This window comes from Sinobaca qinghaiensis (assembly GCF_003610495.1).
Taxonomy (GTDB): domain Bacteria; phylum Bacillota; class Bacilli; order Bacillales; family Marinococcaceae; genus Sinobaca; species Sinobaca qinghaiensis.
The window spans coordinates 1-113,196 of the sequence record NZ_RAPK01000007.1 but is presented as its reverse complement, the minus strand read 5'-3'; the positions used below and the strand labels follow the sequence as shown (position 1 = coordinate 113,196).

Here is a 113,196-nt window from a genome sequence, read left to right as displayed (position 1 = left end):
ATAGAAAATTCAGATTACATAATTATAATTGATGAAGTTGCAAATGTAATAGAACAGATAAATCAAATATCAAAAGACGATATAAAACACATGTTAGATTCTAAATTAATTGAAATTGAGGAGGGGAATAATAAAGTTCATTGGCTAGTAAATGATTATAAAGGGGTTTTTCAAAGTAAATACATAAATATAAAAGAGCAAGCTGAACAAGGAAATATTTATTCATATAATAAAGAAATATTGTTTTGGACTTTTCCAGATAAAGTCTTTAAAATATTTAAAGAAGTTTACATATTGACTTACTTATTTGACGGGCAAATACAAAGATACTATTATGACATGTTCAATATTAGCTATAAATATTATAGTATCAAAAAGGTAGATGAGATTTACGAGCTTGATGAGTACAATCCCTTGAAAGAAAATCGTGGTAAATATAAAGAGATACTCAATATATACATAGGAGAATCAAACAGAAATTACACTTCTAATAAGTTAACTGGTTATGAATTATCGGTTACGTGGTTTTCAAAAGCAAATAAAGAACAGCTTAATCGTTTGAAGAAAAATACATATACTTATTTTCGAAAACATGGTAAATCAGATGATAATTTATGGACTACTATAAAAGACATGAGAACAAAATTACAAGGTAAGGGGTACACAAAAGGATTTATACCATGGAATACTAGAGCTACAAATAATTATCAAGAAAAACACAATCTAGCATTTCTACTTAATATATATATGAATCCTATCGAAAAAAGGTTCTTTGAAAATGCTGGTGTCAAAGTGAATCAAGATTTATTAGCCGTTAGTAGTTTACTACAATGGATTTGGAGAAGCAATATAAGGAAGGAAAACGCAACACAAGTGAATCTTTATATACCAAGTTTGAGAATGAGAACATTACTTTACCAATGGCTTGATCACAAAGAAGTTAAATTCGGAATGGAAAATGTGTATGTTGTATATTATGAAGCCGAACAAAGAAACAAAGTCTTCAACTAGTTAGGTAAAAAGTTAATTATTGTTTACTACATAGAAAATCATAATAAGGTCTACATAATCAGTGTAGACCTTATTATGATTTTAAAATATAAATAATACTTCAGATAATCATTTTTGATAATATGTTAAAATTAAGATTACTTTATTTATATAGAAAAATTTTCAAGAGTAGTGTACTAAACGGAGGTCTTTACTTGACGTGTTACCAGTAAGAATGAACCATAATTTAACTATGGGAGACGAGTTATTGAAAAAAACAGGTACAGGAAATCTGTTTATGGTGTTTGGAGAGCCAGATATTGAAATTAATGAAGATAAAACAGATAAAATAAAAGTAGAAATAAATGGTTTAGATGTGCATGATCCTACAACTGGCCAAATAAGGAGTAATTCTACTTCAGATATTGCTTGTTGGTTTATAGACACTGACTATAATGGTGAAAGTTTTATAGTTAGGCAAGCTTACTTTACAGGAACAAAAGATCCTTACAAAAAATTAATGAAGACACTAAAATCAGATATAAGTGAAGAAGCTTGGGAATCCTTGTATTCTACTTCAAGTATGCCGTTTAATAAGCCGAGTACTGGAAAAATCAGTGTGAAAGTAATCAATCATTATGGTGATGAAGTAATGCAAATATACAAAGTATGATTTGATTTAATTTTAAGTTTTATAAAACTATAATAGAAGTGATCTTAAATTTAGAACTTAGATATTATTTAATATGAAGGGTATTTTTGCCATAGAATGTTTATAGAGTAAGATAAATAGTATTTTATGTTTAATAAAGAAAACATTGAAAGATTAATTAATGTTTTCAAAAAGTAGGCCAATACATTAGTATTGGCTTACTTTCGTTTGATAAAAGACATATTTTATCTTTAATTGAAATTATTATGTTAAAAGTACTCTTTTACTCACAGAACTCTGTTAAATAGTGTCTCGTATGATAATAGAGATAAAGTTGTTATTAAAGGCATTTTCACGTACGAGGTTAATATTTTCTATTAATTTATACAAATGTTTATAAGATGAATGTAACAATATTAGTATTATGTTACTTTCATTTTGTTATAAATAAGCACTTTAACTCTATTTGATGCTAAAATAAGAATAAGTGATATTATGTTACATTCAAAACATTGATTTTGTTGACTTCTGAGAGGAGAGCAAAATGACTAATAAGCAAAAACTAAATAAAAAAGAGGAAATAAAAGATGTTCAACCTATTCGTACTCTAGCTCAAATTGAAGATATGAAATGGGCTTTAAAAAGACATTGTTCTGAGAGAGATTACATTATGTTTTTATTGGGGATTAACACTGGGTTAAGAATAAGTGATTTATTAAATTTAAAAGTTCAAGATATAAAATCTAAAAAAAGAATAGTTATAAGAGAAGGAAAGACAAAAAAACCCCGTACGATCTATCTTACTAATATTTATGATGAACTAAATAATTATTTAGATACCTTAAATAACTCTTCTTGGGTATTTCCAAGTAGAAAAGGCGATAATGCAATAAGTAGAATACAAGCACATCGGCAATTGAAGAAAGGCGCAGATATGGCTGACATTCCATATGGTATATCGACACATACAATGAGAAAAACATTTGGTTATTTTTATTATAAACAAACTAAAGATATAGCTTCTTTACAAACAATACTAAATCATGCACATCCTAAGGTGACATTAAGATATATTGGAATAGTGGAGGAAGATATTGAAAATAGCATGAATAACTTTGCGTTATAATAAAATGTAATAGCGAGTTTATTATACTGGGGGTAGGTTATCACCTTTTTAAACGGGATTGAGTATGAGTTAGACCATAGCACTTACACTCCCGCACTTTACCCCTTTTTGTGGACAGAAAAGCTAGCTGATTAGTTAGTCTAATAGAGAAGTATTAAATTAGTATTGTTAAAGTATACAAGCCTTAATAATAAACTAATTAACGAATTTTATTAGAGTGGAGGCTTAATATGACAAGGAGTATGATACCTGGCGCTAGTGATTATGGTGGACAATCATTGGAGGAATTAATAGATGACTTAACAGACTGGCAAGATAATATCAAAGAGGTACTTAAAATATTCACAGAAAATATAGATGAACTAGAGAGTAATGGATACTGGGAAAAAGTTGATTATGATTTTAAATCTAGTTGTCTTTTTTTAAAAAGGGATTTCATTAGCTCTTTAAAAGATATTGAAGAGATACTTACAGGGATAGATAGAGAAATAAAAGATTATCATGTTAGATTAGCTAATCAAAGAGGGATTTATGCTAAAGAAAACCATAGGCATCATAGAAAGGTTTGGAAAGCAAGTTTTAGAGAATATGACGGAAGTGAAAATTTCAATAAATTAGAAGTTTTATATACTGAAGGTTCTGATATGACCGTAAACATGATAGATTTATGTAACTTATCTTATAGACTTCAAGATTTTGTAGGGAGAACTAACAATGAAACATCGCTAACTCCCTCTTATATAACCCATTTTAATGCGCCTGTTCAAGGATATATGCAAAATATCAGCAGTGAAAGTTCACAACAAAATAATAACAATTCTTCAAAAGATAATGAAGAGATTTATCAATTGAAAATAATTTTGGAAGAACTTAAACAATTAATAAATGAAAATAAAAATGAAGAATTTGTAGAAATGCGTGAGAATATTCTAGACCTTGAAAACGAAATCAATAAAGATCAATTTAAAAAGAACAGAATAAAAAGTTTTGGCAAATCATTAATTGATGATATGCAAAAATTTAATACAATGAATGCTTTCTCTATAAATTTAAATTCAACTATTGAGCAATTTATTAAAGTTATTGAGAGATTAGGTTGAATTTATTTTTTTCTTACTGCCAATTTATTATTTTAGCTAAATTAATTAGAAGTTTCTAAGGAGAATTAAAATGCCAGATGTTATTGTAAACTCTTTAGCATTACTATCATGGAGTGGAATACTATTATGGGTTGCGTATTATTTATTTAAAAAGTGGACTAACACAAAAATTGAAAATCACTTTAATGAAAAACTTGAAAGTTATAAAAAAGAGCTAGATAACGAAAGAGAGAACCATAAAAACATACTTAGACGAATAGAAAATGAGCAATTACTAGATCACAAGAGGAAATTACAAGATTTTTCATACTACTCTTCTCAAAGACAACAAATTTACATAGCGTTATATAATAAAATTTTAGTATGTTCAAGTCGAGTTTATAGTTTAATCGGATTAACGAAATCTATTAATTTATCTATGATGAGTAAAGAAGAATTAGACGAATTTATGAGATCAAATAATTACTCAGATCAGGATAAAAATAAAATAGATCAGTTATATAAGCAAAATAGAAAAATGGAGCTATTTCAAGAAATCTCAGATATTGAAGAAAAACTTTCTTATTTGAGAGTCGAACGAGCTTTATCAGATTTAAAAAATTACCTTGTATATAATGAACTATTTATCAAAGATAAGTTATTTCAAGAAATTAATTACCTTTATAATAAATTTAGTAATTTTAAGAGTTATGTAGAGAATATTAGAAATATACCCCCGGAACGAATCGGTGATCCAGGGGAAGTTGCTGATAGTTACGAAAAGAGGGTAAGTCAGTATCAAAAAGAATGCGAAGAGTCTGTATCAAAAATAAAAGAAATGCTGAAAAAGGATTTAAGTATCGGTGATTATAAGAAAAAGGAGTGAATTATTAACTTTTATTGTTCCCTTATCATAGTTTTTATAGCCAAAATGAGCTTTTTTATAATTTTGCTAAAGGTGAAAATTTATTATGTTGATTTATAACATCGTTATTATTCATTTGTATATACTTTCGGCACATAGCCATACTAGAGTGACCTAAAATACGTTGGAGGCTAAAGACATCTCCTCCATTTAATACATATAGTAAAGCACCAGTATGCCTGAAAGTATGAGGGGACACACGTTTGTTTGTTATACCAGCTACCTTTCCCAATTCTTGTAGGTTTTTCCTAACTGTATTATCAGATAGTTTTTTACCTTCATAGGTTAAGAAAAGAAATTCGGAATCAAAGTCTGCTATCTCTTTCTTATATTCATTTAAAATATCAATCGCTTTTACGGACAGAGGAACAAGACGAGCTTTCTTAGTTTTCGTATTGATGCTTTCTAATAGAATAGTACCTGCTTTTAGATCAACATTGTTTTTCTTAATATTGATTAACTCAGAACAACGAATCATGGTATCTAATAAAGTAAAGATAATAGCTAAATCTCTAAATCCTTTAAAGGTAGAAGTGTTTACACTATTTATTAATGATTTAATCTCGGTCATTGTGAAGGATTCAATAGTGTCTTCTTTAGTTTTAACCACTTTAAATCTATCGTGTATAGGCTCTGTGATCCAACCTTCTAAGAAGCAATATCTCACAAAGGCTCTTAAAGTTCTAATGCGTACATTAGCTGTTACAGGGGACAATCTCTTTGTATTAAGCATGTAGTCTGTAAATTGCCTAAAAAGGTCTAAAGTGACTTGTTCGCTGGGAATATCTTTTCCTATAAAGTCTACAAGATATTGAATGTGTTTATGGTAATCACGTAATGTAATTTCAGTTAATCCTTCCGCTTCTTTCGTTACCATAAACTTATTGAACATAGATAGTAAGGTTAATTCTTTTGATGAAGTAGGTACGTAATGCGAATAGGTAGAACTAGTATGATTGTACTTACGCAAAGTCTTTTTCTTTTTTTGTTCCATAACAAAAACCTCCTATAGCGTATATAGAAGGTTGCGGAAAGGATAATTATACAGATCAACCCCAGAGGTCTCACAAAAAGGTCTCCAGAGGTTTAGCCGTATATAGCCATTAGACCTCGTGATAGATCGTATGAGCAAAATATGCTGTATCCTATATGTATGGCGGGACTGTGTGGGAATCGAACCCACCGGAGACGGCACGCGCCTCCCTGAAGGTTTTGAAGACCTCGGCAAGCACCAGCTACACAACCAGCCCCATCTGTTTTATGGTGCACTTCGCTATTCTACTATTCCGTTACGGGAATTACAACTATTTAACATGCCGGCCGGACTTGTTTTATTTGATTGGGGAGCCGCCGGGATAGTAAGATAGAACAGTAGAAAAGCGCCGGACGAGAGAGGCAGGGACCAGCATGGCAAAACGAATGCTTACAGTAGGAATGGCCGGGCATATTGACCACGGCAAAACGACATTAACCAAAGCTTTAACCAATATAGATACCGATCGGCTGAAAGAAGAAAAAGACCGCAGTATCTCCATCGAACCAGGATTTGCCCCGCTTACGCTGCGGGAAGATATGGATGTCTCTATTATTGATGTCCCCGGACATGAACGCTTCATCCGTCAGATGATTGCCGGAGTGGCGGGAATTGATGGAGTGATCCTAACCGTAGCCGCAGATGAAGGCGTTATGCCCCAGACAAAAGAGCATTTGGAAATATTAACGCTTCTCGGCATTCCGGGAAGCGTCATTGCGGTAACGAAGGCGGATAAGGTGGACGAAGAACTGCTTGAACTTGCGGGAGAGGACATCCGCGATGAAGTGCAGGGAACGCCCTTTGCTGAGGCAGAAATGGTCTTTATAGACAGCTTGAGCGGGCGTGGTCTGGAGGAGTTGAAACAGCAGCTGATTCAGATGCTGGAAAAAGTACCGGACCGCGATCCGCGGGGAGCCTTCCGTCTGCCGATTGACAATGTGTTCAGCGTACACGGCCAGGGAACGGTCGTGCGGGGCACGGTATACGAAGGAAGTGTAGCCGAAGGAGAAACGCTGCAGCTGCTTCCGCAGCAGACCTATGTGAAAGTACGCCAGCTGCAGATTCATCATGAACCGGTAAAGTCGGGAAGTGCCGGCCAGAGACTTGCACTTAATATCAGCGGCGTCTCGAAGCAGGATGTACATCGTGGTGATGTGCTTGTGGCGGCCCAGCATTATACAACCACAGACAGGCTTGATGTAGTGCTTTATGGGGCGACAGCGGCGGCTTATGCCGTAAAACAGCGCGGCTACGTCATGCTTCACCTTGGTACAGCTGAAGTGTACGGTAAAATTATCTTTTTTGACCGCAATACGCTGGAGCCGGGATTTGATGAGGTCATCTGCCAGCTGGAACTTGAAGAAAAAGTAGTCACGAAAAGAGGCGATGCTTTTATTCTGCGCCGTCCATCTCCGGCTGAAACGTTTGCAGGCGGATGGGTAATTCAGGCACAGGCGGAAAAGCACCGCTTTGGTACGGATACCGTGAGTGCACTTGAAAAAATGATGGAGGATACACCGGAAGAACAGCTAATGGAAGCCATACGAAAAAATGTATGGCTCAGCAAGGAAGAAGGTGCCCTCTATACGGGCCGCCCGGAAGAGGAGGTAGAGCAGCTGATCCATCAGGGTCTGGAGAATGGCACGCTTGTATCGATGGGGAAAAAGAAAGTTACCTCTGTTCAGGAGCAGCAGAAGACGCTTGCCGTTATTAAAGAACAGCTGCAGCAATTTCATGAAGCTCACTCTCTGCGCTCCGGTCAAAATCGACAGGAGTTAATCCAATCACACGTCCAGCGTGGGATTCCAAAAGAATTCGCTGCGCAGTTGATACAGCAGGCGCTTGATCAGCGAGAAATTGTATCCCATCAGCAGTTTATCGCCCTGGCGGAGTTTTCACCGACAGCTCCAAAAGGCTGGGAACGCAGAATAGAAAACCTCCAGGAACAATGGCAAAAAGACGGACTGCAGGTAAAAGCATGGAATGAATACATGGAAGCAGCCGGCCTGCCGGAAGAAGTAGGCAGGGAATTGAAGTGGTCTTTACTGGAAAGAAACCGGGCAGTGAAAATGGATGATACTCATATTTGGCCGGCGGAAGTTTTTAAAGACAAGGCCCTTTCTTTAAAGAAAACCTTTCCGGAATCCTTCACGTTTCAACAAGCCAAGGAAATTCTGCCGCTCAGCCGCAAATTTATGGTGCCATATCTTGAAGCGCTTGATGCTTCCGGATGGACAAAGCGTAAAGACGATGTGAGGGAGTGGCTGGAGCAATGACTACCCTTCCAAACGTCCTGTTTTTGACGCCTTATTACCAATCCAGACGCGGCAATGCCACAACGGCACGGAGACTCGAAGCTTCCATGAAAAGAATAGGCCAGCCTTTTACTTTGTTTGCATATGAAGAAGAACCGGAAGCAGAAGGCCTTTCTAAGCTGGCAGAGGCTGATGTGGTTCACGCCCTTCATATCCGCCGTACGTACGAATGGCTCCAGCAGGCTGAGACAGCTTTGCAGATGCCCTATGTACTAACGAGTGGGGGAACGGATATTAATGTAGATATCCAACAAAAGCAGAAGGCAGCTGATCTGGAAGCTTTTGTCCGGCAGGCGGATCGGATTTCGGTTTTCAGCCGTGATGGCGTAAAAAAGCTTGATCAGGCTTATCCGGAACTAAGCCGTCACATTAGTATCGTTCCCCAGGGAGTCGATCCTGCGGCGGCTGTCCATAATAATGAGCTTTCAGGTTGGCTGCAGGCCCACAGCGGAACGCCGAACATTCTAATCCCAGCGGGACTGAGAAGTGTGAAAGATGTGCTCTTTGGTTTAAAAGTACTAGAGGCATTGAGAGCTCGTTTTCCTTCCATTCAATTTATGATTGTGGGTGAAGCGATGGAAGAAACCGTAAAGCAGGAAGTCGTTCAGGCTGCTGCAGCAAGAAGCTGGATGCATTATCATGAAGGTGTGGAAATGGAATTAATGCCAGCATTCTATGAGTGGGCGGATGTAGTTATTAATACATCCCTGTCAGAAGGCCAGCCGATGGCGGTTTTGGAAGCCATGATGCATCACATTCCTGTCCTTGCCAGACGTAACGGAGGAAATGAAAGTGTGATCCAGAATGGAAAGAACGGCCTGCTGTTTGGCGATGAGCGGACGTTTCACGAGCAGCTCGAACAGCTTCTCGACAACCCGGAGCTGAAAAAAAAGCTCACCGTTCAGGCGAAATCAGACGTGCTTGAACGTCATTCCAGCGACAAAGAAGCCCGGCAGTATCAGAATATATATAAAGAAATCTGTCATGCCGGCAAAGAGAAAGACAGCTCCGTTTAGGAACTGTCTTTTCTTCTGCCTATTGTGATGAAATAACCGGTGCCTGAAAGGTACGGGCGAGCTCAGAAAAAGCATGAATCATCGGCTCCTCTGCACGTTCAGTGAGCATAGACAGATGGAGGTGGCGGAATCCGGGAAGGCGGCCTTTATTCACACAGCCTCTGGATACAGCAGAAGCCAGGGCGTATTCGGAAATAATCCCATAGCCTATCCCTGCCTGAACGAGCGAAAGCACGCTTTCTGTGTTTGGCACGACAGCGGCTGTTTCCAGGTCAAGCAGGGACCCGCCCCACTGCTGCAGACTCTGTTCCGCAGCCAGATAGGTACCGGAGCCTTTTTTCCGCTTAATAAATGGCTGGCAGCTGATATCGGCAAAAGATTCTGCCGGTCCGGGGGAAGCATCCGGCGGTCCGATAAGGACCAGATGATCCTTCCAGAGAGGAACCGTATGAACTTCCGGGTGATGAAAGGCCTGACCGATAATTGCGGCATCCACCTCCCGCTGCAGAAGCAGATCGGTGATCGTGCTGGAGTCATCCACCTGGAGGTAAAATTTAGTCCGTGGAAACTGCTCATGACAGCTCGCGCAGAGCCCCGGCAGGAAATAGGTGCCGGGCGTTGTGCTGGCTCCAAGTTTTAACGTCTCGGTATAAGGCGAGCTGTTCTTGTTAAACTGGCTGCGGAGCCTGGCCCAGTCCTGAAGCCACTGTCCGGCCTGAGCGTATAAAGCCTCTCCCTCATCTGTAAGGGTGAGGGTTTTTCGTTCTATTAATAATACATGAAGCTCGCGTTCTAAGTGCTGTAAATACTTTGTTACGGTAGACTGGGATATATCGAGCTCGCGGGCAGCAAGAGAAAAACTGCGCGCTCTTGCGAGAACGACAAATACGTGAAGCCATTTTTCATTCATAGGGCATCCTCCATAGGGGCGTTTGTCTTTACTTTTATCATAATCAATGATAGCTTATTAACGCAATCACATTCGAAATCTGCATAATTCTTATTACATATTGGAAAATGGGGGAGAAAAGAAAATGAAAAAATGGCTGACAGCAGTATCCGCAGGAAGCGTACTCGTACTTGGCGCGTGCGGCGGCGGAGAAGAAGAATCACAGGGAGGCGGAGAAGGCGGAGAAACTCAGGATACGCTTGAAGTAGCGGTTATCCCGGCACAGTCATCAGGTGAAATGGAAAGCGGCGTGCAAAGCCTGGAAGACACCTTAAATGAAAGCCTCGATCAGGAAGTTTCAGTAGAAACCTACCCAAACTACAACGCCGTGGTGGAAGCATTAAACTACGGTGAGCTTGATCTTGCCTATTTAGGGCCGCTTACCTACGTAATCGCTCATGAAGAAAGCGGAGCGGAAGCGATATTAACTCAGGAAATTGATGGAGAGCCGTACTATTATTCCTACATTATTACACACGTGGACCAGCCCTGGGAAACTTTAGATGAGATGCTCGAAGACAGCGGGGAAGTTGATTTTGCTTTTGGCAGCATTTCCTCTACGTCCGGGTCGCTTATTCCCGGCCTGGAGCTTAGAGAACGCGGAGCGTTTGAGTCAGAACAGGAAAATGAATTTGCTTCTGTGCGTTATACGGGATCCCACGATGTGACGGCTCAGGTCGTTCAGTCGCAGGACGTTGACGCCGGTGCTATCGACAGCGCCATCTACAACGAACTGGTGGAGGAAGGCGCTATTGATGAAAGCCAAATCCGCACCATTTGGGAATCAGATCAATTGTATCAGTATCCTTGGGCCGTGCCGGAGGATATGGATGATGAGTTAAAAGCAGACATCCAGGAAGCTTTCATAAATATTGAAGACGAGGAAATACTCAATGTGTTCGGCGGCGCTTCTTCTTTTGTAGAAACCGACCACAGCAACTACGAGTCCATTACGCAGGCAGCCGAAGACTTTGGCATGCTGAATATGGATGCGATTGAGGACTAGCACGTCTGCTTTAGAGAAAAAGGGGTTCGTTAAATGATTTGGTTTCGAAAAAGGCTGATTATCTACACTGTCATTTTAATTATTGCCACGTGGTGGGCGATGGGAAAAACAGAATTCGAATGGGAAAACTTTGCGAACTTCAGTAAGGCATTTTCTTTTATCGGCGACCGTTTTCTTCCATTGGACTGGAGCATTCTCCCGTCCTTGTTTGATCCTATGCTCGTCACGCTGGCGATTGCTTTTTTAGGTACATTTTTTGCTCTGCTGGTGGCCCTGCCGCTGGCATTCGCTTCCGCAAAAAATACAAGCAGCAATCCATTGTTATATTATATTAACCGCTTTTTTCTTTCCGGTCTTCGTTCCGTGCCGGAAATCGTATTCGGCCTTATTTTTGTCGTTGTATTGGGACTGGGACCGTTCCCGGCCGTCTTTGCTATCTTTCTTCATAATATCGGCGTGCTCGGAAAGTTAATTTCGGAGCTGATTGAGGCCTCGGATAGAGGACCGCAGGAAGCAATGGAATCAGTCGGATCAACAAGGAAAGTCGGCAACCTGTTTGCGATTATCCCGCAGATCTGGCCCAATATTCTATCACAGTATTTTTACCGTTTTGAAGTCGCTATCCGCACCTCGCTCGTCCTCGGTTTTATCGGAGGCGGCGGGATCGGCCAGCGCCTGATTAATGATTTTGAAAGCTTTAATTACCCGGCCGTCGGAGTGGAAGTGTTATGCATCATGGCTATGGTTATCCTGGTTGACCTGTTTGGTGCCTTTGTTCGTAAACGCGTAATTTAGAGAGGAGATGATCAGCATGATTGAATTAAAAGATGTTTCTGTTCAATACGATAAAAGCGGGGAGCCCGCACTTAAAAAGCTGAATCTCTCTTTAGAGCGCGGAGAATTTGTCAGCGTGCTCGGACCAAGCGGCGCCGGGAAATCAACGATGATCCGGACGATTAATGCGCTTCAGCCTGCTACAGGGGGAGACGTCCTGATTGACGGGAAATCCCTTGCCGGCTTTTCACGCCGGGAGCAGCGGCAGTGGCGCAGCCGTGCCGGAATGATCTTTCAGCATTTTCATCTTATTCCAAGGCTTACGGTAAAACAAAATGTGCTGTCCGGCTTATTTGGAAAAAAAGATCCCTGGTCAAACCTGGGCGGCTTTTTCTCGGCGGCTGAAAAAAAACAGGCGGCTGTTGTGATTGAGCAGGTCGGCCTGCAAGGCATGGAAGACCGCAAAATTGAACAGCTGAGCGGCGGCCAGAAGCAGCGTGTCGGAGTGGCGCGTGCCCTGATTCAGGATCCTGACGTATTTTTAGGAGATGAACCGGTGGCCAGTCTCGACCCCGGCACCTCACGCTCTATTTTTTCTCTCATAGAAGAAGTGCATAAGCGAAACAATCTGGTCACGATGATTAACGTGCATGACATTGATCTTGCTAAAATGTATTCTGACCGGATTATTGGACTGTCTGAAGGAGAGGTCGTGTATGACGGCCCTCCCAGCCGGCTGAATGATACTGTAATTGAACGAATTTATGGAAAAAATATGATGGCAGATAAAAAGACGCAGACCGTTAGATAACGGCCTGCGTTTTTTGTATTAATCAATTTCCAGGTAGTAATCGGATTTTTCTTCTACTTCACCAATAATGGCTGCTTCCATAATACCGGCTGCATGAAGGTCTTTCACATAGCTTTCTGCCTGTTCCGGGGAAAGGGCAGCAAGCAGGCCTCCTGAAGTGATCGAGTCACAAAGAATCTGCTGCGTAACGGCTGTAATGCCATCTGCGCGGTGTATATGATCGAGCAGATAGGATTCATTGGATTTGGAACCGCCGGGGATAATGCCTTTTTCCGCCAGTTCGTAAGTTCCTTCCAGAAGCGGGATGTCGTTCGAATGAAAACGGAACGTCACTTCGCTTGCGGATGCCATCTCATAAGAGTGGCCGAGCAGACCGAATCCGGTAACATCCGTGACGGCGCAGGGATCATAGGCATGCAGTGCTTCAGCGGCTTCTTTGTTTAAAGATGCCATAACTTTCGTCACTGCTGCTTCCTGTTCCTTTGTAACGGCCTGTCTTTTAATACCGGTCGTCATAATGCCGACGCCAAGCGGTTTGGTGAGCACAAGAACATCACCGGGCTTCGCGCCTTTGTTTGCCCAGAATTTCTCCGGGTGCACAATACCGGTAGCGGCAAGACCGAATTTAGGCTCGTCGTCATCAATTGAGTGCCCGCCGACTATTGTAGCGCCGGACTCTCTGACTTTATCGGCAGCCCCTTTCATAATGCCTGCAAGTACATGATCAGGCAGTTTTTTGATAGGGAAGCCAACAATATTCAGCACTGTCTTCGGCGTGCCTCCCATTGCATAAATATCGCTCAGGGCGTTTGCGGCAGCGATTTGTCCGAACTCGTAAGGATCATCGACGATCGGTGTGAAGTAGTCAACAGACTGGACGAGAGCAATGTCATCGGTCAACTTGTAGACTCCTCCATCATCTGATGTGTCAGTTCCAACGAGAAGAGCAGGATCAGGGGCGGTTTTTGGTATATGACGCAATACTTGCGCCAGGTCCTCAGGACCTATTTTGCAGCCTCAACCAGCTTTCGAGGAAAGCGTCGTCAGGCGGATTTCTTCTTCTTTATTCATTCTTGAACCCTCCTTTTTTCTACTTTATCAGTATAAGCGCTCTATTTGCGAGAACACAAACCATACACTACAATAATAATAGATAAAAGCAAAGGAGTGGGTCTCCGATGAAAATTATGATCGAATTCTGTATGCAGTGAAACTTTTCCCCAAAGGCCGTGAGTCTCACGGACGCCATATATAAAGCCTATGGAGGAGCCATTAAAGAAGTACAGCTGGTCACGTCCTCCGGCGGTGTGTTTGAAGTATACGTAAATGACGAAAAAGTGCATTCCAAGAAAGAAACGCGGAAATTTCCAAACGAAGAGCAGTTAATCGAAAAACTGAGAGGCTATGGGCCCTCATAAATTAAAGGGGTCACTATCATGCCGGATGCAAGAAATATTCCTTCCGTTCATGCCGTGCTTCAGGATGAACAAATACGTCTTCTAATAGATGAAACAAACGACGAACGGACTGTAACAAATATTGTCCGGGCCGAAACGGATAACCTCCGCCGCGCCGTACTGGACGGAATGGCGCTCGAATCAAAGAAAAAAGCTGAAGAAATCATTATTGAACACGCCGGGCAGCAGGTTCGGCGCTTTTTTTCGGAGCGGCTGCACAGCGTTATTAACGCGACGGGAACGATTCTCCATACGAACCTTGGGCGTGCCCCTTTAGGCCCGGACGCTGTAAAAAAAGTTGTTGAGGCCGCTTCCGGATACTCCAATCTGGAATATAACGTGGAAGCGGGGAGCCGCGGATCGAGGCACGATATTCTCGAAGACCTTCTCTGCGAAGTGACCGGAGCGGAAGCAGCCATGGCGGTAAATAACAACGCAGCTGCCGTATATCTGGTGCTTCGTGCCCTGACGGCGGAAAAAGAGGTTATAGTATCCCGGGGAGAGCTCGTAGAAATCGGCGGGTCGTTCCGGGTTTCATCTATAATGGAAGAAAGCGGTGCAGTGCTTAAAGAAGTGGGCACCACAAATAAAACCCACCCGTATGACTACGAGGATGCGGTAAACGAGCAGACGGCCATGCTGATGAAAGTGCATACGAGCAATTTTAAGATGCAGGGGTTCACAAGCAGCGTTTCTACAAAAGAGATAAGCCGGATAGGGAAAAGCCGCGGTGTGCTCGTTTACGAAGATCTTGGAAGCGGGGCGTTATATGATTTCCGTATTCATGGAATAGGCGAGGAGCCGACCGTAAAAGAAGCACTCGAAGCAGGGGCTGATCTCGTATCCTTCTCCGGCGATAAGCTGCTCGGCGGACCGCAGGCGGGTATTATTGCCGGGCGGAAAGATTTAATCGACCGTCTGAAAAAACATCAGCTTGCCCGGGTGCTCCGCTGCGATAAAATGACGCTGGCCGCACTTGAAGCAACCATCAAGGCCTATCTTCCCGGCGGAACAGGGACGGAGGATATTCCTGCCGTGCACATGCTGCTGATGGAAAAAGAAGAGCTTGAGGCAAAGGCAGATTTATTTTTAACGGAATGCCGGCTTCAGGAATGGACGCTCAGCAAAGCGGATGATTTTTCCAAAGTGGGGGGCGGGACGATGCCGGAAGTGATGCTTCCAACGATGGTTGTTCGTCTTAATACAGTGACTATAACAGCAGAGCAGGCAGCACGGGCTCTGCGGATGAAGCAGGGACGACCGGTTATTGCCCGGGTGCATAAAGAGCAGCTTCTGTTTGATATGCGCACCCTGAAGGATGCCGACATTACCGAAATCACCGCCTTCCTGATGGAACTGGAAAAAGAAGGGTTAGACGTTTAGAAAACGGGTACCGTTAAGTGTAACCGGATTAATTTTTTCGGAAAGCCATTTATATTTGTCCGGAATTTTGCTATTCTAAAGGGGTGGACGGAAATGGCATATCGACTAAAGCCAGGTTACAGAATCCGAGAATGGGATATTTTTTTCGACATTTAACACCGTCTGTTATATGATACAACTAAAAGGAGGATGCTACATATGAGTGAAAACCACGATTTGTTCAATGCACGCAAAACGTTCTCATCGAGCGGCAAGTCATATCATTATTATGATTTAAAAGCTATTGAGGACGCTGGAGTAGGTAATGTAGCTAAGCTGCCTTATTCTATCCGCGTACTGCTTGAGTCTGTTCTAAGACAGCTGGATGGAAAAGTAATCAAGAAAGAACACGTAGAGAGCCTTGCTAAATGGGGCACGAAAAATAACAACGAGGAGGACGTACCATTTAAGCCTTCCCGTGTTATTCTTCAGGACTTCACCGGCGTACCTGCCGTTGTTGACCTTGCGTCGCTTCGTAAAGCAATGGCAGACATCGGGGGAGACCCGCAGGAAATTAATCCGGCGATTCCGGTTGACCTTGTAGTTGACCACTCTGTTCAGGTAGACCGCTTTGGCGCGGAAGATTCCCTCCGCCGCAATATGGACCTTGAATTTGAAAGAAATGAAGAAAGATATAAACTGCTCAGCTGGGCTACGAAAGCATTTGACAACTACAGTGCTGTACCGCCCGCTACGGGTATCGTTCACCAGGTTAACCTGGAGTATCTTGCGTCCGTAGTACACGCTAAAGAATCGGAGAACGGCGAAATTGAAACGTTCCCGGACACTTTGGTTGGAACGGATTCCCATACAACAATGATCAACGGACTAGGCGTTCTCGGCTGGGGCGTAGGCGGTATTGAGGCAGAAGCAGGAATGCTTCAGCAGCCTTCTTATTTCCCTGCACCGGAAGTAGTCGGTGTAAAGCTGACAGGAGCCCTTCCTAACGGCGCTACAGCCACCGACCTTGCGCTTAAAGTAACACAGGTGCTTCGTGAAACAAACGTTGTCGGCAAGTTCGTGGAATTCTACGGTCCAGGCCTGAAGGAAATGCCTCTTGCAGACCGTGCGACAATCTCCAACATGGCTCCAGAGTATGGCGCCACATGTGGTTTCTTCCCGGTAGATGAAGAGTCGCTGAACTATCTGCGCCTTACCGGCCGTGATGAAGACCACATTCAGCTTGTAAAGGACTACTGCCAGGCTAACCATCTTTTCTACGAAGACGGCAGCGAAGAGCCGAACTTTACAAGAGTTCTTGAAGTAAAGCTTGAAGAAATTCTTCCAAGTCTTTCCGGCCCGAAACGTCCCCAGGACCTTATCGAGCTGACGGACATGAAAAAGAAATTCAATGAAGCACTTACAGCTCCAGCCGGCAACCAGGGATTCGGCCTGGCTCCTGAAGATGTAGAAAAAGAAGTAGAAGTAAAACACCCAAGCGGCAAAACAACTACATTAAGCACAGGTGCTGTGACGATTGCAGCGATTACCAGCTGTACGAACACGTCCAACCCTTACGTTATGATTGGTGCCGGCCTGCTTGCAAAGAAAGCGATCGAACGCGGACTCGAAGTACCGGAATACGTGAAGACATCGCTTGCACCAGGTTCAAAAGTTGTAACACGCTATCTAGAAGATGCGGGTCTTATGCCTTATCTTGACCAGCTTGGCTTCAACCTTGTCGGCTACGGCTGTACAACATGTATCGGTAACAGCGGTCCGCTTCCAATTGAAGTGGAAGAAGCGATTGCAGATAACGATGTTCTGGTTTCCTCTGTACTAAGCGGAAACAGAAACTTCGAAGGACGTATCCACCCGCTTGTTAAGGCGAACTATCTTGCTTCTCCACCGCTTGTTGTCGCCTATGCACTTGCCGGAAATGTAAACTTTGATTTCTACAAGGACAGCTTTGGTAAAGACAAAGACGGAAACGACATCTACTTTGAAGAGCTGTGGCCTACGACTGAAGAAATCAAGAACACGGTTCACAATAACGTATCTCCGAAGCTCTTTAAAGAAGAATACGAAAATGTGTTCACAAACAACGAACGCTGGAATGATCTCCAGTCTGATGAAAATGCTGCTCTTTACGACTTTGATGAGGAATCCACTTACATTCAGAATCCTCCATTCTTCGTAGACATGGCGAAAGATCCGGAAGACATTAAGCCGCTTAACAGCCTTCGTGTTATCGGGAAATTCGGCGACAGTGTAACAACAGACCACATTTCACCAGCAGGCGCTATTGCGAAAAACAGCCCGGCCGGTCGTTACCTGATCGAAAAAGGCCTGTCTCCTGCTCAATTTAACTCGTATGGTTCCCGCCGCGGTAACCACGAAGTAATGATGAGAGGTACATTCGCCAATATCCGTATTAAGAACCAGCTTGCTCCTGGTACAGAAGGCGGCTATACGACATACTGGCCAAACGGCGAAACGATGGCTATCTATGACGCTGCCATGAAGTACAAGGATGACAAAACAGATCTTATGGTTATTGCCGGAAATGACTACGGCATGGGAAGCTCCAGAGACTGGGCTGCAAAAGGTACCAACCTTCTAGGAATTAAAACAGTTCTTGCCCAGAGCTTTGAGCGTATCCACCGCAGTAACCTCGTGTTAATGGGAGTTCTTCCGCTTCAGTTTAAAGACGGAGACAGCCCGGAATCACTTGGTCTGACTGGTAAAGAAGCATTTGATGTAAAAGTAACCAACAACGTGCGTCCACGTGATGTGATCGAAGTAGTGGCTACAGATGAAGATGGAAAAGTAACAACATTCCAGGTCATCGCCCGCTTTGATAGTGAAATCGAAATGGACTATTACCGCCACGGCGGTATCCTGCAGATGGTTCTTCGCAACAACCTTGCGAAAACAGAAGCAGCGCGCGATAACTAATACGCTTTATAAGCCCTCCCGCCTTTCAGGCGTGGAGGGTTTTTTTATGTGTGCCTCCTGTTTGTGAAATAAAATAGTGTAAAAATATCTATTGCTATAACGGCCGGAAAAAATCATAATATAGGAGTGAACTCATCAGCAGAAAGCAGGTATAACCGTGACAGAGGAAGAACCAGCATCAAGAGAACCAAAACACACAAAATTCCGCAAAGGACTCGTGGCCGCCTTTCTTCTTTATATGGCGGCCCTTCTATACGTAACCCTGCTGGCCTGGAACTACGGCTCGTCATACGGTGCGCAGGGACCGGGAAGCCGTAACTATAACCTTCATCCGTTTGAAAGCATTATGAATATTGCACTCTACAGCGATAACATCATGGATCCACTGACGATTCTGGCAGGAAATATTATTATGTTTATGCCCTTTGGCTTCCTGCTCGGGCTGCTTATCCATTCCCGCACCAAAGTCTTCTGGCTGGTGCCTTTGTTTGCCTGTGTGCTCTCTATCGGCATTGAGTCGGCCCAGTTTATGTTTACGTACCGGGTCTCCAATGTTGACGATGTGATCCTGAACACGGCAGGCGGTATTTTCGGCACGTGGTTGGCCTTATTTGTACGCTGGCTTGCAGGCAAGTATAATAAGAAATAGAAAGACTCCAGGGTATGGTTCCCTGGAGTTTTGTTATAAAGGCAGAAGCATGGATTGTTACGCAAAAGCATGCTTTCGTATAAAAGGAGAGACCCGTTATGACGATTTCATCCACTGACCAGCTGAAAGAAAAGATAGAAGCCTGGGAAAAACAGCCTTCCTCTCTATCCATTGACGCGGTTCAGGAATTTATTGGACAGATAGATGCAGCAGACGCCGGACAGCGCCGTCTGGCGGCCAGAGCCTATGCGGTTCTGGCAAAAGAACGATTTTCCAGAAGGGACCGGTTTGATCCGCTGATCCGCAGCTGGGTCGAGCAGGGACTGGAGTGGGATGATACCGAGAAAGACCTGTTATTTTTAAAAGGGCTGGAAACGTTATTTGCCGTCCGGGATATGGCGTTTAGCCGTGCTATGGCACCGATACGGGAAACAGACCAGAGCTCTGCAAGAAAAAAAGCAGCCGAGCAGTTAAAAGCAAATGCAGAAACCGAAAGAGAGCAGCTCAAGCAGGCAGCCGACATTCTGCAGCAGTCCACCGTAGATGAAGCGCTGTTCGCTGAACATCTTCCCGGCATTCTCGAAGCCGTCCATAAAGGGACCGCGTTATATACAAAAGTAGCGGAGGAAGCTGAAGAATACCTGGAGACCGCCTCCGGCTCCTTTTATTCCCCGGAGCAGGTGAAAAAGCTGAAGCTCTCTATTCAGGAGCTGCAGGACGTAAAAAAGGAGTGGGAGAGCCAGTTCGCATCATTGGATCAATACACGGCGATGCTGCCGGGGGATCCGCTGACCGAACTTGACCAGATGATCGGGCTCGAGCAGGTAAAGGATAACGTCCACCGGATGTATCATTACCTGCAGTATCAAAAGCAGCGCAAAGACCAGGGGTATCAATGGAAGGATGAGCGGAGCCTTCATATGATTCTGACTGGAAATCCCGGTACCGGGAAAACGATGCTTGCCCGGATGCTGGCTAAAATTTATCATCACCTCGGTATTCTGCCCCGCGATGAAGTACTGGAAGCGGACCGTTCCCAGCTTGTCGGCGCCTATGTGGGCCAGACCGAAGAAAAAACCATGCATCTCGTAAAGGAAGCAGTCGGCGGCGTGTTGTTTATTGATGAAGCCTACAGCCTCCGGCGCGAGGGAATGTCCGGCAATGATTTCGGGCAGACCGCGGTGGACACGCTCGTATCAGCTATGACGAGCGGCGAATATGCTGGTTCCTTTGCGATTATTCTTGCCGGGTATCCGGAGGAAATGCGGCAGTTTCTGCATTCCAACCCGGGCCTGCGCAGCCGTTTTCCGGAAAGCAATCATATTCACCTTCCCGATTATTCGATGAAAGAACTGACCCAGATTGCAGAAAAAACGGCGATCGACAACGACTTTATGCTCAATGACGCAAGCCGCCGTGTCCTGCAGGAGCGCCTGGAAAAAGAGCAGGTGGATGAAACATTCGGAAATGGGCGCACTGCTAAAAACATTATCATGGACGCTATTTTTCAAAAGGGGTCCAAAATCGGTGAAAAGACCGACGTCAGCGTAGAGGATTATTCTATTCTTACGCCCGAGGATATGAGCGGATCGGCTTTTTCATTAGATGAAGACGCCCGTAAAGAACCTATGATAAAATTAGAGGAAATGATCGGCTTACAGGAAGTAAAAAATGAGCTGAAAAAATTAGCCAGCTTTATATCGGTTCAGAAAAAAAGAAAAGAAGAAGGGGCGCCGAGTGTTCCCCTGCAGCTTCACACCGTTTTCACGGGAGAGGCAGGAACCGGAAAAACAACCGTGGCAAAGCTTTATGCCGGCATTTTAAAAGAAATGGGATTTTTGAAGCGGGGTCATACGATTGTATGCGGACGAAGCGATCTGGTCGCTGAGTATACCGGGCAGACCGCCGTGAAAACAAGAAAAAAAATCCGTGAAGCATTAGGCGGCGTATTGTTTATTGATGAAGCCTACGCGTTAGCGACGGGAAGCCGGTCGGATTTCGGCAAGGAGGCCCTGGATACGCTTGTGGAAGAAATGACCAAGCATGACGAGAATCTGGTGGTGATTCTGTCCGGATACGCCGGGCCGATGGATCATCTGCTTGAAATCAATCCCGGCCTTCGCTCGCGTTTTAAAAAGACATTCTATTTTCCGCCTTACAGCGCCGAAGAGCTTCTTGAAATTACCCGTCTGAAAACAAAAGAGTACGGATATACGTGCACGGAGGCCGCGCTTGAAGTGCTCAAAAGCGCATATGAGCGGATGGATACCTCCGGGAACGCCCGCTTCGCTGAAGATATGGCTGAAGAAATGTTTCAGCAGCAGGCTGGACGGGTGATGGACACGGCAGAAGGAAACCTGCACGAACTCAATGAAACAGATGCAAAAAAAGCAGCAGCCTACAAAGAAAAAGAAAGTATTAAAGGAGACCGTTAAATGACACGCACAACCGCCTATACGTCGGTGCCGGTCCGCTACGCAGAAACAGATCAGATGGGCATCGTCCATCATTCGGTCTATGTGATCTGGTGCGAGCTCGGGCGCACAGAGCTGATAAAAAAACTGGGCTTCCGCTACAATGAGCTGGAAAAGCAGGGCTACCTGTCCCCGGTAACCGGCATCAACCTGCAATACAAAAGATCTGCTGTATACGATGAAACAATGACCATCCAGACGTGGGTGAAAGATTACAGCGGTGTTCGTATCGAATACGGCTACCTGATCAGCAATGAAAACGGAGAAACGTGTGTGGAAGGATCGTCTGAGCATGTGTGCGTATCTAAAGACAGCTTCCGCCCGCTTTCTATCAAAAAACACCTTCCGGAGTGGCACGAGATGTATACGAGGGAAGTGTCGCATTAGGAGGCCGTTATGGCATTTGGCATTTCAAAAAAAGAGCTGGCCGACTGGAAAAACAAAGCCGCGGCCGGCGAAATTGCGCTGTTAACTCATTATTGGTATGACCCGCGTTATCCGGAGTTTCATACCGTCACAAAAGCCGCCTGCGGCGATCACGACAAGCTGCTCGAATGGGGCAGGCAGTTTGGCTTTCAGCCCCACTGGATTCACTACCGCGAGGAGTACTCCCACTTTGATATCCGCGGCCCGAAACAGGTGGAAGTGCTGGAAGCCTGCGGCCTTTCCGAAGACATCAGGCGTTTTCGCCTTTCGGCCGGCAAGGTTTAAAAAAAGAGAAAATAAGGAAAAATAGGACTAAAAGAAAGGGGACTACTATGACTATTACACAGCAGCATATTATAAACGACCTTGAAGTACATCCGTCTGTGCAGGCAGCAGAGGAAATAACGACTCGTAAAGAGTTTCTGAAAAAGTATCTGCTTGCATCCGGAGCAAAAGGTTTTGTACTGGGGATTTCCGGCGGACAGGACTCCACGCTTGCCGGCAGAATCGCCCAGATGGCGGTTAATGAACTCAATGAAACCGGAGAAGGTTATCAATTTATCGCCCTTCGTCTGCCCTATGGGGTCCAGCATGACGAAGAGGACGCCCAGCTTGCCCTTTCTTTTATCGATCCTTCCCGCACCATTACCGTCAATATTCAGAAGGCAGTGGATGCCTCCGAGAGCGACTTTGTGGAAGGCACCGGGGAGCAAATGACGGATTTTAACAAAGGAAACACAAAAGCCCGGGAGCGGATGAAAGTCCATTATGACATTGCCGCCCATTATCAGCTGCTCGTTATCGGAACCGATCATGCCGCAGAAGCAATTACCGGCTTTTATACGAAATACGGCGACGGCGCCTGCGATATCGCCCCGCTGTTTGGCCTGAACAAACGCCAGGGCAAAGAGCTGCTCAGGGAACTTGAAGCACCTTCAAAAACGTTTGAAAAAGTACCTACCGCTGACCTGGAGTCAGATAAGCCCGGCCTTTCCGATGAAGAAGCCCTCGGCCTGACCTATGATCAGATCGATGACTTTCTGGAAGGAAAAGAAATAGAAGCTGACGCCTCAGAGAAATTGATTAACTATTACACCAAAACGAGACATAAACGCAGCGAGCCGGTAACCATCCATGACGACTGGTGGAAAGAATAACAAATAATTGGTGCGGCAGAACGTCCTGCCGGCCTGAGTTTTTTTGAAAAATACCGCTTCTCCTTAGCAGGGAGGGGTATACATACAGTTGCTTTCCACGTCTATTCGTGATACTTTTCTATCATTATCTACCGCTTATTAGCCAGGCCTAAATAGAAATAAAGGAGCAGGAGAGTTAATGCCAATTAAAGTGCCCGACCATTTACCGGCTAAAGATATTCTCACCAAAGAGGATATTTTTATCATGAACGAAAGCAGAGCCTACAACCAGGACATCCGTCCTCTGAATATACTCATTTTGAATTTAATGCCGCTGAAAAAAGCGACGGAAACCCAGATTCTCCGTATGCTGGGCAACACGCCGCTGCAGCTTGACGTGTCTTTTCTTCATCCGAATACCCACTCCTCCAAAAATACGCCGCACGAGCACCTGGCTGCTTTTTACAAAACAATCGACGAAGTCAGCAGCAAACGATTCGACGGCATGATTATTACCGGAGCGCCTGTAGAGAAGCTTCCCTTTGAACAGGTGGACTACTGGGAGGAAATGACGGATATACTGGAATGGAGCAAATCCCATGTAACTTCGACCCTGCATATCTGTTGGGGCGCCCAGGCCGGATTGTATCACCATTTCGGCATTCCGAAGCATCCAATGGAAAAGAAAAAGTTCGGTGTTTATGAGCATACGGTGCAGATGCCCGAGGAAAAGCTGCTGCGCGGGTTTGATGAAGTATTCTGGGCCCCTCATTCGCGCTATACGGAAACCCGGCTTGAAGATGTGAAAAAAATAGACGCACTCGATATATTATCCGAGTCGGACGACGCCGGATTATACCTGCTCGCCACGAAAGACCGCAAGCAGATTTTTATGACCGGCCACGGCGAGTATGACCGGGAAACGCTCCGCGAGGAATTCGAGCGGGACAGCCGCCGCGGCATTTCCACAGCGCTTCCGGAAAATTATTTTCCGAAGGGAAATCATCTTTTGAATCCGCCGATGCGCTGGCGTGCCCATTCGAACCTGCTGTTTACCAACTGGCTGAACTATTACGTGTATCAGGAGACGCCATTTGATTTAACCTAAAAATAACAAGAGCGTGAAGCTCTATAGAAAAGGGCTGAAAAAGAAGGTGATACATGTGGATGCGTTAGATATAGTGATGCAGAAAGAAAAAGTCGTAGCCCATTTTCAACCGATCGTCAGCGCCGACACTCTGGAAATTACCGGGTACGAAGTGATGGGACGATTTCACGAAACCGAAAACGAAAGCATGAGCCTGCGCGCGTTTTTCCAGGATCACAGCATTCCGGATGAATACCGTCAGGAAGTCGAGGATCACATCCATGACCAGGCGTTGAATGCCTATCTGGAAGAAGGACGCGACGAAGTGTTGTTTTTAAATGTAGATGTGAATCTGCTGGTTCAGGACGGCGGCGAGAGCTTTGTCGAACGCCTGAAGGAGTTTCAGGAAAAGGGACTCACCTTCGACAAAATCGTGCTCGAGCTTAAGGAACACCATTTTATCGGGGACCAGTCCCAGCTGAAGCATTTCGTGCAGTACGTGCAGAGCCTCGGCATTAAAGTCGCGCTGGATGATGTAGGCAAAAATACGACCAATCTGGATCAGATTGCCTACCTGATGCCGAATATCATTAAAGTCGATCTGGCCTTTACGGAGGAAAATTCCATTCCGAGCATGTTCCGGGATGTGCTGCATTCCTTATCGATGCTGTCGCGGAAAATCGGCGCCTCGCTCTTGTTTGAAGAAGTAAACGGCTTTAATCAGCTCAATTATGCCTGGAGGAACGGAGCCCGCTACTTTCAGGGCGATTACCTGCGCAAGCCGAAAAACGCGTTCAGCGACAAGCAGATGCTTACCGAAGTACTCCGCAAGGATTTTCACCATTTTATTACGCTGGAACGCAAAAAAATGGAAGCCCAGATTGAATTAATGACGTCGATGAACAAACGACTGAGCGCTATTTTGAAAAAAGAAGGCCAGTGGACCGATGTGGATGCGCTCACGATGAACATTGCGCACGCGCTGGAAGACATCTCCTTTCGGGTGTACATCTGCGATCACGAAGGCTACCAGAAGTCAGGAAATGCCTTGAAGGAAACCGAAGGCTGGACATATCACCCGGAAGGTCGCAACCGTAACTGGAGCTGGCGGCCGTATTTTCTCGAGAACATCGTCCGCATGAATTTTGAAAAACGAGGTATCCTTTCTGATCTGTATTCTGATATTCACCAGAATGAAATGATCCGCACGTATTCGCATCCGCTTACCGATGACCTGTATGTGTTTATTGATATACCATATGAGTATTTATTTGAAAAAGACCATTTGATTTAGGGGCCTCCTGCAGGCCTCTTTTTTTAGAAACAGCGCGAAAGCGTTTGCTGTTTGACCGCAGCAGGAATAGTCGTTCATCGAAAGGAGTTCTGCGCAGATGAAAATGCCTTCCGTTCAGGATGTCCTGCTCTCCCGTGAGGAGAGAGACGAATTCTGGACCCGCCGTAAATTTAAGAAAGAGCCGCTCCTTGACCTGAAAGCCCGACTTTCTGAATGGGCCGACGAGGATACGCAGGAGGTGCTTGAGGGAATTGAAAAAAAGTGGCACGCCGGCCGTAAAACCATTTTATGCTGCGGGGTGTTTTCAGCAGGCAAGTCCACGTTTATTAATCGGTTGATCGGCGAAGATCATCTGCCCTCGCACCCGATTCCAACCAGCGCCAACGTGGTGCACTTCCAGAAAGGGCGTCCCGGCATTACGCTCGTACACGAAGACAGCCGGCCGGACACGGTGTTTCCGGATCTGGACGCCTGGGACGCAGACTGGTTTCAGCAGGGAGGCGCGGTGAAGGAAGTGTATCTTCAGGACGCGGAAACTAAACTTCCGGACGGGGTGGAGCTGATTGATACGCCGGGTATTGATTCTACAGTAGAAACCCATCAGCTCGCCGCGGAGTCGCGGCTGCCGGAAGCCGATACGGTTTGTTACGTCATGGACTACCAGCAGGTGGAATCCGAAGAAAACATTGCTTTTTTAAGCAAGCTCAACCAAATGGATATCCGGCCGGTTTTAATCGTTAATCAGGCCGACAAGCATAACCCGGAGCAGGGAACAATCGATGCATTCCGGGAGCGGATGGAAGCTTCTTTTCAAAAACGGGGCATCCGTTATAACGACGTGTACTTTATTTCCTCACGCTTTCCAGAACAGACCCCTGAGCAATGGGGAAAGCTGATGGATTACTTATTTTCAGCTTCGGTGCCACACGATATCCAGGTATCCCAGACGGCGGCGAAAAGCCTGTACCGGATGATGGCAGAAGCAGCCGGACAGAAAGAAAAACAGCAGCACCCGCCAAAAGATATCCACCGTGCCCTTGAGCAGTACGCTTCTCTGAAGGATCTGCAGGAAGAAAAGCTCCAGGCGGTGCAGAAACAGGAGGAAATGGAGGAGTGGCAGGATACGCTCGAAAAAAGAATATTTGCCACGGTGGATCTGGTATTTACGAATGCGAAGCTGACGCCTTATCATACCCGCAATGCCGCCAGGGATTACCTCGAATCTCGTCAGACGGCCTACCGGATTAAAGGGCTGTTCGGCAAAAACAAAACCCGCCGCTCGCGCGAGGAGAGGCTGGAAGCACTGAAAAGCAGTCTTACGGAAAACGCCCGCAATTATATTGATATTCCGCTTCGCGAACAGATGACAAACCTGCTGGCTTCGTACCGCGTGGAAGACCAGAATCTGCAGCGCCGGCTGCTCGATATGACCTGTACCATTGATGATGAATTAATCAGCCGGTCTGAGCGCACCGGAGCCGCTTTTACGCAGGGGTATGTGCTCAGCTTCAGCCGCTGGCTCACCGAAGAAATTAAGCGCGTGTACAAGCAGCAGCTCATTCAGCTGCTGCCGAAAATCAAAACCCTGCTTGCCGCCGAGCAGAAAAAAGAAGCTGTGCGTCTGGAAAACCGTCGTATTAGGGCGGCCGAGCTGCTGGAAGAAGCAGAAGCGTGGCAGGCAAGGCAGGAGCAGTGGGTGAAAACGGCAGAAGAATGGATGAACGCCTTTTGGGAAGCGGCCGAGCCCTTTGAGCCGGTACATACATCCGTGTCCGGAGCTTATGAGATAAAAGCTGCAGGCACGCAGAAGCCGCTTACTTTTCCTATTCAGGAATGGTATGAGCGGCACGGCAGCGGGACCGGCACCCGGCCGGCGCGCGGAAAGGCTCCGCATGAACTGCGCGAAGCCGCCGGTATGATGAAGGGGTTTCGGGTTCTAGATGCCGCCGCCGCTTCGCTGAACAGCAAAGCAGAGCGCCTCGAGCAGGCTGCTTACCGGGTCGCTTTATTCGGCGCGTTCAGCTCCGGCAAAACGACCTTTGCCAATGCCCTCATCGGCGAGCCGCTGCTGCCCGTTTCTTCGCATCCAACCACTGCGTTCGTAACGACGATCCGCCCGGCAGCGCCGGCCAGTCACGGGACGGTCTCAGTTGTCTATAAAACCGAAGAACGGGTCATTGAAGAAATGAATGAGCTGCTTTTTCAAACAAACACCGCAGTTGGTTCCATGGATGAATGGGCGGCTTTGAAAGAAGAGCGCCGCAAAAAACTCGCTGAGCAGAAGAAAAAGCAGGAGAAGCAAAAAGAAGAGGACAATAAGGAAAGCAGGAAAGAAGAATGGATAGATCCGCTGCTGCTGTTGGACGCAGAAGAAAAAAACCGGCTGGATGAATATGAAGCGTCGTTTCGAAACTACGAGGACCAGCAGGGCACCCGTGTAGAAATGAAGCTCGAAGCGTTCCAGCAGCTGACAGGAAATGCGGAAGAGGCGATGATGATCGACCGGGCCGATGTCGATGCCGCCGGCGCCTTTACTGATAAAGGCTATACGCTCACGGATACACCCGGTGTGCACAGCATTTATAAACGGCATACGCTGCTGGCATTTGAAGAAATGAAAAAAGCCGATGCGATTTTTTTTGCGACGTATTACAATCATGCGTTTTCGCGTGCCGACGTAATGTTTCTCACTCAGCTTGGCCGCCTGACGCAGTATTTTTCCTACAACAAAATCTTTTTCCTCGTGAACGCCGCAGATCTCGCCGAAGATACAGAAGAGCTGGAAAGCGTCATTCGCTACGTGAAGCGGGAGCTGGAGTCATTTGGCCTGGAAGACCCTCCGGTATATCCGGTATCAAGCCTGCAGGCCGGAGGCGGGAGCCGCCCGGTATCCGGCATGGATGACTTTATGGAAGCGTTTGAGCATTTTTCCTATGAGCAGCTGCAGGGAATTGTGCTGGAGGAAGGACGGGGCGAAATCCGCCAGGCTGTCCGCACTCTGGAGGATATGATGGAAACAGCGGCGCTGGATGCTTCCCGTCAGCAGGAAAAAAAGCAGCAGCGTCTGAATGCTCTGGAGGAAGCGGAACATCAACTGCAGGCGTATTCCTTTGCGCTCGAGCTTGATATGATGCACCGCGAGATGGAAGAGCTGCTGTTTTATGTAAAGCAGCGCGTTTTTTACCGCTACTATGACCTGTTTAAAGATTATTTTACGCCCTATGCGTTTCAAAAGGAGCGTTCCTTCGCCGAGCAGATGAAGCGGCAGACAAACAGCCTCGTGCAGGAAGTGTTTCTGGAGTTTGATAAAGAACTGCAGGCAACCGGCTACCGGATGGAGCAGTATATGAAAGAGCGGAGCTGGCGCATAGCGGAAACGTTTTCCGGGCAGATTCCCGAATCAATGCTGTCTGCGTTTCACTGGGAGCTGCCTCAATTTGACAGTTTTTCGTCCAACGAACAGCCGCCGCTTGACCGGATGACGTTTTCCTTTTTCAGCAGTTACACGTCCTACAGCGCGTTTTTTATGGACCAGCAGATTAAACCGTTCAAAGACGAGCTCGAAGAAGAACTGCGCCCGCCTGCCGATGAGCTGCTGGAAAAAGAGTGGGGGCAGATGCGCGATCATTTTACCGGCCAGTGGGAAAGATGGTGGGCGGATTTTGCAGAAAGCTGGAAGCACAATATTGAATCGAGCCGCCGGATCGAAGAAGGGGCGGAAATCACCTATACCATGGAGGACGTGGAACAGGTGAAGAACCTTCTGCAGAGCCGGTTTGAATAATGGGTAGAAATAAGGCCTATTTTCTGTTATACTATAGTTTAACAGCCACTAAGACATGAACACACATTTCTCATATTATAAAGGAGGATGTATGGAAAACGTACAAAAGTACAATATTTTCCTGGATGATGTGAGGCCTTGTCCGAGCGGGTATATTCTAGTAGAAACCGTAGCAGAATGTATTGCCATGATCCGATCCAAAAAACTGGTATCTCACTTATCATTGGATCACGACTTAGGAAGTTATGCAAAGAACGGATTTGAAGTCGTGCTGCACTTACTGGAACACAAAATTTTTCCTGACTGCATTACGATTCACTCAGCCAATGCCGTAGGCGGCAAACGAATGTACGACCGGTTAATCGAAGCAAAAAGGAGCGGGCAGGTCCCTTCCTACGTGAAGATTTTTCACCAGCCATTACCAATAGGCTTCGCATTGTAATAGTACACGCGTTTAATAAGGAGGCTTCCTAAGGGAGCCTCCTTTCTTAATTTTAAAAATGATCAGGTTGCACTCAGGTTTAGATAAAAGGCAAAAGCTGGTTTTCTTGCTTTCCGCCCGCTCTGAATCTACAATTATCAGTAGGACAAAGGAGGAATAGCTATGCATACAATCCGATTAACCGAAAGAGCGGAACAAACCATGCAGGGGCTGCCCGGCAGTATAATGGCTTTCCGCCTGGAATCAAAGCTCACCGGCGGCTGACAAGGAATTCGGGAGTATTCCTTGGTTCCGGTGGAATCAGCTGACGATGCATATACGGTCACAACCGACGAAGACACGTTTGAAGCAATCAAGCCGTCGCCGGTGCTGGACAATCATCCTTCTCTCGGATGGATGCTTAAAAACAGCAGCGAAACGATAGCGTACGCAATCAAGGTAAAAAAACAGGATCACCCGGTTTAAACCGCAGAAAAAATCCCTTATACTAAGAAATAGAAAAGGAGAGATACCATGAACATTACCGATCAGGCAAAAGAATTTATTCACGGCGTGATGAAAGAACACAGCGCCGGTAATATCCGCGTCGTCTTTTCAGGCATGGGCTGAGGAGGCCCTAAATTGGGTCTGGCTCTGGATGAGCCAGCTGAAGATGATGAAAGACGGGAAATTAACGGCATTGATGTAGCCATTGAGAAGCAGGTATTACCACACGTCGAGAACATCACATTGGACGTACAAACCAATAGTGAAGGACAGTCCGGCCTTGTAATGGACGGCGGCTCCGACAGCGACTGCTGTTAATAGAAAAGAAATCCAGCGCTTACTCTGAAAAGAGGAGGCGCTGGATTTTTGTTTTTTACATATGACGATAGGTATCCATTGTCTAAGACTTATTTTAATTTATTCACATCCGACTCCGTCTCCATCACGATCTAAATGCTTGGCGTAACCAGGTTCTCCTCTATATACAGGGGCAGCTCCGGCCGATCTCGCTGCAGTGCAGTTTTTATAATAAATTGATGATGAATCAGATGAGGTAGAGCTGTTGTCATTTGAAGAGTCAGATTGCGTTGATGAATTATTAGAATCAGATGAACTGCTGTTAGAAGAAGGAGAAGATGTGGTATTAGATATTGCTGTTTCGAGTTCTGCTACTTTCTCTTGTGAAGCTTCTAATTCTCCTTTAACTTCTATAAGTTCCTTTTCTTTCTCTGTTGTACTTTCAGTAAATTCTTCATTTTGTAGTTCAACCTCTTCAATTCTTTGTTCAGCCTCTTCTAATGCAATATTCTCTTCGCTTTTTAGTTCATCCAGTTGTTCTTGGGCTTCCTCTAATGCAGTCTCGGCTTCTTGCAGAGCTTCTTCATTGCCTTGTAATGAACTAATTTCAGCTTCTAAAGTAATTATTTGTTCGGCTGCGATATCCAGTTGTTCCTCTGTAGTAGCCGCCTCTTCTTCTAAAGTCGATATCGTTTCAGCGTTTGCTGCTAGTTCTTCGTTTTCAGCCGTAACGGTTTCGCTTTCTTTTTCTTCAGAAAGTTGATCTTCTTCTTTTTCTAACTGACGCTCTTCTTGTCTAGCATCATTGTCAGCTGCAATTTCGGCAGCCGTTCGATCATCCAATAATGAAGCAATACCTCCTAAAAGTAGCAAAAGCATAAAACCATAGCCTATGAGAGCTATCAATGCTTTCCACCATTGTCCGGATCGGAAGCCAGGTACTTTATGGTACCATTTTACACTTTTTAAATATCGTCCCATATCATTCGGCCCCACCTTTCATAAACTGTTTACGATTTCAACATTTCTATATAAAGTAAACATTTATAGATCTGGCTAGGTTTTGGGAGATTTTTCATCAGTAGTATTGGCGATTATTTCAAGATAGTGTCTTCCAATTAATTACTATTGTCTGTGAGTGAATAGTAAAACCAAAAAAATAAGCAATCGGTCGATAGCCAATTAATCATTACGTTTTTCTCTTCCTCTTAATATAACATAATTATTTAAATAATCAGAATATTTATATTCGCTAAAGAGCAGTCAGATTGACCAGAAAGATAATTGATAATAAATTTAAGCAAGTCTGTACCTTTTACGAAATGTTCATTATAAAACGATCTCTAATGCTTGGTAATAAGTAAATATAATACTATAAAGATCTCTATAAATAGCTAATTAATATGGGGACTGAAATCTATCCCATCTGATTTCTTAGAACATGATTGGCAAAAAGTAACATCTAAACATGGGGTGCTACTTGATTACCAGGTACATACTAAAAGAGAAGAGGTGCCTCATGCCGACTATCAATAATTTCATCTGGGAGGCTCAATTTAAAGGCCACAGGAGAGCTTTGATAACGATAATGGCCCCAACAATAGGGACAATGTAAAAGTACTGCCTTGAAGCTGTGAGAAAGTACAGGGGGAAAGATATTATCAGTATTGATTTAATTAAGGAGCTGGTAATTGTCATATGAGCTTAACTCATGAGTAGCATATAGCATTTCAAAAACAGGTGATTAGAGAGGAAGATGTTCATGATCGTCTTTAGCCGGTGTGAAGGCGGAATGGAGAAGGGATATACAATATACGCACAAAATAGCGTAGACTTAAAAGAAAAGCTGGACCGGTTAAACATACGAGCGGATAATGTGATTTCGTTATTGGTGAATAAAAATGGTACTGCGAGTGAAATGAATCCGGTTAAGTTAAATGAGTTATAAAGGTGTAATATTTGGATAATATGGAAAATATTGATGTGGTATACAGACGGAAAGCCTTGATATTGATATACTTAAGAGAGATAAGCCATGTGTGATTGTTTAAAGCGAGGTAAAGCTAAATTGAAAGAATTACCGAAGCACGGGGAAACAAAGGTTATTACCCATCAGTGGAAAGTGAAGCGGATAAGGTATGAAGAGGGGGAGGATTTTTGAATAGACAGGGGGATAAATTTCATGAATGAATCGCCTCAAATATCGGAGGAAATTGTAAATGAATTAATCAGACTTACTGAAGAAAATGCACAGCATTATAATAATTTAATTAACTTTACCAAATTTAAACTTTCCAATTATCCTGTTATTAGTTTTAATAAAGCTTCGGAAAAAGATAAAGAAGTATTGGGTGAATTAATATTTTTTGATTGTGTTTATGAAATTTCAACCTCCCTCATGTATGCAAATGAGGCACTACAATCAGAAGACTTAGGAGTCATGTTTTCACTATTACGGAAACCTCTTCAAGATTTATTAGCTTGTATAGAATATATAACTTTTGATCGTGTAACTTTTGTTAACGCTATGATAAACGATGAATTTGAAAGTATTGATTTTTCTGATTGGAAAGTAAGAAATTTTATAAAAACTGAAATTAAAAAAATAATTAATAACAACTCTGACATATTAAAAAGAATAAATGAACAACAAGTTGATATACTCTTCGAACAACGCTATGGATCAAAAGAAAATGATCAGACACTTTCTGGATATTTAGATCAATCCTTACATTTAATTACAACACGTAAAAAAGGCTTTAGAACAAATAAAAATAGTCTAAATTATTTGCCCCTATTTCATACTTCTGAAAGAATTAATAGTTTTAAATATATATACGTAACAGCTTTACCTTTAATATTCAGTTATGTAAATCAACTCATGTATTTTAATTTAATTAAAAACTTTAATCGTACTGATAGTTTTTTGGTCGAAGAAATAAAAAAAATGAGTAAGATAGACGATAAAAATATAGATTTTATCCAAAAAGTAAGGAATTTATAGAAAGTTCTACCAGCCATCTGAAGGACACTGAACGACAGCATACCGCTTTTGCTTGGTGTTCTTGACTTTAATTAACATACGTGATGAAAAAGTGACATAAATAAACTGGAACAAGGGAGGGGTTTTAATGGCGGGTACGCCCTGGAAGTCAGATGAGAAAGTTACAGTAATTTTTGATAATGAAAATCAAAATGATAGAACATATAGATATTCATTGAAATGCATATGGGATGATCAGAAAGATATTGTAACTTTTATAATGTTAAATCCCAGTGTTGCTGATGCTGATCTATGTGATCCAACTTTGAAACGATGTATGAATTTTTCGAAGTCGTGGGGATATGGAGGCATGAACATATTGAATTTGTATGCCCTTATTAGCACAAATCCAAAAGGATTGAAATTGCATAACGATCCAATTGGACCAGAAAACGATAAACATCTTTTTGAAGCTTTGAAAAATACCGATAAGATAGTTCTTGCATGTGGTCAAAGCTATAAAGGAGTAAAAAACCGTATCACAAACATTATGTCGTTAATAAATGATCAAGAAATTTATTGTATTGATACGACTGTAAAGAATATCCCCAAACATCCTTTGTATTTAAAAGGGAATTCGGTCTTAAAGCCCTATACGATATAAAATTTAAAAATATCCTAAGTATGTAATATTGAAAAAAAGATTATTACCCACCATTGGAAAGTAAAAAGAGTGAGGCAGGATGAGGAGGAAGAGTTTTAACAATTTCAACTTAATTTTGAATGAAGGAGAAGTCTTTATGAAATTAACAACTAAGCTAATCGAAGAAGCTGAAAAAGCGCTCGAAAAGGTTTTTAAAGAACATTTTAACGATAAAGAAATTGAATTCGATACTAATGACGCCGCTACTATAGGTTTGTATGTAGATATGATACAAAAAGTTAAATCTTTTAAAATACTTATAGAAGCAGAGGCTAGCGCTGGAACAGATGCCATAGCAAGAACTATTATGGAGAATCATGTCTATTTAAAATTATTATTAAAAAATCCTGAATTTAACATTAGATACGGTAAATCATTTTTAGTGGCTAATAGAGTAAAACAATTAAAAATGTATGAAAAGTTTATAGAAAAGAGTAGAAGTGGAGAAAAGATTCGAAATTTACTAGGTATGAGTAGAGAAGAATTTATAGAAGGTACTGGTATATCAGATGTGAAAGAAAAAATTGAAATTTTAGAACAAGATTATGCTGAAGTTTTCCGATACCGTGAACATAAAGACAACTGGTATAACTTAGACAAACGTACTAAATCTTTTGAACAATTATGTAACCGAAAAGATATCGATATGGACGTTGACTATGAAGTTATATATCGATATTTTTCTTCTGAAATACATGCTACGAATGCTGGTGAGAGGATATATGCAAAAGAAAAAGAAGAATTAGAGATAAAAATACTCCCGGAAAATTACGAATTACAAAAAGCGATTGTCAGATCGTACTTATATGATACGATAACTAAAGTTTATGAGTATTATGAATTAAACGGGTTAAGGCAATATCAATCAAATATAGCTATACATCATAAATTTAATTAAGTTCTACCAGCCAACTGGAGGACACTGAACGACAGCAATAAGCTGTGGTTTGGTGTCCTCTTTTTTATTTTAAAGGGGGAAACTACATGCTATTCACAGACCAGCTCATTGAAGAATACAGAGAAAACAAACGAAGCCTGCAGCAGCTCACGAACACATATGGCACAAAGAATCCCCAGGACAAAGAAGATAAATCGAAAGTGAATAGTATGATTGATAGCATGGCGTTTGCTATTAAGTGGATGGAGACAGGCCGGCAGCCAGGTTTATTCAGAGGGATAGATAAAAGGGGTATCTATCAGCAAATCGAGTTAGAAGAAGCTTATATGATCCTTGATATTGTAGAACAGATAGATATCAACGATAAAGAGATACATTTATCTGATGAGCAGAAACAAACGTTGCTGCAGATATTCTCTAATTTATCGATTCGAGAGAGGCAGTGTTATCTAATGCATGTTGCGGAAGGGCTTAGTATGAGCAGGATTGCGAATGAGATAGGAATCAGCAAGCGGACGGTGCAGCAATATATAGAGAGAGCGAAACAGAAGGTAGAAAACATCATGACGTACGCCTGACGTACGATTTACTATATAGTGAGGGCTCAAAAATATTTATATCTAAACTATAAGTTATTTTTAATATTCACAAATTTTATAGGCTCTTTTTTTCTATTATTTTATATAACTATTTGAATTATCTTCCGGATTAACTTTACGATATAATCTACCTATTAATATTGTTGGAGGAAATTCATGAAAATAACTAAAGAAGATGTAGAAACCTTAATAAATCAGATAGGTAGCCTTTTAAATGATGATGAAGAATGTGATGAGGCTGGGTAATTGTTATTGAAAAGAAATTATTGGTAGGTTATTACTCCTTCTAACTAGAATATGGCAGTGAACCATAAATTTAGGAGGGATAAAATGCGAGTTAAGTTCATTAGTGCTAATAATTACGAGTATCTAGAAAACCAGATAAATGACTTTTTCAAAAATAAACCTGATTTAGAACTAATTACTGTTGAACATCTAACAAAGCAGGGAAGGCAAGCTATGACTGCAAGAGAAATGGCTGAAACTATTTATAGCGTTGCTCTTTACTACAAAATAACTTAAGTGTAGATTGCCCTCCTAGTGAGGGTATTTTTAATGCACCAAAATAGAACAAATGTTCTTTTTGTGTTAATATTAAAGTAAGAAAGTGTAAAATTTTTTTACAGTCAAAGGAAATTCTCCTTAAATATAGAAGATATATTTAAGGAGGCGAATAAATTGGATATACAAAATGTTATTAGCTTAATTGATGAAAGAAAAGAAGATAATTCGAACGTCAGGCTTTATTTTACAAATAAAAAGAGAAAAAATTCGTATGAGTCCTTTTCTCCCTCACTAAGTGAGGATCTACAAGAAGAAATTGTAAAAATGGCTTTAAATTCTTTGAGATATTATGAAGAAGTAGATCAGAAAAAGTTTAGCCCTATAGGACAAGTAGAAGGTTTTATAGAAACCATACCTATTGGAGAAGTGGAAAGCTACACTGATATAATCAATAGTTTTCGAGAAGACTATGTTTTTCGTCAATCTCCTAACCATAAGCAGATTAATGATTTAAATTTTTATTGTCTTAAGATTGAAATTGAAGAAGAAGAGGATATTTATTTATTTAGAAGAGTTAACAAATTTAAAAAGTTATCTGAAGCAGGAATTATCGGTCGGTTTAGCGGAGAAAATGACTTTATTAAATTCAGAGAAAATATTCTGGGTTTAGATGGAAATATTGATATTTTAGTTTACAATGATGAAATTTTAATTCTAAATCATATTGCTTTGGAAAGAGTATTTTCTATAAGTGATCAATTTTTGGATAACGCGCAAAAGACACTAAAATATGTAGAAGATAAGAATAGAATTGAGAATTTTGAAGCTTTCAAAGAAGACTGTTTATCTAATAAAAGAATAACTAGAATTCTAACTAAAATTTTAGATGAGCAAGATAAGATGGAGATCGTTTTCGAGAATTTTGAGAATGTAATTAATGTAATAAATACATTCGAATTGAAGATAGAATTAGCTGAAAGCAATACAAAAATCATTTATGATAATAAAGATCAGTTGATGAATATTACATATCTTATAAGAGACTCTTTCTATAAGAGTATTATAGGAGATCGAGGAGGAAGAGACGAAAGTATCTAATGAGCAGATAAAGGGGGAAGGATTATGGCACCAGTATTGTTCAGGATTGGTTTGTTTATTTCATCGTTTTCCCCTTTATATTTGTTGCTTTTATTAGATAATTACGAGTATCTTATATCTAAAAGTAAATTATGGGAGATTCTTCTTTTTAATAATATAAGCATTTCACTTTTTTTCCTTATTCTCTTTGTACTAATTATATATTCGATTTGGATTGTTTCAAGAATAAAAACGATTTCTTTAAATGAAAGGCAAGCTTTTGAAGATGTCAATAAAACTGAAGACAATCTTTTAAGTTATGTAGTAACTTATTTAGTGCCTATACTTTCAATCAACATTTTAGAAATTAATAGTTTGCTTGTGAATGCAGGATTATTTTTATTACTAGGTTTTATTTACGTAAAAAACAGCTTAGTTTATTTAAATCCTTTATTTTTATTCTTTGGTTTTAATATATTCTTGACTAGCAATTCAGAAGTATTAATTTCTGATTACAGCATAACTGAATTAAAACAATTGGAACATGAAAAAATTTGGTATAGAAAATTGAGTTATAAGATTTATTTAATTAGAAAAACATCCCTACATTAGGGGTGTTTTTTGTTATCTGAAAATAGAGTGTAAAGAGGAGTGCGAGACTCCTGCTCTATTTTGAGGTAACAATGAAAAAGGAGGTAGGGCTGATGTAGTATGAACTGGGAAACGATTAGAAACGAATATGAAACAACCTCTATTACATTAAAAGCCCTATCAGAAAAACATGCTATTAAATTAGGGACTTTAAAGAGTAGAAAGAGTCGAGAAGAATGGAACCGGGATGCAACCCAAACCAAAAAGGTTGCAACCAATAAGAGTCCTCCTGGTGCAAAACCTAAAAAGGATACCAAGCCTATTGTAGAATCGGAGAAATTAACCGAGAAGCAAAGGCTTTTTTGTATGCATTATTTAAAGAGCTTCAATGCTACACAGTCTGCTATTAAGGCGGGATATAGCAAAGATAGCGCTCATGTTCAAGGACCCAGGCTGTTAGGTAATGTTAGAGTTGGCGACTATATCAGGCAGCTGAAAGAAGAGATTCAGGCGCAGCTGTTTGTGAGTGCAGCTGATGTATTGAACGCCTATATGAACGAAAACTACCGGATCGATGCCAGTATTTCCAGTGCAAAAAACTGTGGAGAAAACGGGGTCTATGCCGACGCAACCAGCACGGTTAACGCCTGGGGTATTGATACTGATGGGTCACATACCAGTGTCCGATCCCAAAACGGAGGCGTGGTCAACGTAGGGTATGACCTAGACAGCGGAACTATTTCTAAATTAAACAATGCGCTTCATACAGCCATTCATACCGCCAAAGGCGGTAAAGTATATTGCGACCGTACTGAAATACTAAACGCGGGCTATCAAGCGATTAACAGTAACGGTGGAGAAGTATACGGGATTGATGTAAACCTATCAGGAACGGGAACGTCTGTAGATGTGAATGTCGAAAAAGGTGGACACGTCACCTTAATTGATAGCAGCCCTGTATCCGTTACCGAAGCAACCGGCGGTGTATTCACAGATAACACAAGCGGGGTGCAAACACATGAAAGACCAAATCTGGAAAACGGCTGGACACTGGGAGATATGGGACTCACCTTTACAAAAATAAACAATCAAGTGTTCGTCACAGGAAACATGATTCCTGGCACGATAACCAAAGGAATCGTTCTCAGCTATATGCCATCTTGGGCTATGCCGCCAGAACGGATGCGTCTCCCGGTTACAGAAAAAAGAGTTGGTCAGGCTTCTCAAGCGTACATTGCCGATTTTCGTGAAAATGGAACCGTGCGAATCGACTTTGAAACAGATTGGAACAGCGGCGCTTACAGCCAATACTATGTAAACGTCTTTTATTTCGTAGATTAATCCAATTGGCTTCGCGCCAGTTATAGTTATATTTAAAAATAGAACCATAATCACTCACATCCTCCAGGGTGTGCTTCCTATATAAACCGTTGTAATTTCTATAGATACAGTTAAGGAGAATTTGTTATAATATGAATTGGGGGCTTTATGACAAATAATCCGAATGAATTTATAAAAATCGATAATAATTCTGCAAGAATAGAAATCTTGTATGATCATCCACAAAAACAATTCGTTTGTTTTGTCGAAAAAAATAACGGTAAATATTTTGCACAGGAAGCTTTAGAAGATTCTAAAACAAACGCAGGATTAAGTAAACTATCTAATGAACAAAAAGAAGTTTTTAAAGAGAAAGCCATCTCACTCTCTAAAGAATACGGCTTTTAAAATAATCTAATTTATATTATGGCTCTTTAAAACATATTTTTTAGAAGGGAGTGGCTTATTGTGGCGGAAACCACTTGGGTAAATATTGGTTTGGGCAGGGATTTAAGAACAGACCATTATGAAACATTTCAAGATTTTTATCGTTTCATTTATACAATAAATGGTGAGGATTTCAGTATCGATTACTACCCTGACAAATATCCTGGCGAAGATATAGTTATTTCACCAGAAGATGTTTATGTAGTTAGTAAGTCGCAAAGAAGAACCGCTGTAACTCGAGATGCTCGTAAGATAATACAAGAAGTTCTCAAGAACGAGACACCCTAACCGGTGTCTTTTTTTATTCTAAAGAAAGGAGCGAAGCAAGGGTGTGAATTTAATAGGGGGTGGCGGTCATACACGATGACAAACGCAACTGGCCGCCGGAGGTGCGGCAGTATCAGTTAGAAGAACGACAGAGGCGGCAAGGTTTAAAGATAGGTAAGTTAGAAAAGTTGCTGGAAGATCCGGAAAATGGTTTATTAGCCCGTGTAAAAGTACTGGAAACCGAAGTGGCCCGTTGGATTGACCGCGAGAATTGGTGGAAAGGAATTTTAAACAAAATCATTGTGGGTGTGGTTGTAGCAGCTGCTCTTGCTGTGTTTGGCCGGATTGGTACATGGATGTTCGGAATCTTCTAGAAAGGAGAAAGCTGCATGTGAGGAATATTCCATTGTTTGAAACATTTATACTGGTAGTCATTGGATTAGAAGCTATTATGCTAGTATCCTTTGATATTTTTACGCCGCGGTCGGACTTCTATCAACTAATGGCGGGTATTATGCCACAAGGGGGCTGGGGGCTTTTATGTTTCTTGGCACTCTTTTGCCAGGCCATAGGCTTATTAGGGAATATACCGATCTTTCGCTATGTAGGATTAGGCATAAGCGGTGTGTTCTTTGCTTGTTTATTCTTTATAAACACATTCGAGTTTCCAAATCTAATGTCAGGGATCACATTAAGCATTGCGATTTTTTGTTTTATCTCCTGGTCCTTTGTCAGAGATACCGACTTAGTCCGCTGGGATAAGAAACATGTGTTAGGTACCGATGAAGACGAAGCATAATTATATAGAAGAAACACAGTAAAGCTTCTCCAGTGGAGGGCTTTTTTATTATGAAGAAGGAGTGAAGATAAAATGGCAAAAGTAGGATTAGATTTAGGTCATGGAAGAAACACGTATCCACCAAGTAAAGGTGTCCCTAGTATGGCAGAATTCAGCTTTAATCAGGGAGTAGGTAAGGTTGCTAAACGTTTGCTGGAAGAGAGCGGAGTGGAAGTCGTATTAGGTCAGCCATTTGATTCTAATGACGTTCCTTTAGGTACCAGAACAGATAAATATAATGCAGAAGATGTAGATATCGTCATGAGCGTTCACGCTGATTTTAATGGGAATGATGAAGCAACCGGTTTCTGGGGATTCTATTGGTACACATCATCCGGAGGCAGACGTTTAGCGCAGATATGGTCAAAACACCTAGAAGCTGAGTCTGATATGCGCGATAGGGGAATTCAACAGTCGAAACGCGGGTCATGGACGAACTTCCATATGGTAAGAGAAACAAAAGCACCTGCTGTTCTGATGGAGCATGGCTTTATGTCTAATAAGAACGACTTGGCTAAACTGAAGTCAACAAAATATCGTACAGAAGCAGGCATAGCGTTAGCAAAAGCAGCGTGTGAATACCTGGGTATTCCATTCAAAGGAAAAGTCACAGCAACAGCCAGCGCTTCTACAAACTCTTCTTCCATTTCGACCAATGAATGGTTTGACCGTAAAGGGAAGGACGTAAAAGAATTGCAAGATCTTTTGTTGGCTGCAGGAGAGAAGTTACCGAAGTTTGGAGCAGATGCTCACTTTGGAAAGGAAACATTACTGGCGGTTCAATCCTTCCAGCGCAAGCATGACATCTCCACACCAAAAGGTGATTTTTACGGAGTACCGGGACCGCGCACAATGGAGAAGTTGTCCGAGGTAACGGAATCAAAGGTCATAGCAAAAGCGCCAGAAGAAGTGAAGAAAGAAGAAGCAAAAGACCCGCACCGCTTGCATACGGGTACATTCCCAACAGCAGAAGCATTGGCCAATGGAATCAAGCGATTGGAGAAAGAGTTCAGCTGGATCTTTTACGAGCGTGCGGAGAGCACGAAGTTTAATGCTGGCTACCGTATTTTTACTGGTGTATATCCAACGAAGGAAGCAGCCGAACGTGCAGCGGAAAGAATCAGAGAACTTACAGGTTGGTTAGTGTACGTCATCGAAGCATAGGAGGGGTATCATGGAACAGTTACCAACTGAACTACTCATTTACATGTCCATTATTGCGCCTATCCTTACAGCATTGGTGCAGGCATTGAAGAGAGCTTTTAAGTTACCGAAAAACTATATTCCACTTATTACTGCAGGATTAGGCTTACTCATTGGCCTGATCCCTTTTCCTTTTATGGAGCTCACTATCACTATGACAGCATGGGGTGGCTTCATCGCAGGGTTAGGTGGCACGGGATTATTTGAGGTAGTGAGACAAAAGAAGAATTAATAAAAGAGGGCATAACCCCCTCTTTTTACATAAGAATATCCTATTGTTGTAAGTGCTTATATAAAATACAATAAAAGTAATTGCTATACGAAGGGGGATTGGCTATGGGTTATTGGCAAGTTCCATTAATTATTAAGAGTAATTTACATTCACTAGCACATTCATTAAAAGGTCATGTAGGAATTGAAATTATTTATGGTACTTCAGATGAAGAACGTTATTACTTAACTTCTCCACATTTTAATTTTGAAGAACATGAATATGAAGAAGCTTATTACACTGCTAAAGGTCTATTATATATAGTTAATGGGGTATTAAAACTTTTCGGTATTTCTAAGTTTGAACCCTACCAAGAAGAAGTTATGTGGAGAATTAATGAGGATGAGGCACACAATTATCCTATTTATGTATCTAATAAAGAAAAAATGTATGAAAAAATACTTAACCCTTTTATCTCGTATGAAACTGAGGTAACAAAGAATGGTATAAGTGACTATGTAAAATTAGCCTATGATAATGATTTAATTAGAGAGGTTTTTATTTTATATAACTTAAGTCAAGAAGACCCATTATATTTTTTAGCTAATGTCTATAAAATTCAAGAAATTATAGATTTCGATAAAAATAATAGTGATATAGAAGGATTACAAAATGAAGAACTTAATATTTTATTGAAAAAAAATAAAAAGTTTAATCGTTACATTAACACTAGAGATGGATCAAAAATATTCTCGAGGCATGGAGCTGCTAAAGAAAAAGGGCCAGAAGAAGCTCCTTTATTTGAAGATATCAATACAAATACAGTTAATTTAATTCATAAATGGATAGATATACATTTAGAAGATGCATATAAAATTAGATACAATAAATCTTATAAGCCAGGAGAAATACTAGAACCAATGACAGATGAAGATTACGATTATTTTTTATGATGATATAGTTAAGTGAAGTAAAGCTATTTAAAGAGGGGAGATTATACCCTCTCTTCAAATAACTTTAAGGTCTTTCAAACAGCCAAACTTAATATAACAAATATCCTCTTTATTCTTCACATGAAACTGCTTATCCATCATATTAATGTACACACATTCACCTGTGAACGTTATAAAGTGTCCATCCTCCCAGTAAGTAAATTCCAAAAAGATTCTGTGCTCGAACGCTTCATGTAGTAACAACTCTAACTCATCCCATTTGTGTTCATCCAATATCGGTTTTGGTACGTGCATAGATGAAGCTCTCCGTTTCTCCCAGGCATCCTTATGTTCGGGTAATATCATCCGCATGGATTCCCAGCGCATATTGGATCCGAGAGTTAACTTATTTTCTGCCATGCGATCACCTCCTTTTAAGAGCTATTACACACGAACAAACGTTCTTTAAAACATAATTATAATTATATAGTTGGTCACATTATGGTCACGGCATATTGAAAAACTCTAACAAACAATGATGTTTATATCGAATGAATATAGATACATCATGCATTACAAAAGCCGATAAAAGCCTTCAAATAAGGGGTTAGGCTCTGGATGAGCCGGCAGAAGATGATGAAAGACGCGAAATCAACGGCATCGACGTAGCGATTGAGAAGCAGGTGCTTCCACACGTCGAGAACATCACATTGGACGTACAAACCAATAGTGAAGGACAGTCCGGCCTTGTAATGGACGGCGCCTCCGACAGCGACTGCTGTTAATAGAATTAGAACTCCAGCGCTTACTCTGAAAAGAGAAGGCGCTGGAGTTTTTTATGGCCAGAAATCTATACTATAAAATCGAAAAGACCTTATTCAGGGCTTAAAAAAGGTATAGAAAAGGTATTGTGAGTTTTAATTTTATAAAAAAGCTGGTGATTGTCATATTAGCCTAACGCATGAGCAGCAGATAGGATTCTAAAAATATGGGATCAGAAAGGGATATGTTCATGATCGCATGGATACGGTACAGAGACGGGATAGAGAAGAGATATACAGTATACGCAAGAAAAGCGTGAACTTAAAAGAGAAGCTGGACGGGTTAAACATATGAGCGGATAATATTATTTCTCCAATAGTGAATAATAATCATACTACGAGAGAAATAGATTCAGATAAATTAAATGAATTATAGGGTTGGAGCACTTGGATAAAATGGAAAATATTGATATAGATATGCAGACGAGAAGCCTTGATATTGATATACTTAAGAGAAATAAACCGCTTGCTACTATATGTAGCGGTGATAAGGCTAAATTGGAGGAATTACCGGATCATGGAGAGGTAAAGATTATTACCTACCAGTGTAAAGTTAAGAGAGTGAAGCAGGATGAGGGGGGAGGATTTCTGAATAATATAATCAATTTTTTTAATGAGGTTTCTCCTGGTGGATGGATGAGTTTTTTCGGAACAATTGCAGCTGCTTTTGTAGGCGTTATAACCTATAAACTGTCCGAAAAACAAGCTGAACACAGAGACCGTATTAAACAGAGAGATGAATATAGAAAAGTTCTGTTAGATAATGAAAGAAAAATTGACAACATATTAAATTCCTATAAATCATATTGAGATGGAAGCATTACTAACTTAAAAGCTAATGAATTAGCGAGGAAAAATGAACAAGTAATTGCAAAAATAGAAAGTAATCTCAAACAATTTTCTTTAGTGCCTTCTGAAGATTATATTCAAATAAAGAGATTTCTCAAATTTTTAAACCGCGGAAATAGTTTAATGATGTTTTTACAAGATGATAACCAAATTCGTCTAGAAACAACCGATGACAAAGTAGAAGAAAGAGATATTAGTAATTTCTCTAAGATATCGAAGAGTATGTTAAAAGATGTTGAGGGAAACTGGAAAGATATAAAGAAAAAGTTTAATTTACCAAAAGGTTAAATTGTTCTACCAGTCATCTGGAGGACACTGAACGACAGCATTTTGCTGTTACTTGGTGTTCTCTTTTTTTATTTCAAAGGGGAAAATACATGCTATTCACAGACCAGCTCATTGAAGAATACAGAGAAAATAAAAAAAGCCTGCAGCAGCTCACCAACACATACAATTCAACGGATCCCCAGGATAAAGAAGATAAATCGAAAGTGAATAGTATGATTGAGAGCATGGCGTTTGCTATTGAGTGGATGGAGATAGGCGACAGCCGGAGTTATTCAGAGGAATCGATAAACAGGGCACCTATCAGCAAGTATAGCTGGAGGAGGCGTATATGGTCCCTGACATAAGAACGATATTCGGCTTATAATTTATTCACTGAGATTGCAGGAGTTCACTGGAAGTTGTATGATGTGATTACTGTGTACAGGGAAAGAAATACATATAAGCAGTTGAAAGAGTGCACAGACATATTGATAAATGATGGTGAATATAGTGAAAAAGAATCGATTGAACGTTCTCTTAATTATTTTAGTAAGTGCCGGGTATTTGTTTATGACAGCTATTGGCGGTTATTTGCTGTTTGGGTTTGGATCGCTTGTATATGATGTACTAGGGAATGCAGTTACAGCAGTTAACACGTCACAGATGAGGTTTGTGATGGTTATTGTAATACTCCTGGGGCTGCATACTATCTATACAGGAGTAGTGAAGGCAAGCTATTGGTCCAGAGTGTATGGAGAAGATTACACCTACTACAAGGAATAAGTCTGCGCATGCAGAGGTTTTTGACAAGATCGTCCGGAAAGTGCTTATTTTAAAGAGCCGGGGTTGATAAACAAATTATTCGCTTTTTCCCCTGATGGGTTTCAGAATGGTGGTAAGCCACATATTTAGGGGGATCTCATGAAGGAACAATCAAAGGAATCCGAAAAGCGCTCTAAAGAGGTAGAAGCTATCACCCAGCACAATCGCGAGGCATTAATAGATGCTGCTAAAAGTGTAGAAGTACTAAAAGATATTATGATCGAAGAAGGATTAACAACCGAAGAAAATTTTAATAAGCGTAAAAGCGAAGTGAATGTATCTATAGACAAGTATCTGAAATAATAGATGTTGTCCCAAAACCTACTTTGTGAATTTTAATGAGAAAAAAGAGATCCATCAAAACACCTCGTATTCCTATCAACAGGAAGCCGAGGTGTTTTCCGTTTATCCCAATACTCATCTCTGCCGAAAGCTTCCGCCTGGTTTTGTTCTAATCTTTTTATATATAAGAGTTTTGTCTGCTTAATAGACTTTTAGGACAGCTTATGTTTAATGAAATGTAAAAAAATAATCCAATAATAGGTTCTTCTCTCTTTTTTCGGGAATAGGGTAAACAGCCGTATCATTGAGGAGGATCGTAACCATGTATGGACGAGTCATACTGTTGGACGGAAGCTATAAAGATATTGTGCTGCCGGAGGGAAAAACGAGTGAATCAGACCTGGAAGAGTTGAGAAGTCAATTAATGAAGCATGGCGGAACGTACCAGATTATCGGCAGTGCTGAGGAATCTGCTGCCTTCAGCCCGGACGAGGTTATTAACGTAACGTTTCACGAAAATACAAAATAAGAATAGTACTATTTATCTTGTTTGAAATAGGGTATAGCTTACTAAAATACCTTAGGAGGAATAGTATGTCAGTCAGCATTAAAGTATATGAACAGGGAGAACGACTCTCAGAAGATATTCACGAAGGAACCGAGGCGAAGCCTTTGTTTGACTTAATTGATGGTTCCTATTCTCATTTAATAATAGAGGATGCAGATGCAAAAAAAGCAAAAGAGTTATCGAAAGAAAAGGACTATAGAGTTATCTGTATAGATGATACAAATGGGATAGGCGCAGAAACAAAGACCGCGGGCATCACGGAATATGTAGTTGAATTTGATGCTGAACTGCACAGACAGCTGACCAGTTTAATAAAATAATAAAGAGCAAAAGCATTAAAATCAGAGGAGGCTAATCATGGAATTTAATCAGGAAGTGATCGATTTCTTTGTCAAAAAATGCCTTGACGAAAACATTAACGAGTGGAATGAATTATTGGACCGGGGAGAAATTGAAGGCCTGTCCACGGTAGAGCTGAACAGCTTTATGGAGTATATCCGGGATCAGGGTATGGCTGTAGAAACGGATGGACCAACTGGAGAAAAAGAACGGGCGCTTATGGTTAAGGATAACCTGCAGATTAGAAATATGGCGAAGCAGGATAACTAAAAAATAGTTAAAAAAGCCGGTGCTTCTTCTCATTGGAGAATGCCCCGGCTTTTTTTGTTCGTCGCTTTTATTTTAATATCGTATAGGGGGTCCTCCTGTGAAAACAGCTGAGCCCGCATCAGGCACCTTTTGGATATAATTTTAACGTCAGATCCAGACGATGGCTGCCGTCCGCTTCTGCCGTATGCCGGGCAGCGTTTATAGCAATAAAAGTTGATTTAGGGATGGGGGTAACCTCATATCCGTTAAATATAGAAAAACCGGCTTCTTTTACAGCCAGGGCAAGGTCCCGGTCGATATCATAAACGAGCAGCGGTTTTAGCTGTGGGGAATCGCAGGCACGGTAGTGATGTTGAAGACGGCTGCAGAAGTCGTTGAGTTCCTGTTTATCGTTAAACTGGAGGGAGAGCCCCGCAAGAATAGTAGAGTCGGATGGGGATGGGTAGTAAAGCCGTCTATTGGTGCTTGCATGGATTTTATCAAATAAATCTTTATATAAATAGTTGGCCAGTTCGGCGCGGTCAATCAGGCTGCTGCTCATGAGAACTCCCCTTTGCATAAACATATTTTTGGAAATTATATCATTATTCGTTAAATAACGGATAGCGCTTACAGAAAATCAGTAATAAGGGAGCTGGGCTGAAGGTCGCAGGAGATTATATGCCATCCCGGCAGGGCTTTTCACAAGACCTGCAGAACATGTTATATTTGCTTCATCATACTAAAAAAGGATTGATACAGATGAAAAGCCCCATCCCGGAGGAAATGGTAAATCATTATATTGTCTCGATGGAACAGTATATCAGCGAAGCCATGGAAGAGCAGGAATTTAATGAAATAGAACTTACGGTCATGAAAGAAGTAGGACTGGATAATACTAAAGAAGGACATCGGGCCTTTTACGATGTAATGAGTACAACGGCCTCGTTTTTGTATGGAGAATGCGAAAAGGAAGATATTTACGTAGAGTTAAATAAACTGGCGGCACCCGAATGAAAAGACGGATAAAACCAGCTGTGGTGTATACAGTCATCTTTGCTGCAGCTGGATTTCTAATTGGTTTTGTCGTAGAGGGAGCCGTTGATTGAATGCTGGTTCTCAGCATGATCATAACGGGAGCCGTGTGCGGATTTTTTATATCACCTGACTTGCATTTAGCATCCGGCACTAAGCAGGAAAGGAGAACTTTTGATCGAAGAGTGCTGCATCTTCTGCTTGTAGGTACCACAGTATTCTTTCTGCTGGGGCTGGCAGCTGTTCTGCAGGCAGACGGGCCGAATTGGTTTTTAACAGGCGTAACGACGGTACCGCTCCTCGTCGTTCTCTTATTATATACACGGCACAGAAGAGGATATAAAAACCCCTGACTCCGCGGTGGAAGTCAGGGGCTGCCGTGCCTGCTTCCGGTTATTTATTTTTCTTCCGGATTAGACAATTCATCTATAAAGGGCTGCACGTTCCGTTTTTTATCGCCGCGGAGCGTATTCAGCATGCCGAGAAGAACGGCTACTTCATCGTAATCAAGCGTCAGTGTTACTTCATCATTTTTGATATCGTCTACTGCTTTTGCCATTGTATGTCCCCCCTGATCAAATAATTGTTTTATACGTTACTGCAGATACATCTAAGCATAGCCGGGTACTTCTTTTACTATCATTCACCATTTTCCATTTTCTGAAACGTGTCTCTTTTTTTTAAAAGCATGAATAGACGTTAATAAAATTTCACAAACCATATTATTTTCACAAAATATAAAACTGCAAATAATCCTCGTTTTTATAACCTGGAGTTTTCCTTTAGTAAATTTATGTCTTTTAAGAGAGAATAAGACAACAGTGAAATATCGTATGTACAGTAGATAAATGTTAAAAGATAGCGTTATAAATATCCAAATCAAGGGAATAGAGAGTAGAAAACGTTAATGTAGGGTGATACAGCAGCTGTGTAAAAATAAAATATAGTGAATAGATGTGGAAATTATTGTATATTTTTAGTGAAATAAAGAGAACTTTCTTATATACTTATATTAAACTAAAGGTATATACACTCACTGAATGTGGTCCGGGGAATTTATTCTGGAGAGGATGCTTGCCGTGAAAATGGATAATAAAGAAACCATGATCGATCAGTCCGAAATTAGCAAATCCATTTTGAATTCCCTTGGAGATCAAATATGTGTGATCGATCGTGCCGGAATGATACTTTTCGTAAATGATGAATGGATTCGTGAGTCTACCAGCAGCAGCCGTCTTTTTGATATTCAGGGGGTTGGGGTCAACTACATGCAGGCTGTGGAAACCAACGCCTATGTTCATGAAGGCCTGCTTTCTATTTTGTCAGGAAAAGAAAAATATTTCACGTATGAATATTCCTGTCATACGGCGACGGAAAAAAGGTGGAACGTGATGCAGGCTACGCCGCTTGTCGTAAATGGAAGCGGCAGCGAGGGTGTCGTAATCCGCCACGTAGACGTAACAAAGCAGAAACTGCTGGAAATGCAGCTCAAACATCAGGCAGAAACCGATTCATTGACCGGGTTATACAATCGCAGGTATTTCGAAACCCGGCTGGAGCAGGAAATCGCGATGCTTCAACGAAGCGGTGCCAGCTTATCGCTGCTGGCTATTGATGTAGATAACTTTAAAGCCGTTAACGATCTCTTTGGCCATCAGATAGGAGATATTGTGCTTAAACAGCTGGCTATGCTGATCGGCGAATCCACGAGAAAAACGGATATACTGGCCAGAGTCGGCGGCGATGAATTTGCTGTTCTGCTGCCTGGAACAAATAAGGCCGGCTTAAATAAAGTAGCGTCTAAAATACTCAGTGTTGTGCAGCAGCAGAATAATAATGAAGGCAACCCGTACCCGATAACTCTTAATATTTCCATAGGCGGCTCCCATTTTTCCAGCAGGGATTCGATGGAAGCCATATTAAAGAAAACAGACCAGGCCCTGTATGGCGCAAAAGACCGTGGGAAAAACCAGGTAAATATTATTTAGCATATAAAAAAAGAAGCCGTACATTTACGGCTTCTTTTTTGTATCGTCCGCGTAGTGCAGAAAATCCCTGACCTGTTCAACGGTAAGTCCAGTTTTTTTAGCCTCGAGAATCAACGCCATCCATTCGTGGTCCAGCTTCTTTTCGTTCTGTTTGGTCATCAACCCTCACACCTTTAGGAGTATTCCCCAGGCGGTCCAGCCGTCTTAGCATGATATGCCTTAGACCTGTAACTTTGCGAAACTGCTTTTCAACAGCGTAGCCTTTTTCTGAAGGTTGGTAATTTTCTTTATTATACTATGAAATGTTCAATAGAAAAAAGTCAAAATATAAAAAATTTCAAAAATTAATATTCCAGTTCTTTAGCATTATACGACCTGGCAGCTGATTGGATTAACTATCTCCCGGCAGAAAGGAACCATTGTTCTAACAGAGCAATATGCTTATAATAGAAAGAGAAGAAACAGGTGACAAGGAGGACGTTATGGAAGATCGATTGAAATTTGCTGTGATTTACGCGGCTCTTGTATTTGTTATTGCCGTCCCTTTTACCTTTGTTGTAAAAGAAAGCGACGTAAGCTGGGGGCTGAGCCTTGGCACAAGCGCCATTACCTTTTTATACTGGTATTTTACATATAAGAAAGAAGAAAAGGTGGTCGGCGGTACGCGGTACAATAAAAAGACCAAAGGACAGGCCGGCTCTAAAATGATTTATGCTACTATCATGTACTGCTTTGTGTTTGCCTACCTGATTGTGACAAACAGTTATGATGACGGGAACTGGCTGACGCTGCTTCTGCTTACGTCTCTTCTGTTTTTAGCGGTCCAGCTGTTTCAGAACAATAAAGAAAAGCTGGTAAAAGAGTAACAGAGACCATCCGGGAAAGAAATCACTATGATAGAGGCTGAAGCTGGAGCATATTCTCCGGCTTCAGCTTTTGTTATTTATTCTCCCCGGCAGCAGACACGTGCCAGAGAACCCCGAACGAATCTTTCACCTGGCCGTATGCCGGACTGAAAAACGTTTCCTGCAGGGACATAATTATTTCTCCACCGGGCTCGAGTGCATGAAAGGCCTGCTCTGCGGAAGACGCGTCCTCGAAAAACAGCGCAATGGATACGAGACTGCCGGACGTTTCTTCGCTCCCCGGCAGCGAATCAGACAGCATGACATCCATGTCGCCGATTTTTAAATAGGCATGCAAAATAAGGCTTTCGGCCCCTTCAGGTATATCCATGCCTTCCATCTCTCCATATGACATACTGTCTATCACCTCAGCGCCTAAAGCTTTTTCATAAAAAGCGATTGCTTCCCGTCCGCTGCCATCAAACGTCAGATACGGATTCATGGCTTTGATCGACATAAAATCACCTCCTGTTTATTAATATAGTACTGGCTGTATTCTCCAGGGATTGCCATTTTTCTTTAAATAAAAAATCCCTGTACAGAAAGCTACAGGGTGAAATTGTGCGGATTGGCTACAATGAGCTCCTCCGACCGGTCGGTCGCTGAAGGGGGAGCCGGAGATAAGGCAGAGATCTCATCACGCCACTCAGGCGTCATCGGAATCTCCAGGGAGCGCAGCGAATGCTCAAGCTGTTCAGGACTGCGGGCCCCGATAATAGGAGCAGTAACGCCCGGGTGGGATTTGGCCCAGGCTACAGCTAAGGAAGCAGGGTGGATGCCATGCTCGGCTGCGTAGGAAGAAAACCGTGCCGCAATGTCAAAATTGACCGTATCTGCATAACGATCGGTGTACATCTTCTGTTCAACCAGGCGTCCCTGGACCGGCCTGTCGGTCACGCCGTATTTACCGGTAAGCAGCCCGCCGCCGAGAGGGCTGTAGGAAATAACCCCGACCTGCTCGGAAATCGCAAATGGAAGAATTTCAACCTCCGCCTGGCGTTTGGCCAGATTATACATAGGCTGGATCAGCTCAAAGCGGCTGAGTTGTTCTTTGGCTGAGATTCCGAGTGCCTTCGCGAGCTGCCAGGCCGCCCAGTTGCTGGCTGCAGGATAGAGAATTTTTCCCTGACGCTGCAGGTCATCGAGCGCACGGAGGGTTTCTTCCATTGGAGTGAGCGGATCGAACTTATGTAGAAAATAAAAGTCAATCCGGTCTGTTTTCAGACGGCGCAGGCTATTTTCGACTTCGAGTATTATATGGCGTCTCGACAATCCCCGTGCATTCACATCCGTTCCGGTCGGATTGGCTACTTTTGTAGTCAGTACGATATCATTCCGGCATCCGGCGATACAGTCCCCCAAAATCATTTCCGCCTGGCTGTCATTGTAGTTATTGGCTGTATCAAAAAAGTTAATGCCTGCCTCCCGGCAGCGATTAAACATGTGTTTGGACGTTTCCTCGTCTGCGTTTCCCCCAAAAGACATCGTTCCAAAGCAGAGTTCAGATACAGAAATGCCTGTTTTTCCAACCGGGTTGTATTTCATAGAAAACGCCTCCTGCTTGAAGTATTTACAAAAAGTATAAAGCTTAACCTGCATTATGTAAACGCTGTAATGTAAAATATTGGTTTAAGGGCTTCGGGAAAGACGCCGGTTTTATTTGAACGCATAGTAGATGTCAAAAAAAGACGTATCGTCGAGCAGATAATAGCGGAGCAGTTCACTGATCCGTTTTTTCATATTCAGTTTTAAAAGGTGCAGGCGCTCGTGGCGTCCGCAGCAGTAAATGTCATAAACGATAAAACCGGGGTACGCCTCATCTGACCGGGCAAGCCGGATATCCTGCTGCTTTAGAGAAAGTTTAATATCATGGAGATCCTGTTTAATGCGCAGAATCAGCACATCAAACAATTCCTGATAAAAATGGCCGAGCTTCATCGTCTTCTCCAGAAAAAACGACCGATCCTGTTCCATTGTGTTAACGAGCAGCTCTGTGAGCAGATAACGGTCTGCGGTCTGAAGGTGCTCTTCTTCTATCATTTTCACGTCTTCCATTAGACAGCCTCTCTTTCCAAAACAAAAGCCGGTTTTTTCTAAGTATATACGAATAAGTGTTCGTATGGGAAGGCCTGAATAAAAAAAGCAGCAGCTTCCCTGAATTTTGGGAAAGCTGCTGCTTTTATTTTTCCTGGGAATGGCGGCCTCTTTGTTTATATACTCTGGAAACATGAATGTGATGAGTGAGCGCAATAAAGGGGCGCACAAGCATCAGCAGGCTTCCGGCGACAAACAGCCAGGTCCCGTAATAGGTAAGGGTATCGGAAAAAAAGAAAAAACTGCCGATCAAAAAGATAACTCCGATGATAATGTCATTTATTTGATACAGCATCTGATATATTCTCGAAATTTCCAGTTCATAGTGTCCAAAAATAATATCGATATTTTTCCCCATGGTCGTTTCCTTCTTTCTTCAGCGTAGTCACTATCGTTCTACCCGTTTAAAAAAAGGAGAAAACCTTTATGGTGTCATACGAACAGCGCCGACATAGCCATTGTTCCAGTAGTTGGAGAAGCTGGTATAATCCACACCTTTGCTCACTGTTGCATGTAACAATGTTTTTTCATCAATATAGATAGATACGTGGTTAATTCTGTCGTCTTTATTCGTATCAAAAAACACGAGATCTCCTTTTTTCAACTCAGTGCGCTCGACCGGGGTGCCTGCCAAAAACTGCTGGCGCGACGTCCGTGGAAGGGTAATTCCATTTTCGGCAAATGCACGCTGGGTAAAGGAAGAACAGTCAAAAGCGTCGGTATTCGATGAAGCTGCTCCAAACAGATAAGGGGTACCGATATAGCTCTCACCTGTGGCAATAACATTATCAATAACATCTGTATGAACGCCGCCCACCTGCTCTTTAGGAGGTTCAGGAGTAGAAGTATCGCTGTTGGATGCTGATTCATAAGCTGCCATCACAGAATCGCTGATGGCTGCGGTTCCGCCCAGAATCAAACTGCTGGATGGGGAATTTTGAGCGTAATCAATAGTAGCTGAACGTGCACCGCTGTGATGGGATAAAATAACCGGTGAATTTAATTTATTAGCCAGTCCTGCTGCCGCCACGGCATCCGGATAATCTTCTCTCTCGCTGTTTACGGAAGTTCCGCGCACATAGATATTTTTAGATCCGGAAGCTGATAAGGATCGGGCCGCAGCGATGCTCGTTTCATAGCGGTCATCTCCCTGAATTCTTTCCACTGTACGTCCTTCGCTGCGCAGCTTCTGTTCGACAGCTGCACTTACTGCAGCCGTACCTCCGAAAATAGTTACGTGCTTGATACCAGCCGGTAAATCGACGCTTAGACTGTCTTTGCGGGTTAAATAAATGGGTCTTTCTTTTATCGCAGCCATGCCGGAGGCACTTAATGCGTCAGCAGCTACTTGCCCGCTCACCAGGAGGGCTGAGCTTTTTTTATCATAGCTGGACGTTTTGTTCACCGCTTCTGCTGTTTCATAACGTGTTTCCCCGGAAATGCGTTGAACAGAAATCCCTTCAGCTTTTAACTTTTGTTCTACAGTGGAGGAAATAGCTTGTGTACCGCCTAAAAGGTAAACTGTTTTCGTATTCAGGCGGCGCAGTTCAGAAATGGTCCGGGTGTCAAGAGAGCCTGATTTTGTTAACAGAATAGGAGCATCATTTTTGGCCACCAGGCTTGCAGAAGCTAATGCATCCGCGGGGTGATCAGCTCTGGCTAAAATGGCAAAATCGCTTTTAGACCAGCCGTATTCGGAAATTTCAATGGACGTGCCAATACGGTCCTCACCGTGTATTCGTTCGGAAGCGTCAGCCGTAGAAGGGATCGCAGCAAAGCCGATCACGCAGGCAAATACCACAGGAGTTGTGCAGCGAAGTAAAGATTTTTTCATTATGTATTCCTCCATATGTATGTTTTGATGAATCTGAGATCACGTGAAAAGGGTCTCTATTATGTATGATGCATACTCCTGTTATCGGCAGGTTCTTTCTTTTTTTGAAGGGTAAATTCAAATTGACCACTTCGGTCGAATGTGCTATATTTAAGTCGACCAACATGGTCTAATACTTAAGATCGGGGGGATGGCTTATTACGACAACTTTTTCAAATCTTCAGCCGGAAAAGAGAAAAGCCATTCTGGACGCAGCCTTAAAAGAATTCAGCGACAACGGATACAAGCAGGCATCCACGAACACTATCGTAAAAAATGCCCAAATCGGCAAAGGGATGTTGTTTTATTACTTCAAAAGCAAAAAAGGGATGTATGAGTATTTAATTGACTACAGCCTCGATTTTATAAAAACAGAGTATTACGGCTACATCGATGAGTCCGAAACAGATTTTATTGAAAGGTACCGGAAAACCTCCGAACAGAAACTTCACTGCTATCTGGCTCATCCGTATATTTTTACTTTTCTCGGCACGTTGTTTCTGTCCGATGAAAAAGAATGGAGCCCTTCTCTGCGGGAGAAATATGAGGAATTAACTAAAACGGGATACAGAAAAATGTACCACAATGTGGATATGAGCCTTTTCCGGGATGACGTAGAGGTCGAAAAAGTGTTCAAGCTGATTGCCTGGGCATTGGAAGGCTATGGAAATGATTTAAGACAGCGGCTTCAGGGACAGAAAATAAGTGAGATAAACATGGAACCTTACTGGAACGAATTTCATGACTATTTAGACATATTAAAAAAAAGCTTCTATAAACAGGAGGAATGCGGTCATGACTATTCTGGAAACGACGGATCTGACAAAGATGTTCGGACGGGTTAAGGCACTGGACCGGGTGAATATCGAAATGAAAGAAGGAGAAGTATACGGATTTATCGGGCCGAATGGAGCCGGCAAATCCACGACTCTCCGCGTTCTGTTGGGTGCAATTAAAGCAACGAGCGGAAGCGCACGGATTTTTGGAAAGGACGTGTGGAAAGACGCAGTGGCGGTGCATCGGCGGATTGCTTATGTACCGGGGGATGTCAGCTTGTGGCCGAACTTAACGGGCGGAGAAGTTATTGATCTGTTCATGAAACTGCACGGCACGAAAAACCGCGGACGGCGCAGCGAGCTGATCGACTTATTTGATCTAGATCCTGCAAAAAAGTGCGGCACCTATTCGAAGGGAAACCGCCAGAAAGTAGCCCTGATTGCCGCATTCGCTTCAGATGCAGACCTATATATTATGGATGAACCAACGTCCGGTCTTGACCCGCTGATGGAGAAACTTTTTCAAAAGCAGGTACTCGAGGCCAGGGAAAACGGAAAAAGCGTCTTGTTATCCAGTCATATTCTTTCCGAGGTGGAAAAGCTCTGCGACCGGGTCAGTATTATCCGGCAGGGCGCCATTATTGAAACCGGCAGCCTGACCGACCTTCGTCATTTAACGAGAACGACGCTGCTGCTGGAAACAAAAAAACCGCCGCAGGGGCTGTCTGCTGTAAAGGGAGTACACGAACTGGCCCATAAGGAAGGCGCCATTCAGTTTCAGGTGGACACAGAAGAGTTGGATCACGTGATGGCTTTTGTCAGCGCATTTGGCATTATCCGCCTCGAGAGTGCACCACCTACGCTCGAAGACTTGTTCCTGCGTCATTATGAAACTGCACGCCCACAAGCTCAATAAAGGGGGAAGCATAATGTACCAGTCTTTGTTTGCCCAGACGGGAAATCTGTCCTGGTTTGTTATAAAGCGTAACAAACTGCGGTTTTTAATATGGCTGCTGGCCCTGACTGCATTAACTGCCGGAACAGCAGCCTCCTTTTTAGGGCTGTATCCTTCCGAAGCAGAACGCCAGGCACTTACAACCGCGATGGTCAATCCGGCAACGACGGCGATGGTAGGACGCGGCTACGGCCTGGATAATTATACGTTTGGAGCTATGCTGGGTCACCAGATGCTTGCGATGACGGCTCTTACAGCAGGCATTATGAACATTCTGTTTGTCAGCCGCAATACACGGGGCGATGAAGAGGATGGAAAAACAGAAACGCTGCTGGCTCTACCGATTGGCAGAACATCTTCTTTGACCTCAGTGATCGCATCAGCGCTTCTCTTAAATGTCGTGCTGGTTCTTGCGATGACGGGGGCGCTGGTCATGCTGGACATCGAAAGCATCAACTTGGAAGGAGCCCTGCTCTATTCTGCTGCTATTGGACTCTGCGGCTTCTTTTTTGCAGCAGGAACCGCTTTTTCCGCCCAGCTTGCTCAAGGAGCTAAAACGGCGACCGGCCTGGCATTTGGCTTGTTAATGGCCGCTTATACTCTCCGTGCAGTAGGCGATGTAAATGAAAACGCCCTCTCCTGGTTTTCGCCAATAGGATGGGCGCAGCGGACCGAAGTGTTTGTAAGCAACATCTGGTGGCCGCTGTGGCTGTTGGCAGGTTCGTCATTTCTTATAGCAGTAGCCGCCTTGTATATTAATGCAGCAAGGGACACCGGGGCCGGTCTATTCTCCGCGTCAAAAGGCAGAAAAGAAGCAGGATTTCTGCTTCAGGGTACAGGCGGGCTTATCTGGCGGCTGCAGCGGACCGGTATTTTCTTCTGGACAGTGGCGATGTTTCTGCTGGGAATAACCTATGGTTCTGTGCTGACGGATACTGAAGCTTTCTTTGAATCAACGAACGTGATACAGGGAGTGGTTTCTCAAACATCCGACTTAACATTAAGTGAGCAGTTCCTGCCTGTATTAATGTCGGTGATGGCTCTTATTGGAACGATTCCGGTAGTAATGGCCGCATTAAAAATAAAAACGGAAGAAAAAAAAGATCGTATGCAGCATATACTAGGCCGTTCGGTCTCACGTATCGGGCAGCTCGCACACTACGCTGTTTTTTCTATAGCGCTTAGTATAGTGATGATGCTGGCGACAGCAGGAGGGATGGCGCTGGCTATGGATCAGGAGAGCCTTTCCGGATCCACCGTGTTTGCTTCTGCTTTTCTATACCTGCCGGCTTTTTGGGTCATGACGGGACTAGCTGTGCTGCTGATTGGCTTTTTTCCTAAGTACACATTTGTGATCTGGCTGTATTTAGGCTATTCCTATATTGCGGTTTATTTTGGGAGGATCTTTCAGTTTCCTGATTGGGTAGGGGAACTTACTCCGTTTGGATGGGTGGCCTCCTATCCCGTTGAAGAGATTAAACCTATGCCTGTCATAGGATTGGCGCTGGTATCCCTGGTGATCGGAGCGGCCGGATTCTTTGGCTTTATCAGGCGGGATACAAACGGATAATCTGCAGAAAATAAAAGCGACGCATCTTTATTTACTGTATTAATATTATGTAAACAAATATATAATTTCTTTTCTGGTATAAGATCTTTAAAAACGGGTATGCGTTTATATAACCTAAAGGAGAGTGTACACAATGAGAAGAATTGGAATCACAAAAATATCCATCAATGAAAAAACTCACTATAAAGCTGATGAAATGGTGCTGGAATGGCATTCCAACAGCAGATGGGTTCTCCATGTCCAGTATTTGAATTTAGCTTTAAAGGATTTTCAAAAAGCAGCGGATGGAAGCGTGGAATTGACCATTTATTCTGGTAATGATAAATTCGGGACGTATCAGGGAAGAGCAAGAGCTATACCGGTACACGGGGATAAAAAGAGCAAAGGCGTTTATAATTATAAGTTCCAGGGCGTCGAGCCTTTAAACGAAATCAATCAAGAAGAAGTATCGTAGCACTTCGAAGAAAGGAGTATTTATTTATGAAGCAGTACAGTGAAGACGTTTTAGCGGAACGGGGCTTTGTTTTTGACGAAGAAGCCACAAAAGAAGAGACGAAAAATAAATTTAATTCCAACGGGTATAAAATTTATACGCAGTGGCTTAAAGATGAAAGGATCGCTTCTATAGGCGTAAACAATGATACAGAAGATAAGCACATTATCTCGTCACTGAACAAGCTCGAAGAGGATCGGAAGAAAAATACCAATTAAGTATCATTTGGGAGGCTGATTGGATGAGAGACATTGAGATAAAGCTTGTATATATCAATGATCAATTCATAGACTGCCGGGGCGGTACTTTATCTATCGAAAATCATGCAGAAAACTGGCAGTTTGAGATGTACGATCCGGTGTTGACCTTGGAAGAGGAAGGGCTGCATCATACGGACGAATATTATTTAAAACTCTATACCGCAGATGATGCCATGTTTACCGGACGCAGCTTTACGTCTGAAAATATCGAACGTAAAAAAGAACTCCTCGTTTTCGAAGGAGCCGGTGAACTGCATGAAGCGTAAAGAAAAGCCTCCGGTCTGTGCCGGAGGCTTTTTAGATGGACGAAAGTTAATCGTTCAGCTGTTTCATCACATATTTTAATCCGTTTTTGGAATGCGGAAAGGTTGGAATGTTCCGGTCCAGCCTGCCCATCGTCATGGCCAGGTTGCTGCTCATGCCAACAATAATACACTGCGTGCCGACTAATTTTAAGCTGTCATGCACCCGCTGAATATAAAATTTCAACCGATCCTCAAATTCATAAACAGCGCCGAGGTTTAAAATAACGTACTCGATCCGGTGTACATTGCATTCCTCCAGAAGAGAATGCAGCAGATGCCCGCCGCGTTCTTCATCAAATTCTCCAATTAACGGCAGGGCAATAGTGCGGTCCCAGATATGTACAATTGGAATGGAGAGCTTTCGGTACCACGCCTCTTTACGCTTTTCTTCCTCCGCACGGGAAGTGACATCCATCAGCATAACGACAAACCCAATAATGCTGCTGTCTTCCTGAAGCGGCGTGATCACGATATCGGCTACGATCGTGTTCTTTATGGTAATGCGCGTCCGCCGTGTCTGCTGCATATGTTTCATCACATCGAGCTGATGCGCGCTTAAGTCATAAAAATAGTTAATGGATACGCCGATAAAATCCTCAGGTGCGCGCATGTGAAACAAAGGCGCCGCTTCATCGAGCAGCACAGACGCCTGTTTATTGGCCCAGATGATGGTATGATTATCATCCAACAGCATGACGTTTTCGCCAATACTATTAAGTATGGTCCGGGAGCTCATATTCGAGGGAATACTGCCAATACCTGACATAAGATACCGCCTCCTTCTAAACAAAAAATCAAGTGTATGCTTTTAATTATAGATTACCACATAAACCCGGCCTCAGGCTTTAAAAATCAGCAAGGTTTCAAGAGGAAAAAAAGAAGGAATATAACGAAAGTTGATAACTTTTAACGAAAATAAAGGAGTTTTATACATGAAAGCAGTAACGGTAAAAGAAGCAGGGAGTGCGGATCAGCTGCAGATAACGGACCAGCCGGTGCCGGAACCGGGAAAAGGAGAGCTTTTAATTAAAGTGGAGGCTGCTGCGATTAACAGAACAGACATCCTGGCACGCGAAGGCAAAGCGGGCTATATGAAAAATCCTATTCTGGGAATAGAAGTGGCCGGCACGGTAGTGGAGAGCAGCAGTCCATCCTGGAGCGAAGGAGATCGTATTATGGGGCTGGTTGAAGGCGGAGGCTATGCAGAGTACGCGGTTATGCCGGCTGACCGGGGAATGCCGATCCCGTCCTCTTTATCCTTTGAAGAGGCAGCGGCAGTTCCTGAAGTGTTTTTGACCGCATTCCAGACGCTGTACTGGATTGGAAAACTTCAAAAAGAAGAAACGGTGCTGATTCATGCAGGCGCAAGCGGAGTGGGAACCGCCGCTATTCAGCTTGCCCACAAGCTGAGCCGGGCCAGGACAATCGTAACCGCAGGGTCGGAGAAGAAGCTGAACGTCTGCCGTGAGCTGGGTGCTGATGTAGGTATAAATTATAAAACAGACGCATTTGAAAAAGAAGTGCTGAAGCAGACCAATGATACCGGAGCAGATCTGATTCTTGACTTTATCGGCGCATCCTATTGGGAAAAGAACCTGATGAGTGTAAGAACCGATGGACGCTGGGTACTAATTGGTATATTAGGCGGCGCTGAAGTGGAAAAAATAAATCTAATGGATATTCTGCTAAAACGTGTACAGATTACCGGTACGCTGTTAACCCCCAGAAGCAGCGAATACAAAGCCGAGCTGACCGCTGATTTCGTCAAACACACGATGCATTTATTCCAGCGGGGGGACCTGGCGCCGGTAGTGGACGAGGTGTTTTCACTAGAAGACGTGCCGGAAGCACATAGAAAAATGGAAGCCAATAAAAACATTGGCAAAATAGTGCTCCGCATTCATTAAACAAAAACAGGCACGCCTGCCGTGGTGCCTGTTTTTTATGTTAAAATAAAGAATGAACATTCATTCATTTATTTATTTATTCAGGAGGGAATCCATGATCAAACCAGGAGATATATTCAGGGAAGAAAAAACGTTTCATCGGGAAGAAGTGCGTCATTTCGCAGAAATAACTGGAGACACGGGGAAACACCATATGAAAGAAGATGAAAAAGGACGGGTTATGGTTCACGGGCTGTTAACGGCCAGTATCGGTACAAAAATTGGCGGCGGTCTGCATTATATTGCCAGAGAACTGAACAGCGAATTTCTGCGTCCGGTGTTCAGCGGCGACACGGTTATCTGTGAACTGGAAATCCTCACTGTTGATAAACAGGACGCCCGCCGGGTGGTGTCGCTTCGATCCACGTATCGAAACCAGGACGGAAAAGAAGTCCTGCGGGGCACAAGCAGCGGCGTTATACTGGACAGTTAAAAAAGCCTCTTCTTCAATGGAAGAGGCCTTTTTAATGATTAGTATACAGCCACAACTGCTGGGCGGGGCCCTTTTGTAGTATAGTGCAGGGTCACCGTGCTTCCTTCCTTTAAGGAATATGAGGTGTTGTAGGCCTTGCTTACTGCCGTTTCACGGCCGTTGAGCTGGAAGTAAAGCGTGTGATTATCACCCTGGCCGATATACTTAGCCTTGGACGTAATTACATTTGGTATCTTTAAACTCTCTCCGGTACGGAGGAAGGCAGTGCTTTTGTTATTTAGCTGCTTTAATGTAGTGACCGTTGTACCGTACCGGGCTGCGAGCGAGTACATGGTATCCCCCGGCTGAACTTTGTACACAGCCTTTGCAGCCGGTGCTTCAGAAGAGCTCTTTACTTTCAGCGTTTCTCCTACATGAATAATAGTATTTGATTTCTTATTTAACTGCTGCAGAGCAGGAACGGTCATATTATGCATCCGGGCAATGCGGTATAATGTATCACCGGATGTCACCGTGTAGCTCCCTGTAGTAGATTTACTGTTTCTAAACTGATCGAGCGGCACACCTCTGCCTTTGTTGGCGTTCTCATTATTGGCTGCCTCTATGGGTACGAGAAGCGTCTGGCCGGAGCGGATAGTATACGAATGCAGTTCGTTTACGCTCTGCAGCTGTTCTACGGTTACTTTATGTTTTGCTGCGATCGCATAAAGCGTGTCTCCCGGCTGCACCATATAATCTTCGCTGCATGCGCAGGCACTGCCGGCGCTCGATAATGATAAGAAACCAGCTGCCGCGATGCTTGAAGCGATGGAAACCCGTAAAACGCTGCGCCGGGTTTGTTTCTGCCGTCTGGTGGAACGAGTAGTTAGAGAAGAGACCATTTTCAACAACTCCTTTTCGTTAGTGAGATTCACTAAAATGCAGCATGTACATTTATAAATACGAAAAAAGGAAAAATGGAATCACTGGAGGGGAAAGTAGAAAATAAGTACTACTATTATTATACCTGTAAAACAAGGAAAATAAACAAAAATTCGTTTAAAAGAACGATATTTTTAAATGGAACAGATTGAATAAAAATACATATGTATGATTATTTATTTACATTTCTACTACTATCTATTACACTGTATAAAAGAGTATATGAATAAAAGGAGAAAGTTCATGGTTACGATAAGAAAAGCCCGGCACGGGGATATAGAAGCTATATATACAATCGTATACGATTACGCCCTGCAGGGGCTCATGCTTCATCGCACCCGTGAGGCAATCCAGCAGGAAATAGAAGCAGAAGCGATGTTCGTGGCAGAAGAAGCGTCGTCCATTTACGGCGTAGCGGGAATTACTGTCTTTGATCCTTCCCTGGCAGAAATCCGTTCGCTTGCCGTAAATAAAAGCGGGCAGGGAAAAGGGATCGGCCGAAAGCTTGTAGCCCGGATTGTGGAAGAAACAAAGCAGCGGCGCATCGAAAAGCTGTTGTCGCTTACCTATCAGGTGCCGTTCTTCGAAAAGTGCGGATTTCATATCACCCAGAAGGAAACGATGCCGCAGAAAGTATGGAAAGACTGCATCCACTGTGCGAAATTCACCAACTGCGACGAAGTAGCCATGGTCGTTTATGTATAAAGAAGAGGAATAACCAGATGGTACAGCGAATACTGAAGAGGTAGAGATAAAAGGAGGTGCCTGCATGCATTACCGCGTAACTTATTTTTTTTCCAAAGATTTTTCCGTGGTTCATATGGTCAAGACAGATGAACCGGCTGAATCGTTCAGCAACCGTGTTTTTGCTGAAAATGAAGTCCAGTTTCATGATTCCTCCGGAACGCTTCACCGATTTTTAATGAAGGATGTCGTACTTATTACGATCGATAAAGCTCATCAAGAGGCATAGCCCGAACGGCACATCCCGGGGCGGGGTGTGTTTTTTTTATTGCCAGAAAAGGCAGGGTATTTTATAATGCAGAGGACAAAAGGAGAGTGGCAGGAATGATTAAAGGTGTTATATTTGATTTTGACGGATTGATTCTGGATACGGAAACGCACCAGTATGAAGTAATGAATGCTATATACAAAGAGCACGGTCACGAACTTCCGCTCGCGATGTGGCAGGAACAGATCGGCACATACACGGGATTCCGGCCTTTTTCCTATTTGGAAGAGCAGATGCAGTCTCCAGTAGAGCACGACGTGCTGGAAAAAAGGCTGAGTGAAACGTTTGTGGAAAAAATTTCTTCTGAGCAGCCGCGTCCCGGCGTTCATGATTATCTGCAGGCAGCCGGGCATTTAAATTTAAAAGTCGGCCTGGCCTCAAGTTCTGATTTTTCATGGGTGTCCCGTCATTTAAAGAATTTAGGATTATATGATCATTTTGAAACGATAAATACTAAGGATGATGTAAAGATTGTGAAACCCGATCCTTCGCTCTATCAAATAACGGCCGAGCAGCTGGGACTTGCTCCAGAGGAGTGCCTCGTTTTTGAAGACTCCGCCAACGGCGCGCTGGCTGCAAGAAGAGCGGGAATGGCCTGCGTGGTTTTTCCGAATACGGTGACAAAAGCGATGGAGTTCGGGGAAGTGTCCCACCAGCTGGAATCCATGGCAGACATGGAACTGCAGGAATTAATTCAATATATTAATGAAAAAGCATAAACAAAAAAAGGAATCCCACAGAGGGATTCCTTTTTTATGATTGATTGGCCCGTTCGTTCCGGGAGGAATACAAGCCGGGATTTCCGGGGCTGACGATGGCAGCGACGACGCGGTCATGATCTGCATCTACATCCTGCAGGGAATAAATTTCCTGAACAATCTGCGCAGGCGTCTGCCGGAATGACGTTTCGATCATCCAGCAGGAGCTTGTCAGCTCTCGTGATTTATAAGAAGTGCGGATATAGTTTTCAATTGCGCCGAAGTCACGCTGGCGGCCGGTTATAGCTAGTTCATAATTCACGATCATAAAACTCATGGCGTATTCTCTCCCTTTTTCTGAATGTACTTGTTCAGTGTACCAAATCACAGGCAGGGCAGAAAGCGGGACGCTCTCCGTAAAGCTTGATTCATTGCGGTTGCCCTGAAAGTTAATTATAGTAAATAAAGAAAGGAGAGGGTAAGGATGAGTGTACATGATTTTACGGTGAAAACGCCTAAAGAAGAAGAGAAAGCATTAGCGGACTATAAAGGACAGGTGATGCTTATCGTAAACACGGCCACTAAATGCGGGCTTGCTCCGCAGTTTGACGGGCTTGAAGCGCTTCATAAAGAGTATAAAGAAGAGGGTCTCGCGGTAGTAGGATTTCCGTCAAATGACTTTTTAAACCAGGAGCCCGTAGAAAATGAAGCAATGGAAGAAACGTGTAAAGTGAATTTCGGCGTGACGTTTCCTTTGTTTGCCAAAGTAAAAGTGAACGGGCCGGATGCCCATCCCTTGTATAAATACTTAAAGAAAGAAGAAGGCGGCATGTTTGGTTCTTCTATTAAATGGAACTTCACGAAGTTTCTCGTAGACCAGGAGGGAAATGTGGTTTCCCGGTACGGACCAAAAACAGAACCGAAAGATATGGAAGACGATATCCGCAGACTTCTTAAAAAAGACGAGTAAAGCCGATGCGGCCCGTGCTGGGCCGTTTTTTTACAGTTTTATGTTTATAAGACGGATTATTTGCGGAGTCATTTGTTTTATATCATAATAATAACCATTCCGATTTAATAGAAAAGGTGGTGACAGGCAGGCAGACCCTGCCGCTGTTTATGCCGGAAAATGACATTAAGACGTTTTTTAAATTTCATCCTATAGAAAAACAGCGCTATTCGTTTGTGCTCGATAATAAGCTGCATATGATTGACAGCGATTTTATGATAGACGTTATCCTGGCTTCCTCCGAACAGGAGCAGGAAGAAGTAATGAGCATGCTGCAGCACATTGGTAATGATCAGCAGACCATTCATGATATGCTCAAGCATTTTGCCGTAGTATACGTCAAATATCAATAAAAAAACAAACATAGAACCTCAAAAGAGGAAAATGTCTTTCTCTTTATGACAAATTGGCGAAAATGATTGTTTGTTTATGGAATACCGGTAGAATGAGAGGGGTGCATGACGAGTTTAACGCAGTTATTGGAGGATACATATGAAATTAATTATTCGTTTGCTTGCCGGAATTGCTGCCGGTGTCCTTATAGGCCTTGCAGCTAACGAAACTATCGTACGTCTGATGGTTACTATAAAAGAAATTATTGGAACGTTTATCTTTTTTATGGTTCCTTTAATTATTTTATTTTTCATTACAGCAGGGATTGCTTCTCTTGGGAAAGGGGCAGGGCGTATACTCGGCACAACAGTCGGGGCAGCTTACGCTTCTACTATCCTTGCAGGTACCTTTGCATTAAGTATAGTAATTTTTGTGCTTCCCGCTTTGGGACTTACAGGCGGGGAGGCAGCACAGCCGTCAGAAATGGAAGGCTTTATTGATTTCACGATTGCGCCGGTATTTGATGTACTGACGGCTCTAATACTGGCCTTCGTATTTGGTATTGGGATTGCAGCTACAGGATCCCGGAAGCTGCTGGGCTTTTTTACAGAAGGACAGTCCATTGTTGAACTGTCTATCCGGAAAGTTATTATCCCGCTGCTTCCCTTTTATATAGCAGGCGTGTTTTCTGAAATGAGCTATGAGGGTACGGTCGTCCAGACGCTCGGCGTGTTTGGAATTGTTCTCCTATTGGCGGTGGGAATGCATATAGCCTGGCTTCTTATCCAATACAGCATTGCCGGAGCCATGAGCCGGACCAATCCTTTTGTGCTGTTAAAAACGATGCTTCCCGCGTATTTCACGGCGTTAGGAACGATGAGCAGCGCCGCTACCATTCCGGTGACGCTCGCCTCTGTCAAAAAGACAAAGGCGCGGCATGCAGTAGCAAACTTTGTCGTTCCGCTTTGTGCCAACATTCATTTATCAGGAAGCATGATTACGATAGTAACAGCCGCTACGGCCGTTATGTACGTGTATCCGGGTCTTGCTTTTCCAGGCTTTCTTGCAATGATTCCCGTCATTATGACGCTTGGCGTGATGATGGTGGCAGCCCCCGGCGTTCCGGGAGGAGCGGTAGTGGCGGCAGTCGGCGTATTATCGGCGATGCTTGGTTTTGACGAAGGAGCCGTAGCTCTGATGATTGCCATTTATCTCGCCCAGGACAGCTTTGGAACAGCCGCCAATGTAACCGGAGACGGCGCAATCACAATGATGATTAACTCGTTGAAAAGCAGCAAAAGTAATACCGATAAAGAATAGAAAGCAGAGCCCATCCGGCTCTGCTCTTTTTTTAGGAAAATACCCACTGTTGAGATTCAGTTTTATGGGGCCATGGAAAGGGGTATAATTAAAGCAGACAGCAGGATGCAAAGCAAAGGAGAATTTATATGAATATTGCAGTATTTCAAATGAATATCATTCCCGGAGAACCTGCACGGAATAGAGAAAAGGTGAAGGCATGGTTTGAACGAAACGCCGGACCTTCGATAGATATTATTGTACTCCCGGAAATGTGGACAACCGCTTATGCATTGGAGGAGCTTGATCAGCTGGCAGAGCCGTCTGACGGCCCTACCGTTACTTTTCTTCAAGAGCTGGCGGTAAAGTATGATGTCCATCTCATTGGCGGATCGATAGCGGTGAAAGAAGACGGAAAGATTTTTAACCGGGCCGTGGTCATTGACAGAAAAGGAACCGTTGTTTACGAATACGATAAAATTCATCTCGTTCCTATGCTTGACGAACCAAAGTACCTGAACGGCGGAACCAGCAGCGTAAAGGCGTTTGAACTGGACGGTGTTAAAATGGGCGTGGTGATATGCTACGATCTGCGTTTTCCGGAAATTATCCGGGATCTGGCTCTTCAGGGAATCCAGGTTTTATTTATCCCGGCGGAGTGGCCGGAAGCACGAGCGGCCCATTGGGAAACGCTTAGTGTGGCCCGTGCTGTCGAAAATCAAATGTATGTAGTTACCTGTAACCGTATCGGCTCCTACAACGGAACTACGTTTGCCGGGCGTTCTATGTTTATAGAGCCATTTGGAGGTGTACTTTCCAAGGGGACCCCGGATGAAGAAGAAGTCCTGCAGAATACGCTGGATCTGGAAAGCGTCAAGCGGGTAAGAGAAGAAGTTCCTATTTTTAAGAGCAGAGTGCCCGGTTTGTATAAATAATAGAAGAGTCCCCTCAGGGCACAGCCTTGAGCGGGCTTTTCCATCTACATAAAGGCAGGGGGAGGCCTATGAATAAAATCGGCATGATTTATAAAGAAAACGGGAGCCGGATTGAATACACGGTAAAAGGAACCGGACCGGCCGTGCTGGTTCTTCACGGCGGGCATTCCAACTGCCGGGAACAGCTCGGTTACGAAGAGCTTTTAAATGCAGGTTATTCCATTATAACGCCTTCCCGTTCGGGGTATGGAGAAACCACAACAGCATGCGGAGCTTCGCTGGAAACGGCTGCAGCAAACTGGATACAGGTGCTCGATGAATGCAGCATTCAAGCCGCGGCTGTTATAGCGATGTCGGCCGGGGGGCCCGAAGGTATAGCGCTGGCTGCACTGTACCCGGAGAGGGTGAAATGTCTGGTACTGCAGTCTGCCGTAACGAAAAAATGGCTCACTCCGGCTGACAGGGAATACACTGCGGCCCAGCTGCTTTTTAACCGTTATACGGAAAAAGGAACATGGCGCATGCTTTCTGCAGCGAGCCGGATGAGCCCCGGGCTCGTATATAGAATAATGAGTTCCTCTTTTAGTACGCTTCCCTATGAAGAAGTAGCTTCTGCCACCCTGCCGGAGGACATACCGGCTTTTACACAAATGATCAGAAGGCAGCGTTCGAAAACAGGATTTTTAAATGATATCGCCCTAACTGGTCAGTGTACGCCTGGCCTGCTCCAAAAAATTACCTGTCCGGTTCTTGTTCAGCACAGCCAAAATGATGCGTCCGTAGACATCGCTCATATGTATCATGTGGGAAATCATGTATCGCAGGCAGAGCTGCAGCCATTAAATACCTGGGGGCATTTAATCTGGCTGGGGAAGCATTCTGATCAAATGAAAGAAAAGCTGAAACAATTTTTAAAAACATACAGCTGAGCTCCTGCAGTAAAAGGATACACGGCGATATAGAAAAGCTTTCTGCTGAGGCAGAAGGCTTTTTTGTTTGATAGATAATCTGACGCAATCGGCGTTTACTGTAAGAAGGTGTGATAGTTTTGTATCAATTATGCATGAAGAAAAACAAAAGTAACGCTTACAAAACTAAATTTTGAAAATTGTTTGACAAATTAAAAGGGGGAGGGTACAGTATGGGTATTCAACTGGTATACCAGACACCACATATCAGATACCTAATATTGGAAAAGATGTATAGGAGGAGATAACTTGAAAAAAATCGGAAAGTTCGTTTCTTATACCGATCAAGTTTATAGAGAGATAAAGGATGCAGTAATCAGCCTGGATATCAGACCTGGGGACTCCCTGCAGGAACGCTCCATCGCAGAAAAGCTGGGGGTGAGCCGTACACCGGTCAGAGAAGCACTGAAAAAACTTGAATTTGAAGGCTGGGTGGAAACGATCCCCTGGAAAGGGGTTGTCGTAAAGGAAATTGAGCGCCAGGATATTTTTGAAGTGTTCCAATGCCGCTATGCAAATGAAGGTTTTGTCGGTGAACTGGTTGCTTCTCTTATTACAGAAGAACATATTACTGATTTAAAAGAATATCAGAAACGAATGACCACGCTCGCCGAGCAGGACCGGCAGCAATTTATTAACGAAGACCGCGATTTTCATATGTATTTGGCGCAGCTTACCGGCAACAGCCGATTGATTCAGTTTCTGGATCATTTAAGCGATCAAATGCTGCGCTTTGGAATCCGGGCTGTCAGCAATGACAGCCGGATGAAAGAAACGCTTAAAGAACATCAGGCTATTATCGATGCGTTTGAAACAGGATCAAAGGAAAAAGCAAGAAAAGCGCTGGAGTTTCATATACAAAACAGTCAGGACATATTGTTAGCGATGATTGACGAGGAGGATGCAAATTGACAACAACAAAAGAAGTCGTACAGCTTACCGTAAAAGGACAGCAGAAATCATTAAAGGTAGATCAGGTCATCTGTATCGGTTATTCGGGCCGGGACCAGGCTAAAGTGAAAGAACATATTGAAGAACTTGCTGAAATTGGAGTGCCAAGACCAAATGAAGTACCGGCTTTGTTCCCTATGCGGCGTTCGAGTCTGGAAACAGAAGGGCTGCTTGAAGTAGTAGGAGAGCAGACGAGTGGAGAAGCAGAACCCGTGCTGGTTTTCGGAGAAGATGAAAATGAAGTGTATCTCACCCTGGGAAGTGACCATACCGATCGGGAGCTGGAGACGGTGCACATCGGTAAATCGAAACAGGTTTGCGATAAGCCAATCGCAGAAGAGGCGTGGGATTTAAAAGAAGTAGTCGATCATTGGGATGACCTGATTCTATCCTCAGAAATATATATCGATGGGGAATGGGTGCCTTATCAGAACAATCCGGTATCTGCGATTATGCCGTATGAAGATTTGAAAAATCATTTAAAAAATCAATCGATTGCCCTGCCGCACTCAGTTTTCCTTATTGGGACAGTACCATTACTGAGCGGATTTAAATTCGGCAGCGCCCACCGTATGTCTTTAAAGGATCCGGTAGCAGGAGAGGAAATTACGCTGGAATATAAGATTGAGATTATATAAGAAAGGAGAGAAACGATGAATATTACCGTTTTTCAATTAGATATCATAGCCGGTAACCCGGAAGCGAATCAGGAAAAAGCGGCTGTCTGGTTTGCAGAAAACGTCAAGCCGGATACGGATGTAGTCGTCCTTCCTGAAATGTGGACTACTGCCTACACGCTGGACGCATTGGAAGACACAGCAGAAGCGGCGGACGGGGAGAGTGTGGTTTTTCTCCAGAAGCTTGCCTCCTCCTATGCTGTTAATATTATCGGCGGATCGATTGCGGTGAAAGTAGATTCGCTTATTTACAACCGGGCCGTGGTGATAGACCGGAAAGGAAACCTGATCTACCATTACGACAAAATTCATTTAGTACCGATGCTTAATGAGCCTGCTTATCTGGAAGGCGGCAGGGCAAAGGTCCAGACATTTGTACTGGATGGCGTAAAAATGGGTGTTGTTATCTGTTTTGATCTCCGCTTCCCTGAAATTATCAGGCAGCTCGCCCTCCAGGAAGCCCAGGTTCTTTTTATTCCAGCAGAATGGCCGGAAGCGAGAGCGGGGCACTGGGAAACGCTCAGCACGGCCAGAGCGATTGAAAACCAAATGTATGTCGTTACGTGCAACCGCGTAGGAACCTATGACGGCGTTGAGTTTGCCGGGCGCTCGATGTTTATTGATCCATGGGGCACTGTGCTTGCGAAAGGGTCATCATCTAATGAAGAAGTTATTACAAGACAGCTGGACCTGGAAAGCGTAAAAACAGTCAGAGATACCGTACCGATATTTACAAGCCGCGTACCGGCTCTATATTAATCATCTTTATAAAAAAATCAGAGGGGTGTTTTGGTTATGAAGAAAAAATTAATATCTGTAATGTCTGTGTCAGCGTGTGCGATTGCTTTATCTGCCTGCGGAGGAGGCGGCGACAGTGCTGGAGGAGAGGAAGAAAACGTAACGCTTCGACTGGCCCACTCGGGCTCTGATTCCCACCAATATCATATCGCGGCCGAGCATTTTAAAGAAACAGTGGAAGAGAAAACAGGAGGAAGCGTGGAAATTGATATTCATGGAAATGCCACGCTTGGAAGCGAAGATGAAGCGATTGAACAGATTCAGGATGGGACGCTTGATATGACAACGGTCGCCGCAGACAGCAGCTTTGCAAATACCGTTCCGGAAATGAATTTATTTGGGATACCTTACTTATTTGAAGACACCGAGCACGTATACGAAACGCTGGACGGCGACATCGGACAGGAACTGCTCGATACGGTGAACGAAACAGGAATGATTGGACTTGGCTACTGGGAAGTAGGCATGCGCCATGTGACAAATAATGCGGTGGAAATTGAATCACCGGAGGATATGGATGGACTTAGTATCCGCGTGCAGCCATCTCCAGTATGGGAAGCCCATATGGAAGCGCTTGGCGCCAGCCCGACGCCGGTAGATTTTAACGAATTGTATTCTGCTCTTGACCAGGGAGTTGTTGACGGACAGGAAAATCCGCTGCCAACGATAGATTCGATGAACTTCTATGAAGTACAGGATTATGTATCTTTAACCGAGCACACGTATTCTCCTGCTATCGTTGTTATGAGCAGCGGCGCAGAAGGCAAGCTCAGCGAAGAGCAGCTGACTTCTGTTGAAGAAGCAGTGGAAGAAACAACGACGTACCACAGAGAAACGCTGGCTGAAAAAGAAGCAGAAATACTCGACATGCTTGAATCAGAAGGCGTCACGGTTACAGAAGACCCGGACCGCGAAGCCTTCCGTGAAGCAACAGAAGGCGTAGCCGATGTTGTATCAGACCAGGTTCCAAGCGATCTTGTAGAGCGTGTAAGAAACAGAGAGTAAATAAAAAAGGGGGCCGGTGGATAACACCGGTCCTGCTTTATAGAAAGGAAGATAGAGAATGGCTCGTGTTGATTATTACCTGGGGAAATGCATGGAAACGTTAATGCTTGTGTCTCTGTTTCTAACAGTGGCTGTTACGCTGGCACAGGTTATTTTCCGCTATGTTCTGGGATCGTCGCTTGCCTGGTCGCAGGAACTTGCGTTAATTGGCTTTGTGTATTCTGTCCTGTTCGGAGCTGTGGTTTGTTTGAAAAATAATGATCACCTGCAGGTGGATTTACTCGACAATGCTCCTTTATGGATGCAGAAGCTTTCCAGTATTCTGGAATTTACTATTATTACTATTTTTATTCTGGTTCTTCTATATTTCGGCTTTCAGCTTTTTCTAAATAACCTAATGTCCGGCCAGGTAGTGGGAATTCTGCCCGTGCAGAAGGCTTACGTATATCTCGCCCTTCCTCTTAGTGCTGTATTCATGCTTTATTTTCACATAAGGAAGGTGATGACATGATCTGGCTGATTCCACTGTTGTTTGCACTCATTCTCTTTCGGATTCCGATCGCATTTGCTTTGGGATTCGTGTCATTACTCGGGATTCTCGTAACGGATCCCGCTCTTTTGATCAATCTGCCACGCCGGCTTTACAATGGCATTGAAAGCTTTACCTTGATTGCAGTGCCTTTGTTTGTGCTCGCAGGTGAAATCATGACCAAAGGGGGAATTTCCAAGCGGTTGATTAATTTTTCCCAGCTGGTCGTTGGCTTTATGCCGGGAGGGCTCGCTATGGTCGTCGTTATGGCCAGCATGTTTTTTTCCGCTTTAACCGGCACGGCAATCGCTGCGGCGGCCGCCATTGGAGGCATGATGATACCGGCGATGAAAGAGCAGGGGTATGACGTCCGGTTTTCGGCAAGCCTTGTCGCAAGCTCCTCGACGATCGGGCCGATTATCCCCCCGAGTATCGTTCTGATTCTATACGGAGTCATTGCCAGTGTATCCATCAGTGACTTATTTGTAGCGGGCGTTCTTCCCGGCATGCTGATGGGTCTCGGCTTAATGACGTATTGCTTTATTATTGGGATGAAAACAAAAGACAAAACAAGAACACCGTTTCCAAAGCCAAAAGAACTATTATTCAGCTTTAAGGACGCGATTCTTGCTCTATTGATGCCTGTCATCATTTTAGGTGGCATTATTTCCGGGATGTTTACTGCAACTGAATCAGGCGTTATTGCCGTTATTTATGCGCTTTTGATCGGTCTTTTTGTGTACGGGGATCTTAAGTTTAAAGATATTGTGCCTGTGTTTATGGATTCGGGCCGGACAACAGCCAGTATTATTTTTCTTATTGGTAACGCCTCGATTTTTATCTGGCTGCTTTCCTATCACAGCATTCCGCAGCAGCTTTTGGACGTACTGGGACCTTTCGGCGAAAATCCGCTCCTGCTTCTGCTGCTGATCAATCTTATCTTGCTGCTGGCAGGAACATTTATTGACACGATTAGTGCAGTATCGATCTTTACGCCTTTGTTTCTGCCCTTAATTCTGCAGGCTGGAATAGATCCTGTACATTTTGGCATTATTATGGCCGTTAACCTGACGATCGGCATGGTGACGCCGCCGCTCGGGGTTGCCTTGTTTGTTACCGCACGGATTGCTAATATTAAAGTACCGGAAATGTTCCGCTACCTGATCCCGCAGATCGGCATTCTTCTGGCAGTCCTGCTTATTGTGACATATCTGCCGGATGTAATCATGTTTATTCCGGAAAACTATGAAAGCTGGTTCAATACGACACCGGCTGAGTGAGAAGGAGGTAACCAATAATGACACCGGCTGAAAAAGCAAGGCAGCAGATACGAACCCAGAAGCATACCGGGCCGACAGCGGGTATGGCTTCTGACTATACCCAGACGAATGTAGTAATACTTCCGGAAAAAGAGGCAGCGGCCTTTCGGGAATTCGCCCGCTTAAATCCCAAGTCCTGCCCCGTGCTGGAGGAAATCCCCGCTGGAGAATGGATTTCCTCTCTGGCAGCAGGCTCTGATATCCGCAGTGATGTACCGAAGTACCGCGTGTATATAAACGGCCAATATGCAGAACAGCGGACCGATATAACAGATTTATGGGAAGCGGATTTTGTAACGTTTCTCATAGGCTGCAGTTTTACCTTTGAAGCCGCTCTTCTCGAAGCGTTGGTCCCAATACGGCACATGGAGGAGCACTGCAATGTTCCGATGTATAAAACATCTGTACCGACGGAAGAATCTCTTCCTTTTCAAGGGAAGATGGTCGTCAGCATGAGGCCGATTCCGAAAGCACTCGTAGAAACGGCAGAGCGTATTACTTCGCAGTATCCTGACGTGCATGGTGCTCCCGTTCATATTGGAAGTCCGGCGGAGCTCGGCATTGTGGATCTGCAGCACCCGGATTATGGGGATCCGGTAACGATTCATCCGGGAGAAATACCCGTATTCTGGGCCTGCGGGGTAACTCCGCAGAATGCCCTGCTTGAAGCAAAGCTTGCGCTTGCCATTACCCATGAACCGGGCCACATGTTTATTACAGACCAGCCTCACGCAGCCTATAAGAAAACATAAATAAAAAGAGCCTTTTCCTGTTTTAAGGAAGAGGCTCTTTTGGTGTATCGATCAGTTCAAAATCAACGGCGCTTTTTTCTTCACCGTTGATCAAAATGGCAAGCGTGTGCTGACCCGGAAAATGGATCCGGGTCGTTAGCTGCCGGAAGGATAACTGTTTGGTAAACCGTCTTGATGTCATAGGTGCCATGTCGGTTTCTGTGACGTGGAACACTTTTCTTGTCCGTCGGCCGCTGCTTTTTACGTAGTCGACGGCGAATTCCACCCGCACTTTGGTTTCCAGTTCAGCCGACACAACAAATGAAAATTCGGCACTGTCCCCGATAGGCAGGCGGCTGGGAGCGAAGGTGAGCTTAGACACGTTTGTGCTCCCGGGATAAAAACCAAACAAAGCCAGTATCCGGGAATCACCTTTTTTCAAAAGGGACCGTGATGCATGTTTGACGATCCAGCCGGTGCGTCCACCTTTCTCCTTCCAGCGGGTCACCGTTTCGATAAATAAATCGGGATGTGTTTTGGATATATCATTTAAATGATTGGCTACGCTTTTCTGCACATAGATGGAAGGATCCTGAGCCAGCTCTTCTAGTATTGGCAGAGTAAGATCCGGATTCTTTTTTAAGGCAGGAACTCCTTCTCCCCAGGGAAGGCGTGGGCGGCTGCCTTCGCTTGCGAGCCGGCGGACGTGCTCATCCGGGCTTTTTGTCCAGGCCGTCATTCGTTTGAGTGTGCCGGAGAGGTCTTGTTTTAAAAAAGGCCGAACCGCAAATTCGGAGCTGGAATAGCGCGTATAAGTTTCCAGCGCCTGCAGGGAACGCTCCTGGTGATCAAGGCCGAACCGTGCGACAAATTCAGGAAACACAATACCTTCAAGCCCTCCAAATGAAGGAGCTGCTTCATCGAGTACTGCAAGTGCTGCCGGGTAATCACCGGGAAGCACCCTCTGCATGGATTCGGCAATTCTCGCAGCCCGCTGCTTAAACTCCAGCTGCTCCCAATCGTTTCCGTACACCGCGTTCTGAAAATCTGTCACAGAAACGGCAGTAGAGAAAGCGGAAAGCGTCCGGCCGAGCCGTTCAATATATTCAGGACTGTAAATGCTTTTTATACTGTCTGCCATACAAACCTCCCGTACAAAGAATAGTGAAAAATGCAGCATCTAACTAATATAGATAAATTATTCCGTTCTTCTGCCGATAATAAAGAAAAGGCCTGATACTATATTATACGTGATAAAAGGAGACTATCGAATGGCATTTCAAACGAAAACACGCTGGCTGAGGTCAGGAAAAAAAGAAACTGCGGCCGCCTCTGTTTATCAAGGGCAGGGAAAACTGTCCATCCCACCGGGCAGCGATATGAACCGTCAGCTGCACATTATTAATTTAAACGAAGCGGATCTTACCGTAGTGAAGTCCCTCAAACCGCTGATTGAAAAAAACATAGAATGGATTACCGAACAGTTTTACGGCAACATTACGAAACAGCCTAACCTGCTGGCGATTATAGAACAGCATAGTCACGTGGAACGTCTGAAAATGACGCTCAAAACACATATTGTGGAGCTGTTTAACGGAACGATCGATGATGCTTTTCTGGCAAAAAGAAAACGAATTGCCCATGCCCATGTCCGGATCGGGCTGGAAACAAAGTGGTATATGTCTGCGTTTCAGGACCTTCTGAACTCTTTGGCAAAAATAGCCCAGGATCATATTGAAAACAGGGAGGACCTCACGCAGGCAGTTCTAATTATAAGCAAGCTTATTAATTTTGAACAGCAGATAGTGCTCGAAGCTTATGAAGAAGAGAATAAGCGAATCCGTTTGGAAGATCAGGCGGTAAAAGATACGTTTATTGAACGGGTCAGCGAAACCTCTGAAGAATTGTCCGCTATCTCAGAGGAAACGAGTGCTTCTATTAAACAAACAACCATCCAGTCGGAAAATATTCTGTGTCTCGCCCAGCAGGGATCGGAGCTTGCCGATAAGTCTGAATCATTTTCTGCCAGCGGAAAACTTCAGGTCGAGCAGCAGAGTGAGAATATGACATTTATTAAACAAAGCATGGATACTATCCTGCAGGACTCAAAAGAACTGCAGGTGATTTCCCGGCAGATTAATGAGGTGATCGATATCGTTCAGGATATTGCGGTAAAAACAAATCTGCTGGCTCTGAATGCGGCTATTGAAGCTTCCCGGGCCGGCGAACATGGGAGAGGTTTTTCCGTCGTGGCTGATGAAATACGGGCCCTTTCCACCCAGACAAAACACTCAACGTCCACCGTATCCGACCTGATTGCCAAAACGAACAGCCAGGTGAAAAATGTTTCTGCTTCTGTTGATAAGGTTAATGTTCTCGTCCAGGAAGGCACAGAAGGCATGGTGGAAACAGATCGTTATTTCGCGGAAATTCTAGCAGCTATGAAAGAATCGAAGGGACAAAATGAGAAGATCGAAATGGAGCTCGGAACATTTGCAGCGGTCATGAAAGAAATAGAACATGCTATGGGAGAGGTTGCCGGGTCGGCAGAAGGGCTCAGCCGCATCCGGGAAGAATTTGAACAAAAACAGCGCTGAAAAAAAACGGAACCCCTTATTTAAAAGAGGTTCCGTTTTTTTTCGGGTTCGGGCCGGCGGGAAGAAGCAAGCTGCAGGTTGGACTGCACGCAGTTGCGCCCGCGGCTTTTTGCTTTATACAGCGCTTTGTCCGCCTGCTCTGCTACGGGACAGAGCGGGGGCGGATGAAAACCCGCTGAAGTGTATGTGGAAGCTACGCCGAAACTCGATGTGACGGTAATACTCTGGTCTCCAATAGTAATAGAAGAAGCTGCAATTTTCTGGCGCAGGTTTTCGGCGATTCTGACTGCGTGCTTCAGCGGGACATCAGGAAGGCAGATAATGAATTCTTCTCCGCCGTACCGGCCGATGATATCAGAGGCGCGCAGATTGTCCCTGGCGGTCAGCGCTACGTTTCGGAGTGCCCGGTCGCCTGCTTCATGACCGAACGTGTCATTAACCTGCTTGAAGTAGTCAATATCAAACATAATTATGCTGATATAACCGCCTTTGCGGCTCAATGCTTTATTTGCATTATTTGCCTGCTCAATAAAAGCTGCTTTATTAAGAAGCATCGTAAGAGAATCAATGGTCGCAAGCTCTTTAAGCTCTTTTTCGATTTCGACACGAGTGGTAACGTCCATCAGCGTGATGATTTTGCCGATATCGGTATTATTTTTATCATAAATCAAGGAGAAGCGGGGCTGAAAATGATAAGAACCATTCTCTATCTCCCATGTGAAATCTTCTTCTTTTTCCTGGTAAATAATTTTTAGAAATTCCTGATGTCCGGCGAGCACTTTGTCCACCGGCTGCCCGATGGCACTTTGATTTAGTACCGGCAGCAGCTTCTGCATAGGGCGGGTATAATCGATAATCATGTTCTGTTTATTCAAAACGATTACCGGCTCTTTCATATTTTCAAATACGCGATCCCTGGCAATCGGTGCCACGAGAAAAAAGGGAAACATGATAAGGGCAGTCCCATGAAACAGAAAGGAGACAGCCAGAAAAACCGGAGCTAAATCAAGACCGGCCGGCTGCAGATTATACGCATGCAGAATACCGGAAAGAATCGGAATACAGATGCCGGCAGCCATTAACAAGGTAGGGACTCTGTATCTTGGCGAAACACTCTGCAGCTGATGCATCAGAATCAGGACGCTGGATAGCAGGCAGAAGAAAACGAAAAAGGCGTGCATATAGTACCATGGACCGGGAACTAAATTGAGTACGGGGAACGGCCCGTTGTTTTCAAACGAGACAGAAGAATAAAAGTAAGTGTGCAGGTGGCTCGTCTGCTGCATTAAGATCGTCACAACAGGGAGTGCACACAACAGCTGAAACAGCCAGGATGGTATTTTCAGTCCGACATAGCGGACGCACATGAGTAAAATAAACAGCGGAATAAACGGAATGAATAAGTATTCCACATTCAGCCAGAATCTTATGTTTTCAAAAGAAGAGGCAGATAAACGAAACACATGAGAAAAGGAGTACAAGGCCGTAGCGAGCGCCGCTAGAATAAAATAAAATCCGCCGGGAGAGCTCCTGATTTTAAACACGGCGAATAAACTGAGCATCAGGCTGAGCAAGCCGCTGAAGACAACAGCGCTCATATAAATGCTTAATTCTCCCATCGTTACGACCCCTTTCTGCAGATAGTTCAGCACGTAATTCTATAAAGAACTATATACAGTATAAATGATCTATATAACGAATGGTATGGTTATTCATATAAGAATAGTAAAAAGAAGGAAATAACGCTAAATATTATTAAACCGGCTATTTATGAGCGGCTGCCTGCTGCGGCAGGGAAGGCTGGTAGGCGCGTACACAGTTTCGGCCTTCCCGCTTTGCTTCATACAAAGCAAGATCTGCTTTTTTGATTCCTTCACGCAGCTCTGCTGCGGGATCGGAATGAAAGTCAAGAAGCATATGGGCAATACCGAAACTGGACGTTACCTGAATAGGCGCCGTTTCGGAAATGATTTTATGATCGGCTATGGCCAGGCGGAGTCTGTTGGCAATATTGACCGCTTCTGCTTTTGAAGTGCCGGGAAGGCACAGGACAAATTCTTCTCCTCCATAGCGGCCGGCAATATCTGTTGTGCGCAGGTGTTTTTTAGTGATCCGGGCGATACTTGTCAAGACCTGGTCGCCGGTATCATGCCCGTACGTATCATTTACCTGTTTAAAAAAATCAATATCAAACAATATGAGCGAGGCCTGTACGGAAGAGGATAAAGGCAGGCTGAGAGTATATTCGGCTTCTTCCATAAAGTACGTTCTGTTATACATCTGGGTAAGACCGTCCGTGCGGGCTAAATGCTTTAACGTTTCCTCCATGGCTACTCGCTCGGTGATATTTAGAAAGGTAATAACCGTACCGGCATGACTGTTGTTTTTACTGTAGATAGGAGAAAAATGGACATGGAAATAAGCGAGCTGTTCTTTTATCTGAAGAGATACGTCACATTCTTCTCCTTTTTTCACAGCGGCAATAAGGTTATCGTGTTTTTGTAAAACGTCAGTAATGGGATCTCCAATAATGGAAGCTGGAATATTCAGGCAGAGACGGGTAAAGGACTTATTGTAGTCAATAATAATATCATTGGCATTGAGGACGAGAACCCCCTGTTCAATACTCTCAAATACAACATCTCTTGCGATAGGCGCTACATCGAACATGCGCAGCGAGGTTAATGCAAGTGCATGAAACACAAATGAAAGACTCATAAAAATAGGAACAAGATCAATACTTTCCGGTCCTATATCCGCTGCATTCAGCAGGCCGCCGATACTCGGCACAAAAAGGCCGACAATCATTAAATAAGTCTGCTTTCGAAACGGCTTAACTAAAGTGCGCAGCTGGTTGAGCAGAAGCATGATACTAATAAAAACGCAGCTGTAAAAAAAGAAGGTGTGCAGCAGATAAAAAGGCCCGTGCTGCAGATAAACGACGGAAAACGGATTGTTAACGAGAACACCCATAGAGGTATAGTATAAATAATGCAGTTCATTCGTATTCTGCATGACTATAGTAACCACAGGAATAATCAGAAGAAAGCCGCACATCCACAGTCGTACTTTGTATCCGCAGTATTCTACAGCCATAAGAAGAATAAATACTGGCAGCAGCGGCAGGGCGAGGTATTCAATGCGCAGCCAAAAGCGCATGGCTTCATAAGTAACGCTGTAAATCTCCAGGGCATAAGCGAAAGTGAACAATGCACTCAGGGCAGTAACGATAATGTAAAAGCGACCGCCCGGAGCGTGCCTGAACCGTAATAAACCATAAATAGATAAAAACGTACTTAATACGGATGCGAGGCAGACAATGACGAAATAGATAATAACGGTGGAGGCCATGCTTTTTTCTCCTTATACGTAATAGATTGGTTATATTAAGTATATAGAGAGGACATTCGTTCGTCTATAGTGTACATATAACGAAATAACTCAACAATATCAGCGAATATGCTTCTAATCAGTCTGTTGAAAAAGACAAAAAACAGGTATTTTTATACAAAATCTTTACAGGGGGTGCTTTCCACAGGCCATGCCTCAGCTAAAGAGGAAATACGCCTCTTTATCTTTTTCTATGGCTGTTCTGCAGGAGTCATCCCTGTTTATTTTTCTTCTTTTTTTCATAAAAATTTTAAAAATATTCGAAATCATGTATGGATATACAAGATGAAACACCTTCTAAACAAAGTGCTGTTTTTATTATCCATTAGTCAACAAATCAAAGAATAAAGGTGAGTCCATAAGCAATCAGTATACTTGATCCAATAAAGTACAATGAAAATGGGAGATTCCAAAAGCTCAGCTGAAAAGGAACGAGGTTCATCTGCCCGGCCAAAAGCGATACAGATAAATTATAAGGACTGTAAATAGCTGTCGCGAGACTGGACGTAATTAACACAAGCGCCAGGGAAATAGAAGAAATATCAGCCAGCACTGGAGAGAGTACTTCCCCAAGCAGGGCAATGGACACAAGTGGATGAAACCCGCTGAAGGATGCCAGAATAAAATAGAGGCCAATCAACCCAAACAGCAGAAGCTCATGCTCGGTGTTTGTCAGAAAGACTGCTTCCAGATAAGCAATAAAAGGAGACGCTGACAGCATTTCCACAAAAAAACCGGCGCTCAAGAACATAAAAAAGTAATTGGAAAGAAAAAAGGTGCGTTCCTTAAATACGGGAACCGCGATATTCAAATACCGCCGGCGCCTGTTGATTAATAGCGCCCAAATAAAAGCAATCGGTACGATGGATATAACAACGGAAAACAAAAATCCTTTCTCAAATAAGTATTCAAAAAGAGTGGCAGTCAGGACGAGCACACAAAGCATGCCCATCATCTGGGCTGTTTTTCTTAAGATTTTTTTTAAGGGGATGCTGCCGCTGTTTTCCATAACGAGCGGCAGGTCCTTATATTGTCTGCGTGAAAAGATCCAATCGGAAAAAAACATCAGCAGAACGAGCGGAATTAAAAATGGGACCACGTTAATATAGCTGTATCCTGTTAAATCAAGGGAAATTATCACCATAATTTCAATCGGGCTCCACACGAGACAAAGGGCGTAGCCGCGCAGAATGCTCCGTGTATAAAAAATATCGGCCATTTTTGTTTTCATTCCGGATAGAGACGGCTTTAACGTCCGGTGGACCAGAGAGACCGTAGCTATGTTTAAAAACAGACCCAGAAAGTGGGAAATTAGAAAGCTGCGCGTATACAGCGTATGCAGGTCATGAACCCCGTTCTGCAGAAGCCGGCGCAGGCTCGTATCATACTGGCCGGCGCGAATAATGGAATTTAAAAAAGGCAGCACGAAAAATAAAGATAATATACCGATCATAGAATCAAAGTATAAAAAGAATGAGCTCCAGGCGGTTCCGTTATAGACGAACAGTATAGACGCCAGAATAAGAAAGGCGAGCCCTGATTTTTTATACAGGCCGGAAGCGTAAAAAGAGGCAGCCGCGAGTGACAGTACAGCCAAAATGCCTACAGCATAGGAGAAGAATAGATTGTCCCAGAAGCGGGAGACGGTATAGATTACTATTAAACTGGAATATAACGTAATGATGATTGGCCTCATAGTCTCCTCCTTCTCCTCGAATAAAACTTATTATCTCATGTATTTTTACCCTGACCTATAAATATTTAAAGAAAGTAGTTACAGCAGCGGATTGTTTCCGATAAACTAGGGTGTAGAGAAACGCAGCTTGCCTATAAAAAGCAGCAAAGCAAAAGCAGGAGGTACATCCGTCATGACTACAAAAGCGCAAAGCCTGGATCTACATAAATATACTTCTACCGTGTGTACCGCCCTCGTAGGAAAAACGGCGGAAGAACTGGACCGGGAGCTCGATATTATTCTGCCAAAAGAGCCCGACGTTCTGGAATGGCGGGCTGATCATTTAGAGACACTGGCTGACACAGGCCGCTTATTGAAAGCTGCCGATTCGATAAGAAAACGGGCCGGAAAGCTTCCGATTATATTTACGATCCGCTCCGTGCATGAGGGCGGGGAAACGATCGACATCGATGAGGAAGCGAAGGTGGAGGTGCTTCAGCAGATAGCCGCCTCCGGCAGTGTAAGCGCCCTGGATTACGAATGGAGCAATAACAGGGAGCGGGTGACCGGCGTGCAGAACGCCTGCCGGAAACATGGGATCAAATGCATTTTATCCTATCATAACTTCCAGGAGACGCCTTCCCGTGAAGAGATGATCCGAATGCTTAAGGAAATGGCGGAGCAGAAGCCGGACTACGGCAAACTTGCCGTCATGCCGCAGAATAACACCGATGTTCTGCAGCTGCTGGATGTGACCGAAGAAATCACCAGCTCTCTGGAGATGCCAATTATTACGATGGCTATGGGGCCGCTCGGAGGGATTACCCGTCTTGCCGGCTGGCAGTATGGATCGGTTCTCACGTTTGCCGTGGGAAGCAGCAGCTCTGCTCCAGGCCAGATTCCGATTGATTTAGTTCGACGTGTGGAGCAAGCGCTAAAATAAAGCCGGTTGTTCTGTAATACACACTATATGTCTGCATGTAAAAAGCCGCCTGAGTGCCAGGCGGCTTTCTTTTCGTATTCTACAGTTTAGTCCGCCGGATATTTAACGGCGTTTTTAGCCAGTTTACGCTCGATAATGTCTTTTACATCCAGATCCAGATCCGAGCACAGCATCAATGCGTATATGAGCACGTCGGCGATTTCTTCCTGGATATTCTCACCGTTTGCTTCCAGCGCCTGGGCGCTCGTTTTCCATTGGAAATCCTCCAGCAGCTCAGCGGCTTCTATCGATAGGGAAATCGCGAGATCTTTTGGATTGTGATACTGACGCCAGTCTCTTTTGTCACGGAACTGATTAATTTCTTCTATTAAATGATTAATATCGCTCATCTTTTGCTCCTTTGCTTACTGCCTGCAGTTTCTTTTTCAGCTTCGGGTCGACCGCGTACAAAAACAGGCCGTGGATGCCCCGCTTCATTAACATATTAAGTGAATTCAGGATAATTTCTTCTTTCATCTGTTCATTTTCGGCTTCCGTGTAGTCTTTCCGGGAAGCGAATGCGCCTTTGTCCTGGTATTTAGTTGTGTCCACAACCAGCCTGTCTGTTTCTTCGTCATAGCTTATCGAAGGACCGATGACGACACCGGCATAATTTAAATCAAAGCCCTGAACCGTATAAATAGAACCTACTTCTTTGATTGTCTGAGGGCTCTCGGCCCATGTTTTTTTATTATCGGTTTGGTTCCACGGCATGTTCAGGCCGTTTTCGTCGACATAGTAGGTGCCGCCGTCCTTTTTATGCAGGTAATCGAATGTCGATACGATCCGGGACAGACCGTGCTGATCATTCTTTTCTTCGATCGCCCGGCGGAAGGCGTCCGGATCGTCAAACAGCTGAAATTCATAGTCGTCCAGCCGGTGCCGAGGAAAAGCAGATACCCGTTTATCAAGAAAAGCATTGATCCAGTTCACAATGGATTGATCTGCGTTCATCCGCAGCTGGGAAGTAAGCGGCAGCGTTTTGGTTTTATACTGCCTGCTGATCTCACGCATCAGCTTTTCGTTCCAGTAGCTTTTTATTTTCAATACCTGTTTTGGATCGAATATAATGATAGTGATTTTGCTGCGCTTCATAATTTCCTGCAGATGATTGGGAGCGTTGAAATTATTGTAGGAATCTTCTTTTGTGAGAAGAAGGTGTGCTTCGTCTACCAGCGTAATATCAGCCATCTTGTCCTGTTTTGTCATTCTATTAATAAACGATGTCGGCTTGTCAAAATTATTTTTCTTTAAATTAGGCAGGCTTTCTGCCATATTTTTATAGGTTTTCAGCATTTCCGCATGATTGACGAGCAGGTAGTTTTTCGTTTTATAAAGCGTGGAGCCCTGGTCGCCGGCTTCATCCTGAATCGTATTAAACAGAGAGCTCAGCAGCACGCTTTTACCGGTACCGGCATCTCCCTGAATAATGAACACGCGATGCTCCGAGCCGCGGATATTTTCTCTGCAGTAGGCGAGCATTTTTTCTTTTACATCAACCTGCTCCGGAGAAAGCTCCTTAAAAGGAGAAAGCTTAAACAAATCCTTGTTTTCTAGATACGTTAGGGATTCGGAAACAATATTCAGGCTGCGCAGCTTTTCCCAGATTTCCTGAAAAACGGTGTCATTGTAATAGCTTTTCTGATAGTACTGATGCATCTTTCTTGTTTCACGCTGGCTGACGTTCTGCAGCATGTATTGGTTGTCTGCGATAAAGTAATTAATAAGATTGGATTCAATGTTATATGTAGCCGACTGATTAAATCTCTCATGGCCGAATAGGAGCAGCGAGCTGAGACCGCTGCGTTTCCGGTTGGTAAGGTGGTTCTTCAGACGACGTTCCGCCTGTACGGACTGACCGATATAAGCCGTGGGCTTATCACCTCCGTACAGAATATATATAACAGGCTGATTGCTTAATGCCTGTATGGGCATGGAGCCAATAGTTTCTCTGGTAAATGTATGATGTTCGACGATTAATGGGTCCATACTTTCTCCTTAAGTGTATTTTAATCATCGTACCATATTAGTGAAAGCGGCAGAATGAACGTGAAGAAATTAACATAGAAATTGGAGAACGATTATTGTATACTATAACAATAAGTTAAATAATTCCTGTATTAAAACACGACCTGGTATTCTCATCTTCATTCTATGGTGATACAATATAATAAGGTAACTGTGTGTATATGAAGCGGATGTACAGTAGACGCTGTTTAATATCAAAAAGTAAAACGCTTACATCCTCTCAAATAAAATTAAGGTATAGAGGCGATAACATGAGTAAAGAACATACTTCTACAGACGTCATTTTAATTGGTGCAGGCATTATGAGCGCCACCCTCGGCTCGCTTTTAAAAGAAGTAGCGCCGGAATGGAACATCACAATGTTTGAAAGGCTGAGCGGAGCAGGCGAAGAGAGTTCCAATGAATGGAACAACGCAGGCACGGGCCATTCTTCGCTCTGTGAGCTTAACTACACGGATCAAAAGCCGGATGGCTCGATTGACATCAGCAAAGCCGTTAAGGTCAATGAAGAATACCAGCTCTCCAAACAGTTCTGGTCCTACCTTGTCACCAGCGGAAAAATACAGAATCCGAGGGACTTTATTATGCCGGTGCCGCATATGAGCTTTGTGCAGGGCGAGGATAATATGGAATTCCTGCAGAAGAGACTGGATGCGTTGTCAAAGAATCCATTATTCCAAGGAATGGAATACACGAAGGATCCAGAAACGCTGAAAAAATGGATTCCGCTGATGATGAAAGGACGTTCGCTCAACGAACCGATCGCTGCAACAAAAATCGATGCCGGCACTGACGTGAACTTCGGCGCCTTAACGCGAAAGCTGTTCAACCATCTGGAGAGTCAGGACGTTAATATGAAGTTCAGGCATCAGGTGGAAGACATTAAGCGCGTAAGCGGCGGCGGATGGAAGCTGAAGATACAGAATCTGGAGACCGGTAAAACAGAGTATCACCAGGCGAAGTTCGTATTTATCGGCGGAGGGGGCGGAAGCCTTCATCTTCTGCAGAAAACCGGAATACCGGAAAGCAGAGGCATCGGCGGATTCCCGGTGAGCGGCATGTTTATGGTGTGCAAGAAGCCGGAAATCGTCGAACAGCACCGTGCGAAAGTGTACGGTAAGGCGCCGGTTGGGGCACCGCCAATGTCTGTCCCCCACCTGGATACGAGATTGATTGATAAAGAAGAATCGCTCTTCTTCGGTCCATTCGCAGGTTTTTCTCCAAAATTCCTGAAGACAGGATCGAATATGGATCTGTTTACATCTGTCCGCGCCAACAATTTGATCACGATGTCTGCGGCCGGCATGAAAAACATGCCGCTTACGAAGTACCTGATTAATCAACTGAGACTCAATAAAGAGCAGCGGATGGAAGAACTTCGTGACTTCGTACCGGAAGCGAAAAGCGAAGACTGGGAGCTTCTCGTTGCAGGTCAGCGCGTGCAGGTAATCAAAGACACAGCTGATGGCAAGGGCACCCTGCAGTTCGGTACCGAAGTGGTAAGCTCCGCCGACGGTTCCGTGTCCGCCCTTCTCGGCGCATCGCCGGGAGCGTCCACGGCAGTCGCCGTCATGCTCGAAGTAATGCAGAAATGCTTTCCGGACAAAGCGAGCCGCTGGGAGCCGAAGATCAAAGAAATGATCCCATCCTACGGCAAACAGTTGTCCGATCACCCCGAACTAGTGGACGAGCTGCACGAATCTACAGCAAAAGCACTGAACCTGGAACAGGAAGAAGAAAAGCAGGGGAATTTAGTTTAATAGTAATTAATAAAGCGCATGCGGCCGAAGGGCTGTGTGCGTTTTTATAAAATTAAAATTTTAGAATAATGTATGTTGAAGCTTGTCTTAAGTAATTATGCTAAAAGCAGGTTGTCATGTTTTAATAAAGAGGCTTTTAAAAAAATTAAAGTACTTCCTGGTGTTATTTTTGAAATAGATAATAACAATAAAATCTTACAAGCAATCCTATCCTTCCATTAAGAAGAATATAGAAATCGTAAAAACCCATTTTAATCAGAATCAGCTTGAATAAGATATCCTCTAATTCAAGCGGATATGTTTATAAAGTTAAGATACCTCGAATAGTTATAGTTGCTGCTCCTGCTACTTTGATAACTGGTTCTGACTGATTCGGAATGACAGTCACATAAAGTCTTCCAGCTTTTCCTATCGCGTCTCCTTGAGCGATCTTAAGGTGTGTCGTCTCACTTTGAGGTAGAACACCTTCTAAATAGAGGAAACCAGCTAATGCGCCATTTGCTGCTCCCGTTACGGGATCCTCAGGTATGCCAATCCCTGGTGCGAAATCTCTGGTATATAAATCACATTCTTTCAAATTATTAAAAGTATAAAGGTGTGTCGTGCTGATATTATGTTCTTTATTACACTTTCCTAAGGCCACTAAGTCTGGAGTAGCATTGTCAATATCCATTTGATTTTTCATAGGAACAAGTAAATGCCAGTTTCCAGTATTCGCCAGTTTAATTGGATAGGCTGGGTCGATGCTTTCAGTTTTAACTCCAATCAATCGACTAAGCTCTTCCAAGTCAATTTTGAAATCTTGTGTTTTTGGAGTAACTTGTGTCATTTCCACATCAATTAAATTATCATTTTCCTTATGCCACATAACAGGTACTTTACCTATATTCGTTTCTAACACAATCCCTTCTTTTTTCTCTGATAGACCAAATTCAGTCGCTAAAAGCCAGGTTAACCCAACAGTTGCATGGCCGCAGAAGTTGATTTCTTCAACAGGTGTAAAGTATTTTACTTTATAATCGATTTCCTCTTTATTTGAAGGCAGTAAAAATACAGACTCCGGTAAATTTAATTCTTTTGCGATGCTTTGCATTTCAATTTCCGATAATTTTTCTGCGTCTAATACGATTCCTGCTGTATTGCCTCCAAATTTCTCTCTTGTAAAAGCATCGACATGATACACTCTTATTTCTTCCATTTTTTTAACTCCCTTCAAGCATTTTTTGATAATCTCATAATATGCCTTAGTGATGCATTAGTAAAATGAATCTTTTTTATCTAATAAATCGAAAATGTTAACGCAAGTTAAACCTCATTTAGATTAAACCGGTAGAACAATGTTGGAAGTGAATTATTGTTCAGTTTATAACTAAATCTAGTAGTAATAAATCGCACTTCAATAAATTGGCTTAAACAAACACAAACCGGGAATAATAAACCTAAGCGCACTATATCTTAGACCGTGAGGAGGTTTTTTATGCTTGATTATAAGTTAACCCGGGTGATTGATTTGACGATTATGAAGCAGAACCTGGAAGGGTTTCCGGAAAATGTTCTGGCGGATGCCCATCGAGAGCTGGCTCAGGAAATTGGCTATGAGTTGACGAATGAAGATAAAGAAGAGCTCGACCGCACGACGCAGCTGATTGATGACTATTTGAATATGAAGCTGGGCTATCAGGAATTAAAAGAAGCTGTGCAGCAGCAGCAAAAAGAGCAGTAAAAAACGAGCAGATGGGCTTTTCGGCCTGTCTGCTCGTTTTGTTTATGCCTCTGCTTCTGTTTTGTTTTTCTCTGTTTTATCAATGACCTTTGTTCCCACCAGATCACCGGTCACGTTCAAGGCTGTGGCTCCCATTCCGATCAGTACGTCTACCGCTGCAAGCAGGGCGACCGCTTCCATCGGAAGGCCGAGCTGAGCAAAGACGGTAGCGATCATAATGATACCGGCGCCTGGGACTCCAGCTGTTCCGATGGTAGCAAGTGTACCAATCAGTACGATCTGCAGGATGGCGACAAAGCCGAGTGGTTCACCGATGACGTTAGCGGCGAACACGGCAGATACTGCCACACGTATCGCTGCGCCGTCCATGTTAATCGTAGAGCCGAGCGGAATGCTAAAGCCGTACAGGCTCTGTCTGATGCCGAGCTTTTTTGCTGCATTGAGCGTAATCGGAACGGTTCCTGTACTGCTCTGGGTGACAAAAGCCGTAAGCATCGGCGTGCGGGCTTCCCGGAAAAATGACCCGAGTTTTGTTTTCGTTGCAAGCAGGAGTCCGATATACAGGACTAGCTGCACGGCGAGCGCAACATACAGCACAAGGATAAAGTTGCCGAGAGACAGAAGCGTACTGACGCCCTGCGTGCCGACAATACCGGCAATAATGGCGAAAATTCCAAATGGAATGTACTGAAGAATGCCTTTCATGACGGTAATAGTCATTTCATTTAACGCTTCCGCTCCGCGGTAAAGCTTATCTCCTATATCCCTGTTAGAGGGGGAAGAGCGCAGATAGGAAATGGCGATACCAAAAACGATGGCGGTAAAAATGATGCCGAGCAAATTCATTTCCGTGAAAGCAACGGCAATGTTATCCGGTACAATATTTAAAACCACTTCCGTTAATCCCGGGCTGTCAGGCGAATCAAAACTTTCACTGCCGTCGAGCGTCAGACCTGTACCGGGATTAAACAGGCTGGCCACTGACGTTCCTACGATAATCGCTATCGCAGAGGTAACTACGTAATACAGAAATACTTTTCCGCCCATACGTCCGAGTCCTTCAATTGTAGTCTGGTTTACCCCGACAATAAGCGTAAATAGAATAAGTGGAATAATAATAAACTGCAGGAGGCGCATCAGCAGATCGCCGAAAGGCGCAAGCACAGAGGCATTTTCCCCAAATATAAGTCCAACTGCAATACCGGCTATAAGAGCGACGGTGATTTTTTTAATTAAGGATGTTTCGAAATATTTTTTTAATAACTGCTTCAAGCCAATCCCTCCTTTATAAAAACCTATCGATTTAGTCAACATTAAATAAACTACCTAAAATAGACGGGAAAGTCAATAAGGTTGCTTTCAATTTATATAAAATTTATTGAAATTAGATGGTTTAATTATTGTTATTTATTTCAAAATGAGGGGAAAGAAGAAAGCAGGACAGAAACAAAACGAAACATTATTTTATGGTAAAGAAAGGTGATAGGAGGAAAGACATGAAATACATAGGCTTGTTTATTCTATATACGATTGTTGGTTCCCTGGCTGCCATGGCCTTTCGGATTGTCATAAATGCATTCGGAGAACAGCCCCTTTTCGCGGATATTCCGCAGGCCTTCATTAATGGGGTAGTATTCGGCGCGGTCTATGCCGCCGTGATTCTTATTATGGGAAGAAAAAGGGCAGGGAAGAAAGCCTGAAGTGAATGCTCGGTGAGAAAGCACAGCTTTTTAAAGTGATCGTTTTGGGGTAAGGATAATACATATTGAAAATGGTATATTTTTACGGAAAAGAACTCAGTAAAATGGACAGCTTCGCCTCTTCATTTGTTTACTTTATCTATACGGTTTCCCAATGAAGAGCGGAGGGGCTCAACTTTTATTTAACATAACATAGGTTCCGCCGATATATGATTGTATCGTATATCGTTTAAATAACATTACAGGAGGAATTATGAATGACAAAAACAGTATGGTCCATTGATCCTGCGCACAGTGAAATTGGTTTTTCGGTAAAGCATATGATGATATCCAGAGTAAAAGGCACATTTGAAGAATTTGATGCAGCGCTCACATTAGATGAAGACGAATTAACAAACTCCGAGGCAGAAATAACAATCAAGGTTGCCAGCATAAACACACGTGAAGAAAATCGGGACGGCCATCTGCGCTCCGCAGACTTCTTTGACGCAGACAATCATCCTAACATTACGTTTAAAGCGAAATCGATTACGAAAACAAAGGACAGTCAATATGATGTAACGGGAGATCTTACGATCAGAGGAACGACCAAAGAGATTACCATTGATACTACATTTGAAGGGCAGAGCAAAGATCCGATGAGTGGAAATATCGTAGCAGGAGTAAGCGGTGAGGCAGTTATTAATCGGAAAGAATTTGGCCTGACATGGAATGCAACAGTCGAAACAGGCGGCGTTCTTGTCGGAGAAGACGTAAAAATTCACCTTGAACTGGAACTGCACAAACAAGAAGAAAAATAAAAGCAATACAAAAAGGAGAGAAGACGCTTTATTCAGCGTTTTCTCTCCTTTTTTATGTTATTCATCTCTTGTTAACTGACGTCCGGCAAAATGAATGCGGTCAATCTCGTGATCGGTACGTATTCCCTCGATAGAAATAACCTGACTCTGAAAAGGAATAGTCAGCTGGAAGGGACCGACAGATCGTGCCGGGATTTCTGCTCCAGATAAAGCAACAATAAGCTGGTCATCCCCTTCTTTAATTTCCACCTTGATTCCTTCCTGACTTGAATATATTCCGAGCATGGACTGACGCTCTGTCTTACTCGGTTCATAGTCCTCGTACGAAAGGTAATGTTCCTCCGCTTCTCTTTCGCTTACCATATTTAACCCGCCCATCAGCATAGGATTGGCTGGTGCTCCAGCAACATTGGTTAAGCAGACTCCCTTAATATTTTTATCAGGCAGAATTGCAAAAGAGGCAGACGCTCCTTTTATTCCGCCGCTGTGTTCAATAAGAGTGGTGCCAAAATAGTCGGGAGACACCATCCATCCATAGCCGTAGTAAACGCCGGGCTGCATTTGAATATGAGGAAACATCATAGAATGAATGCTTTTCTCTGACAGAATCTGTGGATGATGATTGGAAAAAAGGTCACCGTAGTGAAGCATGTCCTCCGCTGTTGATTTAACGTAGCCGGAAGCATACATAGGCGGAGCATCCCACCACAGGGAGGAAGCAGCCATTTCTACTTTATCCCCGTGCATTTCAGGAGTATATAAAAGGGTCACCTCGTTTTTGTTTTTAAGGGTATCGGGGGAAAAGAATGTATTCTTCATTCCCAGTGGTTTAAATAAATGCTCGATCAAATAGTCAGCGTAAGTCTGACCGCTCACCCGTTCAATAATAATACCAAGAAGGGCATAGGCATCGTTGGAGTAACTCATATACTGGCCTGGCTCTCCAAGAAGACGGTAATCCTGTGCAGCAAGAAAAGCGATCAGATCTTCATTTGTTTCAATGGAGCCCTTCTCCTCATCCCATTTGATTCCCATCGCCTCATACTGCTCCATGGAACCTTCGGCTTCAATGCTTTTTTTGTTCGCATAAAATAAAGTTGGCAGGGGAGGGATACCGGAAGAGTGGGTCATGAAATGATGGATGGTCATTTGCTTAGTCCTCGTGGGATCGGGCGTTTGGAACTCCGGCAGATAGGCGAGAACTGAATCATGAACGGAGAGTTTTCCGGCTTCCTGTAATTGCAGAATGGCGGCACAGGTCATTGATTTTGTAATACTTCCTATTCCGAAAACTGTCTGGCTGGATACTTCACGTTTTTGGTCAACATCGCGGTAGCCGAATCCTTTCTTGAAAGTATCGACACCGTCTTTTTGTATGGCAATCATCGTACCGGGAATCTTGTGCTGTTCTACCATATTGTCTGCAAATGTGTTGAATTTTCTGTTGTCCATTGTGTCCTCCTGAATGTCTCTCGGTTGGTTATGATTTTTTACAGAAGCAAGTATAACTTCATATTCCATTATTATCCACTAAAATATAATCCTTTTTATTTTGCGGAACGGATCTTTCTGTTAGAAAGGTTTAAAAAAAAGAAGAAAAGGAATGCTTATTTATGTACAACGATTACGAAATATTATTAGAGAATCAAAAGTACGTAAAAAGAAAGGATGACAAACATGCAAAAAAGAAAGCTGGGAACATCAGAACTTGAAGTATCACCGCTGGGGCTCGGATGCATGGGCATGTCTGAATTTTACGGTACAGGAAATGATGAGGAATCCATTCAAACAATACAATACGCACTTGATCAGGGAGTAACGTTTCTGGATACAGCCGATATGTACGGCGTCGGTCACAATGAAAAGCTGATCGGCCGGGCAATTAAAGACCGCCGCGATGACGTGGTTCTAGCCACAAAGTTCGGCAACGTTCGGGGAGAGGACGGTTCTTTTCAAGGAGTGAACGGGCATCCGGACTATGTGAAGCAATCATGTGAGGACAGCTTAAAGCGCCTTGGAATCGACCATATTGATTTATACTACCAGCATCGCGTGGACCCGGAAGTGCCGATTGAAGAGACGGTGGGAGCCATGGCCGAACTTGTCAAAGAAGGCAAAGTCCGTTATTTAGGATTGTCTGAAGCTTCCCCGAAAACGATCAAAAAAGCGCATCAGGAGCATACCATTACTGCCCTGCAGACGGAATATTCGCTCTGGAGCCGGGACGTGGAAGAGGAAATTCTTCCATTATGCCGGGAGCTTGGCATTGGATTCGTTCCATATAGTCCGCTTGGCCGCGGGTTCTTAACCGGGCAGATCAAAACGTTCGATGACCTGGAAGAAGACGATTTCCGCCGTTACAATCCCCGCTTTCAGGGCGAAAACTTCCAGAAAAATATTGATCTGGTGAAAAAAATAGAAGCGATGGCAGAAGAAAAAGGCTGCGAACCATCTCAGCTTGCTTTAGCCTGGCTTCTTGCCCGGGGAGACGATATTGTGCCTATCCCGGGAACCAAGCGCCGCAAATACGTGGACAGCAACCTCGGAGCGCTTAAGGTGAATGTGTCGAAGCAGGAGCTCGAACAAATTGATAAAATAGCCCCCCGTGGTGCCTTTGCCGGAGAGCGTTATCCAGCAGAGCAGATGAAAAGCCTTAACCAATAATAGAAGCTGCACACGATCTTTTATGAAAGAAGCACAGCTAATAGAATTCGGCTGTGCTTTTTCACATGTTACTAATTTAAATACAAAAGGAGTAAATAGCATGGCTGACGAACGACCATTTGTTATGATTACGGGGGCTTCCTCAGGACTGGGGCTGGAACTAGCCAAATTATTCGCGCAGGATGGGTATGATATAGCGATTTCAGGCTCCAGTGAGCGTATTTTTGAAGCAGAAACGACGATCAAAAGCTATGGAGTGCAAGCGTATCCTCTCCAAGCCGATGCCTCTACCTATGAAGGAGTAGAAGCATTCTGGCAGTTTGTAAAAAACAAAAATAAAAAGCTGGATGCAGCTGTGTTGAATGTTGGTGTTAGTAAGGGCGGTTCCTTCCTGGAAAATGATTTAGAAAAAGAGTTAAAGTTAATCGATATTAATATTAGAGGAACGGTGCATATGGCAAAACGCGTCGTGCAGGATATGGTTCCAAATAAAGAAGGAAATATACTGCTCGTGTCTTCTGTATCGGCGACGCTGCCGACTCCGTACGAAACAGTATACGGACCCTCTAAAGCATTTGGGTTTATGTTTGCGGAAGCTCTTAGAGAAGAATTAAAAGAAACAGGGGTCAATGTAACGGCGATGCTTCCCGGCGCCACCAATACAGACTTTCACCATAACGCCGGCATGGATTCTACGTACTTTGGCGACGAGCGGAACAAAAACGATAAAGAATTAGTCGCCCGGCAGGGGTACGAAGCGTTTAAGAATAAAGTAGACCACGTCGTGTGCGGGGATGAAGCGACGAAGAAAGAAGCGGAAGATAATCGAACAACACCGGAAGAGGTAAAAGCCGCGGCCCATGCGAAAAAAGCAAAACCTCAATAATAGAAAAAGGGGACTGTCCCAAAACCTATTTTGTGAATTTTATTTTAAAGTTTATTAAAAAACCTCGTATTCCTGTTGAAAGGAATACGAGGTTTTTACGTTACCCTAATGGATTCTGTCTGTAGAAAATAAAGATTGTTGCAAGATTAAAAAAGACCAGGCGGTGACTCAGGCAGAACAGCCATCGGTGAAGATAAAGAGAGTGTTCTTCTTCTCTTTAGCTGAGACATGGCCTGCCGAAAGCTTCTGCCTGGTCCTGTTTCTATCTTTTTATCAGCTCGTTATTTTATTTATTCTGCCGGTTTTACTTTATACACTTCGCGTGAAACGACGAGACCCTCTGTGTTTTCACGGTAGGCCTGGTAATGCTCACTCTGAATATGCTGCTGAACGGCTTCTTCATCTTTCCACTTTTCCGAAAAGATAAACACTCCGTCCTGCGCTTCTGATTCATATAATACATACTCCAGGCAGCCTGCTTCTGCCTGCGATGGAGCGATTGCTTTTTTAAGCTCTTTTCTTAGGGCTTCTTCTTTTCCAGGTTCCGCCTGCAAAAATGCTTTAATAGTTACAGTCATACATCTTCCTCCTTTGAGTGTTTATTATAAGACATCACGGCCTTTAACTGCACGTTTCAGGGCTTAATCTTTTGCCAGAATCATGTAGTAACTTGAGAGTTTTAGACAGATAACATTTATATTCATTAAATGGAATAAATTTCTTTTTTTCTTTAAATTGATTATCTGTCTTGGTAAAGTAAGAACTAAGTATATTTATTCATAAGAAATCTCACTAAAAAAGTATAATTAGTCGATTAATGCAGGCATGAAATTTTTTTCGCTCTCAAAGAACTTAAGAAAGAAGGAGAGAATAAAATGTACCAGTTTAAGGGATTGGACCATATAGAATTAGCGGCGCCAAAAGCTGCAGAAACAGAAGCCAAAGAATTCTTTACATAAATTCTTGGTATGGAAGAGATAACGAAGCCTGAAAACCTGGCAAAGAGAGACGATGTTTGGTTTCAATGCTGAAAGCATCAACTGCAAATTGGCATTAAAAATGAATTTATAGCTGCGAAATAGCCCACGCTGCTATTGAAGTGGAGAATCTGGAAGATTTAAAAGAATAAATACAGAAAAAAATATACTCGTAATGGAAGATGAACCATAAAAAGGAGCTAAACGATTTTACATAGACGATCTCTTCGGGAATCGGTTGGAATTTTTAGAGTAGTTATAGATGAATTACTTTATAAGCAGGCGTTGGTTGAAAGAACAATTCATAATAATTAAGAGGCAAAAGTTAATTAAAATAGTACGATCAGGACAAAAATTTAGGAGCAAGCAGACATGAATTATTTAAAAAATATCTTAAAATGGACTGTTATTAGCGTGGTTATTTTTCTATTGGTTGGCATTATATATCACGCAACTATTGGAGGTGGAGTTACAACCAGCACTATTATTCAAAGTGCTGTTCGTGGAGCAGTTTCAGGAGTGGTGATTGGAATAATTAACGCTTTAAAAGGATTTAAAAATTACTCTGCATAGTCTTTTTATAAGAAGAAAACGAAGACCTTAGTAAAGAGGTGTTAAAACTTGTCTTTTTATGTTTATGCTATAGTAATTTCTTTCCTTATTTCAGGCGTTGTTTTCTTTATTAAAAATGCTTCAAACATGAGTAAAACATATTTTTTATTGACCCTTATAGCAGGAATACTATCATTGGGTTTCATCTTAATTGGTTTTATCATTCCAGGATTGGGTGGTTTTACTGGTATATTTCTTTCGCAAATTGCCTTAATTTTATATGTAATCTTCTTTTTAATGTCTATTCTTTATCCAACTAGTGAAAAAGACAGCGAGTAGACAGCTCCATATACATACTGAAAGAAATAATTGTTTTCTCCACTATATTTTTAAAAGTAAAAGCAAAAAGGAGAGCAAATGCTGGTGAAAGCATTTGCTCTCCTTTCTTATTTGCTCAGCTTCAACAGCGGTGTTTTCGGTTGTTTAAAATAAGCGCTGAAAATGATAATAAAATAAAAATGAACAAAATGCACACGTTCATCGTACTATTAATGAAAAGCAGCGGAAGGGGTGACGTAATGGATGAAACAGAGGAACGAATAAAGCGCGCAAAAAAAGGAGACGATGAAGCGCTGGCTGCGGTTCTGCTTGAACAGTATGATTTCGTCTATCACTACCTTCTGAAGCTGACCATGCATCCGGCAGTGGCTGAAGACATGACGCAGGAGACGATGATTAGAGCAATTGAACGTTTTAAACAATACAATCCAAAGAAAGCAAAAGTATCAACCTGGCTGATACAAATCGGAACGAACCTATGGACCGATGAGAAAAGAAAAGAGAAAAGAGCAAAAAAATTCACCAATCAGCATCAACTCGAATGGGAGCTCCGTCACCACTCCTCTGATGATTGGCTGATTGTCACCTCAGCTTTGGAGAAATTGAAAGAAATACACCGTGTTCCTGTTATTTTAAAACATTACTACGGATACAGCTACGAAGACATCGCTGCCATCTGCAAGGTTCCGATCGGGACCGTGAAATCACGGCTTAATATTGCTCTTAAATGTCTGAGAGAGGAGCTTTCCAATGAAGGACAATGAAGTGAAGGAACGATTAAAACAATCTTTGTCGGTAATGGAAGAATCCAGCCCGGGTGACAAACCAACGTTAAATGAAATGGTTACGCAGGTGAAGCAGACCCGCCAAAAACAAAAAAAAGAACTGTACATTTTTTTCATTATCGCTCTTATATTCATTACCGGTATTATTCTGTTCATCGCAAGTGAGCCTCTGGTGTTCATTGTTTTTCAAGCAGCTGCGACGATACTGGGGATTGGATTTTTAATTGTGGAGAGGAGGCTGCAGCATGAATGAACTCCAGGAGATTCCTATATGGCTGTACATCCTGATATTTTTCTTTTTGTTTGCACAAAGTACATTTCTGTTTATTCACAGCCGCAGAAACGGCCGTCTGCGCTGGTTCTGGGGAATCTGGGGCATGCTTAATGTGCCGACCCCGCTTGTCGTCTACATTATTTACATTAAATATATCATTCCCTACAGAGAGAGGAGGCTTACTCATGACGACTGATTTGTTTTATCTGCTGCTGCCGATTCTAGTCATAGATCTGTTATTAAAGGGGACAGCCCTTATTGATCTTTACCGCGGCCCGCAGGAGAGCGGGCAAAAGTGGATATGGGCATTTGTGATTATTTTCGTAAGTACATTCGGCCCGATTATTTATTTCCTCTTCGGCCGTTCAAAAGGAGTGTCATCCCATGATTAGTGTGGAAAACCTATCAAAAGCTATGGCAGGCACAGAAATCATCAAGCGTATTACTTTTAGTCTTCGGTCTCATAAGATCACGGCGCTTCTCGGTATGAACGGGGCAGGGAAAACGACCACGCTTCATATGCTTGCTGCGATCATGAAGCCGGATGCCGGGCGGATTGTGATGCACGATACGGGCCGGGATGCGCGCACGGAAATCGGCTTTCTGCCCCAGCACCCCACCTTTCATGGCTGGATGAACGCCTGCGAATATGTAACGATGGCAGGGGAGCTTGGCGGGTTACCGCGTAAAGAAGCGGTAAAGCGGGCGGAGACGGTGCTTGTACAGACGGGTCTCCAGGAAAGTGCTGAGCAGCGGATTTCGGAATTTTCCGGGGGCATGAAACAAAGACTTGGTATTGCCCAGGCCATTATTCACCGCCCTAGGCTTTTGCTGTTGGATGAGCCAATGTCAGCACTTGATCCGCAGGGTAGAAAAGACATTGTTCTGCTGCTTGCTGAACTGAAGAAAACAACCACTATCTTATACTCCACCCATATTTTACACGATGCAGAGCAGATTGCCGATGACATTCTTATGATGAACAAAGGGGAGATAGCAGCCTTTGAACGGCTCGATAAGCTCATGAGCGGGTCGTCGAATCGAACATTTACCGTTCATACGGACGTGCCTCTGGATGACTGGGGCGAACATCTGCGGAAGCGTTATCCGGAGTGGACGATTTATGTCAACGAAACAAAAGCAGAAATAGAAGGACCTTCAGCAGAAAGCGCCATGCAGGCAAAAGTAATGGAGAGTCTTATAGAAAATCAAATAACGGTCCGAAGTTTAACTGCCGGCAGCCAGTCGTTAGATACATTATTTCGTGAGGTGATGGAACATGTTTAACGTCCTATTAAGAAAGGAGCTGCTGGAAACGTTCCGCAGCTACCGCTGGTTATGGCTTCCCGTGTTTTTCATTGGGCTGGCGATGTTGCAGCCGGTCTCTAGTTTTTATATGGAGGATATTCTTGAACAGTTTGGCGGCCTGCCGGAAAATACGCTTATCGCGATTCCAACACCAACAGCCGGACAGGTCTACGGGGAAACACTCGGGCAGTTCACCCAGGTTGGCACATTTATTCTCGTTCTTGCATTTATGGGAAGTATAAGCAGCGAGCGCAGGAGCGGGGAAACCATACTTATACTAAGCAAACCAACGAACTATTACGCCTATTGGTTCTCAAAGTGGGTGTCAGCATTAGGCATAACGACAATAAGCTATGCGCTGGGCAGCGCTGCGGCAATATATTACATTGGCATTTTATTTGAACCGCTGCCGGCCGGAGAGATTCTTTTTTCGATATTTGTCTATTGGGTGTGGCTGCTATTTGTCGTTACGACAGCACTTGTCTGGAGTACAGTGAGCAAACGTACGAGTGTAGCGGCAGCAGGAGCTCTTATTACACTGCTTTTACTAAATCTGTCAGCTTCCATGTTTGGAGAACTAACGTCATGGACGCCAGGCATTCTGCCGGAGGCCGCAGCGGATCTACAAGCGGATATCGTTGTAGCACCACCGATTATTATAAGTGTCGTGCTGGCAGCAATACTTATTGCAGCTTCTGTGAGCTATATGAAAAAAACCGATTGGCTGCTGTAAAAGAAATGGACAACACGAATCTGTCTGCGTGCTAAAAACGCAGACAGAATTTTTTATGGAATAGAAAAAAATTAATCGACAATGTCGAGCCCGAGAAGAGCTGCAAACTGCAGGGCCTGGTAACTGGAAACTTTACAGCCGAATAAGTTTTCAGGAGATATCGTAAGAGAATCAAACGTAGATGTGCTGATATCGATTCCTTTTAAGGACGTTTTCTCAAAGTTGGCATTCGTAATATTGCAGAACTGGAAGGCGACATTTTTAAAGAGACAGTCATAGAAATCAGTGTGCACCAGCGAGCTGTCCTGAAAGGCAGTTTTTTCGCATTTGGACTCGCCGAACGCTGTCAGGTTTAAAAGGGAATTCTCAAATGACACATGGCCGATCCGGGATTCGGTAAAGTTGACCCCGAGCAGCTTGCAGCTGCGGAATACGACGCGGTGAATGGAAGAATGGCTTAAATCAGCATTGGAGAAATCGCAGTTTTCAAACTCCACATCAGTTAAGTCAATGTCCCGGAAGACCGTGTGTGCGAACCGGCAGTTCTTAATAATCATCTTCGACAAACGAGCCCGTGGCAGCGTTTCCGCTTCAAAGGAAGAATCCGAAATGGAACAAAGTTCGAGCTCCGGATCTTCTTCGGTCAAAATAGTATTAAATTCTTTTGGGAAAAGATTGTCCGGGATCTTAGGAGCATTTATTTTCATCACAAAAAACCTCTTTCTATGTGTATCGTTTAACTATAAGAAAAAGACAGCTGGAAAAATAGACTGTATTTTTTGCCGGAGGTGTGAACAAAGGTAATAACATAAATAATTTCACGCATCATAATATATTATAAATAAAAAAGCAGCTAATACACAAAATCACTTAAAAATTCCATATAAATCCTTGTAGCTATATGTGATAAAGTTAAAGAAAAACCTGGGGCGGGGTGAAGCACGATGCATATAGTAGAACGGCATCAGTTTTGGATATGGCTCCTGCTTTTGATGGGAGCATGGGGATCCATTTTACTTACCCCATCTTCGTTAGTAGAGCTTCCGTTGAAAGTCCTGCTGGCGGCTTTCTTTTTTACCGTGTTTTTTCTGCTTCCCCTCGCAGATGACCATTCGAAAGCACAGGCCGGGCTTATCCTGCTGTTGGGTCTGCTTGCCGGTGCGGCGGCGTTTCCGGTGGGAACTGCGGAGCCTATGTATGAACTGCTGCTCGTTTATTCGCTGCTCGGCGGACTGGCGGTTTTTTATCTGCCTGGTTCATATGCAGCCGGACTTGGTGTCGTACTTATTGTTTTTGCGGCACTGGGCGGGATGGCGGTCAACGTAAGCTTTTTTCTGCTTTACATACTAACTGCTGGTTCGGGATTAGCCATGTATAAGTTTATGTATATGAAAGAACAGCGGCTGTCCCAACGAAATGAAGTTTTATTTACAGAATTCCGCCGGATGAAACGCTCTTTAATTTCAGGAGAACAGGCGGTGCGCCGGGAAGAGCGGACCCAGATTGCAAGAGAAATCCACGATTCGGTCGGCCATAAATTAACGGCTCTGTTAATGCAGCTGGAAGTCTTCAGAATCCAGCACGCTCCGGAGAAACAGGAAGAACTGCAGGCGCTGAAGCAGCTTACTAATGAAAGTCTGGAAGAAACAAGATCGGCTGTGAAATCACTGAAGCGTGACGAAAGTGCAGGACTCCCGGCGATTTTGCTGCTTATCCGCAAGTTGGAAGCAGAAAGTATGGTGACGATCCATTTTACCATTAAAGAGAGAGCACTTACGGCCCCTTTAAGCAACGTGCAGTCTATAGCCGTTTACCGAGGCGTGCAGGAAGCAATTACGAACGCCATGAAACACGGCAGTTCCAATCAAATAAGCATCACATTTGAAGCGCCGGCCGGCCATATTTTCCGGTTTATTGTAAGCAACCCTGTTAAATCCGGAAATTTTCTAAAAGAAGGCTTTGGTCTTTCCTCCATGAGAGAACGAATGGAGGAAGCAGGAGGCGCTTTGAAAGTAGAAACATATCAAGAGACATTTATTGTAACGGGAACACTGCCATTGGAACAGGAAGGAGGTGGAGATATTGATTCATATACTGCTGGCGGAGGACCAGAAGATGGTGCGACAGGGACTGAAAGTAATGATTGAAACGGACGAGGACATGCTCGTGAGCGGGGAGGCAGCAAACGGCCTCGAAGCCGTAGAGCTTTGTCAGAGCGGAAAATTCTTTGATATCGCCATTCTTGATATCCGTATGCCGGTTATGGATGGACTGAAAGCTGCAAAAAAACTGCATGAAGACTATCCGCAGATGAAAATTCTCATGCTCACGACATTCAACGACGATGAGTATGCGATTGAAGCGCTGAAAAACGGAGCGAGAGGCTACCTGCTGAAAAATGCGGACACGGAGGAGCTGATCCGCTCCATCCACACCTGCCTTGAGGGTGGACTCGTCCTGGAAAGCCATGTCGCAGCCAAGGTGCTTCCTAATTTAATCGGACGCAGCCCTCAGGAAAAACAGTTTCTGGATCCATCACTGACCGATCGGGAAGTGGCGCTCATCTGCTGCGTGGGAAAAGGGATGAACAATAAAGAAATAGCGGATACCCTTCATCTTTCTATCGGCACGGTAAAAAATCAGATCAGTGTAATTCTCGATAAGCTGGAGCTTCGGGATCGGACCCAGCTTGCGATTTATGCGATCCGCAATCAGATGGTGTAAAGAAATGACGAAAGTCATCCCGGTAATGCAGCATCGATGACCTAAGACAGTGGGAGCACTGTCTTTTTGTTTATATACTACATATAACTACAAAAGAAGGAGGTACGTCTATGCTGGAGGTAGAGAATGTTTCCAAATCATTTAAGGGCAGAAATGTAGTGGAGGGAATGAATCTTTATTTGGAAAAAGGCGAGTCGATCGGTCTGCTCGGACCAAACGGAGCCGGGAAATCAACGACTATTTCCATTATTTCATCCCTCATTAAGCCGAGCAGCGGCGACGTGAAGCTGAACGGCAGCAGTGTGATTAAAAAACCGGCAGCGATCCGCAAGGTAATCGGCATTGTACCGCAGGATATCGCATTATATGAAGAGCTGTCTGCCTATGAAAACCTGCTCTTCTTCGGCCAGATGTACGGTATGAGCAAAGCCGGACTGGCAGCAAAAATACAGGAGGTGTGCAGGCTGGTCGGACTGGAAGACCGCCAGAAAGATATAGTTAAGACGTATTCCGGCGGCATGAAACGGCGGGTCAATATTGCGGCAGCGCTTCTGCATGACCCGGAAATTCTAATTATGGACGAGCCGACAGTTGGCATTGATCCTCAGTCCCGCAGCTATATTCTGGAAATGATCCGAAACTTAAATATAGAAAGAGGAATGACCGTGTTGTACACGAGCCATTATATGGAGGAAGTCGAGCGGCTCTGTGACCGGGTGTATATTATGGATCATGGAAAGGTTATTTCATCCGGCACAAAGGAGGAGCTGAAAAATATTCTTTCTGCCGAAGAAACCATTTATATCGATTTTGACCGGGTGTATCCAGCGATGTATGACGAACTTCAGCATCATCAAGACATCCTGCGTGCATCAGAAACCGAGAACGGCCTGAAGCTGATTGTACCTAAGGGAAGCCGCCTTTTAAGCCGGGTTTTTCAAATTACCGAACGGCATAAAGCCCAGGTCACCAATGTGAACGTCAGCGTTCCGTCACTCGAAGATGTGTTTCTCCATTTAACGGGACGCAAACTTCGCGATTAGGGGGGAGTAACGTGAGACCTTTTCTTATTAAAGATTTTAAAATAATGCTTCGGGACCGCTCGGAGCTTGTGGCACTGCTGCTCATGCCCTTCATCATCATGGGAATACTCGGGACGGCCCTGAGCGGTGTAATGGAAGGTGATACATCTTCTATTGATATCCAGCTGGCTGTAGTCGAAGAGGACGCGCAGCAGGAAGGCATCGCAGCTTTTCAGGAGCAGGTCAGAAACAGCGGAGTGCCTCCGGAAGCGGAAGAAGAACTAGCTGCCGCCGCTGAACACATGAATCCGGCCCGTTTATTAAACAATATGCTGGAAGATCCGGAACTGTCGGAAATGATTCACGTGCAGACGATGGAGCAAAGCGACGCACAAGCAGCTGTTCGTGCAGGGGATGTAGATGCAGTGCTTACTTTTCCGGAACACTTTACGGAAGATACGCTGAATGCGATGTTAATGAATAATGGAAATGGAAGCGAACTGGAGCTGCTTGTCAGTGACGAAGGCTCTATCAATACAACGATTATGGAAGATCTGCTGGCTGGCTTTACAGATAATCTTAACGCAGAAAGTGCTATTGCTGCAGCCGGAGCCGGCGGTGAGGAGGCTGCCTCAATAGAAATCGGCGGCACCGAAACACTGTCCCAAAATGAGCCGGTCAGTGCGATGCAGTATTATTCAATCGGAATGGCCGTTATGTTTGTCCTTTACGTTGCGGGAACAATAGCTAGTAAGGCTTTCGTAGAAAAACAGCAGCAGGTGTATAACAGGATTATTTTATCCGGAACAAAAACCTGGAAATATCTGGCGGGTAAAATCATATCCACTGCTGTGATTGCTTTTGTACAGCTGACTATTCTCTTTATTCTTTCCGCTCTCGTATTTCGAACCTTTGAACTAACTTCTTTTTCCTTTTGGATAGGAATGCTCGGTATTTCTGCCGTTCTTGCAGTCTGTGTAGGATGTATAGGCGGCTTGTTGACTTCCTTGTCAATCCGCACCGAATCAGATACGGCTTCAGGAGTTTTTACAGGCGTCATTGTAACACTGTTTGCGTTTGCCGGAGGCAGTTTCTTTCCACTGGACGGTATGCCTGCCTTTATCAGTGCCTTTGGGAGCTGGACGCCTAATGGAGCGGCGATGAATGCGTATATACGCTGGGTGCAGGGGTTTGGGTGGAGTGAGCTGGCATGGCCGATCATGCAAATTAGTCTCGTTTCCATTGCAGCAGCCATAATCAGCTTTCTGGTCTTTCCAAGAAGGAGGTCGGTGTCCTCATGAAAGCTATATTCTTTTTACAGTGGAAAAGACTGCGGCGGAAGCCTTATCTCGTTCTTACATTTTTCGTGCTTACGCTGTTGTTTGTCTTTTTCTTAGGAAGCAACAACCAGGGAAGTCAGGGAGGACAAATGGAAGTCAATGCGTACACAGGGGAAGGCGCGCAGGAAGCAGAGGCTGCCGGCTGGATAGACAGGCTCAATGATTCGGACTCCTTTCATTTTGAACTGGTGGATGAAGAGCAGGCACGAAAGGACATTATGGACGGAAGCCGGAGCCTGGCGCTTGAAATAAGAGAAAATGACTACCGGATGCTGGTTGCGGTGGAAGATCAGGATCATCAGCTGGTCGACAGTTATGCTAATCAGGTATTCAGGGAAGAACAGAGGCTGCAGCAGGCAGAGGAGCAGACAGGAACAGCTGATCTAAGAGAACGGGTGCAGGAAGAAATGAACCATCCGCCGCTTGATTTAACGATAACTTCAGTAAGCGGGGAAGAAAGCGGGTTTGTATATAACGCCAGCCTGCAGGCGCTGTTTGGAATGACGCTGTTTTTTTCCATGTACACGATTATGTTCAGCCTTTCCAACGTAGTAGACGAAAAGCGGCAGGGTACATGGGACCGGATGATCGTGTCGCCGCTCCGAAAATGGGAAGTATATGCGGGCCAACTGGCGTACTGCTTTGTACTCGGTATGCTGCAGATTATGATGATCTTTGTCTTTTTTGAATGGGTGCTCGGTTATGACGTTAATATTCCTCTGGGAACGACAGCCGTTATTACAGCCTGCTTTACGTTTGCTGTCGTTTCTGTCGGCATGCTGCTGATCGGACTGGTCCGTACAACCCAGCAGCTGCAGGCGGTTATTCCTATTGTCGTCACCTCGATGGCGATGCTCGGAGGAGCCTTCTGGCCGCTGGAAATCGTCTCAAATTCGTTTGTGCTCGCATTATCCAAAGGGACACCGATATACTATGGGATTCAGGCTCTGCATGATGCTTCGGCGCTTGGATACGGAATTACCGGACTGGGCGGCCCTTTATCCCTGCTTATTCTGTTTGGTGTTCTCTGCATGGGTATCGGTATCAATTTAATGGAACGCAGAAGTTAAAAAAGCAGAAATCCTCGATAAATGGAGGATTTCTGCTTTTTATGTTACAGCATCTGGCTGACGGTTTTCGGGTGCATGTGCTGGATAAGGTAATCGGGTCCGCCTGCTTTAGCATCGGTACCGGACATTTTAAAGCCGCCGAATGGGTGGTACCCGACGATAGCGCCGGTGCAGTTGCGGTTAAAGTACAGGTTACCGACGTGAAAGCGCTGCTTGGCATATTCCAAATGTTCGATCGTACGGGAGATCACGGCGCCGGTTAGGCCATACTCGGTGTTGTTGGCGATCTCAATCGCCTGTTCATAGCTTTCCGCTGACGTGAATGCGACCACCGGGCCGAATATTTCCTCCTGCATAATACGGGAGTCGGGAGTCGCATCTGCAAACACGGTCGGCTGAATAAAGTAGCCGGTGGAGTCATCGCTTTCGCCGCCCGTTACGAGCCGTGCTTCCCTGCGGCCTATATCAATGTAGCCGGTAATTTTATCAAAGGCTTTCTGATTTACGACCGGACCCATGTAGTGCTTGAAGTCAACAGGATCGCCGACAGTGAGGCGCTGGGTACGTTCCTCGATAATGCTGAGCAGCTCCTCATACACGTCCTGATGGGCAATCACGCGCGAACCGGCGGAACATTTCTGGCCGGAAAAACCAAAAGCAGACTGAATCACAGCATCCGCTGCCACTTCGAGGTCGGCATCGCTGTCGACGACAATGGTGTCCTTGCCGCCCATTTCAATAATAACCCGCTTTAAATGAAACTGATTTTCCTGAATAACAGCCGCGCGGTTATATATACGCGTACCGGTCGCACGGGAGCCGGTAAAGCTGATAATTGACGTCTTCGGATGATCCACCATGTAATCGCCGATAGCTTCCGGATCGCCTGGCACAAAGTTTACGACACCTTTTGGAACGCCCGCTTCGTGGAGAATGTTAACAAATTCAGCGGCAATGACAGGTGTTGGCTCTGCCGGCTTTAACAGCACGGTGTTTCCGCTGACGAGCGGTGCTACAGTGATCCCTACCATAATCGCGCAGGCAAAATTCCACGGCGGAATCGAAACCGTTACGCCGATCGGCTGGTACACATACTGATTGTATTCGCCTTCGCGGCTGTTAATCGGCTTGCCGTCTTTCAGTTCGATCATCTGGCGGGCGTAGTATTCCATAAAGTCGATCGCTTCGGCTGTATCGGCGTCTGCTTCTTTCCACGGCTTGCCGGCTTCTTTTACGAGGAGAGCAGAGAATTCATGCCGGCGCCGGCGCATGATTGCTGCCGCCCGAAACAGCATTTCCGCACGGGCTTCCGGTTTTGTATAGCGCCAGCTTTCGAACGCTATGGACGCCGCCTGGAAGGCCTGGTCAATATGAGCGGTCGTAGCTTTGGATACACGGCCGATTACTTCTTCTTTTCTGGCCGGATTAATCGAAACAAGTTTATCTTCTGTCGTGACAGCTTCCCCGTTAATTACGAGCGGATAATCCCGGCCGAGGGACTTTTCAATGGTTTCAAGAGCACGGGTGAATGCCTGTTGGTTTTTTTCGTCGGTAAAATCAGTAAATGGTTCGTGCTTGTAGGGAGTGTACATGGCAAAGCCTCCTTAGTTTGTAGTAAAGACGTCTTCAATCCGGGAAATCGCCCAGTCCAGGTCCTCCTGCTCAATCACGAGCGGCGGGGCAAAGCGGATCACCGTTTCATGGGTTTCCTTGCATAAGAGACCTTTTTCTTTTAGTTTTTCACAGTATTCACGTGCAGGTACGGTCAGCTCCAGGCCGATAAAAAGCCCGCGGCCGCGTACTTCTTTAATAATCGGGTTCTCAATAGCGCTCAGCTTATGTTTAAAGTACGTGCCAAGCTCGAGCGACCGCTCTGCCAGCTGTTCTTCTTCCAGTACTTCAAGCGCGGCAATGGATACGGCGCAGGCGAGCGGATTGCCGCCGAACGTAGAGCCGTGGGAGCCGGGGGTAAACACGCCGAGGATATCGTGATCGGCCGCAACGCAGGAAATCGGGAAGACCCCGCCTCCGAGCGCTTTACCAAGAATATACATGTCAGGCACGACATCTTCCCAGTCGCAGGCAAAGGTTCTGCCGGTACGGCCGAGTCCGGACTGAATTTCATCTGCAACAAACAGGACATTCTGTTCCCGGCAGATTGCAGAGGCTTCTTTTAGAAACCCTTCCGGGGGGATGACAATACCTGCTTCTCCCTGAATCGGCTCCACAAGGAAAGCGGCGGTCTGCGGTGTGATAGCTTCCCGCAGTGCTTCGGCATCGCCATAGGGAATCAGCTTAATGCCGGGCAGCACCGGACCGAATGCCTGCTTGTTTTCTAGTTCGGAAGAAAGCGACACGGCGGTCATGGTTCTGCCGTGAAAATTGTTTTCACAAGCAATGATTTCTGCACGGTCCTGTTCAATCCCTTTTTTTTCATAGCTCCAGCGGCGGACGGCCTTAATGGCGGTTTCCACAGCTTCTGCTCCCGTATTCATCGGCAGAATCATATCTTTGTGCGTTAACGCAGCTACTTTTTCATAAAACGGAGCGAGCGGCTCGCTGTGAAAAGCGCGTGAGGTAAGGGTTACTTTTTCTGCCTGCTCCTGCAGGGCGCGGATAATTTTAGGGTGGCAGTGACCCTGATTTACCGCAGAGTAGGCGCTCAGCATATCAATGTAGCGGTTTCCCTCCGGATCCTCAACCCATACTCCTTTCGCTTTGGTAATAACAATCGGAAGCGGCTTATAATTATGGGCGCCGTATTGTTCGGTCTGTTCAATGATAGAAGTGGTGGAAATAGATGCTGTCATTGTGCTCTCTCCTTTATATTTATAGTTTTCCTGCGACCAGCGGCCTTCTGTCTAGCAGAGCTTTTCGCCGAAAAGGGAGCCGATTAGATCTACCGCGGCTTTGGCCGTGCGGTTTTTTTCATCCAATATAGGATTCACTTCCACAAAATCAGCAGACGTGATAATCTCTGCCTCGGCAAGCATTTCCATTGCCAGATGGCTTTCCCGGTAGCTGAGCCCGCCGACGACGGGGGTGCCGACACCGGGTGCATGCTGAGGATCAAGCGCGTCCAGATCGAGACTAAGGTGAACACCGTCTGTTTTTTCCTTAAGATAAGCAATAGCTTCTGCCATCATCGCACTCATACCGTGACGGTCAATTTCATGCATCGTATACACTTTGATGCCGAGCTGTTTGATTAACTGCTTTTCTCTATCATCGAGCGCACGGGCGCCAAAAATAACGATATTTTCCGGACGGAGCTTCGCCTCGCTTCCGCCGATATGGCTGAGCTGTTCTTCACCGAGGCCGAGTGCAGCAGCCAGTGGCATGCCGTGAATATTGCCGGATGGGGAAGTACTGCTCGTATTCAGATCGGCATGGGCATCATACCAGATCACTCCTGGATTTTTATAATGGCCGGAAACACCGGCAACTGAGCCAATGGCGATACTGTGATCCCCTCCAAGCGTTAGAGGAAAGCTGCCGGAGGCGATAATATCGTCTATTTCCTTAGCCAGTCTTGTATTTACCTCAACGACCTGGCTTAAATTCCGTAGGCTTTCGGACTCGGAAGCGTTGCTTGCAGAAAGCGGAGGCGCCAGGTCGCCCAGATCTGTAACCTGATGGCCCAGGTTCTGAAGCCGTTCCACGACACCGGCATAGCGGATCGCACTTGGCCCCATATCAACCCCGCGCCGCTGCTGTCCCAGATCCATGGAAGCGCCCAGAATACTAATATGTTTCATGGTTGTCCTCCTTAAACGTATGTATGATTCTCTTATATAGTAATGCAATCTTCGTGCCAACTTTATGCTGATATAAATAATTTTAAAAAACAGAACGGACGGCATCCGTTCTGCTTTTCATTACACTAATATTTTCTGGATGCCGAGTTTTTTCAAACGGTACTGCAGGCTCTGGCGGCTGAGGCCGAGTATGCCCGCGGCCTGTTTAATATTGTAGTTATTTTCTTCAAGAATCTGCTTTACATACTGCTTTTCAGCCTGAAATAAATATTCATGCAGTCCGGGAGACCCTTCGATGGGAGAAATGACTGCAGGATCGTGCTGTTTTGCGGTAGAAATTGCCGGAGTATGATCCGGAACAGGACGGTTTCGGAAGGGAAAAGGGAGGTGCTTCGTATCTATTAATTCTTCAGTTTCGATTACGTTCATAGCGCCTTCAATGACGTGCTCGAGTTCGCGGACATTTCCCGGCCAGTTGTGTTCCTGAAACAAACGCTCCACTGCCGGCGTAAGTCCTGTTACATGCAGCTGAAATAAGCGGTTATATTTTGCTGTAAAAAATTCAGCGAGCGGCGCAATATCGGCTTTACGCTCCTGCAGCGGCGGAATAAAAAGTGTGACCACACCGAGGCGGTAATATAAATCCTTGCGCAGCCGGTTTTCGGTAATCGCATCAACGGGATCTTCATTCATCGTAGCGATAATCCGGATATCCACTTCCACATCTTTCGTACCGCCTATCCTTCGGATGGTACGTTCCTGGAGTACGCGCAGCAGTTTGGACTGCAGGTGCGGGCTTAATGAGTTCAGCTCATCGAGCAGGAGCGTACCGCCTTCGGCCTGTTCAAACAGACCCGGCCTGTCAGAAGCACCGGTGAACGCCCCTTTGTTTGTACCAAACAGTATACTTTCAATCAGGCTGTCCGGCAGGGCTGCGCAGTTCTGGCTGATAAATGGCTTAGCGGCCCGGCTGCTTTCGTTATGAATGCTCTGGGCGAAAATTTCCTTTCCTGTGCCCGTTTCTCCAATAATTAAGACAGAGGAAGTAGTGCGGGTGGCCCGTCTCGCAAATTCTACTGCTTCCATGAGTTCGCGGCTGCTGCCAATAATATGCTGAAACGTGTATTTTCGGCTGCTCTGGCTGCGGTTTTCCTGAAGAATCCGTTCCAGCTTTGTAATATCCTTGGCTATTTCAACTGCCCCGATAATTCGTCCGCCTTCCCGGACAGGGAAGGTGTGGTTGACTGTAGTAATCTCGACTCCCTGGTTATTTAAATACGTCTGGCGGGGTTTATGGGATTCCGTGCCATTCCGCCACGCCTGCTCGAGGGTACTTCCATGTCCCTCATTAAAAGCAAACACATCAGAAATATTGCGGTACAGCACATCACGGCTGTTCATATTTTCAATCTGTGCCATTTTTTCGTTATAAATAACCGTTTTCCCCGTATCATCTACTATATGGATGCCAAGATCCATATGCTGAATTAATGTCTGGTAAATTGTTTCCGAAAGAACCATCCTATATCCCCGCTTTCTAAACATATGCAAATTTTTTTTGCGTAAGAAAGATTATTTATTTAAATACTAGCATGAGAAAACAGAAAGGCAAAATAATTTTTCGGGATAAGATGTAAAAAAAAACAGACAGGGGATCCCTGTCTGTGAGAAGGCTTAATTATTGTTCTTTCATGAGTTTCTGCACCATCTGTTCCGCAATAGCATGTCTCCTGGAATCTGCCTCATAGCCGGTGTAGGAGGCGGCTCCTTTGCGCACCGCTTCAATAAAGGCAGCAGTAATGCCGAAAAAGCCTCGTTTTTGCAGCATCGGCTCCCAGTCGTTCACAGGGTGTTTGTTAATTTGTTTATTCTGATGGGTAACGATGTCGCTGATATTGTGCACGACTCTTGTTTCGCTTTCGCTCATCAGCTCGACGGTTTCTTCTGTAGTTCCTGCATTTCGGTTCATGATGCCGATGGCGGTGCCTTCGTCTGCTTCAAGCTCAAGCATCACGTGGTGGACGAGGCCATCCTTCTGCATGCCGCGAATACGAATGTCCTGGATCGTATATGGAAATAAATATAGAAGTGTATCAATAACATGGATAAAGTCTTCTACGATAAACGTGCGGAATTCAGCAGCCTGATGGTCTCTATTTTTCTGCATAATGATCATGTTGGGATCGGGTACTTCTTTTATTGACTGGTAAGGCGGGGCATACCGGCGGTTAAAGCCCACCATTAAAATAAGGTTATTGTCTTTTGCTTTTGCGAGCAGTCGTTCAGAAGCCTCACCGTAAAAAGTAATCGGTTTATCCACATATACGTGAATGCCGTGATCGAGCAGTTCGTCAACAATCTCCTCATGCGCGCCGGTCGCCGTGCTGACAAAAGCAGCTTCGATGCCGCTCTCAATCCAGCTTTCTCTATCGGTAAATGTTGTGCAGCCGGGGAATGTAGCGGCGGCTTCTTCTAAAGCCTCCCGATTTCTGGAGCATAAATAAAGATCTACGTCTTTTGCCTGGATGAGCGCCGGAAGATATGCTTTTTTGGCAATATCACCGATGCCGATTAATCCTATTTTCATGTTTTTAACCCTCGTCTCAGCTGTTAGTTTTCTCCTCTTATAGAATACCCTCCTTTGCCAGGAATGAACCGCGCCGCAGGAAAAACAAATAAAAAAAACAGCGGACAGGTCTAAGCCTGTCCGCTGTGTATGATTATGAAGAAGAAGAGGTCGTAGCCGTAATATCAGTTAACTTTCTTTTATCCGGTGTAATCGGCTTCACGTTCTCGCGGTTCGCCAGGAATTCCGGACGCGGCGACTGGCCGGAGAACGGGTGGGTGAGCTTGTTTTCGATGGAGTTGAATACAAAGAACACGTTGCTGCGCGCATACGGGGAAATGTTCCCGGATGAGCCGTGCATGGTGTTGCAGTCAAAGAACAGCACGGAGCCGGCCGGGCCGGTGGCGCGGTCGATGCGGCCGCCGGC

Annotated in this window: 127 protein-coding genes, 1 tRNA gene, 2 pseudogenes and 1 riboswitch (1 of these 131 only partly in view); of the genes and pseudogenes, 96 read left to right on the top strand and 34 right to left on the bottom strand. The window is 44.0% G+C overall.

Annotated features, from left to right (window positions below):
* The 5 genes from ATL39_RS04705 to ATL39_RS04685 all read left to right on the top strand — a co-directional run.
* Positions 1-1,011, top strand: the 3' portion of a protein-coding gene (locus tag ATL39_RS04705) for a hypothetical protein (RefSeq protein WP_211326973.1). 288 nt of this gene lie to the left of the window's left edge; 1,011 of the gene's 1,299 nt are visible here — the last part of the coding sequence; its start codon lies off the left edge, out of view; the stop codon is at positions 1,009-1,011.
* A gap of 247 nt (positions 1,012-1,258) precedes the next feature.
* A complete protein-coding gene (locus ATL39_RS04700) occupies positions 1,259-1,663 on the top strand; it encodes a hypothetical protein (RefSeq protein WP_211326972.1) in 405 nt (134 codons plus the stop codon).
* 523 nt (positions 1,664-2,186) lie between these two features.
* A complete protein-coding gene (locus ATL39_RS04695; protein WP_120192144.1) occupies positions 2,187-2,768 on the top strand; it encodes a tyrosine-type recombinase/integrase in 582 nt (193 codons plus the stop codon).
* A 230-nt stretch (positions 2,769-2,998) separates the two neighbouring features.
* Complete coding sequence (locus ATL39_RS04690; RefSeq protein WP_120192143.1) at positions 2,999-3,868, top strand: hypothetical protein; 870 nt, start codon at positions 2,999-3,001, stop codon at positions 3,866-3,868.
* Positions 3,869-3,938: 70 nt separating this feature from the next.
* Complete coding sequence (locus ATL39_RS04685) at positions 3,939-4,733, top strand: hypothetical protein (protein WP_120192142.1); 795 nt, start codon at positions 3,939-3,941, stop codon at positions 4,731-4,733.
* A 55-nt stretch (positions 4,734-4,788) separates the two neighbouring features.
* Here the strand turns inward: ATL39_RS04685 and ATL39_RS04680 are convergent, their stop codons facing one another.
* Together ATL39_RS04680 and ATL39_RS17365 are read right to left on the bottom strand one after the other, a co-directional pair.
* Positions 4,789-5,766 carry a tyrosine-type recombinase/integrase gene (locus ATL39_RS04680; RefSeq protein ID WP_120192141.1) on the bottom strand — a complete coding sequence of 326 codons (978 nt, stop codon included), beginning with the start codon at positions 5,764-5,766 and terminating at the stop codon, positions 4,789-4,791.
* A gap of 160 nt (positions 5,767-5,926) precedes the next feature.
* Positions 5,927-6,023, bottom strand: a tRNA-Sec gene (locus tag ATL39_RS17365).
* A 156-nt stretch (positions 6,024-6,179) separates the two neighbouring features.
* Between ATL39_RS17365 and selB the strand changes: the two genes are divergently transcribed.
* Both selB and ATL39_RS04665 read left to right on the top strand, forming a co-directional pair.
* Positions 6,180-8,081: a selenocysteine-specific translation elongation factor gene (gene selB / locus ATL39_RS04670; protein ID WP_120192139.1), complete on the top strand. Its 1,902-nt coding sequence runs from the start codon at positions 6,180-6,182 to the stop codon at positions 8,079-8,081.
* Positions 8,078-9,136 carry a glycosyltransferase family 4 protein gene (locus ATL39_RS04665; protein WP_120192138.1) on the top strand — a complete coding sequence of 353 codons (1,059 nt, stop codon included), beginning with the start codon at positions 8,078-8,080 and terminating at the stop codon, positions 9,134-9,136. Before selB ends, ATL39_RS04665 begins: the two co-directional genes overlap by 4 nt.
* A gap of 19 nt (positions 9,137-9,155) precedes the next feature.
* Here the strand turns inward: ATL39_RS04665 and ATL39_RS04660 are convergent, their stop codons facing one another.
* Positions 9,156-10,046 carry a selenium metabolism-associated LysR family transcriptional regulator gene (locus tag ATL39_RS04660; RefSeq protein WP_120192137.1) on the bottom strand — a complete coding sequence of 297 codons (891 nt, stop codon included), beginning with the start codon at positions 10,044-10,046 and terminating at the stop codon, positions 9,156-9,158.
* Between the two features lie 124 nt (positions 10,047-10,170).
* Here ATL39_RS04660 and phnD point away from each other — a divergent pair, with 124 nt between their 5' ends.
* From phnD to phnC, 3 genes are read left to right on the top strand one after another with little or no spacing between them, the layout of a single operon-like run.
* Entirely contained in the window at positions 10,171-11,091 is a 921-nt protein-coding gene (phnD, locus tag ATL39_RS04655; RefSeq protein WP_120192136.1) for a phosphate/phosphite/phosphonate ABC transporter substrate-binding protein, read from the top strand.
* Between the two features lie 33 nt (positions 11,092-11,124).
* On the top strand, positions 11,125-11,886 hold the full coding sequence (gene phnE / locus ATL39_RS04650) for a phosphonate ABC transporter, permease protein PhnE (protein ID WP_120192135.1): 762 nt from the start codon (positions 11,125-11,127) through the stop codon (positions 11,884-11,886).
* 16 nt (positions 11,887-11,902) lie between these two features.
* Positions 11,903-12,676: a phosphonate ABC transporter ATP-binding protein gene (gene phnC / locus ATL39_RS04645; protein WP_120192134.1), complete on the top strand. Its 774-nt coding sequence runs from the start codon at positions 11,903-11,905 to the stop codon at positions 12,674-12,676.
* Positions 12,677-12,694: 18 nt separating this feature from the next.
* Here phnC and selD read toward each other — a convergent pair whose 3' ends face one another.
* Positions 12,695-13,747, bottom strand: a complete 1,053-nt coding sequence (gene selD / locus ATL39_RS04640; protein ID WP_120192133.1) for a selenide, water dikinase SelD — start codon at positions 13,745-13,747, stop codon at positions 12,695-12,697.
* 152 nt (positions 13,748-13,899) lie between these two features.
* Between selD and ATL39_RS17675 the strand changes: the two are divergent.
* The 14 genes and pseudogenes from ATL39_RS17675 to ATL39_RS17670 all read left to right on the top strand — a co-directional run.
* A pseudogene (locus ATL39_RS17675) lies at positions 13,900-14,094 on the top strand (Rdx family protein); the annotation flags it as partial.
* An 18-nt stretch (positions 14,095-14,112) separates the two neighbouring features.
* Positions 14,113-15,516 (top strand): L-seryl-tRNA(Sec) selenium transferase, encoded by a 1,404-nt coding sequence (gene selA / locus ATL39_RS04630; RefSeq protein ID WP_120192131.1) that lies wholly within the window; start codon positions 14,113-14,115, stop codon positions 15,514-15,516.
* A gap of 198 nt (positions 15,517-15,714) precedes the next feature.
* A complete protein-coding gene (gene acnA, locus ATL39_RS04625; RefSeq protein ID WP_120192130.1) occupies positions 15,715-18,453 on the top strand; it encodes an aconitate hydratase AcnA in 2,739 nt (912 codons plus the stop codon).
* Positions 18,454-18,610: 157 nt separating this feature from the next.
* The gene (locus ATL39_RS04620) at positions 18,611-19,102 is read left to right on the top strand and encodes a VanZ family protein (RefSeq protein WP_245960921.1); all 492 of its coding nucleotides are present in this window, start codon (positions 18,611-18,613) and stop codon (positions 19,100-19,102) included.
* A 98-nt stretch (positions 19,103-19,200) separates the two neighbouring features.
* Complete coding sequence (locus ATL39_RS04615) at positions 19,201-21,537, top strand: AAA family ATPase (protein WP_120192129.1); 2,337 nt, start codon at positions 19,201-19,203, stop codon at positions 21,535-21,537.
* Complete coding sequence (locus tag ATL39_RS04610) at positions 21,538-21,963, top strand: acyl-CoA thioesterase (protein WP_120192128.1); 426 nt, start codon at positions 21,538-21,540, stop codon at positions 21,961-21,963.
* Positions 21,964-21,972: 9 nt separating this feature from the next.
* Positions 21,973-22,287 carry a hypothetical protein gene (locus tag ATL39_RS04605; protein WP_120192127.1) on the top strand — a complete coding sequence of 105 codons (315 nt, stop codon included), beginning with the start codon at positions 21,973-21,975 and terminating at the stop codon, positions 22,285-22,287.
* A 47-nt stretch (positions 22,288-22,334) separates the two neighbouring features.
* Positions 22,335-23,159, top strand: coding sequence for an ammonia-dependent NAD(+) synthetase (nadE, locus tag ATL39_RS04600; protein WP_120192126.1), 825 nt, complete (start codon positions 22,335-22,337; stop codon positions 23,157-23,159).
* Positions 23,160-23,337: 178 nt separating this feature from the next.
* Entirely contained in the window at positions 23,338-24,246 is a 909-nt protein-coding gene (gene metA, locus ATL39_RS04595; protein WP_120192125.1) for a homoserine O-acetyltransferase MetA, read from the top strand.
* 55 nt (positions 24,247-24,301) lie between these two features.
* Complete coding sequence (locus ATL39_RS04590) at positions 24,302-25,519, top strand: EAL domain-containing protein (RefSeq protein ID WP_120192633.1); 1,218 nt, start codon at positions 24,302-24,304, stop codon at positions 25,517-25,519.
* 97 nt (positions 25,520-25,616) lie between these two features.
* Positions 25,617-29,303 carry a dynamin family protein gene (locus tag ATL39_RS04585; RefSeq protein ID WP_120192124.1) on the top strand — a complete coding sequence of 1,229 codons (3,687 nt, stop codon included), beginning with the start codon at positions 25,617-25,619 and terminating at the stop codon, positions 29,301-29,303.
* Between the two features lie 91 nt (positions 29,304-29,394).
* Positions 29,395-29,745, top strand: coding sequence for a cyclic-phosphate processing receiver domain-containing protein (locus ATL39_RS04580; RefSeq protein WP_120192123.1), 351 nt, complete (start codon positions 29,395-29,397; stop codon positions 29,743-29,745).
* 294 nt (positions 29,746-30,039) lie between these two features.
* Positions 30,040-30,210, top strand: coding sequence for a hypothetical protein (locus ATL39_RS17360; RefSeq protein ID WP_170146835.1), 171 nt, complete (start codon positions 30,040-30,042; stop codon positions 30,208-30,210).
* 48 nt (positions 30,211-30,258) lie between these two features.
* Positions 30,259-30,549, top strand: a complete 291-nt coding sequence (locus ATL39_RS17670; RefSeq protein ID WP_425452962.1) for an iron-sulfur cluster biosynthesis family protein — start codon at positions 30,259-30,261, stop codon at positions 30,547-30,549.
* Positions 30,550-30,648: 99 nt separating this feature from the next.
* Here ATL39_RS17670 and ATL39_RS04565 read toward each other — a convergent pair whose 3' ends face one another.
* Positions 30,649-31,509: an excalibur calcium-binding domain-containing protein gene (locus ATL39_RS04565; RefSeq protein ID WP_120192121.1), complete on the bottom strand. Its 861-nt coding sequence runs from the start codon at positions 31,507-31,509 to the stop codon at positions 30,649-30,651.
* Between the two features lie 1,054 nt (positions 31,510-32,563).
* Here ATL39_RS04565 and ATL39_RS17355 point away from each other — a divergent pair.
* From ATL39_RS17355 to ATL39_RS04485, 16 genes are all read left to right on the top strand, one after another.
* On the top strand, positions 32,564-32,689 hold the full coding sequence (locus tag ATL39_RS17355) for an XtrA/YqaO family protein (RefSeq protein ID WP_342768756.1): 126 nt from the start codon (positions 32,564-32,566) through the stop codon (positions 32,687-32,689).
* 21 nt (positions 32,690-32,710) lie between these two features.
* Complete coding sequence (locus ATL39_RS04555; RefSeq protein WP_120192119.1) at positions 32,711-33,532, top strand: hypothetical protein; 822 nt, start codon at positions 32,711-32,713, stop codon at positions 33,530-33,532.
* Positions 33,533-33,659: 127 nt separating this feature from the next.
* Positions 33,660-34,175 carry a DUF1643 domain-containing protein gene (locus ATL39_RS04550; RefSeq protein ID WP_120192118.1) on the top strand — a complete coding sequence of 172 codons (516 nt, stop codon included), beginning with the start codon at positions 33,660-33,662 and terminating at the stop codon, positions 34,173-34,175.
* A 136-nt stretch (positions 34,176-34,311) separates the two neighbouring features.
* A complete protein-coding gene (locus tag ATL39_RS04545) occupies positions 34,312-35,112 on the top strand; it encodes a DUF5677 domain-containing protein (protein WP_120192117.1) in 801 nt (266 codons plus the stop codon).
* An 86-nt stretch (positions 35,113-35,198) separates the two neighbouring features.
* Positions 35,199-35,690, top strand: coding sequence for a sigma-70 family RNA polymerase sigma factor (locus tag ATL39_RS04540; protein WP_120192116.1), 492 nt, complete (start codon positions 35,199-35,201; stop codon positions 35,688-35,690).
* A 351-nt stretch (positions 35,691-36,041) separates the two neighbouring features.
* Positions 36,042-36,233 (top strand): hypothetical protein, encoded by a 192-nt coding sequence (locus tag ATL39_RS04535; RefSeq protein ID WP_120192115.1) that lies wholly within the window; start codon positions 36,042-36,044, stop codon positions 36,231-36,233.
* Positions 36,234-36,389: 156 nt separating this feature from the next.
* Positions 36,390-37,313, top strand: coding sequence for a Kiwa anti-phage protein KwaB-like domain-containing protein (locus ATL39_RS04530; RefSeq protein ID WP_120192114.1), 924 nt, complete (start codon positions 36,390-36,392; stop codon positions 37,311-37,313).
* Between the two features lie 24 nt (positions 37,314-37,337).
* On the top strand, positions 37,338-37,904 hold the full coding sequence (locus ATL39_RS04525; RefSeq protein ID WP_120192113.1) for a hypothetical protein: 567 nt from the start codon (positions 37,338-37,340) through the stop codon (positions 37,902-37,904).
* 99 nt (positions 37,905-38,003) lie between these two features.
* Entirely contained in the window at positions 38,004-39,224 is a 1,221-nt protein-coding gene (locus tag ATL39_RS04520) for a terminase small subunit (protein ID WP_120192112.1), read from the top strand.
* Positions 39,225-39,371: 147 nt separating this feature from the next.
* Positions 39,372-39,611, top strand: coding sequence for a hypothetical protein (locus ATL39_RS04515; protein WP_120192111.1), 240 nt, complete (start codon positions 39,372-39,374; stop codon positions 39,609-39,611).
* Between the two features lie 60 nt (positions 39,612-39,671).
* A complete protein-coding gene (locus tag ATL39_RS04510) occupies positions 39,672-39,938 on the top strand; it encodes a hypothetical protein (protein WP_120192110.1) in 267 nt (88 codons plus the stop codon).
* A 167-nt stretch (positions 39,939-40,105) separates the two neighbouring features.
* Complete coding sequence (locus ATL39_RS17255) at positions 40,106-40,291, top strand: hypothetical protein (RefSeq protein ID WP_147419333.1); 186 nt, start codon at positions 40,106-40,108, stop codon at positions 40,289-40,291.
* Positions 40,292-40,308: 17 nt separating this feature from the next.
* Positions 40,309-40,716: a hypothetical protein gene (locus ATL39_RS04500; protein ID WP_120192108.1), complete on the top strand. Its 408-nt coding sequence runs from the start codon at positions 40,309-40,311 to the stop codon at positions 40,714-40,716.
* Between the two features lie 72 nt (positions 40,717-40,788).
* Positions 40,789-41,919 carry an N-acetylmuramoyl-L-alanine amidase gene (locus ATL39_RS04495; protein WP_120192107.1) on the top strand — a complete coding sequence of 377 codons (1,131 nt, stop codon included), beginning with the start codon at positions 40,789-40,791 and terminating at the stop codon, positions 41,917-41,919.
* A gap of 10 nt (positions 41,920-41,929) precedes the next feature.
* A complete protein-coding gene (locus ATL39_RS04490; RefSeq protein WP_120192106.1) occupies positions 41,930-42,190 on the top strand; it encodes a holin in 261 nt (86 codons plus the stop codon).
* Between the two features lie 104 nt (positions 42,191-42,294).
* Positions 42,295-43,122, top strand: a complete 828-nt coding sequence (locus ATL39_RS04485) for a hypothetical protein (protein ID WP_120192105.1) — start codon at positions 42,295-42,297, stop codon at positions 43,120-43,122.
* 54 nt (positions 43,123-43,176) lie between these two features.
* On the opposite strand, the gene ATL39_RS04480 is transcribed toward ATL39_RS04485, so the two are convergent.
* Positions 43,177-43,521 carry a YolD-like family protein gene (locus tag ATL39_RS04480; RefSeq protein WP_120192104.1) on the bottom strand — a complete coding sequence of 115 codons (345 nt, stop codon included), beginning with the start codon at positions 43,519-43,521 and terminating at the stop codon, positions 43,177-43,179.
* Positions 43,522-44,318: 797 nt separating this feature from the next.
* On the opposite strand from ATL39_RS04480, the gene ATL39_RS17350 reads away from it, so the two are divergent.
* The 7 genes from ATL39_RS17350 to ATL39_RS04445 all read left to right on the top strand — a co-directional run bounded on the left by ATL39_RS17350 (position 44,319) and on the right by ATL39_RS04445 (position 47,319).
* On the top strand, positions 44,319-44,732 hold the full coding sequence (locus ATL39_RS17350) for an XtrA/YqaO family protein (RefSeq protein WP_170146834.1): 414 nt from the start codon (positions 44,319-44,321) through the stop codon (positions 44,730-44,732).
* A gap of 416 nt (positions 44,733-45,148) precedes the next feature.
* Positions 45,149-45,403 (top strand): hypothetical protein, encoded by a 255-nt coding sequence (locus ATL39_RS04470; protein WP_120192103.1) that lies wholly within the window; start codon positions 45,149-45,151, stop codon positions 45,401-45,403.
* A gap of 145 nt (positions 45,404-45,548) precedes the next feature.
* Entirely contained in the window at positions 45,549-45,821 is a 273-nt protein-coding gene (locus tag ATL39_RS04465; RefSeq protein ID WP_147419332.1) for a hypothetical protein, read from the top strand.
* 138 nt (positions 45,822-45,959) lie between these two features.
* Positions 45,960-46,163, top strand: coding sequence for a hypothetical protein (locus tag ATL39_RS04460; protein ID WP_120192101.1), 204 nt, complete (start codon positions 45,960-45,962; stop codon positions 46,161-46,163).
* Between the two features lie 301 nt (positions 46,164-46,464).
* Positions 46,465-46,671 carry a hypothetical protein gene (locus ATL39_RS04455; RefSeq protein ID WP_120192100.1) on the top strand — a complete coding sequence of 69 codons (207 nt, stop codon included), beginning with the start codon at positions 46,465-46,467 and terminating at the stop codon, positions 46,669-46,671.
* A 65-nt stretch (positions 46,672-46,736) separates the two neighbouring features.
* On the top strand, positions 46,737-47,030 hold the full coding sequence (locus tag ATL39_RS04450; RefSeq protein ID WP_120192099.1) for a hypothetical protein: 294 nt from the start codon (positions 46,737-46,739) through the stop codon (positions 47,028-47,030).
* Between the two features lie 37 nt (positions 47,031-47,067).
* Positions 47,068-47,319 (top strand): hypothetical protein, encoded by a 252-nt coding sequence (locus tag ATL39_RS04445; protein ID WP_120192098.1) that lies wholly within the window; start codon positions 47,068-47,070, stop codon positions 47,317-47,319.
* 118 nt (positions 47,320-47,437) lie between these two features.
* On the opposite strand, the gene ATL39_RS04440 is transcribed toward ATL39_RS04445, so the two are convergent.
* Positions 47,438-47,860, bottom strand: coding sequence for a hypothetical protein (locus tag ATL39_RS04440; protein ID WP_120192097.1), 423 nt, complete (start codon positions 47,858-47,860; stop codon positions 47,438-47,440).
* Between the two features lie 200 nt (positions 47,861-48,060).
* Here ATL39_RS04440 and ATL39_RS04435 point away from each other — a divergent pair, with 200 nt between their 5' ends.
* Positions 48,061-48,315: a hypothetical protein gene (locus tag ATL39_RS04435; RefSeq protein ID WP_147419331.1), complete on the top strand. Its 255-nt coding sequence runs from the start codon at positions 48,061-48,063 to the stop codon at positions 48,313-48,315.
* A gap of 92 nt (positions 48,316-48,407) precedes the next feature.
* Entirely contained in the window at positions 48,408-48,686 is a 279-nt protein-coding gene (locus ATL39_RS04430) for a hypothetical protein (RefSeq protein ID WP_120192095.1), read from the top strand.
* 44 nt (positions 48,687-48,730) lie between these two features.
* Here ATL39_RS04430 and ATL39_RS17345 read toward each other — a convergent pair whose 3' ends face one another.
* Positions 48,731-48,892 carry a hypothetical protein gene (locus ATL39_RS17345; RefSeq protein WP_170146833.1) on the bottom strand — a complete coding sequence of 54 codons (162 nt, stop codon included), beginning with the start codon at positions 48,890-48,892 and terminating at the stop codon, positions 48,731-48,733.
* 526 nt (positions 48,893-49,418) lie between these two features.
* Between ATL39_RS17345 and ATL39_RS04425 the strand changes: the two genes are divergently transcribed.
* Positions 49,419-50,321 (top strand): sensor domain-containing diguanylate cyclase, encoded by a 903-nt coding sequence (locus ATL39_RS04425; protein WP_120192632.1) that lies wholly within the window; start codon positions 49,419-49,421, stop codon positions 50,319-50,321.
* A gap of 24 nt (positions 50,322-50,345) precedes the next feature.
* Here the strand turns inward: ATL39_RS04425 and ATL39_RS04420 are convergent, their stop codons facing one another.
* Positions 50,346-50,480, bottom strand: a complete 135-nt coding sequence (locus ATL39_RS04420; RefSeq protein ID WP_120192094.1) for an anti-repressor SinI family protein — start codon at positions 50,478-50,480, stop codon at positions 50,346-50,348.
* 27 nt (positions 50,481-50,507) lie between these two features.
* A riboswitch (cyclic di-GMP riboswitch) is annotated at positions 50,508-50,593 on the bottom strand.
* A 210-nt stretch (positions 50,594-50,803) separates the two neighbouring features.
* On the opposite strand from ATL39_RS04420, the gene ATL39_RS04415 reads away from it, so the two are divergent.
* Positions 50,804-51,187 carry a hypothetical protein gene (locus tag ATL39_RS04415; protein WP_120192093.1) on the top strand — a complete coding sequence of 128 codons (384 nt, stop codon included), beginning with the start codon at positions 50,804-50,806 and terminating at the stop codon, positions 51,185-51,187.
* A 73-nt stretch (positions 51,188-51,260) separates the two neighbouring features.
* Here ATL39_RS04415 and ATL39_RS04410 read toward each other — a convergent pair whose 3' ends face one another.
* The 5 genes from ATL39_RS04410 to ATL39_RS04390 form a co-directional block, all read right to left on the bottom strand.
* The gene (locus tag ATL39_RS04410) at positions 51,261-51,683 is read right to left on the bottom strand and encodes a VOC family protein (protein WP_245960920.1); all 423 of its coding nucleotides are present in this window, start codon (positions 51,681-51,683) and stop codon (positions 51,261-51,263) included.
* A gap of 89 nt (positions 51,684-51,772) precedes the next feature.
* A complete protein-coding gene (locus ATL39_RS04405) occupies positions 51,773-52,771 on the bottom strand; it encodes an aldo/keto reductase (protein ID WP_120192092.1) in 999 nt (332 codons plus the stop codon).
* Between the two features lie 111 nt (positions 52,772-52,882).
* Positions 52,883-53,281, bottom strand: a complete 399-nt coding sequence (locus ATL39_RS04400; protein WP_120192091.1) for a YhjD family protein — start codon at positions 53,279-53,281, stop codon at positions 52,883-52,885.
* Between the two features lie 124 nt (positions 53,282-53,405).
* A complete protein-coding gene (locus ATL39_RS04395) occupies positions 53,406-53,678 on the bottom strand; it encodes a YrhK family protein (RefSeq protein ID WP_120192090.1) in 273 nt (90 codons plus the stop codon).
* Between the two features lie 66 nt (positions 53,679-53,744).
* Positions 53,745-55,154, bottom strand: coding sequence for a cell wall-binding repeat-containing protein (locus ATL39_RS04390; protein ID WP_170146832.1), 1,410 nt, complete (start codon positions 55,152-55,154; stop codon positions 53,745-53,747).
* A gap of 197 nt (positions 55,155-55,351) precedes the next feature.
* Between ATL39_RS04390 and ATL39_RS17605 the strand changes: the two are divergent.
* The 7 genes and pseudogenes from ATL39_RS17605 to ATL39_RS04360 form a co-directional block, all read left to right on the top strand.
* Positions 55,352-55,522: pseudogene (locus ATL39_RS17605) on the top strand (TetR/AcrR family transcriptional regulator); the annotation flags it as partial.
* A complete protein-coding gene (locus ATL39_RS04385; RefSeq protein ID WP_245960919.1) occupies positions 55,523-56,038 on the top strand; it encodes a TetR/AcrR family transcriptional regulator in 516 nt (171 codons plus the stop codon).
* A complete protein-coding gene (locus ATL39_RS04380) occupies positions 55,989-56,885 on the top strand; it encodes an ABC transporter ATP-binding protein (protein WP_120192087.1) in 897 nt (298 codons plus the stop codon). Before ATL39_RS04385 ends, ATL39_RS04380 begins: the two co-directional genes overlap by 50 nt.
* A gap of 13 nt (positions 56,886-56,898) precedes the next feature.
* Positions 56,899-58,494, top strand: coding sequence for an ABC transporter permease (locus ATL39_RS04375; RefSeq protein ID WP_120192086.1), 1,596 nt, complete (start codon positions 56,899-56,901; stop codon positions 58,492-58,494).
* A 133-nt stretch (positions 58,495-58,627) separates the two neighbouring features.
* Positions 58,628-58,948 (top strand): hypothetical protein, encoded by a 321-nt coding sequence (locus tag ATL39_RS04370; RefSeq protein WP_120192085.1) that lies wholly within the window; start codon positions 58,628-58,630, stop codon positions 58,946-58,948.
* Between the two features lie 26 nt (positions 58,949-58,974).
* Positions 58,975-59,205 carry a hypothetical protein gene (locus ATL39_RS04365; RefSeq protein WP_120192084.1) on the top strand — a complete coding sequence of 77 codons (231 nt, stop codon included), beginning with the start codon at positions 58,975-58,977 and terminating at the stop codon, positions 59,203-59,205.
* Positions 59,206-59,228: 23 nt separating this feature from the next.
* On the top strand, positions 59,229-59,513 hold the full coding sequence (locus ATL39_RS04360) for a hypothetical protein (protein WP_120192083.1): 285 nt from the start codon (positions 59,229-59,231) through the stop codon (positions 59,511-59,513).
* 46 nt (positions 59,514-59,559) lie between these two features.
* On the opposite strand, the gene ATL39_RS04355 is transcribed toward ATL39_RS04360, so the two are convergent.
* Positions 59,560-60,318, bottom strand: coding sequence for a PAS domain-containing protein (locus tag ATL39_RS04355; RefSeq protein ID WP_120192082.1), 759 nt, complete (start codon positions 60,316-60,318; stop codon positions 59,560-59,562).
* A gap of 166 nt (positions 60,319-60,484) precedes the next feature.
* Here ATL39_RS04355 and ATL39_RS04350 point away from each other — a divergent pair, with 166 nt between their 5' ends.
* Both ATL39_RS04350 and ATL39_RS04345 read left to right on the top strand, forming a co-directional pair.
* Complete coding sequence (locus ATL39_RS04350; protein WP_120192081.1) at positions 60,485-61,459, top strand: NAD(P)H-quinone oxidoreductase; 975 nt, start codon at positions 60,485-60,487, stop codon at positions 61,457-61,459.
* Positions 61,460-61,553: 94 nt separating this feature from the next.
* A complete protein-coding gene (locus tag ATL39_RS04345; RefSeq protein ID WP_120192080.1) occupies positions 61,554-61,931 on the top strand; it encodes a hotdog domain-containing protein in 378 nt (125 codons plus the stop codon).
* Positions 61,932-61,969: 38 nt separating this feature from the next.
* Here ATL39_RS04345 and ATL39_RS04340 read toward each other — a convergent pair whose 3' ends face one another.
* Entirely contained in the window at positions 61,970-62,812 is an 843-nt protein-coding gene (locus ATL39_RS04340; protein WP_120192079.1) for a LysM peptidoglycan-binding domain-containing protein, read from the bottom strand.
* Positions 62,813-63,095: 283 nt separating this feature from the next.
* On the opposite strand from ATL39_RS04340, the gene ATL39_RS04335 reads away from it, so the two are divergent.
* From ATL39_RS04335 to ATL39_RS04325, 3 genes are all read left to right on the top strand, one after another.
* The gene (locus tag ATL39_RS04335; protein ID WP_120192078.1) at positions 63,096-63,557 is read left to right on the top strand and encodes an N-acetyltransferase; all 462 of its coding nucleotides are present in this window, start codon (positions 63,096-63,098) and stop codon (positions 63,555-63,557) included.
* Between the two features lie 64 nt (positions 63,558-63,621).
* A complete protein-coding gene (locus tag ATL39_RS04330) occupies positions 63,622-63,825 on the top strand; it encodes a hypothetical protein (RefSeq protein WP_120192077.1) in 204 nt (67 codons plus the stop codon).
* A gap of 95 nt (positions 63,826-63,920) precedes the next feature.
* Positions 63,921-64,583, top strand: a complete 663-nt coding sequence (locus tag ATL39_RS04325) for an HAD family hydrolase (RefSeq protein ID WP_120192076.1) — start codon at positions 63,921-63,923, stop codon at positions 64,581-64,583.
* Between the two features lie 34 nt (positions 64,584-64,617).
* Here ATL39_RS04325 and ATL39_RS04320 read toward each other — a convergent pair whose 3' ends face one another.
* Positions 64,618-64,899, bottom strand: coding sequence for a hypothetical protein (locus ATL39_RS04320; protein WP_120192075.1), 282 nt, complete (start codon positions 64,897-64,899; stop codon positions 64,618-64,620).
* Positions 64,900-65,046: 147 nt separating this feature from the next.
* On the opposite strand from ATL39_RS04320, the gene ATL39_RS04315 reads away from it, so the two are divergent.
* From ATL39_RS04315 to ATL39_RS04260, 12 genes are all read left to right on the top strand, one after another.
* On the top strand, positions 65,047-65,532 hold the full coding sequence (locus ATL39_RS04315; protein WP_120192074.1) for a glutathione peroxidase: 486 nt from the start codon (positions 65,047-65,049) through the stop codon (positions 65,530-65,532).
* 119 nt (positions 65,533-65,651) lie between these two features.
* Entirely contained in the window at positions 65,652-65,924 is a 273-nt protein-coding gene (locus tag ATL39_RS04310) for a hypothetical protein (RefSeq protein WP_147419330.1), read from the top strand.
* A gap of 139 nt (positions 65,925-66,063) precedes the next feature.
* Positions 66,064-67,224 carry a cation:dicarboxylate symporter family transporter gene (locus ATL39_RS04305; protein WP_120192072.1) on the top strand — a complete coding sequence of 387 codons (1,161 nt, stop codon included), beginning with the start codon at positions 66,064-66,066 and terminating at the stop codon, positions 67,222-67,224.
* 128 nt (positions 67,225-67,352) lie between these two features.
* Complete coding sequence (locus ATL39_RS04300; protein WP_120192071.1) at positions 67,353-68,138, top strand: carbon-nitrogen family hydrolase; 786 nt, start codon at positions 67,353-67,355, stop codon at positions 68,136-68,138.
* Positions 68,139-68,206: 68 nt separating this feature from the next.
* The gene (locus ATL39_RS04295) at positions 68,207-69,067 is read left to right on the top strand and encodes an alpha/beta fold hydrolase (RefSeq protein ID WP_120192070.1); all 861 of its coding nucleotides are present in this window, start codon (positions 68,207-68,209) and stop codon (positions 69,065-69,067) included.
* Positions 69,068-69,355: 288 nt separating this feature from the next.
* Complete coding sequence (locus ATL39_RS04290) at positions 69,356-70,018, top strand: GntR family transcriptional regulator (protein ID WP_120192069.1); 663 nt, start codon at positions 69,356-69,358, stop codon at positions 70,016-70,018.
* Complete coding sequence (locus ATL39_RS04285) at positions 70,015-70,695, top strand: DUF2848 family protein (protein ID WP_120192068.1); 681 nt, start codon at positions 70,015-70,017, stop codon at positions 70,693-70,695. The genes ATL39_RS04290 and ATL39_RS04285 overlap by 4 nt, the downstream gene beginning before the upstream one ends.
* A gap of 15 nt (positions 70,696-70,710) precedes the next feature.
* Positions 70,711-71,493 (top strand): carbon-nitrogen family hydrolase, encoded by a 783-nt coding sequence (locus tag ATL39_RS04280; protein ID WP_120192067.1) that lies wholly within the window; start codon positions 70,711-70,713, stop codon positions 71,491-71,493.
* Positions 71,494-71,529: 36 nt separating this feature from the next.
* A complete protein-coding gene (locus ATL39_RS04275) occupies positions 71,530-72,537 on the top strand; it encodes a DctP family TRAP transporter solute-binding subunit (RefSeq protein ID WP_120192066.1) in 1,008 nt (335 codons plus the stop codon).
* Positions 72,538-72,595: 58 nt separating this feature from the next.
* The gene (locus ATL39_RS04270; RefSeq protein WP_120192065.1) at positions 72,596-73,048 is read left to right on the top strand and encodes a TRAP transporter small permease; all 453 of its coding nucleotides are present in this window, start codon (positions 72,596-72,598) and stop codon (positions 73,046-73,048) included.
* Positions 73,045-74,346 (top strand): TRAP transporter large permease, encoded by a 1,302-nt coding sequence (locus ATL39_RS04265; protein WP_120192064.1) that lies wholly within the window; start codon positions 73,045-73,047, stop codon positions 74,344-74,346. Before ATL39_RS04270 ends, ATL39_RS04265 begins: the two co-directional genes overlap by 4 nt.
* A gap of 17 nt (positions 74,347-74,363) precedes the next feature.
* Positions 74,364-75,137, top strand: coding sequence for a putative hydro-lyase (locus ATL39_RS04260; RefSeq protein ID WP_120192063.1), 774 nt, complete (start codon positions 74,364-74,366; stop codon positions 75,135-75,137).
* Between the two features lie 22 nt (positions 75,138-75,159).
* Here the strand turns inward: ATL39_RS04260 and ATL39_RS04255 are convergent, their stop codons facing one another.
* Complete coding sequence (locus ATL39_RS04255; protein ID WP_170146831.1) at positions 75,160-76,257, bottom strand: DNA alkylation repair protein; 1,098 nt, start codon at positions 76,255-76,257, stop codon at positions 75,160-75,162.
* Between the two features lie 130 nt (positions 76,258-76,387).
* On the opposite strand from ATL39_RS04255, the gene ATL39_RS04250 reads away from it, so the two are divergent.
* Positions 76,388-77,713 carry a globin-coupled sensor protein gene (locus ATL39_RS04250; RefSeq protein WP_120192061.1) on the top strand — a complete coding sequence of 442 codons (1,326 nt, stop codon included), beginning with the start codon at positions 76,388-76,390 and terminating at the stop codon, positions 77,711-77,713.
* 20 nt (positions 77,714-77,733) lie between these two features.
* Here the strand turns inward: ATL39_RS04250 and ATL39_RS04245 are convergent, their stop codons facing one another.
* The 3 genes from ATL39_RS04245 to ATL39_RS04235 form a co-directional block, all read right to left on the bottom strand.
* The gene (locus tag ATL39_RS04245; RefSeq protein WP_120192060.1) at positions 77,734-79,332 is read right to left on the bottom strand and encodes a histidine kinase N-terminal 7TM domain-containing diguanylate cyclase; all 1,599 of its coding nucleotides are present in this window, start codon (positions 79,330-79,332) and stop codon (positions 77,734-77,736) included.
* 145 nt (positions 79,333-79,477) lie between these two features.
* Positions 79,478-81,064 carry a histidine kinase N-terminal 7TM domain-containing diguanylate cyclase gene (locus ATL39_RS04240; protein ID WP_120192059.1) on the bottom strand — a complete coding sequence of 529 codons (1,587 nt, stop codon included), beginning with the start codon at positions 81,062-81,064 and terminating at the stop codon, positions 79,478-79,480.
* Positions 81,065-81,440: 376 nt separating this feature from the next.
* Positions 81,441-82,799 (bottom strand): hypothetical protein, encoded by a 1,359-nt coding sequence (locus ATL39_RS04235; protein WP_120192058.1) that lies wholly within the window; start codon positions 82,797-82,799, stop codon positions 81,441-81,443.
* A 172-nt stretch (positions 82,800-82,971) separates the two neighbouring features.
* Between ATL39_RS04235 and aroD the strand changes: the two genes are divergently transcribed.
* A complete protein-coding gene (gene aroD / locus ATL39_RS04230; protein WP_120192057.1) occupies positions 82,972-83,721 on the top strand; it encodes a type I 3-dehydroquinate dehydratase in 750 nt (249 codons plus the stop codon).
* Positions 83,722-83,807: 86 nt separating this feature from the next.
* Here the strand turns inward: aroD and ATL39_RS04225 are convergent, their stop codons facing one another.
* Positions 83,808-84,110 (bottom strand): nucleotide pyrophosphohydrolase, encoded by a 303-nt coding sequence (locus ATL39_RS04225; RefSeq protein ID WP_120192056.1) that lies wholly within the window; start codon positions 84,108-84,110, stop codon positions 83,808-83,810.
* Positions 84,097-85,749 (bottom strand): DUF2075 domain-containing protein, encoded by a 1,653-nt coding sequence (locus tag ATL39_RS04220; RefSeq protein ID WP_120192055.1) that lies wholly within the window; start codon positions 85,747-85,749, stop codon positions 84,097-84,099. The genes ATL39_RS04225 and ATL39_RS04220 overlap by 14 nt, the downstream gene beginning before the upstream one ends.
* A gap of 200 nt (positions 85,750-85,949) precedes the next feature.
* Here ATL39_RS04220 and mqo point away from each other — a divergent pair, with 200 nt between their 5' ends.
* The gene (mqo, locus tag ATL39_RS04215) at positions 85,950-87,548 is read left to right on the top strand and encodes a malate dehydrogenase (quinone) (protein ID WP_342768755.1); all 1,599 of its coding nucleotides are present in this window, start codon (positions 85,950-85,952) and stop codon (positions 87,546-87,548) included.
* Positions 87,549-87,849: 301 nt separating this feature from the next.
* Here the strand turns inward: mqo and ATL39_RS04210 are convergent, their stop codons facing one another.
* Complete coding sequence (locus ATL39_RS04210) at positions 87,850-88,746, bottom strand: PhzF family phenazine biosynthesis protein (RefSeq protein WP_120192054.1); 897 nt, start codon at positions 88,744-88,746, stop codon at positions 87,850-87,852.
* Between the two features lie 279 nt (positions 88,747-89,025).
* Here ATL39_RS04210 and ATL39_RS04205 point away from each other — a divergent pair, with 279 nt between their 5' ends.
* On the top strand, positions 89,026-89,271 hold the full coding sequence (locus ATL39_RS04205) for a hypothetical protein (RefSeq protein WP_120192053.1): 246 nt from the start codon (positions 89,026-89,028) through the stop codon (positions 89,269-89,271).
* Positions 89,272-89,313: 42 nt separating this feature from the next.
* Here the strand turns inward: ATL39_RS04205 and ATL39_RS04200 are convergent, their stop codons facing one another.
* Positions 89,314-90,543 carry a dicarboxylate/amino acid:cation symporter gene (locus ATL39_RS04200; protein WP_245960917.1) on the bottom strand — a complete coding sequence of 410 codons (1,230 nt, stop codon included), beginning with the start codon at positions 90,541-90,543 and terminating at the stop codon, positions 89,314-89,316.
* A gap of 224 nt (positions 90,544-90,767) precedes the next feature.
* Here ATL39_RS04200 and ATL39_RS04195 point away from each other — a divergent pair, with 224 nt between their 5' ends.
* Both ATL39_RS04195 and ATL39_RS04190 read left to right on the top strand, forming a co-directional pair.
* On the top strand, positions 90,768-90,971 hold the full coding sequence (locus ATL39_RS04195) for a hypothetical protein (RefSeq protein ID WP_120192051.1): 204 nt from the start codon (positions 90,768-90,770) through the stop codon (positions 90,969-90,971).
* Between the two features lie 257 nt (positions 90,972-91,228).
* Positions 91,229-91,771 carry a YceI family protein gene (locus ATL39_RS04190; protein ID WP_120192050.1) on the top strand — a complete coding sequence of 181 codons (543 nt, stop codon included), beginning with the start codon at positions 91,229-91,231 and terminating at the stop codon, positions 91,769-91,771.
* A 57-nt stretch (positions 91,772-91,828) separates the two neighbouring features.
* On the opposite strand, the gene ATL39_RS04185 is transcribed toward ATL39_RS04190, so the two are convergent.
* The gene (locus ATL39_RS04185; RefSeq protein WP_120192049.1) at positions 91,829-93,223 is read right to left on the bottom strand and encodes a serine hydrolase domain-containing protein; all 1,395 of its coding nucleotides are present in this window, start codon (positions 93,221-93,223) and stop codon (positions 91,829-91,831) included.
* Positions 93,224-93,448: 225 nt separating this feature from the next.
* Between ATL39_RS04185 and ATL39_RS04180 the strand changes: the two genes are divergently transcribed.
* Together ATL39_RS04180 and ATL39_RS04175 are read left to right on the top strand one after the other, a co-directional pair.
* Positions 93,449-94,435 (top strand): aldo/keto reductase, encoded by a 987-nt coding sequence (locus ATL39_RS04180; RefSeq protein ID WP_120192048.1) that lies wholly within the window; start codon positions 93,449-93,451, stop codon positions 94,433-94,435.
* A gap of 100 nt (positions 94,436-94,535) precedes the next feature.
* The gene (locus tag ATL39_RS04175; RefSeq protein WP_211326970.1) at positions 94,536-95,321 is read left to right on the top strand and encodes an SDR family NAD(P)-dependent oxidoreductase; all 786 of its coding nucleotides are present in this window, start codon (positions 94,536-94,538) and stop codon (positions 95,319-95,321) included.
* Between the two features lie 290 nt (positions 95,322-95,611).
* Here ATL39_RS04175 and ATL39_RS04170 read toward each other — a convergent pair whose 3' ends face one another.
* Positions 95,612-95,899 (bottom strand): putative quinol monooxygenase, encoded by a 288-nt coding sequence (locus ATL39_RS04170; protein ID WP_120192047.1) that lies wholly within the window; start codon positions 95,897-95,899, stop codon positions 95,612-95,614.
* Positions 95,900-96,670: 771 nt separating this feature from the next.
* Here ATL39_RS04170 and ATL39_RS04160 point away from each other — a divergent pair.
* From ATL39_RS04160 to ATL39_RS04125, 8 genes are all read left to right on the top strand, one after another.
* Complete coding sequence (locus ATL39_RS04160; RefSeq protein ID WP_120192046.1) at positions 96,671-96,871, top strand: hypothetical protein; 201 nt, start codon at positions 96,671-96,673, stop codon at positions 96,869-96,871.
* Positions 96,872-96,919: 48 nt separating this feature from the next.
* Positions 96,920-97,189 (top strand): hypothetical protein, encoded by a 270-nt coding sequence (locus ATL39_RS04155; protein ID WP_120192045.1) that lies wholly within the window; start codon positions 96,920-96,922, stop codon positions 97,187-97,189.
* Between the two features lie 239 nt (positions 97,190-97,428).
* Positions 97,429-97,953 carry a sigma-70 family RNA polymerase sigma factor gene (locus ATL39_RS04150; RefSeq protein WP_120192628.1) on the top strand — a complete coding sequence of 175 codons (525 nt, stop codon included), beginning with the start codon at positions 97,429-97,431 and terminating at the stop codon, positions 97,951-97,953.
* Positions 97,940-98,227: a DUF5345 family protein gene (locus ATL39_RS04145; RefSeq protein WP_120192044.1), complete on the top strand. Its 288-nt coding sequence runs from the start codon at positions 97,940-97,942 to the stop codon at positions 98,225-98,227. Before ATL39_RS04150 ends, ATL39_RS04145 begins: the two co-directional genes overlap by 14 nt.
* A complete protein-coding gene (locus ATL39_RS04140; RefSeq protein ID WP_120192043.1) occupies positions 98,220-98,444 on the top strand; it encodes a hypothetical protein in 225 nt (74 codons plus the stop codon). The genes ATL39_RS04145 and ATL39_RS04140 overlap by 8 nt, the downstream gene beginning before the upstream one ends.
* Entirely contained in the window at positions 98,434-98,640 is a 207-nt protein-coding gene (locus ATL39_RS04135) for a PLD nuclease N-terminal domain-containing protein (RefSeq protein ID WP_120192042.1), read from the top strand. Before ATL39_RS04140 ends, ATL39_RS04135 begins: the two co-directional genes overlap by 11 nt.
* Positions 98,633-99,535: an ABC transporter ATP-binding protein gene (locus ATL39_RS04130; protein ID WP_120192041.1), complete on the top strand. Its 903-nt coding sequence runs from the start codon at positions 98,633-98,635 to the stop codon at positions 99,533-99,535. The genes ATL39_RS04135 and ATL39_RS04130 overlap by 8 nt, the downstream gene beginning before the upstream one ends.
* Positions 99,528-100,289 carry an ABC transporter permease gene (locus tag ATL39_RS04125; protein WP_120192040.1) on the top strand — a complete coding sequence of 254 codons (762 nt, stop codon included), beginning with the start codon at positions 99,528-99,530 and terminating at the stop codon, positions 100,287-100,289. Before ATL39_RS04130 ends, ATL39_RS04125 begins: the two co-directional genes overlap by 8 nt.
* 71 nt (positions 100,290-100,360) lie before the next feature.
* Here the strand turns inward: ATL39_RS04125 and ATL39_RS04120 are convergent, their stop codons facing one another.
* Positions 100,361-100,996 (bottom strand): pentapeptide repeat-containing protein, encoded by a 636-nt coding sequence (locus ATL39_RS04120; RefSeq protein ID WP_120192039.1) that lies wholly within the window; start codon positions 100,994-100,996, stop codon positions 100,361-100,363.
* A 237-nt stretch (positions 100,997-101,233) separates the two neighbouring features.
* Between ATL39_RS04120 and ATL39_RS04115 the strand changes: the two genes are divergently transcribed.
* From ATL39_RS04115 to ATL39_RS04095, 5 genes are all read left to right on the top strand, one after another.
* Positions 101,234-102,436 carry a sensor histidine kinase gene (locus ATL39_RS04115; protein WP_120192038.1) on the top strand — a complete coding sequence of 401 codons (1,203 nt, stop codon included), beginning with the start codon at positions 101,234-101,236 and terminating at the stop codon, positions 102,434-102,436.
* A complete protein-coding gene (locus tag ATL39_RS04110; RefSeq protein WP_120192037.1) occupies positions 102,372-103,013 on the top strand; it encodes a response regulator transcription factor in 642 nt (213 codons plus the stop codon). The genes ATL39_RS04115 and ATL39_RS04110 overlap by 65 nt, the downstream gene beginning before the upstream one ends.
* Before the next feature lie 110 nt (positions 103,014-103,123).
* Positions 103,124-104,056 carry an ABC transporter ATP-binding protein gene (locus ATL39_RS04105; protein ID WP_120192036.1) on the top strand — a complete coding sequence of 311 codons (933 nt, stop codon included), beginning with the start codon at positions 103,124-103,126 and terminating at the stop codon, positions 104,054-104,056.
* A gap of 11 nt (positions 104,057-104,067) precedes the next feature.
* Positions 104,068-105,336 carry an ABC transporter permease gene (locus ATL39_RS04100; protein WP_120192035.1) on the top strand — a complete coding sequence of 423 codons (1,269 nt, stop codon included), beginning with the start codon at positions 104,068-104,070 and terminating at the stop codon, positions 105,334-105,336.
* Complete coding sequence (locus tag ATL39_RS04095) at positions 105,333-106,445, top strand: ABC transporter permease (protein WP_120192034.1); 1,113 nt, start codon at positions 105,333-105,335, stop codon at positions 106,443-106,445. The genes ATL39_RS04100 and ATL39_RS04095 overlap by 4 nt, the downstream gene beginning before the upstream one ends.
* A 44-nt stretch (positions 106,446-106,489) precedes the next feature.
* Here ATL39_RS04095 and pruA read toward each other — a convergent pair whose 3' ends face one another.
* From pruA to ATL39_RS04065, 6 genes are all read right to left on the bottom strand, one after another.
* The gene (gene pruA, locus ATL39_RS04090; protein ID WP_120192033.1) at positions 106,490-108,037 is read right to left on the bottom strand and encodes an L-glutamate gamma-semialdehyde dehydrogenase; all 1,548 of its coding nucleotides are present in this window, start codon (positions 108,035-108,037) and stop codon (positions 106,490-106,492) included.
* 12 nt (positions 108,038-108,049) lie between these two features.
* A complete protein-coding gene (locus tag ATL39_RS04085; protein WP_120192032.1) occupies positions 108,050-109,255 on the bottom strand; it encodes an ornithine--oxo-acid transaminase in 1,206 nt (401 codons plus the stop codon).
* Between the two features lie 51 nt (positions 109,256-109,306).
* Complete coding sequence (gene rocF / locus ATL39_RS04080; protein ID WP_120192031.1) at positions 109,307-110,203, bottom strand: arginase; 897 nt, start codon at positions 110,201-110,203, stop codon at positions 109,307-109,309.
* Positions 110,204-110,323: 120 nt separating this feature from the next.
* The gene (locus ATL39_RS04075) at positions 110,324-111,724 is read right to left on the bottom strand and encodes a sigma-54 interaction domain-containing protein (RefSeq protein ID WP_120192030.1); all 1,401 of its coding nucleotides are present in this window, start codon (positions 111,722-111,724) and stop codon (positions 110,324-110,326) included.
* A gap of 157 nt (positions 111,725-111,881) precedes the next feature.
* Positions 111,882-112,790: a Gfo/Idh/MocA family protein gene (locus tag ATL39_RS04070; RefSeq protein ID WP_120192029.1), complete on the bottom strand. Its 909-nt coding sequence runs from the start codon at positions 112,788-112,790 to the stop codon at positions 111,882-111,884.
* A gap of 133 nt (positions 112,791-112,923) precedes the next feature.
* The coding region (locus ATL39_RS04065) for a phytanoyl-CoA dioxygenase family protein (RefSeq protein ID WP_211326969.1) at positions 112,924-113,196 on the bottom strand (273 nt) is incomplete at its 5' end.

Excerpts from the sequence above, each read along its gene's own strand:
- ATL39_RS04695 (WP_120192144.1), top strand. The coding sequence starts at position 2,187 with ATGACTAATAAGCAAAAACTAAATAAAAAAGAGGAAATAAAAGATGTT.
- ATL39_RS04690 (WP_120192143.1), top strand. The coding sequence starts at position 2,999 with ATGACAAGGAGTATGATACCTGGCGCTAGTGATTATGGTGGACAATCA.
- ATL39_RS04685 (WP_120192142.1), top strand. The coding sequence starts at position 3,939 with ATGCCAGATGTTATTGTAAACTCTTTAGCATTACTATCATGGAGTGGA.
- ATL39_RS04680 (WP_120192141.1), bottom strand. The coding sequence starts at position 5,766 with ATGGAACAAAAAAAGAAAAAGACTTTGCGTAAGTACAATCATACTAGT.
- selB (WP_120192139.1), top strand. The coding sequence starts at position 6,180 with ATGGCAAAACGAATGCTTACAGTAGGAATGGCCGGGCATATTGACCAC.
- ATL39_RS04665 (WP_120192138.1), top strand. The coding sequence starts at position 8,078 with ATGACTACCCTTCCAAACGTCCTGTTTTTGACGCCTTATTACCAATCC.
- ATL39_RS04660 (WP_120192137.1), bottom strand. The coding sequence starts at position 10,046 with ATGAATGAAAAATGGCTTCACGTATTTGTCGTTCTCGCAAGAGCGCGC.
- phnD (WP_120192136.1), top strand. The coding sequence starts at position 10,171 with ATGAAAAAATGGCTGACAGCAGTATCCGCAGGAAGCGTACTCGTACTT.
- phnE (WP_120192135.1), top strand. The coding sequence starts at position 11,125 with ATGATTTGGTTTCGAAAAAGGCTGATTATCTACACTGTCATTTTAATT.
- phnC (WP_120192134.1), top strand. The coding sequence starts at position 11,903 with ATGATTGAATTAAAAGATGTTTCTGTTCAATACGATAAAAGCGGGGAG.
- selA (WP_120192131.1), top strand. The coding sequence starts at position 14,113 with ATGCCGGATGCAAGAAATATTCCTTCCGTTCATGCCGTGCTTCAGGAT.
- acnA (WP_120192130.1), top strand. The coding sequence starts at position 15,715 with ATGAGTGAAAACCACGATTTGTTCAATGCACGCAAAACGTTCTCATCG.
- ATL39_RS04615 (WP_120192129.1), top strand. The coding sequence starts at position 19,201 with ATGACGATTTCATCCACTGACCAGCTGAAAGAAAAGATAGAAGCCTGG.
- ATL39_RS04610 (WP_120192128.1), top strand. The coding sequence starts at position 21,538 with ATGACACGCACAACCGCCTATACGTCGGTGCCGGTCCGCTACGCAGAA.
- ATL39_RS04605 (WP_120192127.1), top strand. The coding sequence starts at position 21,973 with ATGGCATTTGGCATTTCAAAAAAAGAGCTGGCCGACTGGAAAAACAAA.
- nadE (WP_120192126.1), top strand. The coding sequence starts at position 22,335 with ATGACTATTACACAGCAGCATATTATAAACGACCTTGAAGTACATCCG.
- metA (WP_120192125.1), top strand. The coding sequence starts at position 23,338 with ATGCCAATTAAAGTGCCCGACCATTTACCGGCTAAAGATATTCTCACC.
- ATL39_RS04585 (WP_120192124.1), top strand. The coding sequence starts at position 25,617 with ATGAAAATGCCTTCCGTTCAGGATGTCCTGCTCTCCCGTGAGGAGAGA.
- ATL39_RS04580 (WP_120192123.1), top strand. The coding sequence starts at position 29,395 with ATGGAAAACGTACAAAAGTACAATATTTTCCTGGATGATGTGAGGCCT.
- ATL39_RS04565 (WP_120192121.1), bottom strand. The coding sequence starts at position 31,509 with ATGGGACGATATTTAAAAAGTGTAAAATGGTACCATAAAGTACCTGGC.
- ATL39_RS17355 (WP_342768756.1), top strand. The coding sequence starts at position 32,564 with ATGTGTGATTGTTTAAAGCGAGGTAAAGCTAAATTGAAAGAATTACCG.
- ATL39_RS04555 (WP_120192119.1), top strand. The coding sequence starts at position 32,711 with ATGAATGAATCGCCTCAAATATCGGAGGAAATTGTAAATGAATTAATC.
- ATL39_RS04550 (WP_120192118.1), top strand. The coding sequence starts at position 33,660 with ATGGCGGGTACGCCCTGGAAGTCAGATGAGAAAGTTACAGTAATTTTT.
- ATL39_RS04545 (WP_120192117.1), top strand. The coding sequence starts at position 34,312 with ATGAAATTAACAACTAAGCTAATCGAAGAAGCTGAAAAAGCGCTCGAA.
- ATL39_RS04540 (WP_120192116.1), top strand. The coding sequence starts at position 35,199 with ATGCTATTCACAGACCAGCTCATTGAAGAATACAGAGAAAACAAACGA.
- ATL39_RS04535 (WP_120192115.1), top strand. The coding sequence starts at position 36,042 with ATGCGAGTTAAGTTCATTAGTGCTAATAATTACGAGTATCTAGAAAAC.
- ATL39_RS04525 (WP_120192113.1), top strand. The coding sequence starts at position 37,338 with ATGGCACCAGTATTGTTCAGGATTGGTTTGTTTATTTCATCGTTTTCC.
- ATL39_RS04520 (WP_120192112.1), top strand. The coding sequence starts at position 38,004 with ATGAACTGGGAAACGATTAGAAACGAATATGAAACAACCTCTATTACA.
- ATL39_RS04515 (WP_120192111.1), top strand. The coding sequence starts at position 39,372 with ATGACAAATAATCCGAATGAATTTATAAAAATCGATAATAATTCTGCA.
- ATL39_RS04495 (WP_120192107.1), top strand. The coding sequence starts at position 40,789 with ATGGCAAAAGTAGGATTAGATTTAGGTCATGGAAGAAACACGTATCCA.
- ATL39_RS04490 (WP_120192106.1), top strand. The coding sequence starts at position 41,930 with ATGGAACAGTTACCAACTGAACTACTCATTTACATGTCCATTATTGCG.
- ATL39_RS04485 (WP_120192105.1), top strand. The coding sequence starts at position 42,295 with ATGGGTTATTGGCAAGTTCCATTAATTATTAAGAGTAATTTACATTCA.
- ATL39_RS04480 (WP_120192104.1), bottom strand. The coding sequence starts at position 43,521 with ATGGCAGAAAATAAGTTAACTCTCGGATCCAATATGCGCTGGGAATCC.
- ATL39_RS17350 (WP_170146834.1), top strand. The coding sequence starts at position 44,319 with ATGGAAAATATTGATATAGATATGCAGACGAGAAGCCTTGATATTGAT.
- ATL39_RS04470 (WP_120192103.1), top strand. The coding sequence starts at position 45,149 with ATGCTATTCACAGACCAGCTCATTGAAGAATACAGAGAAAATAAAAAA.
- ATL39_RS04460 (WP_120192101.1), top strand. The coding sequence starts at position 45,960 with ATGAAGGAACAATCAAAGGAATCCGAAAAGCGCTCTAAAGAGGTAGAA.
- ATL39_RS04455 (WP_120192100.1), top strand. The coding sequence starts at position 46,465 with ATGTATGGACGAGTCATACTGTTGGACGGAAGCTATAAAGATATTGTG.
- ATL39_RS04450 (WP_120192099.1), top strand. The coding sequence starts at position 46,737 with ATGTCAGTCAGCATTAAAGTATATGAACAGGGAGAACGACTCTCAGAA.
- ATL39_RS04445 (WP_120192098.1), top strand. The coding sequence starts at position 47,068 with ATGGAATTTAATCAGGAAGTGATCGATTTCTTTGTCAAAAAATGCCTT.
- ATL39_RS04440 (WP_120192097.1), bottom strand. The coding sequence starts at position 47,860 with ATGAGCAGCAGCCTGATTGACCGCGCCGAACTGGCCAACTATTTATAT.
- ATL39_RS04435 (WP_147419331.1), top strand. The coding sequence starts at position 48,061 with ATGAAAAGCCCCATCCCGGAGGAAATGGTAAATCATTATATTGTCTCG.
- ATL39_RS04430 (WP_120192095.1), top strand. The coding sequence starts at position 48,408 with ATGCTGGTTCTCAGCATGATCATAACGGGAGCCGTGTGCGGATTTTTT.
- ATL39_RS17345 (WP_170146833.1), bottom strand. The coding sequence starts at position 48,892 with ATGGCAAAAGCAGTAGACGATATCAAAAATGATGAAGTAACACTGACG.
- ATL39_RS04425 (WP_120192632.1), top strand. The coding sequence starts at position 49,419 with ATGGATAATAAAGAAACCATGATCGATCAGTCCGAAATTAGCAAATCC.
- ATL39_RS04420 (WP_120192094.1), bottom strand. The coding sequence starts at position 50,480 with ATGACCAAACAGAACGAAAAGAAGCTGGACCACGAATGGATGGCGTTG.
- ATL39_RS04415 (WP_120192093.1), top strand. The coding sequence starts at position 50,804 with ATGGAAGATCGATTGAAATTTGCTGTGATTTACGCGGCTCTTGTATTT.
- ATL39_RS04410 (WP_245960920.1), bottom strand. The coding sequence starts at position 51,683 with ATGTCGATCAAAGCCATGAATCCGTATCTGACGTTTGATGGCAGCGGA.
- ATL39_RS04405 (WP_120192092.1), bottom strand. The coding sequence starts at position 52,771 with ATGAAATACAACCCGGTTGGAAAAACAGGCATTTCTGTATCTGAACTC.
- ATL39_RS04400 (WP_120192091.1), bottom strand. The coding sequence starts at position 53,281 with ATGGAAGACGTGAAAATGATAGAAGAAGAGCACCTTCAGACCGCAGAC.
- ATL39_RS04395 (WP_120192090.1), bottom strand. The coding sequence starts at position 53,678 with ATGGGGAAAAATATCGATATTATTTTTGGACACTATGAACTGGAAATT.
- ATL39_RS04390 (WP_170146832.1), bottom strand. The coding sequence starts at position 55,154 with ATGAAAAAATCTTTACTTCGCTGCACAACTCCTGTGGTATTTGCCTGC.
- ATL39_RS04385 (WP_245960919.1), top strand. The coding sequence starts at position 55,523 with ATGTATGAGTATTTAATTGACTACAGCCTCGATTTTATAAAAACAGAG.
- ATL39_RS04380 (WP_120192087.1), top strand. The coding sequence starts at position 55,989 with ATGACTATTCTGGAAACGACGGATCTGACAAAGATGTTCGGACGGGTT.
- ATL39_RS04375 (WP_120192086.1), top strand. The coding sequence starts at position 56,899 with ATGTACCAGTCTTTGTTTGCCCAGACGGGAAATCTGTCCTGGTTTGTT.
- ATL39_RS04370 (WP_120192085.1), top strand. The coding sequence starts at position 58,628 with ATGAGAAGAATTGGAATCACAAAAATATCCATCAATGAAAAAACTCAC.
- ATL39_RS04365 (WP_120192084.1), top strand. The coding sequence starts at position 58,975 with ATGAAGCAGTACAGTGAAGACGTTTTAGCGGAACGGGGCTTTGTTTTT.
- ATL39_RS04360 (WP_120192083.1), top strand. The coding sequence starts at position 59,229 with ATGAGAGACATTGAGATAAAGCTTGTATATATCAATGATCAATTCATA.
- ATL39_RS04355 (WP_120192082.1), bottom strand. The coding sequence starts at position 60,318 with ATGTCAGGTATTGGCAGTATTCCCTCGAATATGAGCTCCCGGACCATA.
- ATL39_RS04350 (WP_120192081.1), top strand. The coding sequence starts at position 60,485 with ATGAAAGCAGTAACGGTAAAAGAAGCAGGGAGTGCGGATCAGCTGCAG.
- ATL39_RS04345 (WP_120192080.1), top strand. The coding sequence starts at position 61,554 with ATGATCAAACCAGGAGATATATTCAGGGAAGAAAAAACGTTTCATCGG.
- ATL39_RS04340 (WP_120192079.1), bottom strand. The coding sequence starts at position 62,812 with ATGGTCTCTTCTCTAACTACTCGTTCCACCAGACGGCAGAAACAAACC.
- ATL39_RS04335 (WP_120192078.1), top strand. The coding sequence starts at position 63,096 with ATGGTTACGATAAGAAAAGCCCGGCACGGGGATATAGAAGCTATATAT.
- ATL39_RS04330 (WP_120192077.1), top strand. The coding sequence starts at position 63,622 with ATGCATTACCGCGTAACTTATTTTTTTTCCAAAGATTTTTCCGTGGTT.
- ATL39_RS04325 (WP_120192076.1), top strand. The coding sequence starts at position 63,921 with ATGATTAAAGGTGTTATATTTGATTTTGACGGATTGATTCTGGATACG.
- ATL39_RS04320 (WP_120192075.1), bottom strand. The coding sequence starts at position 64,899 with ATGAGTTTTATGATCGTGAATTATGAACTAGCTATAACCGGCCGCCAG.
- ATL39_RS04315 (WP_120192074.1), top strand. The coding sequence starts at position 65,047 with ATGAGTGTACATGATTTTACGGTGAAAACGCCTAAAGAAGAAGAGAAA.
- ATL39_RS04305 (WP_120192072.1), top strand. The coding sequence starts at position 66,064 with ATGAAATTAATTATTCGTTTGCTTGCCGGAATTGCTGCCGGTGTCCTT.
- ATL39_RS04300 (WP_120192071.1), top strand. The coding sequence starts at position 67,353 with ATGAATATTGCAGTATTTCAAATGAATATCATTCCCGGAGAACCTGCA.
- ATL39_RS04295 (WP_120192070.1), top strand. The coding sequence starts at position 68,207 with ATGAATAAAATCGGCATGATTTATAAAGAAAACGGGAGCCGGATTGAA.
- ATL39_RS04280 (WP_120192067.1), top strand. The coding sequence starts at position 70,711 with ATGAATATTACCGTTTTTCAATTAGATATCATAGCCGGTAACCCGGAA.
- ATL39_RS04275 (WP_120192066.1), top strand. The coding sequence starts at position 71,530 with ATGAAGAAAAAATTAATATCTGTAATGTCTGTGTCAGCGTGTGCGATT.
- ATL39_RS04270 (WP_120192065.1), top strand. The coding sequence starts at position 72,596 with ATGGCTCGTGTTGATTATTACCTGGGGAAATGCATGGAAACGTTAATG.
- ATL39_RS04265 (WP_120192064.1), top strand. The coding sequence starts at position 73,045 with ATGATCTGGCTGATTCCACTGTTGTTTGCACTCATTCTCTTTCGGATT.
- ATL39_RS04260 (WP_120192063.1), top strand. The coding sequence starts at position 74,364 with ATGACACCGGCTGAAAAAGCAAGGCAGCAGATACGAACCCAGAAGCAT.
- ATL39_RS04255 (WP_170146831.1), bottom strand. The coding sequence starts at position 76,257 with ATGGCAGACAGTATAAAAAGCATTTACAGTCCTGAATATATTGAACGG.
- ATL39_RS04250 (WP_120192061.1), top strand. The coding sequence starts at position 76,388 with ATGGCATTTCAAACGAAAACACGCTGGCTGAGGTCAGGAAAAAAAGAA.
- ATL39_RS04245 (WP_120192060.1), bottom strand. The coding sequence starts at position 79,332 with ATGGGAGAATTAAGCATTTATATGAGCGCTGTTGTCTTCAGCGGCTTG.
- ATL39_RS04240 (WP_120192059.1), bottom strand. The coding sequence starts at position 81,064 with ATGGCCTCCACCGTTATTATCTATTTCGTCATTGTCTGCCTCGCATCC.
- ATL39_RS04235 (WP_120192058.1), bottom strand. The coding sequence starts at position 82,799 with ATGAGGCCAATCATCATTACGTTATATTCCAGTTTAATAGTAATCTAT.
- aroD (WP_120192057.1), top strand. The coding sequence starts at position 82,972 with ATGACTACAAAAGCGCAAAGCCTGGATCTACATAAATATACTTCTACC.
- ATL39_RS04225 (WP_120192056.1), bottom strand. The coding sequence starts at position 84,110 with ATGAGCGATATTAATCATTTAATAGAAGAAATTAATCAGTTCCGTGAC.
- ATL39_RS04220 (WP_120192055.1), bottom strand. The coding sequence starts at position 85,749 with ATGGACCCATTAATCGTCGAACATCATACATTTACCAGAGAAACTATT.
- mqo (WP_342768755.1), top strand. The coding sequence starts at position 85,950 with ATGAAGCGGATGTACAGTAGACGCTGTTTAATATCAAAAAGTAAAACG.
- ATL39_RS04210 (WP_120192054.1), bottom strand. The coding sequence starts at position 88,746 with ATGGAAGAAATAAGAGTGTATCATGTCGATGCTTTTACAAGAGAGAAA.
- ATL39_RS04205 (WP_120192053.1), top strand. The coding sequence starts at position 89,026 with ATGCTTGATTATAAGTTAACCCGGGTGATTGATTTGACGATTATGAAG.
- ATL39_RS04195 (WP_120192051.1), top strand. The coding sequence starts at position 90,768 with ATGAAATACATAGGCTTGTTTATTCTATATACGATTGTTGGTTCCCTG.
- ATL39_RS04190 (WP_120192050.1), top strand. The coding sequence starts at position 91,229 with ATGACAAAAACAGTATGGTCCATTGATCCTGCGCACAGTGAAATTGGT.
- ATL39_RS04185 (WP_120192049.1), bottom strand. The coding sequence starts at position 93,223 with ATGGACAACAGAAAATTCAACACATTTGCAGACAATATGGTAGAACAG.
- ATL39_RS04180 (WP_120192048.1), top strand. The coding sequence starts at position 93,449 with ATGCAAAAAAGAAAGCTGGGAACATCAGAACTTGAAGTATCACCGCTG.
- ATL39_RS04175 (WP_211326970.1), top strand. The coding sequence starts at position 94,536 with ATGGCTGACGAACGACCATTTGTTATGATTACGGGGGCTTCCTCAGGA.
- ATL39_RS04170 (WP_120192047.1), bottom strand. The coding sequence starts at position 95,899 with ATGACTGTAACTATTAAAGCATTTTTGCAGGCGGAACCTGGAAAAGAA.
- ATL39_RS04160 (WP_120192046.1), top strand. The coding sequence starts at position 96,671 with ATGAATTATTTAAAAAATATCTTAAAATGGACTGTTATTAGCGTGGTT.
- ATL39_RS04150 (WP_120192628.1), top strand. The coding sequence starts at position 97,429 with ATGGATGAAACAGAGGAACGAATAAAGCGCGCAAAAAAAGGAGACGAT.
- ATL39_RS04145 (WP_120192044.1), top strand. The coding sequence starts at position 97,940 with ATGAAGGACAATGAAGTGAAGGAACGATTAAAACAATCTTTGTCGGTA.
- ATL39_RS04140 (WP_120192043.1), top strand. The coding sequence starts at position 98,220 with ATGAATGAACTCCAGGAGATTCCTATATGGCTGTACATCCTGATATTT.
- ATL39_RS04135 (WP_120192042.1), top strand. The coding sequence starts at position 98,434 with ATGACGACTGATTTGTTTTATCTGCTGCTGCCGATTCTAGTCATAGAT.
- ATL39_RS04130 (WP_120192041.1), top strand. The coding sequence starts at position 98,633 with ATGATTAGTGTGGAAAACCTATCAAAAGCTATGGCAGGCACAGAAATC.
- ATL39_RS04125 (WP_120192040.1), top strand. The coding sequence starts at position 99,528 with ATGTTTAACGTCCTATTAAGAAAGGAGCTGCTGGAAACGTTCCGCAGC.
- ATL39_RS04120 (WP_120192039.1), bottom strand. The coding sequence starts at position 100,996 with ATGAAAATAAATGCTCCTAAGATCCCGGACAATCTTTTCCCAAAAGAA.
- ATL39_RS04115 (WP_120192038.1), top strand. The coding sequence starts at position 101,234 with ATGCATATAGTAGAACGGCATCAGTTTTGGATATGGCTCCTGCTTTTG.
- ATL39_RS04105 (WP_120192036.1), top strand. The coding sequence starts at position 103,124 with ATGCTGGAGGTAGAGAATGTTTCCAAATCATTTAAGGGCAGAAATGTA.
- ATL39_RS04095 (WP_120192034.1), top strand. The coding sequence starts at position 105,333 with ATGAAAGCTATATTCTTTTTACAGTGGAAAAGACTGCGGCGGAAGCCT.
- pruA (WP_120192033.1), bottom strand. The coding sequence starts at position 108,037 with ATGTACACTCCCTACAAGCACGAACCATTTACTGATTTTACCGACGAA.
- ATL39_RS04085 (WP_120192032.1), bottom strand. The coding sequence starts at position 109,255 with ATGACAGCATCTATTTCCACCACTTCTATCATTGAACAGACCGAACAA.
- rocF (WP_120192031.1), bottom strand. The coding sequence starts at position 110,203 with ATGAAACATATTAGTATTCTGGGCGCTTCCATGGATCTGGGACAGCAG.
- ATL39_RS04075 (WP_120192030.1), bottom strand. The coding sequence starts at position 111,724 with ATGGTTCTTTCGGAAACAATTTACCAGACATTAATTCAGCATATGGAT.
- ATL39_RS04070 (WP_120192029.1), bottom strand. The coding sequence starts at position 112,790 with ATGAAAATAGGATTAATCGGCATCGGTGATATTGCCAAAAAAGCATAT.